109 protein-coding genes, 1 tRNA gene, 2 pseudogenes, 1 CRISPR repeat array and 1 riboswitch are annotated in these 115,343 nt (G+C 51.4%); of the genes and pseudogenes, 48 read left to right on the plus strand and 64 right to left on the minus strand.

Going from position 1 to position 115,343, the window contains the following annotated elements; translation table 11 throughout:
* The first annotated feature begins 176 nt into the window (after positions 1-176).
* From JOD24_RS01655 to JOD24_RS01665, 3 genes are all read left to right on the plus strand, one after another.
* Positions 177-1,475 (plus strand): hypothetical protein, encoded by a 1,299-nt coding sequence (locus JOD24_RS01655; RefSeq protein ID WP_429246194.1) that lies wholly within the window; start codon positions 177-179, stop codon positions 1,473-1,475.
* A 361-nt stretch (positions 1,476-1,836) separates the two neighbouring features.
* Positions 1,837-3,327 carry an amidase gene (locus JOD24_RS01660; RefSeq protein ID WP_429246195.1) on the plus strand — a complete coding sequence of 497 codons (1,491 nt, stop codon included), beginning with the start codon at positions 1,837-1,839 and terminating at the stop codon, positions 3,325-3,327.
* A 544-nt stretch (positions 3,328-3,871) separates the two neighbouring features.
* Positions 3,872-4,564: a CRISPR direct-repeat array (repeat unit 30 nt; unit sequence GTTTGTAACGTACCTATGAGGAATTGAAAC).
* 19 nt (positions 4,565-4,583) lie between these two features.
* Complete coding sequence (locus tag JOD24_RS01665) at positions 4,584-4,805, plus strand: hypothetical protein (RefSeq protein ID WP_429246196.1); 222 nt, start codon at positions 4,584-4,586, stop codon at positions 4,803-4,805.
* 279 nt (positions 4,806-5,084) lie between these two features.
* Here the strand turns inward: JOD24_RS01665 and JOD24_RS01670 are convergent, their stop codons facing one another.
* The gene (locus JOD24_RS01670) at positions 5,085-6,236 is read right to left on the minus strand and encodes a Gfo/Idh/MocA family protein (protein ID WP_429246268.1); all 1,152 of its coding nucleotides are present in this window, start codon (positions 6,234-6,236) and stop codon (positions 5,085-5,087) included.
* Positions 6,237-6,259: 23 nt separating this feature from the next.
* A complete protein-coding gene (locus tag JOD24_RS01675; protein ID WP_429246197.1) occupies positions 6,260-7,228 on the minus strand; it encodes a sugar phosphate isomerase/epimerase family protein in 969 nt (322 codons plus the stop codon).
* Between the two features lie 344 nt (positions 7,229-7,572).
* On the opposite strand from JOD24_RS01675, the gene JOD24_RS01680 reads away from it, so the two are divergent.
* A complete protein-coding gene (locus JOD24_RS01680) occupies positions 7,573-8,232 on the plus strand; it encodes a DUF4272 domain-containing protein (RefSeq protein ID WP_380164442.1) in 660 nt (219 codons plus the stop codon).
* Positions 8,233-8,836: 604 nt separating this feature from the next.
* On the opposite strand, the gene JOD24_RS01685 is transcribed toward JOD24_RS01680, so the two are convergent.
* The 10 genes from JOD24_RS01685 to JOD24_RS01730 form a co-directional block, all read right to left on the minus strand.
* Positions 8,837-10,147, minus strand: a complete 1,311-nt coding sequence (locus tag JOD24_RS01685) for a dihydrolipoamide acetyltransferase family protein (protein WP_429246198.1) — start codon at positions 10,145-10,147, stop codon at positions 8,837-8,839.
* A 13-nt stretch (positions 10,148-10,160) separates the two neighbouring features.
* Positions 10,161-11,138 (minus strand): alpha-ketoacid dehydrogenase subunit beta, encoded by a 978-nt coding sequence (locus JOD24_RS01690; RefSeq protein ID WP_429246199.1) that lies wholly within the window; start codon positions 11,136-11,138, stop codon positions 10,161-10,163.
* Positions 11,131-12,210: a pyruvate dehydrogenase (acetyl-transferring) E1 component subunit alpha gene (pdhA, locus tag JOD24_RS01695; protein WP_380164448.1), complete on the minus strand. Its 1,080-nt coding sequence runs from the start codon at positions 12,208-12,210 to the stop codon at positions 11,131-11,133. Before pdhA (JOD24_RS01695) ends, JOD24_RS01690 begins: the two co-directional genes overlap by 8 nt.
* A 14-nt stretch (positions 12,211-12,224) precedes the next feature.
* Complete coding sequence (locus JOD24_RS01700; protein ID WP_380164450.1) at positions 12,225-13,394, minus strand: Leu/Phe/Val dehydrogenase; 1,170 nt, start codon at positions 13,392-13,394, stop codon at positions 12,225-12,227.
* A 140-nt stretch (positions 13,395-13,534) separates the two neighbouring features.
* A complete protein-coding gene (locus JOD24_RS01705; RefSeq protein ID WP_380164452.1) occupies positions 13,535-14,329 on the minus strand; it encodes an enoyl-CoA hydratase-related protein in 795 nt (264 codons plus the stop codon).
* 15 nt (positions 14,330-14,344) lie between these two features.
* Positions 14,345-15,118, minus strand: coding sequence for an enoyl-CoA hydratase-related protein (locus JOD24_RS01710; protein ID WP_380164454.1), 774 nt, complete (start codon positions 15,116-15,118; stop codon positions 14,345-14,347).
* A gap of 166 nt (positions 15,119-15,284) precedes the next feature.
* A complete protein-coding gene (locus JOD24_RS01715; protein ID WP_380164456.1) occupies positions 15,285-15,536 on the minus strand; it encodes an AbrB/MazE/SpoVT family DNA-binding domain-containing protein in 252 nt (83 codons plus the stop codon).
* 113 nt (positions 15,537-15,649) lie between these two features.
* Positions 15,650-16,786, minus strand: a complete 1,137-nt coding sequence (locus JOD24_RS01720) for an anti-sigma factor domain-containing protein (protein WP_429246200.1) — start codon at positions 16,784-16,786, stop codon at positions 15,650-15,652.
* The gene (locus tag JOD24_RS01725) at positions 16,752-17,495 is read right to left on the minus strand and encodes a sigma-70 family RNA polymerase sigma factor (RefSeq protein ID WP_380164460.1); all 744 of its coding nucleotides are present in this window, start codon (positions 17,493-17,495) and stop codon (positions 16,752-16,754) included. Before JOD24_RS01725 ends, JOD24_RS01720 begins: the two co-directional genes overlap by 35 nt.
* A gap of 546 nt (positions 17,496-18,041) precedes the next feature.
* The gene (locus JOD24_RS01730; RefSeq protein WP_380164464.1) at positions 18,042-19,982 is read right to left on the minus strand and encodes an AMP-binding protein; all 1,941 of its coding nucleotides are present in this window, start codon (positions 19,980-19,982) and stop codon (positions 18,042-18,044) included.
* A gap of 219 nt (positions 19,983-20,201) precedes the next feature.
* Here JOD24_RS01730 and JOD24_RS01735 point away from each other — a divergent pair, with 219 nt between their 5' ends.
* Positions 20,202-20,930, plus strand: a complete 729-nt coding sequence (locus tag JOD24_RS01735; RefSeq protein ID WP_380164466.1) for an alpha/beta hydrolase — start codon at positions 20,202-20,204, stop codon at positions 20,928-20,930.
* Between the two features lie 35 nt (positions 20,931-20,965).
* Here the strand turns inward: JOD24_RS01735 and JOD24_RS01740 are convergent, their stop codons facing one another.
* The 3 genes from JOD24_RS01740 to JOD24_RS01750 all read right to left on the minus strand — a co-directional run bounded on the left by JOD24_RS01740 (position 20,966) and on the right by JOD24_RS01750 (position 22,792).
* On the minus strand, positions 20,966-21,607 hold the full coding sequence (locus JOD24_RS01740) for an HAD family hydrolase (RefSeq protein WP_429246201.1): 642 nt from the start codon (positions 21,605-21,607) through the stop codon (positions 20,966-20,968).
* Positions 21,608-21,621: 14 nt separating this feature from the next.
* Positions 21,622-22,284, minus strand: a complete 663-nt coding sequence (locus JOD24_RS01745) for an AIM24 family protein (RefSeq protein WP_429246202.1) — start codon at positions 22,282-22,284, stop codon at positions 21,622-21,624.
* A gap of 67 nt (positions 22,285-22,351) precedes the next feature.
* Positions 22,352-22,792, minus strand: coding sequence for a BrxA/BrxB family bacilliredoxin (locus JOD24_RS01750; RefSeq protein WP_380164472.1), 441 nt, complete (start codon positions 22,790-22,792; stop codon positions 22,352-22,354).
* A 749-nt stretch (positions 22,793-23,541) separates the two neighbouring features.
* On the opposite strand from JOD24_RS01750, the gene JOD24_RS01755 reads away from it, so the two are divergent.
* Both JOD24_RS01755 and JOD24_RS01760 read left to right on the plus strand, forming a co-directional pair.
* A complete protein-coding gene (locus tag JOD24_RS01755) occupies positions 23,542-23,835 on the plus strand; it encodes a cytochrome C oxidase subunit IV family protein (protein ID WP_380164474.1) in 294 nt (97 codons plus the stop codon).
* Between the two features lie 518 nt (positions 23,836-24,353).
* A complete protein-coding gene (locus tag JOD24_RS01760) occupies positions 24,354-25,688 on the plus strand; it encodes a helix-turn-helix domain-containing protein (protein ID WP_429246203.1) in 1,335 nt (444 codons plus the stop codon).
* Between the two features lie 80 nt (positions 25,689-25,768).
* Here the strand turns inward: JOD24_RS01760 and JOD24_RS01765 are convergent, their stop codons facing one another.
* Positions 25,769-26,668: a LysR family transcriptional regulator gene (locus JOD24_RS01765; protein ID WP_429246204.1), complete on the minus strand. Its 900-nt coding sequence runs from the start codon at positions 26,666-26,668 to the stop codon at positions 25,769-25,771.
* Positions 26,669-26,857: 189 nt separating this feature from the next.
* Here JOD24_RS01765 and JOD24_RS01770 point away from each other — a divergent pair, with 189 nt between their 5' ends.
* From JOD24_RS01770 to JOD24_RS01820, 11 genes and pseudogenes are all read left to right on the plus strand, one after another.
* A complete protein-coding gene (locus JOD24_RS01770) occupies positions 26,858-27,403 on the plus strand; it encodes a flavodoxin family protein (protein WP_429246205.1) in 546 nt (181 codons plus the stop codon).
* 148 nt (positions 27,404-27,551) lie between these two features.
* A complete protein-coding gene (locus JOD24_RS01775) occupies positions 27,552-28,865 on the plus strand; it encodes an AAA family ATPase (RefSeq protein WP_429246206.1) in 1,314 nt (437 codons plus the stop codon).
* Between the two features lie 10 nt (positions 28,866-28,875).
* Positions 28,876-29,196: a tetratricopeptide repeat protein gene (locus tag JOD24_RS01780; protein ID WP_429246207.1), complete on the plus strand. Its 321-nt coding sequence runs from the start codon at positions 28,876-28,878 to the stop codon at positions 29,194-29,196.
* A gap of 17 nt (positions 29,197-29,213) precedes the next feature.
* Positions 29,214-29,279, plus strand: a pseudogene (locus tag JOD24_RS01785) (hypothetical protein); the annotation flags it as partial.
* A gap of 9 nt (positions 29,280-29,288) precedes the next feature.
* Positions 29,289-29,747 (plus strand): tetratricopeptide repeat protein, encoded by a 459-nt coding sequence (locus JOD24_RS01790; RefSeq protein ID WP_429246269.1) that lies wholly within the window; start codon positions 29,289-29,291, stop codon positions 29,745-29,747.
* Positions 29,748-29,873: 126 nt separating this feature from the next.
* Positions 29,874-33,119: a DEAD/DEAH box helicase gene (locus JOD24_RS01795; RefSeq protein ID WP_429246208.1), complete on the plus strand. Its 3,246-nt coding sequence runs from the start codon at positions 29,874-29,876 to the stop codon at positions 33,117-33,119.
* Positions 33,120-33,301: 182 nt separating this feature from the next.
* Positions 33,302-33,523: a hypothetical protein gene (locus JOD24_RS01800; RefSeq protein WP_380164488.1), complete on the plus strand. Its 222-nt coding sequence runs from the start codon at positions 33,302-33,304 to the stop codon at positions 33,521-33,523.
* A gap of 527 nt (positions 33,524-34,050) precedes the next feature.
* A complete protein-coding gene (locus JOD24_RS01805) occupies positions 34,051-35,754 on the plus strand; it encodes a DUF4244 domain-containing protein (protein WP_429246209.1) in 1,704 nt (567 codons plus the stop codon).
* Entirely contained in the window at positions 35,751-36,200 is a 450-nt protein-coding gene (locus JOD24_RS01810) for a hypothetical protein (protein ID WP_380164492.1), read from the plus strand. Before JOD24_RS01805 ends, JOD24_RS01810 begins: the two co-directional genes overlap by 4 nt.
* A gap of 444 nt (positions 36,201-36,644) precedes the next feature.
* Complete coding sequence (locus JOD24_RS01815) at positions 36,645-37,151, plus strand: hypothetical protein (RefSeq protein WP_380164494.1); 507 nt, start codon at positions 36,645-36,647, stop codon at positions 37,149-37,151.
* 60 nt (positions 37,152-37,211) lie between these two features.
* Positions 37,212-37,427, plus strand: coding sequence for a hypothetical protein (locus JOD24_RS01820; protein ID WP_380164496.1), 216 nt, complete (start codon positions 37,212-37,214; stop codon positions 37,425-37,427).
* Positions 37,428-37,692: 265 nt separating this feature from the next.
* Here the strand turns inward: JOD24_RS01820 and JOD24_RS01825 are convergent, their stop codons facing one another.
* The 4 genes from JOD24_RS01825 to hsdR all read right to left on the minus strand — a co-directional run bounded on the left by JOD24_RS01825 (position 37,693) and on the right by hsdR (position 45,624).
* Positions 37,693-38,037 carry a hypothetical protein gene (locus tag JOD24_RS01825; RefSeq protein ID WP_429246210.1) on the minus strand — a complete coding sequence of 115 codons (345 nt, stop codon included), beginning with the start codon at positions 38,035-38,037 and terminating at the stop codon, positions 37,693-37,695.
* A gap of 1,333 nt (positions 38,038-39,370) precedes the next feature.
* Positions 39,371-40,897 carry a restriction endonuclease subunit S gene (locus tag JOD24_RS01830; protein WP_429246211.1) on the minus strand — a complete coding sequence of 509 codons (1,527 nt, stop codon included), beginning with the start codon at positions 40,895-40,897 and terminating at the stop codon, positions 39,371-39,373.
* Positions 40,898-40,932: 35 nt separating this feature from the next.
* A complete protein-coding gene (locus JOD24_RS01835; RefSeq protein ID WP_429246212.1) occupies positions 40,933-42,360 on the minus strand; it encodes a class I SAM-dependent DNA methyltransferase in 1,428 nt (475 codons plus the stop codon).
* Positions 42,361-42,381: 21 nt separating this feature from the next.
* A complete protein-coding gene (gene hsdR, locus JOD24_RS01840; protein ID WP_429246213.1) occupies positions 42,382-45,624 on the minus strand; it encodes a type I restriction-modification system endonuclease in 3,243 nt (1,080 codons plus the stop codon).
* A 713-nt stretch (positions 45,625-46,337) separates the two neighbouring features.
* Between hsdR and JOD24_RS01845 the strand changes: the two genes are divergently transcribed.
* Positions 46,338-47,351 (plus strand): M23 family metallopeptidase, encoded by a 1,014-nt coding sequence (locus tag JOD24_RS01845; RefSeq protein ID WP_380164614.1) that lies wholly within the window; start codon positions 46,338-46,340, stop codon positions 47,349-47,351.
* A 419-nt stretch (positions 47,352-47,770) separates the two neighbouring features.
* Here JOD24_RS01845 and JOD24_RS01850 read toward each other — a convergent pair whose 3' ends face one another.
* Entirely contained in the window at positions 47,771-48,295 is a 525-nt protein-coding gene (locus JOD24_RS01850; RefSeq protein WP_429246214.1) for a spore coat protein, read from the minus strand.
* 82 nt (positions 48,296-48,377) lie between these two features.
* Entirely contained in the window at positions 48,378-48,605 is a 228-nt protein-coding gene (locus tag JOD24_RS01855) for a hypothetical protein (protein ID WP_380164506.1), read from the minus strand.
* A gap of 1,201 nt (positions 48,606-49,806) precedes the next feature.
* Here JOD24_RS01855 and JOD24_RS01860 point away from each other — a divergent pair.
* The 7 genes from JOD24_RS01860 (at position 49,807) to JOD24_RS01890 (ending at position 58,999) form a co-directional block, all read left to right on the plus strand.
* Positions 49,807-50,637: an aldo/keto reductase gene (locus tag JOD24_RS01860; protein ID WP_429246215.1), complete on the plus strand. Its 831-nt coding sequence runs from the start codon at positions 49,807-49,809 to the stop codon at positions 50,635-50,637.
* Between the two features lie 210 nt (positions 50,638-50,847).
* Complete coding sequence (locus JOD24_RS01865; protein ID WP_380133011.1) at positions 50,848-51,747, plus strand: SDR family oxidoreductase; 900 nt, start codon at positions 50,848-50,850, stop codon at positions 51,745-51,747.
* A gap of 101 nt (positions 51,748-51,848) precedes the next feature.
* The gene (locus JOD24_RS01870; RefSeq protein ID WP_429246216.1) at positions 51,849-53,354 is read left to right on the plus strand and encodes a helix-turn-helix transcriptional regulator; all 1,506 of its coding nucleotides are present in this window, start codon (positions 51,849-51,851) and stop codon (positions 53,352-53,354) included.
* A 143-nt stretch (positions 53,355-53,497) separates the two neighbouring features.
* Entirely contained in the window at positions 53,498-55,165 is a 1,668-nt protein-coding gene (hutU, locus tag JOD24_RS01875) for a urocanate hydratase (protein ID WP_429246217.1), read from the plus strand.
* A gap of 144 nt (positions 55,166-55,309) precedes the next feature.
* Positions 55,310-56,578, plus strand: coding sequence for an imidazolonepropionase (gene hutI, locus JOD24_RS01880; RefSeq protein ID WP_429246218.1), 1,269 nt, complete (start codon positions 55,310-55,312; stop codon positions 56,576-56,578).
* Between the two features lie 24 nt (positions 56,579-56,602).
* Positions 56,603-57,610 (plus strand): agmatinase family protein, encoded by a 1,008-nt coding sequence (locus JOD24_RS01885; protein WP_429246219.1) that lies wholly within the window; start codon positions 56,603-56,605, stop codon positions 57,608-57,610.
* A 57-nt stretch (positions 57,611-57,667) separates the two neighbouring features.
* Entirely contained in the window at positions 57,668-58,999 is a 1,332-nt protein-coding gene (locus JOD24_RS01890; RefSeq protein WP_429246220.1) for a YjiH family protein, read from the plus strand.
* A 65-nt stretch (positions 59,000-59,064) separates the two neighbouring features.
* On the opposite strand, the gene JOD24_RS01895 is transcribed toward JOD24_RS01890, so the two are convergent.
* From JOD24_RS01895 to JOD24_RS01905, 3 genes are all read right to left on the minus strand, one after another.
* Positions 59,065-59,493 carry a hypothetical protein gene (locus JOD24_RS01895; protein WP_429246221.1) on the minus strand — a complete coding sequence of 143 codons (429 nt, stop codon included), beginning with the start codon at positions 59,491-59,493 and terminating at the stop codon, positions 59,065-59,067.
* A gap of 168 nt (positions 59,494-59,661) precedes the next feature.
* Entirely contained in the window at positions 59,662-59,976 is a 315-nt protein-coding gene (locus tag JOD24_RS01900; RefSeq protein ID WP_380164520.1) for a DMT family transporter, read from the minus strand.
* Positions 59,976-60,311, minus strand: coding sequence for a DMT family transporter (locus tag JOD24_RS01905; RefSeq protein WP_429246222.1), 336 nt, complete (start codon positions 60,309-60,311; stop codon positions 59,976-59,978). The genes JOD24_RS01900 and JOD24_RS01905 overlap by 1 nt, the downstream gene beginning before the upstream one ends.
* 48 nt (positions 60,312-60,359) lie before the next feature.
* Positions 60,360-60,462, minus strand: a riboswitch (guanidine-I (ykkC/yxkD leader).
* A 157-nt stretch (positions 60,463-60,619) separates the two neighbouring features.
* Here JOD24_RS01905 and pdxK point away from each other — a divergent pair.
* Both pdxK and JOD24_RS01915 read left to right on the plus strand, forming a co-directional pair.
* Positions 60,620-61,414: a pyridoxine/pyridoxal/pyridoxamine kinase gene (pdxK, locus tag JOD24_RS01910; protein WP_429246223.1), complete on the plus strand. Its 795-nt coding sequence runs from the start codon at positions 60,620-60,622 to the stop codon at positions 61,412-61,414.
* A gap of 375 nt (positions 61,415-61,789) precedes the next feature.
* On the plus strand, positions 61,790-62,209 hold the full coding sequence (locus tag JOD24_RS01915) for a hypothetical protein (protein WP_380164526.1): 420 nt from the start codon (positions 61,790-61,792) through the stop codon (positions 62,207-62,209).
* Positions 62,210-62,278: 69 nt separating this feature from the next.
* Here the strand turns inward: JOD24_RS01915 and JOD24_RS01920 are convergent, their stop codons facing one another.
* The 3 genes from JOD24_RS01920 to JOD24_RS01930 form a co-directional block, all read right to left on the minus strand.
* The gene (locus JOD24_RS01920) at positions 62,279-62,734 is read right to left on the minus strand and encodes a hypothetical protein (protein ID WP_429246224.1); all 456 of its coding nucleotides are present in this window, start codon (positions 62,732-62,734) and stop codon (positions 62,279-62,281) included.
* A gap of 133 nt (positions 62,735-62,867) precedes the next feature.
* Complete coding sequence (gene msrB, locus JOD24_RS01925) at positions 62,868-63,329, minus strand: peptide-methionine (R)-S-oxide reductase MsrB (protein ID WP_380164530.1); 462 nt, start codon at positions 63,327-63,329, stop codon at positions 62,868-62,870.
* Positions 63,330-63,470: 141 nt separating this feature from the next.
* Complete coding sequence (locus JOD24_RS01930) at positions 63,471-64,214, minus strand: IclR family transcriptional regulator (protein ID WP_429246225.1); 744 nt, start codon at positions 64,212-64,214, stop codon at positions 63,471-63,473.
* 221 nt (positions 64,215-64,435) lie between these two features.
* On the opposite strand from JOD24_RS01930, the gene acnA reads away from it, so the two are divergent.
* Complete coding sequence (gene acnA / locus JOD24_RS01935; protein WP_380164534.1) at positions 64,436-67,138, plus strand: aconitate hydratase AcnA; 2,703 nt, start codon at positions 64,436-64,438, stop codon at positions 67,136-67,138.
* Between the two features lies 1 nt (position 67,139).
* Positions 67,140-67,504: pseudogene (locus JOD24_RS01940) on the plus strand (VOC family protein).
* Positions 67,505-67,560: 56 nt separating this feature from the next.
* Here the strand turns inward: JOD24_RS01940 and JOD24_RS01945 are convergent.
* From JOD24_RS01945 to JOD24_RS01985, 9 genes are all read right to left on the minus strand, one after another.
* Complete coding sequence (locus JOD24_RS01945) at positions 67,561-67,725, minus strand: hypothetical protein (RefSeq protein ID WP_380164536.1); 165 nt, start codon at positions 67,723-67,725, stop codon at positions 67,561-67,563.
* A 93-nt stretch (positions 67,726-67,818) separates the two neighbouring features.
* The gene (locus tag JOD24_RS01950) at positions 67,819-68,748 is read right to left on the minus strand and encodes a hypothetical protein (protein ID WP_380164538.1); all 930 of its coding nucleotides are present in this window, start codon (positions 68,746-68,748) and stop codon (positions 67,819-67,821) included.
* Positions 68,741-69,631, minus strand: a complete 891-nt coding sequence (locus tag JOD24_RS01955; RefSeq protein ID WP_380164540.1) for an ABC transporter permease subunit — start codon at positions 69,629-69,631, stop codon at positions 68,741-68,743. The genes JOD24_RS01950 and JOD24_RS01955 overlap by 8 nt, the downstream gene beginning before the upstream one ends.
* Entirely contained in the window at positions 69,618-70,172 is a 555-nt protein-coding gene (locus JOD24_RS01960) for a thioredoxin domain-containing protein (protein ID WP_380164542.1), read from the minus strand. The genes JOD24_RS01955 and JOD24_RS01960 overlap by 14 nt, the downstream gene beginning before the upstream one ends.
* 6 nt (positions 70,173-70,178) lie before the next feature.
* Positions 70,179-70,718 carry a MauE/DoxX family redox-associated membrane protein gene (locus JOD24_RS01965; RefSeq protein WP_380164544.1) on the minus strand — a complete coding sequence of 180 codons (540 nt, stop codon included), beginning with the start codon at positions 70,716-70,718 and terminating at the stop codon, positions 70,179-70,181.
* Positions 70,715-72,514 (minus strand): ABC transporter ATP-binding protein, encoded by a 1,800-nt coding sequence (locus JOD24_RS01970; RefSeq protein ID WP_380164546.1) that lies wholly within the window; start codon positions 72,512-72,514, stop codon positions 70,715-70,717. Before JOD24_RS01970 ends, JOD24_RS01965 begins: the two co-directional genes overlap by 4 nt.
* A complete protein-coding gene (locus JOD24_RS01975) occupies positions 72,495-73,019 on the minus strand; it encodes a hypothetical protein (RefSeq protein ID WP_380164548.1) in 525 nt (174 codons plus the stop codon). Before JOD24_RS01975 ends, JOD24_RS01970 begins: the two co-directional genes overlap by 20 nt.
* 178 nt (positions 73,020-73,197) lie before the next feature.
* Positions 73,198-73,455 carry a hypothetical protein gene (locus JOD24_RS01980; RefSeq protein WP_380164550.1) on the minus strand — a complete coding sequence of 86 codons (258 nt, stop codon included), beginning with the start codon at positions 73,453-73,455 and terminating at the stop codon, positions 73,198-73,200.
* Positions 73,456-74,172: 717 nt separating this feature from the next.
* Positions 74,173-75,612 (minus strand): flavin monoamine oxidase family protein, encoded by a 1,440-nt coding sequence (locus tag JOD24_RS01985; RefSeq protein WP_429246270.1) that lies wholly within the window; start codon positions 75,610-75,612, stop codon positions 74,173-74,175.
* A gap of 234 nt (positions 75,613-75,846) precedes the next feature.
* On the opposite strand from JOD24_RS01985, the gene JOD24_RS01990 reads away from it, so the two are divergent.
* Positions 75,847-76,251: an acyl-CoA thioesterase gene (locus JOD24_RS01990; protein WP_380164552.1), complete on the plus strand. Its 405-nt coding sequence runs from the start codon at positions 75,847-75,849 to the stop codon at positions 76,249-76,251.
* A gap of 65 nt (positions 76,252-76,316) precedes the next feature.
* Here JOD24_RS01990 and JOD24_RS01995 read toward each other — a convergent pair whose 3' ends face one another.
* The 3 genes from JOD24_RS01995 to JOD24_RS02005 form a co-directional block, all read right to left on the minus strand.
* A complete protein-coding gene (locus JOD24_RS01995; protein WP_380164618.1) occupies positions 76,317-76,511 on the minus strand; it encodes a YwbE family protein in 195 nt (64 codons plus the stop codon).
* Between the two features lie 189 nt (positions 76,512-76,700).
* The gene (locus tag JOD24_RS02000; RefSeq protein WP_429246226.1) at positions 76,701-76,922 is read right to left on the minus strand and encodes a YdbC family protein; all 222 of its coding nucleotides are present in this window, start codon (positions 76,920-76,922) and stop codon (positions 76,701-76,703) included.
* A 378-nt stretch (positions 76,923-77,300) separates the two neighbouring features.
* A complete protein-coding gene (locus JOD24_RS02005; protein ID WP_429246227.1) occupies positions 77,301-77,630 on the minus strand; it encodes a hypothetical protein in 330 nt (109 codons plus the stop codon).
* Between the two features lie 1,132 nt (positions 77,631-78,762).
* Between JOD24_RS02005 and JOD24_RS02010 the strand changes: the two genes are divergently transcribed.
* From JOD24_RS02010 to JOD24_RS02025, 4 genes are all read left to right on the plus strand, one after another.
* Complete coding sequence (locus JOD24_RS02010; RefSeq protein ID WP_429246228.1) at positions 78,763-79,155, plus strand: SulP family inorganic anion transporter; 393 nt, start codon at positions 78,763-78,765, stop codon at positions 79,153-79,155.
* A gap of 128 nt (positions 79,156-79,283) precedes the next feature.
* Positions 79,284-79,493 (plus strand): sodium-independent anion transporter, encoded by a 210-nt coding sequence (locus tag JOD24_RS02015; protein ID WP_429246229.1) that lies wholly within the window; start codon positions 79,284-79,286, stop codon positions 79,491-79,493.
* Positions 79,484-79,651: a hypothetical protein gene (locus JOD24_RS02020; RefSeq protein ID WP_429246230.1), complete on the plus strand. Its 168-nt coding sequence runs from the start codon at positions 79,484-79,486 to the stop codon at positions 79,649-79,651. The genes JOD24_RS02015 and JOD24_RS02020 overlap by 10 nt, the downstream gene beginning before the upstream one ends.
* A 435-nt stretch (positions 79,652-80,086) precedes the next feature.
* Positions 80,087-80,410, plus strand: a complete 324-nt coding sequence (locus JOD24_RS02025) for a hypothetical protein (RefSeq protein ID WP_429246231.1) — start codon at positions 80,087-80,089, stop codon at positions 80,408-80,410.
* 752 nt (positions 80,411-81,162) lie between these two features.
* Here the strand turns inward: JOD24_RS02025 and trhA are convergent.
* From trhA to JOD24_RS02040, 3 genes are all read right to left on the minus strand, one after another.
* A complete protein-coding gene (trhA, locus tag JOD24_RS02030; protein ID WP_429246232.1) occupies positions 81,163-81,819 on the minus strand; it encodes a PAQR family membrane homeostasis protein TrhA in 657 nt (218 codons plus the stop codon).
* A 69-nt stretch (positions 81,820-81,888) separates the two neighbouring features.
* Complete coding sequence (locus tag JOD24_RS02035) at positions 81,889-82,749, minus strand: lipoate--protein ligase family protein (protein WP_429246233.1); 861 nt, start codon at positions 82,747-82,749, stop codon at positions 81,889-81,891.
* Entirely contained in the window at positions 82,734-83,132 is a 399-nt protein-coding gene (locus JOD24_RS02040; RefSeq protein ID WP_429246234.1) for a hypothetical protein, read from the minus strand. Before JOD24_RS02040 ends, JOD24_RS02035 begins: the two co-directional genes overlap by 16 nt.
* Before the next feature lie 45 nt (positions 83,133-83,177).
* Between JOD24_RS02040 and JOD24_RS02045 the strand changes: the two genes are divergently transcribed.
* Positions 83,178-83,244 (plus strand) — tRNA-Asn (locus JOD24_RS02045).
* A gap of 61 nt (positions 83,245-83,305) precedes the next feature.
* On the opposite strand, the gene JOD24_RS02050 is transcribed toward JOD24_RS02045, so the two are convergent.
* Together JOD24_RS02050 and JOD24_RS02055 are read right to left on the minus strand one after the other, a co-directional pair.
* A complete protein-coding gene (locus JOD24_RS02050; RefSeq protein ID WP_429246235.1) occupies positions 83,306-83,527 on the minus strand; it encodes a hypothetical protein in 222 nt (73 codons plus the stop codon).
* 149 nt (positions 83,528-83,676) lie between these two features.
* The gene (locus JOD24_RS02055) at positions 83,677-84,681 is read right to left on the minus strand and encodes a metal ABC transporter substrate-binding protein (RefSeq protein WP_429246236.1); all 1,005 of its coding nucleotides are present in this window, start codon (positions 84,679-84,681) and stop codon (positions 83,677-83,679) included.
* 425 nt (positions 84,682-85,106) lie between these two features.
* Between JOD24_RS02055 and JOD24_RS02060 the strand changes: the two genes are divergently transcribed.
* Positions 85,107-85,343 (plus strand): permease, encoded by a 237-nt coding sequence (locus tag JOD24_RS02060; protein WP_429246237.1) that lies wholly within the window; start codon positions 85,107-85,109, stop codon positions 85,341-85,343.
* A 14-nt stretch (positions 85,344-85,357) separates the two neighbouring features.
* A complete protein-coding gene (locus JOD24_RS02065; RefSeq protein WP_380164582.1) occupies positions 85,358-86,227 on the plus strand; it encodes a TIGR03943 family putative permease subunit in 870 nt (289 codons plus the stop codon).
* Positions 86,228-86,347: 120 nt separating this feature from the next.
* Here JOD24_RS02065 and JOD24_RS02070 read toward each other — a convergent pair whose 3' ends face one another.
* Positions 86,348-86,974: an SCO family protein gene (locus JOD24_RS02070; RefSeq protein ID WP_380164584.1), complete on the minus strand. Its 627-nt coding sequence runs from the start codon at positions 86,972-86,974 to the stop codon at positions 86,348-86,350.
* Positions 86,975-87,125: 151 nt separating this feature from the next.
* Here JOD24_RS02070 and JOD24_RS02075 point away from each other — a divergent pair, with 151 nt between their 5' ends.
* Entirely contained in the window at positions 87,126-87,746 is a 621-nt protein-coding gene (locus JOD24_RS02075; RefSeq protein ID WP_380164586.1) for a GNAT family N-acetyltransferase, read from the plus strand.
* A 299-nt stretch (positions 87,747-88,045) separates the two neighbouring features.
* On the opposite strand, the gene thpR is transcribed toward JOD24_RS02075, so the two are convergent.
* Together thpR and tpx are read right to left on the minus strand one after the other, a co-directional pair.
* A complete protein-coding gene (gene thpR, locus JOD24_RS02080) occupies positions 88,046-88,621 on the minus strand; it encodes an RNA 2',3'-cyclic phosphodiesterase (protein WP_429246271.1) in 576 nt (191 codons plus the stop codon).
* 114 nt (positions 88,622-88,735) lie between these two features.
* Positions 88,736-89,254: a thiol peroxidase gene (gene tpx, locus JOD24_RS02085; RefSeq protein ID WP_380164588.1), complete on the minus strand. Its 519-nt coding sequence runs from the start codon at positions 89,252-89,254 to the stop codon at positions 88,736-88,738.
* A gap of 168 nt (positions 89,255-89,422) precedes the next feature.
* Here tpx and JOD24_RS02090 point away from each other — a divergent pair, with 168 nt between their 5' ends.
* Both JOD24_RS02090 and JOD24_RS02095 read left to right on the plus strand, forming a co-directional pair.
* Positions 89,423-91,573 carry a YhgE/Pip domain-containing protein gene (locus tag JOD24_RS02090; RefSeq protein ID WP_429246238.1) on the plus strand — a complete coding sequence of 717 codons (2,151 nt, stop codon included), beginning with the start codon at positions 89,423-89,425 and terminating at the stop codon, positions 91,571-91,573.
* A 136-nt stretch (positions 91,574-91,709) separates the two neighbouring features.
* Positions 91,710-92,426, plus strand: a complete 717-nt coding sequence (locus JOD24_RS02095) for a hypothetical protein (RefSeq protein ID WP_429246239.1) — start codon at positions 91,710-91,712, stop codon at positions 92,424-92,426.
* A 52-nt stretch (positions 92,427-92,478) separates the two neighbouring features.
* Here JOD24_RS02095 and JOD24_RS02100 read toward each other — a convergent pair whose 3' ends face one another.
* On the minus strand, positions 92,479-93,360 hold the full coding sequence (locus JOD24_RS02100) for a gamma-glutamylcyclotransferase family protein (RefSeq protein WP_429246240.1): 882 nt from the start codon (positions 93,358-93,360) through the stop codon (positions 92,479-92,481).
* Positions 93,361-93,620: 260 nt separating this feature from the next.
* Between JOD24_RS02100 and JOD24_RS02105 the strand changes: the two genes are divergently transcribed.
* On the plus strand, positions 93,621-93,842 hold the full coding sequence (locus JOD24_RS02105) for a hypothetical protein (RefSeq protein ID WP_380164596.1): 222 nt from the start codon (positions 93,621-93,623) through the stop codon (positions 93,840-93,842).
* Positions 93,843-94,022: 180 nt separating this feature from the next.
* On the opposite strand, the gene JOD24_RS02110 is transcribed toward JOD24_RS02105, so the two are convergent.
* The 3 genes from JOD24_RS02110 to JOD24_RS02120 form a co-directional block, all read right to left on the minus strand.
* A complete protein-coding gene (locus tag JOD24_RS02110) occupies positions 94,023-94,673 on the minus strand; it encodes a peroxiredoxin (protein ID WP_380164598.1) in 651 nt (216 codons plus the stop codon).
* A gap of 278 nt (positions 94,674-94,951) precedes the next feature.
* The gene (locus tag JOD24_RS02115; protein WP_380166319.1) at positions 94,952-95,506 is read right to left on the minus strand and encodes a DUF420 domain-containing protein; all 555 of its coding nucleotides are present in this window, start codon (positions 95,504-95,506) and stop codon (positions 94,952-94,954) included.
* 198 nt (positions 95,507-95,704) lie between these two features.
* A complete protein-coding gene (locus JOD24_RS02120) occupies positions 95,705-96,052 on the minus strand; it encodes a DUF4064 domain-containing protein (RefSeq protein ID WP_429246241.1) in 348 nt (115 codons plus the stop codon).
* Positions 96,053-96,467: 415 nt separating this feature from the next.
* Between JOD24_RS02120 and rraA the strand changes: the two genes are divergently transcribed.
* A complete protein-coding gene (gene rraA, locus JOD24_RS02125; protein WP_429246242.1) occupies positions 96,468-96,944 on the plus strand; it encodes a ribonuclease E activity regulator RraA in 477 nt (158 codons plus the stop codon).
* Between the two features lie 643 nt (positions 96,945-97,587).
* Here rraA and JOD24_RS02130 read toward each other — a convergent pair.
* The 3 genes from JOD24_RS02130 to JOD24_RS02140 all read right to left on the minus strand — a co-directional run bounded on the left by JOD24_RS02130 (position 97,588) and on the right by JOD24_RS02140 (position 100,920).
* On the minus strand, positions 97,588-98,340 hold the full coding sequence (locus JOD24_RS02130) for an FxLYD domain-containing protein (protein ID WP_429246243.1): 753 nt from the start codon (positions 98,338-98,340) through the stop codon (positions 97,588-97,590).
* A 334-nt stretch (positions 98,341-98,674) separates the two neighbouring features.
* On the minus strand, positions 98,675-99,673 hold the full coding sequence (locus tag JOD24_RS02135) for an acrylyl-CoA reductase family protein (RefSeq protein WP_429246244.1): 999 nt from the start codon (positions 99,671-99,673) through the stop codon (positions 98,675-98,677).
* Positions 99,674-99,975: 302 nt separating this feature from the next.
* The gene (locus JOD24_RS02140) at positions 99,976-100,920 is read right to left on the minus strand and encodes an aminoglycoside phosphotransferase family protein (protein WP_380166307.1); all 945 of its coding nucleotides are present in this window, start codon (positions 100,918-100,920) and stop codon (positions 99,976-99,978) included.
* Between the two features lie 571 nt (positions 100,921-101,491).
* Between JOD24_RS02140 and JOD24_RS02145 the strand changes: the two genes are divergently transcribed.
* Positions 101,492-101,818: an iron-sulfur cluster biosynthesis family protein gene (locus tag JOD24_RS02145; protein WP_429246245.1), complete on the plus strand. Its 327-nt coding sequence runs from the start codon at positions 101,492-101,494 to the stop codon at positions 101,816-101,818.
* 17 nt (positions 101,819-101,835) lie between these two features.
* Complete coding sequence (locus JOD24_RS02150; RefSeq protein ID WP_380166303.1) at positions 101,836-102,399, plus strand: YdcF family protein; 564 nt, start codon at positions 101,836-101,838, stop codon at positions 102,397-102,399.
* A 590-nt stretch (positions 102,400-102,989) separates the two neighbouring features.
* On the opposite strand, the gene JOD24_RS02155 is transcribed toward JOD24_RS02150, so the two are convergent.
* Both JOD24_RS02155 and JOD24_RS02160 read right to left on the minus strand, forming a co-directional pair.
* Entirely contained in the window at positions 102,990-103,820 is an 831-nt protein-coding gene (locus JOD24_RS02155) for a TatD family hydrolase (protein ID WP_380166299.1), read from the minus strand.
* Positions 103,821-103,826: 6 nt separating this feature from the next.
* Positions 103,827-104,279, minus strand: coding sequence for a DUF309 domain-containing protein (locus JOD24_RS02160; protein ID WP_380166297.1), 453 nt, complete (start codon positions 104,277-104,279; stop codon positions 103,827-103,829).
* 117 nt (positions 104,280-104,396) lie between these two features.
* On the opposite strand from JOD24_RS02160, the gene JOD24_RS02165 reads away from it, so the two are divergent.
* A complete protein-coding gene (locus JOD24_RS02165) occupies positions 104,397-104,627 on the plus strand; it encodes a DUF1128 family protein (RefSeq protein ID WP_429246246.1) in 231 nt (76 codons plus the stop codon).
* 31 nt (positions 104,628-104,658) lie between these two features.
* Here the strand turns inward: JOD24_RS02165 and JOD24_RS02170 are convergent, their stop codons facing one another.
* From JOD24_RS02170 to pdhA (JOD24_RS02200), 7 genes are all read right to left on the minus strand, one after another.
* On the minus strand, positions 104,659-105,054 hold the full coding sequence (locus JOD24_RS02170) for an acyl-CoA thioesterase (protein ID WP_429246247.1): 396 nt from the start codon (positions 105,052-105,054) through the stop codon (positions 104,659-104,661).
* Between the two features lie 85 nt (positions 105,055-105,139).
* A complete protein-coding gene (locus JOD24_RS02175; RefSeq protein WP_380166291.1) occupies positions 105,140-105,358 on the minus strand; it encodes an ATP-binding cassette domain-containing protein in 219 nt (72 codons plus the stop codon).
* Positions 105,345-106,955: a hypothetical protein gene (locus JOD24_RS02180; protein WP_429246248.1), complete on the minus strand. Its 1,611-nt coding sequence runs from the start codon at positions 106,953-106,955 to the stop codon at positions 105,345-105,347. Before JOD24_RS02180 ends, JOD24_RS02175 begins: the two co-directional genes overlap by 14 nt.
* Before the next feature lie 175 nt (positions 106,956-107,130).
* Positions 107,131-108,546 (minus strand): dihydrolipoyl dehydrogenase, encoded by a 1,416-nt coding sequence (gene lpdA, locus JOD24_RS02185; RefSeq protein ID WP_380166287.1) that lies wholly within the window; start codon positions 108,544-108,546, stop codon positions 107,131-107,133.
* Positions 108,547-108,548: 2 nt separating this feature from the next.
* Positions 108,549-109,823, minus strand: coding sequence for a dihydrolipoamide acetyltransferase family protein (locus JOD24_RS02190; protein ID WP_380166285.1), 1,275 nt, complete (start codon positions 109,821-109,823; stop codon positions 108,549-108,551).
* Between the two features lie 21 nt (positions 109,824-109,844).
* A complete protein-coding gene (locus JOD24_RS02195; protein WP_380166283.1) occupies positions 109,845-110,825 on the minus strand; it encodes an alpha-ketoacid dehydrogenase subunit beta in 981 nt (326 codons plus the stop codon).
* Between the two features lie 2 nt (positions 110,826-110,827).
* Complete coding sequence (gene pdhA / locus JOD24_RS02200; protein ID WP_429246272.1) at positions 110,828-111,901, minus strand: pyruvate dehydrogenase (acetyl-transferring) E1 component subunit alpha; 1,074 nt, start codon at positions 111,899-111,901, stop codon at positions 110,828-110,830.
* Between the two features lie 1,759 nt (positions 111,902-113,660).
* Here pdhA (JOD24_RS02200) and mnmL point away from each other — a divergent pair.
* Positions 113,661-114,656 (plus strand): tRNA modification radical SAM protein MnmL/YtqA, encoded by a 996-nt coding sequence (gene mnmL, locus JOD24_RS02205; protein ID WP_380166325.1) that lies wholly within the window; start codon positions 113,661-113,663, stop codon positions 114,654-114,656.
* Entirely contained in the window at positions 114,653-115,255 is a 603-nt protein-coding gene (mnmM, locus tag JOD24_RS02210; protein ID WP_380166281.1) for a tRNA 5-(aminomethyl)-2-thiouridylate-methyltransferase MnmM, read from the plus strand. Before mnmL ends, mnmM begins: the two co-directional genes overlap by 4 nt.
* Positions 115,256-115,343 lie beyond the last annotated feature (88 nt).

Below are 115,343 nucleotides of genomic sequence, written 5' to 3' on the forward strand. Positions count from 1 at the left end.
GTAGTGCCCATGGCGCAAAGGTCGCTTTGCACCCACAGGGCACAAGTCTCGCCAGAGTCGCTTCCGCTCCCAGGTCTCGCTTTGGCAGCACACGACTCCCTTCCGCTGCCCATTTTCTGGTTAATCAACAGCCCTGTTATTTTTTATAAGAATCTTTTCATTAGGAGGCCGATTTCATGTGCACAAAACGATCCTCCAGGCTTTGCCTGTTCCTTCTCCCGGTTCTGTTGACCTCCTTCCTGATCTCAACAGAACCTCAGGAGGCCCTCGCTAAAACCCCAACTGGTTGTTTGGACTCCAGTGTATCTGTCACTCCTGAGGAGGAACGAATCACCGAGGGGACTCCCATCCCCCAGCAGATTCTAAAGGAGAGCCGTTTCGATCGATATGTAAAACGATTTGAACAGGATCTCTGTTCCACCTCCCATTTGCAAACCGCAGAAAAAATAGTGGAGAGACACGGCACCCAGCTGTGGAAAACCGCAGTCGATCGTGCCCAGGGTAAACGCCCCGATCTCGGGACCCTAGATCGTTATGACGACCGTCCCCTCTACTGGGCCCGATTGCATATGACCCGGGCGCTTCGGCAGTGGAAACCCGACTTCTCCCTTACTCAAGCCCAACGGCAGGAACTTCTAAAGAAATTGGAATACACCTCCCGTGGTATCACTTCCGTTCAGTTTCCCAAAGAAAAAGGGACGAAGCGAATTTTGGTCAGCGGATTTGATCCCTACCGGCTGGAGCAGGAGTTCCGGCGTAGTAATCCTTCAGGGGCTTCCGCACTGCAGCTTGATGGGATGCGGCTCCGGACGGAAGACGGACCCGCAATCATTCAGGCCGTTAACTTCCCCGTCCGTTGGCAGGACTTTGAAGATGGAATCGTGGAAGATGCCTTCGGTCCCCACCTGACCCCAGGACCTCATCAGATCGACCTGATGATGACCATCAGTCAGGGAGGCCCCCGTCGTATGGCTATTGAAGGTTACGCCGGACGCTGGCATACCGGCATCGACAACCGCTTGGAATCCCGAGAGGAAGTCACGCCTCCGGTCTCCCACTGGCCCATGCCCGATCCGCTACCAGAATTCATCGAAACGACTCTACCTGTGCAGGCGATGATCGACGCCGATACAGGGCCTTGGCCGGTGGTACGGAACGATGAGGTATGTGAATGGTTGCCCCCGAATTTCACTGATCCACCTTCTTGCCATGAGAAAGGCCCGACGCCAGGCTCCAAAGCTCGCTCCGGTGGCGGTGGCAGCTATCTTTCCAATGAAAGCCAGTACCGTTCCAATCGCCTCCGGCTCGGACTCGGTGCGCAGGATCTTCCCGGTGGACATCTGCATAACGCAGAATTGGAATTCTATCCGGAGGATCCTTCCCGTCATATCGACCCGGACTTCCAACACCACCGAAAAGTCACTGTCGATCAGACCGTCTCCTTGGTAAAAGCAGCCGCCCGTGCGGTGCATTAAATCAGAACATCCCCCTCTCCATCGGAAGAGGGGGATTTATGAGTTCACCTTGATCCCACATCCATCCTATAATTTCATACAGGTATCCTCCTTCCCACAGGGCTGTTGTAACCAAAAAATAGGTGGAGGAAACTAAATTGATCTTTCGCTCTTCCCATTGCTCCCATCGTAAAATATGGCTTGAGGGGACGGGGTTGGTGGGAGGGCTACGATCTTTTGCAAAGAGCGCAAAGGCTCTTCACCGTCCCACCATCCCGCCCTGATTTCCTACCTAAAATAGGGCTAATCAGCATGCCTGTCCTTCCCAATTCTATTTATATAATAGAACCAGACCATCCAATCGAAAGAAGGGATCATCCACATGAACCAATCTGAATATCTCTCACATGATGCAACCGCCTTGGCGGAAGCGATTCAGCAGAAGGAAGTTTCACCGCGGGAATTGGTTGAAGCCGCTTTTGCCCGGTTGGAGGAAGTTAATCCCCAACTGCAAGCGGTGATTCGGACGAGACGGGAAAAGGTGCTGCGGGAAATCGATGCACTTGACCCTTCCCAACAGCCCTTTGCCGGTGTGCCAATCCTGTTGAAAGATATCTCCCAGGCGGTAGCCGGAGAGCCCTTGACGGCGGGTGCCCGCCTGTTATCCTCCCAAGTGGCCCAACAGGATTCCCATCTGGTCGCCAAGCTCCGGGAGGCAGGCTTTCTTTTTCTCGGACAGACCAACACACCGGAATTCGGGCTGAAAAATATTACGGAACCCGAACTCTATGGAGCCACCCGAAACCCGTGGAATCCCGCCTATTCACCAGGGGGATCCAGCGGGGGCTCAGCAGCAGCCGTAGCTTCCGGAATAGTTCCCTTGGCGGGGGCCAGTGATGGAGGCGGCTCCATCCGCATCCCTGCCTCCTTCACCGGTTTGTTCGGCTTAAAGCCGACTCGGGGCCGGACCCCTGTCGGACCTGGGGTGGGACGTCAGTGGCAGGGGGCATCCATCGACTTTGTGCTCACCCGTTCCGTGCGAGACAGTGCCGCATTGCTGGATCTGTTGCAAACGATCCAACCTGAGGCGGCTTTCCAGACTCCCTTGTTTGACGGAAGTTTCCGCGAAGATATGAAGCAGGGAAGCCAACCCCTTCGCATCGCCTTTACCACAGCTTCCCCGGTGGGAACCCCTGTCAGTGAAGAGGCTAAGCAAGCAGTACACAAAACCGTGGCATGGTTGAAAGCACAGGGACATCAGGTGGAGGAGAAGGAGACCGGCATCGATGGCATCCGCCTGATGCAGGATTACTATCTGATGAACAGTGGCGAAATGGCGACGATGGTGGCATCCATGGAAAAATCACTCAACCGCCGGATCACAGCACAGGACATGGAAATCGTCTCCTGGGTGTTGAGTGAAGCCGGTAAGAAAGTGACTGCAGCAGAATATGCGGCCAGCCTCACTTCCTGGGATACCGCGGCGGCGAAAATGGCGGAGCTTCACCAAACCTATGATCTCTATCTCACCCCCGCGTCAGCCGATGCCGCACCCCAGGTGGGCAAGTTGACCCATACCCCACAGGAAGCAGAGGAACTCATGAAGGTCAGTCAACTGAGCCCATCGGAACAACAGTCCCTGATCTATGATATGTTTTTGCCCAGTCTCACCTATACCCCCTTCACCCAACTGGCCAACCTCACGGGACAGCCTGCCATGAGTGTCCCTGTCCACCTCACAGCGGATCATCTCCCCCTCGGGGTTCAATTCATCGCCCCGAAAGGCATGGAAAACCGCCTGCTCCAGCTGGCATACACCCTGGAGCAATCAGAGCTGTGGGTCGGGATGAAAGGCAATCCTTTCATGGAGTAAACAGATTCATACGGGCAGGGCTGTTGATTAACCAGAAAATGGGCAGCGGAAGGAGTCGTGTGCTGCCAAAGCGACCTTTGCGCCACAGGCACTACAATCCAAAGGAGCTGAAGCTCTAGATGAAGGTAGCCATCCTACCCAGCGGAGAATCTGGAGGGAGGGCGTTTAGGGGCAACATCTTCCCTGTGTTGCTTCCGTAAGGCTTTGCCCCTGCCCGATGGTCAGATTTGGAGCGGCCAGTTTTCACTTCCTTGCCGGATGGCAACCGGAGCGTGGTAGAACACGATCTCCCCACCCAAAATATGGCTAATCAACACGCCTGTCATACGGGATTTAATCCCCGTTCAGTTAGGAAAAGATTTGCAAGCTGAAAAACTTGTCGTCGATCCCCAGTAACGTAAAAACCCCCGGGGATCGACGACAATTTTCAAGGGGGCAATATACCTGGTGTGACAAGGAATTTTAAATCCCCGCTTGTTTCCGGTAGAGCATTTGTGTATCGTAGAGTTTAAGAAGGAATGGCTGAGTATCGGTGTTTGGATGGGTTTGTAACGTACCTATGAGGAATTGAAACTTATGTCGCAGATTGGCAGATGGACTACGTGAAATGTTTGTAACGTACCTATGAGGAATTGAAACAAAGCGGCACGGATAGCAGCCCTATCGTTCAACGCAGTTTGTAACGTACCTATGAGGAATTGAAACGATACCACCGTCAGGAACCTGAAAGACCGGCTCAGGTTTGTAACGTACCTATGAGGAATTGAAACGGGTGCTATTTTGAAAGTCCGAGACCCGGAATCTGGGTTTGTAACGTACCTATGAGGAATTGAAACGGGACTGGGTAGTATTGGCCCCTCACCTTCTCTTTGAGTTTGTAACGTACCTATGAGGAATTGAAACTCTGAAACACCTTGCCCCCCGGGCATATCCATCGTGTTTGTAACGTACCTATGAGGAATTGAAACACAAACCTCTCCAATTCCTCTTCCGGAGCCTGGGCAAGTTTGTAACGTACCTATGAGGAATTGAAACTTGAAAATCGAAGTTTGGCTTTGTCTTTTAGGATTCGGGTTTGTAACGTACCTATGAGGAATTGAAACAAAAGTCCATTTTCCGTCGAGTAGGGTGGTTTTGAACGTTTGTAACGTACCTATGAGGAATTGAAACTGCCTATCGAAGCGAAAAAGAGAAGAAGAAGATGAGAGTTTGTAACGTACCTATGAGGAATTGAAATAGGATCAGGGGGAGTAGTCTTGAAGATCATTTCACTTTCGGAGAAACGGGCACAGAAAAAATCTAGTGGAACGTCAACTCCTGAAAAGCGGGCACAGAAAAGCCAAGCATTAAACCAAGCAAACCAAGAAATTAAGAAGGAAACCGGAATTGACTTTGTGAAAATGCTTCTGGGAGATAAAGAAGAAAAAAAGCGCTTTGAGATGAAACGGTATCAAGAGAGACTAGATAACGATGAATAAAAAAAACGCCTTTTCTCAGAAAAGACGTTTTTTTATAGGTATCTCAGTTTGTAGCGTACATCTACCTATGAGATCAGATCATACAATTGGCAATTTCCCTTGATCACATCGTTTTATACCATCCCTATCAGGAAATTGAAGCCCATACAGGGGATTGAGCGTATTCATGGATGAGTGTTAACATCTGAATCACTCGCCTCTGAAAAACAAAAAGAAGCTGGCCGGGGAAGGATTCCCTGTCCAGCTTTTTTGATTTCTACACTCACGGTTTCACATGGATTACCGAGAGACGGGGTTCAGATCAGACACCTGGATCCATCGTCCGCTCTGGGCGGACTTTTCCACCGCTGCCAGCACCCGTTGATTCTGCAGACCGTCCTGAAAATTAGGGGAGGGGCTGACGCCCTCAGCGATGCCCTTCATCAACTCGCTGAACAGATTGATAAAGGTGTGTTCATAGCCGATGATATGCCCCGAAGGCCAGTAAGCAGCAGCATAGGGATGCTCCTCCTCAGTGCAGTTGATGGTGCGGAACCCCTGCAACCCCGGTGCGTCCTCCTCCAGATAAACCTCCAGGTTATTCATGTTCTCCAGATCCCAGCGGAGGGAACCCTTTTCCCCGTTAATCTCAAACCGGTTGCCGTTACGATTTCCCCCGGCGAAGCGGGTGGCTTCAAAGACGCCGATGGCACCGCTTTCAAAACGAGCCATCCAAAGAGCCGCATCATCCACATCTACTACGCCCCGGTTCCCGGCTTCCCTTTGGGCCTTCAACCCACCGCTCATCTCGCCCAGGGGACGCTCTTTGATAAAGGTTTCCATCATACCGGACACTTCTTGAAACTCCCCGACCAAGAAGCGAGCCAGATCCAAAATATGTGCACCGACGTCCCCGAGGACACCGGAGCCGGTCACTTCTTTGCGCAAGCGCCAGACGAGTGGGAATTGGGGATCCATAATCCAATCCTGCAGATATTGACCTCGGATATGGTAGATCCGGCCTAGCCGTCCTTCGTCAATCAGCTTTTTGGCGAATTGCACCGCTGGAGCAAAACGATAGTTGTGGCACAGCATATGGACGGTTCCCGACTTTTGCACGGCCTCCACCATGCGCTCTGCCTGCTCCACCGTCATCGCCAAGGGTTTTTCACAGACGATATGCTTGCCTGCCTCCGCCGCAGCGATAGCCATCTCGGCGTGGAGGTGGTTGGGTGTGACGATATCGATCAGGTCGATGTCTTCCCGTTCCAGCAGGCGGCGCCAATCGGTTTCCGTGGAGGCCCACCCCCATTGTGTTGCCGCCTGTTCCACTCCCGCCCGGTCGCGACCGACCAGGGCCTGCTGCACTGGAACCACGTCGTTCTCAAAAAAGAAGGGCAAGTCCCGGTAGGCATGGCTGTGCGCTTTGCCCATAAATTTGTAACCGACCATCCCGATCCGGACTTGCTTTTTGCTTACGCCCACCAGATGTCACCCACCCTCTCTTGAATCAATATGTTTTTCAGGAAGGAGACGGCTTTTTGAAACCCTTCCTCCACCGACATCAGGCTGTCTTCATGTTCAATGCTGATCGCCCCTTGGTAACCGACCAATTGCAACGCACTGATAATCTCTTTCCAGGTTTCCTCTCCATGCCCGTAACCCACGGTGCGGAAAATCCAAGACCGATTCAGTTCGTCCCGGTAGCTCTTCGTGTCCAGGACGCCGTTGGAAGCCGTATTGTACGGATCGATCCCGGTATCCTTGGCGTGAAAATGATACAACGCCCCCGCTTGGCTCAGCTCCTTAATCGCCAATACGGGGTCCATCTGCTGCCAAAAGAGATGGCTTGGATCAAAGTTGACCCCAATCTGATCCCCGCACTGTTTCCGCAGACGGAGCATCGTCTCGGTGTTGTACACAACAAATCCCGGATGAGGTTCAATCGCCACCCGCACTCCCTGTTGCTTTAAGAACTGATTCTGTTCCTTCCAATAGGGAATCACTTTTTCTTCCCACTGCCACTCCAGTACAGAAGCAAACTCCTCTGGCCAAGGACAAGTGACCCAGACCGGGTTCTGGGAGTGTTCCGATTCTCCTGGACACCCGGAGAAGGTGATGACCGTTTCCACTCCCAGTTTAGCGGCGAGGCGAACAGTCTGTTCAAAGTTCTCATGAGCCCGCTGGGCAATCTCCGAATTGGGATGGAGCGGATTTCCGTGGCAACTTAAGGCACTGATTTGCAAACCCCGGCTTTCCACAGCTTGTTTAAAATGATTTAATCGGCTTTCATCTTCCAACAGATTTTGTGGGTTGCAGTAACGGTCCCCCGGAAATCCTCCGGTACCGATCTCCACGGTCTCCAGACCGCTTTCTGCAATATAGTCCAAAGCTTCCTCCAAGGACTTGTCCCCGAATAAAACGGCAAACACACCTAATTTCATCTGAAGTTCCCCCTTCAGAAGTGATGAAAAATGAAAAATTCTTCCTATATATCACAATATATTGAGAACATTCGATACAGAAATCACCTTATCACCGCTCCCCCCCTTTGTCAATCAATTGAATAAAGAGAGGCTATCCCTACCAGATAAAATGGGACTCTTAGATCTCACATCCTGCATGGCCATTGGGCTTGCCGTGTTTTTAAAACTATTTTCTTTGCACAAAGCCTCTCCCCCTCTGACATCTTATTGAGATTGAACCTTTATCTCATCTTCTACAGAAATGATATAATAGTCTGCATACATAAAGACAGACCACTTACCGAACAAGGAGAGGATCGGAGATGCTAGAGCATGATTTAGTGAGAAAACAACAATCGGAAAGAACATTGTGGGAACACGGAATTCCGATTGATCCCGAGTTGAAATACGTGGGGAATTTTCAATTCAAGTCGCCACAGGAAGCCGCGAGGCGGGCCTTGGTTTTTCATTCTCTTCTGGGCGTGATTTTTTATCACCGGCCGCTGGATGTGGTGGAATGGGTAAGAGAGGAAGGCTTGTGGGAGGAATTAACCCCAAGGGAGAAAGAGATCTTCCAAATTCCACTTATGGAGGATGAAGGGGAGAGGGTTTGGAAGTTGAGGAGCATGCAATCCAACCGGATCACTTGGCGGATGGAGGCACTGTACGCCTTGTTGTGGTCATTGGGAAAAATAGACATCTTGGGCTGGCCCTCTGGTCAGAGTGATGCGGACCCAGTGGGAAGTGCAGTACCCCAGTTGGGAGAATCGACGAAATCCTTTATCGAAAATGCAGAGCTTCGCCCACTGGCCGAAATCGCGGATCAGGCCGATCTGATGTTTCGGCTGACCCATGCCTTGCAGAAGGCAAAAGAAGAGGATGGAGAAGCTCCTCAAGGGGTGGAACCGTTTACGGTTTATGAGTGGCATCTCGCTCTGCAATGGATCTGCCATGGTTGGGAGTGGGCGGAAATTACCGGGTGAGTATCGCGCAAATCCCGCCTCCCGAATCACCATTTTCCAGCAACGTATGGTTTTCACCAGGGCTGTTGATAATGAACCATAAAGTGGATGACAGAAGCGAAACGACCCCTTTCGCTCTTCCCATGACCCCCATCGTAAAATATGACTTGAGGGAACGGGGAGGGTGGGAGGGCTACGATCTCTTGTAAAGGGTGCAAAGGCTCTTCACCGTCCCACCCCACCCGACCTTATTTACTATCCAAAATATAGCTAATTAACACGCCTGTTCTCTGTGATATTTTCGAAATGTCGTACAGGTGGTAAAAAAAACCGGTGAACCTCCTTGCGAGATCCACCGATTTTAGATTATGGATGATACCCCTTTCACTGAGATTGATAGGTATCCATTTTCACGTCTGACATGGTGCCCACCCTGAATCCTTTCCCTATTTCAACTAGAAACTTCGGCAAAGGATGATATTGATATTCCTCTTCACAAAAGTTTACTCAAAGATTTCATAGTGGAGTGAAGGGAGCAGAGAGAGGGAATCGACTTTCATCGAAACCTGAAAACCCCCAGCTCTCTTGTTCAGAAGAAGCGGGGGCAGTTCGGTTCGATAAACCCTCAAGTCAACTCCAGAAGCAACCTCCCCGGATCGGCGGTGTAGGAGCCAAGGGTTTGGGTAAAGCGAATGGCGTCAGCTCCGTCGAGAACCCGATGGTCAAAGGAAAGAGAGATATTCATGCGCCAGCCAGGGGCCAGCTGACCATTTTGGACCACCGGCCGCTGTTCCACAGGGTGCAGAGCCAGGATCGCCACTTCCGGCGGGTTGATGATGGGAGTGGCAAAGTGACCCCCTAAAGCACCAGCATTGCTGACCGTAAAGGTGCTTCCCTTCATCTGGTCCAGTAGCAGACGCCCCTGACGGGCAGCCTCCGTCAACTCCCGAAGTTCCTCGGCGATTTGCAAGATGCTTTTCTGATCTGCATCCCGGATTACCGGAACGAGCAGGCCCCGGGGGGTGTCAGCGGCCACTCCTAGGTGGATGGAGGTGAAGCGACGGACCTCCATCTTTTCCTCATCGAAATGAACGTTCAACAGCGGGTGACTTTTCAGAGCAACGGCGATCGCCTTGAGCAGGATCGGTAGGTATCCCACCGAGGAAGCACCGGATCCGGACTTCTCCTTGAGCCGATTCCGCCATGCCACCAGCCCTTCCGCCTCCAGTTCGTCAAAATGAGTGGCATGAGGCTTTCGGGTGACAGATAAAAGCAATCGCTCCGCGATCACCCGACGAGTCGGGGAAAGAGGCTCTCCCTGGATCTCCCCGGTATCTCTCGCCTGCTCCCTATCTTCTGTCCAGGAAACTTCTCTAGCAACTGGATTCTCAGGGGCTTCCTTGCCCCTCCGGTCCGCCAAGCGAACCACGCCCTGGGACTCCGCCAAGGAGGCGGCCACCTTGCGAACATCCTCCTTGGTCACTCGTCCTTCCGGGCCGGTACTGGTCACCTGTTGAATCTCGACACCGAGATCCCGAGCGAGACGGCGGGTGGAGGGAGCCGCCAGCACCCGACGACGAGGGGCAGATGTAGCTTCCTCCACCGGGATAGAACGGAGGGGAGGAGGGCTTTCTGCCGAAGCCGGGGCGGTCTCCGTTGCCGCCGCGGCCTCCCGCTGAGCCGACTCGTTGGATTCGTTGTCGGTGTCAATCTCCAACAACACTTCTCCCACCGCCACCTTCTCCCCTTCTTTCCAGGGGAGGTGACCCACCTTTCCTGAAGCGGGAGCGGGGAGCTCCACCACCGCTTTGTCCGTCTGCATCTCGACCACTGGCTGATCGGAAGCGACTCTTTCTCCTTCCTGCACCAGCCAGCGGATCACCTCGGCCTCTGTCATTCCTTCACCCACATCTGGTAGCCTGAACTTGACACCCATGCGCTCGCCTCCCTCAAAAGTGGATCACTTTCTGGACTGCCACCTCAATCCGCTGAGGATCCGGACGAAAATCATCTTCCAGGGCAAACATCGGAACCGGCACATCATATCCTGTCACCCGCTCCACCGGAGCCTCCATCCACAGAAAAGCCAGCTCGTGAATCCGGGCCGCCAATTCCGCCCCTAGGCCTGCCGTCTTCGCGGCCTCATGGATAATCACCGCCCGCCCGGTTTTCTTCACCGAAGCCACCAGGGCTTCCTCGTCCAAGGGATATAGACTCCTGAGGTCCAGCACTTCACAGGAGATCCCCCGCTCTGCACAGGAGTGAGCCGCCTGTTGTGCCACTGGAACCATCCCACCCCAAGCGATCAGAGTGACATCCTCCCCCTCCCGCACGGTTCGCGCCTTCCCGATGGGCACCTCATACCACTCCTCAGGTACTTCCCCCCGGAGGGAGCGATAGATTTTCATCGGCTCCAGATAGATCACCGGATCCGGATCCCGGATGGCTGCCAGGAGCAACCCTTTGGCATCCGAGGGGGTAGAAGGGACCACTACCTTCAGACCCGGTGTGTGGACAAAGAAAGATTCAGTGGAGTCCGAGTGCAGTTCCGGCGCCCGGATCCCCCCACCGTAGGGCACTCGGATCACCAGCGAGGCAGGGTATTGCCCCTGGGTCCGGGTGCGCAGACGAGCAGCATGGCTGACGATCTGTTCAAAGGCCGGGTAGATAAAACCCATAAACTGAATCTCCGCCACTGGCCGCAGGCCATTGATCGCCATCCCGATCGCCGTCCCCACAATCCCCGACTCCGCCAGAGGAGTGTCGATCACCCGCTCTTCGCCAAAGGTTTCCCACAATCCTTCCGTCGCCCGGAACACGCCCCCGTTCTTTCCGACATCCTCTCCCAGAACCACCACTTCCTCATCCTGTTCCATTGCCTTCCGCAACCCATCGTTGATCCCTTGAATCAAAGTTTTTTCAACCATCCCTTTTCCCCTCCTGCAACCATTCGGCCTGCTGCCGGCGAAATTCCGGCGGAGGTACCTCATAGACATGGGCAAACAGGTGATCCGGCGAGGGAGCGGGACTGGACTCCGCCTCTTTCACCGCCTGTTCCACCGTTTCTGCGCAGTGCTCTTCCCATTCCTGAATTTCCGACTCTGTCAGCAATCCCTCTGCCAGCAGAAGCTTCTCCAGACGGGGGAGAGGATCTCGGTTTTGCACCCACTCTTCCACTTCGGCAGGTTCCCGATAGCGGGTGGCATCATCGGCAGTGGTGTGAGAACCCTTTCGGTAGGTGACCGCCTCGATCAGAGTGGCTCCCTGTCCGTCCCGGGCACGCTTCACCGCTTCTGCCATCGCCGTGTAAATTGCCAATACATCATTCCCATCCACACGGATCCCCGGAATATTGTAGGCAGCCGCTCGTTCCGCCACGGTGGGAGTCGCCGATTGTCGGGTAAAAGGGACGCTGATGGCATAATGATTGTTCTGGCAGAAGAAAATAACGGGTAAGCGAAATACCCCCGCGAAATTACAAGCTTCGTGAAAATCCCCTTCCGATGTGGCTCCATCGCCGAAGTAGGCAACGGAGATGGCGGACTCCTTTTTCAAACGAGAAGCCCAAGCCGCACCCACCGCCTGGGGCATCTGTGTAGCAATGGGGACATAGGGGGGCAGGAGTCGCACTCCCGGTGGAGCCTGATTCCCTTCGATCCGACCCATCCAACACAGAAGGATTTGTGACAGGGGCATCCCGGCAATCAGGGTGACTCCATGATCCCGATAGCTGGGAAAGATCCAATCTTCTGCAGAGAGAGCCAGAGCACTGCCCACTTGGGCGGCCTCCTGCCCTTCCAAGGGAGCATAGGTGCCGATCCGACCCTGCCGTTGCAGAATGATCGCCCGCCGGTCAAAGGTGCGGACTTGAACCATCCAACGGTGGAAATCCAACTTTCGCTCCCGAGGCAGATCTTCCCACACTTGCCGGCCTTCAGAACTTAACTGTCCATCTGGCGTAAGATATTGTCGGTCGACCCGATCCATCTGTTTGATCATCTTCCCGCCTCCTCTCAGGCCCGACGATCCAGACCGAGAAAGATCCGTTTCAGATCCGTCGCCTGCTGTAACCGTTCCAGAACCAACCGATCCGCCGCCCGACAGGTGGGCAGGTCTTCCTTCCTGGACAACTCATAGATCCGTAGCAACATATCATAGATCCCCCGTGTCTTTTCCATCACCCGCTCATAGCTGTAACCCTCCAGTTCGTCCGCCACCTGGATCAGACCCCCGGCATTGACCAGATAATCCGGAGCGTACAGGATTCCCTTTTCATGTAGCCGATCCCCGTGACGATCCGCTTCTAGCTGGTTGTTGGCCGAGCCAACGACAGCCGAACAGCGAAGTTCCTCCAGGGTATCGTCACGGATCACCCCACCGATGGCACAAGGGGCAAAAATATCGCAGTCCGCCCGGTGGATCTCTCCTACAGGCATCACTTCCACCTCAGGATGGCGAGCCTGGATCCTGTCAGTTCTTTCTGAAGAGACATCCGCGATCACACACTGGGCACCTTCCTCCAGCAAGTGCTCCACCACCCGGGCTCCCACCTTGCCTACCCCCTGCAGGGCGACGGTTTTTCCCTTCAGGCTCTCCTTTCCCCACAGATGGCGTGCAGTGGCCCGGAACCCCTGCATCACCCCGTAAGCCGTCGGAATGGAAGTATCCCCGCTACCCCCGTGGCTTTCCGGCAACCCAGCAAAGGACTTCGACTCCCGAGCGGCATGGACAAAGTCCTCTGGTGAGGTTCCCATATCAGTTCCCGTAAAGAAGCGCCCATTCAATCCTCCGACGAAGCGGCCTAGAGCTCGGAACAATTCTGGACTTTTATCCTGGTTCGGGTCACCGATCACCACAGCTTTGCCACCCCCGTAATCCACATCAGCCAAACCACATTTATAGGTCATGCCCCGGGAAAGACGGAGCGCATCCTTCAGTGCTTCCTCTGTCGAGGGATAGGGAATCATGCGGCAGCCGCCTAGAGCCGGACCCATCGTCGTGTCGTGAATGGCAATAATCGCCTTCAGTCCCGATCCGGGATGGCGGCAAAAAATTACTTGCTCATGGTTCCCTTCCTCCATCATTGCAAACACATCTTTCATCCCGATCGGTTGATCCCTCTCTTCACTTCGGTCCGTGTGTTCCTTTGCCTGGGTCTGTAGATTGCTTTCGAAGACTTTCATCGCCATCACCCTTGTCCTTTTGTAAAGTGAAAAGGTCACCTATCGAGCGACCGCTCGGAATGTAACCCTGTAAATATAGGCCTCATCGCGATCTCTATCACAAGATATGCGCCCAAAGGCGAGGAAGTTCAGCTTTCATTTCATTTTCCTTGAAAGCGGGGAGAGCGTTTTTCCACAAAGGCTTGAACTCCTTCCCGAAAATCCTCTGTCTTACCGGCCCGATCCTGCAACTGGGCTTCTCGCTCCAGAGCTTCCTCCAGATCGGATTCCATCGACTGATGGAGGGCCTGCTTGGTCCAACCGATCGCCCGGGTCGGTGCCTGCGCCAGTTTGCGAGCCAAGGCAATGCTCTCCTCTGTCAAGCGGTCGTGAGGGACCAGCTGGTTGGCCAATCCGATCTGCACTGCCTCCTGTGCTTCCACATCCCGGCCGGTGACCAAAAGCTCCATCGCCCGTCCGAACCCGATCAGTCGCGGTAAAAACCAACTGGAGCCGCTGTCTGGTACGAGACCGATACGGACAAAAGCCTCAACAAATTTCGCCCGGTCCGATACAATCCGCAGATCACAGGCCAAAGCCAAGCTGCAACCTGCACCGGCAGCCACTCCGTTGACGGAAGCGATCACCGGTTTTTCCATCTCCGCCAGGACTCGGATCAGGGGATTGTACCGTTCCCGGACACTCTCTCCAAGGGAGAAATTTCCGATGTTGGGATCGGAGCGATCGTTCAGATCTTGCCCTGAACAGAAGGCTTTGCCCGCACCGGTGATTACCAATGCCCGCACATTGGCATCCGACGCCGCTTCTGTCAATACCTCCATCAAAGACCGACCCATCTCCCCATTCAAGGCGTTATAAACCTCAGGACGGTTCAGAGTGATCACCCCCACGCCCTCCTCCAAATGCCAGGTGATCGGGTCCCCCTCAAATTTCACTGCTCATGACCTCCTTTATTTTCCCCGAAACGTAGGGCGACGCTTTTCTGAAAAGGCTTGCATACCTTCCTTTTGATCTTCCGTGGAAAAAAGAAAGTAAAAAAGCTTCTGCTCATAATCCAATCCCTCTGTCAATCCGACCTCTGCCGCTTTCGATACCGCTTGTTTGGCGAGTCGGAGAGCAACAGGAGGTTTGGAGGCCAGCTCCTCCGCTAATTTTGTCGCTTCCTCTTCTAATGCCTCCTCCGGAACCACCCGATTGATCAAGTGGGCTTGAAAAGCCTCTTGGGCTGTAATCGGTTTTCCAGTCAGCACCATCTCCATCGCCCGGGCTTTTCCCACTGCTCGGGTCAAACGCTGGGTCCCGCCAGCGCCCGGCATCACTCCGATATTGATTTCCGGTTGACCGAACTGAGCCGATTCCGATGCCAGGATCAGGTCACAAGCCAGAGCCAACTCGCAACCTCCCCCCAGAGCATATCCCTGCACTGCGGCTACTATGGGCTTGGAGATCTTTCGAATCCGATCCCAATCGACAAAGGGATCCAAGCGAAGCATCTCCACCGCTGTCGCCTGGGCCATCTCCTCGATATCTGCCCCAGCGGCAAAAGCTTTCGGCCCACCCAGCAACAGGATGGCGCCTATGTGTTCGTCCCGATCCCAGCTTTCCAGTTGCTCGACCAGATCCGCCACCATCTGGCGGTTCAAAGCATTGAGCACCTCCGGGCGGTGAAGTCGGATCCGGCCCACCCCCTTTTCAGTGGACACCTTGAGAAAATCGGATTTCAACTGTGTCATCCCCTTCCAACGTCGTAAAAGCGCTTACATTTTGATGAATTTGGATTTTGCAGTTTATTCTCTCTACAGGAACTATTTTATCAAATGCACCTCCCCTCGGCTAGCAAGGTGCTTTACAGGGATAAAGCAAAAGAAAAAAGCCCTTTCGGGCTTCCTGTCACAGAACATGACTGCCGGTCTCCTCCAGACATTCCCGGCAAACGATTTTCCCCCTGAACTGGTATAAGGATTCACTGGAATCACAAAAGATACAGGAGGGATTATACTTCCGCATCACAATCTGCTCGTGGTCCACAAAGATTTCCACACCATCATGGGCTTGAATATTCATGGTTTCCCGCAATTCCTTGGGCAAAACGATCCGGCCCAGATGGTCCACTTTTCGGACGATCCCGATTCCTCGCATCAATTCATTCCCCCATACCCCGATTTAACAAGCGAAAAGGGAGAGTGCGGCTTGCAGAGTCGGGTGGGGGAGAATCCCTCAAGCTTACCCCGTTTATGTTTACCAGCAATTTCAAGTCACTGGACGTTTGTCTGGTTTCCATGATCTGGGTAAACTTCGTTCTCCTCTGCACCCGAGGAGCTGTTATCTTCATCAGTTCCATGATCTGATGGTGGATCTTCCACTTCTTTATCGGATGGTTTAGGTTTGTCCTCTTTCGGTGCAGGTTCTTTCTTGGCTGGATGCTCCTTCACCGGATCCTTTTCAGCCTTATCCTGCTTCCCTTCGTTTTTGTGATCCTTATCTTCGTCCGATGGATTTTGTGAATCTACATCCTTGGAATCCGCCGGGTCCTCATCCGGATCCGGCTCTATTTCCGGATCTTGATTATTCATCATCTCCAACCATTCATCTTCCGTCAGTGGATATTTCTCCTGGAAGGATTCCAGAATGGCCACCAACTCCGCGGAATGATTGTCGATTTCATCGATCTCGATCTCCGTTCCTTCTTTACAAGCTAAGAGCCACAAAGCATACTTTGTTGGAGACACCTCGTACTCTTTGGCCCGGCTCTTCAACTCATCAGGAAGAGACATGGTGTACAGGAATTGAGAATCCTTCAAATCCGGATTCTGGCCTATTTTTTCTTGAATATGGGTCAGCGTACCCTCAAAATCGGTTCTCTCTTTTTCGGCAAGGACTTCCGAACCGGAGGAGGTCTGACTCAGAAAGATCCCGTTCTCCGTATTCAGCAATCCCTTGTAATCCCTTTGGGCATGGGTCAGCAGATTGGTAACAAAGTCGTCAACATGGACCCCCTTGAAAGCCATGTCCCCCTTGATCCGATCCGCCAACTTTGACCCCTTGCCGTTCATTCCGTCGACAGAGATCACTTCATGATCCTTGTTCACCCCGATCACCAGACTGGATTCCGTGTCATCGAGATAAACATAGGACTGGGCATTGACATCTACCGGCTGAAACAATGGTAAGATCATAGCGATCACCAATGCAGCCGCTACCAATCCTTCCATAATCCAGGGGTTTCGTCTCAACCAGCCCCAACGGTCAGGCGCCTCTTGCAAAGTAAAATGGACCTCCTCGCCTAACCGAGCTTCACGCCCCTGATGGGGAACCTTCAAAAATTCCCCTTCCGGTGTCATCACGATCCAATGCCGTTTACTGACCTCCATCAACATTCCCTTCTGCACCATCGCCACCTCCTTTCCTGTCAGCGGCCGACAGACCGAGATACTCCCGAATCGTGGGTAGATCCTCAACCAAAACGATCACCAGCGCGATCAAATAATCTCGGTGCCGCTTCAATGTTCGCCTGTGGCAGCCAACCTGCTCGGCAAATCCCTTTTTCAGGCGCTTTTGTTTATAAAATTGCTCTAACCATTCTGTTTTGGAAGCGATCCGCTGAGCGATTTCCTGGAGGTTTTGCCGGGTATCCCGATGTTTGGGAGAGACCTTGACCAAATCATTCAGGGAGATTTTAAATTGTCGAAGGTGCTTTTCAAACTCTTTCAGATCCGACCTTCGGATCTCCTCCAGTTCTCGATCGTGATGCTCTTCAAAAGACTTTCGAATCACTTCTGGATAGGTAGGTTCGTTATCCTTTGAATCAGCGGATACCAGCGGCACCTGATTAAAATGCCGGGCCTCGCTCCGGAAGTGATCAGTCAGCCTTCTCCGAATCACGGTAAAGGCAAAGGAGTGGAATTTGGTATTTTGATCAAATCGGTAACTGTTGATCGCTTCATTAAACCCAAGAAGTGCCACCGAAAATTCATCATCTTGTCTAGTGATGTTTCGGATACAAATTTTGGAGGCGACTTTGAGGATATATGTCTGATGTTCATCGATCAGCTCTTCCCGAACGACGGGATCTTGGCGAGCTTTCCGTAAGCGCTCCTCCAAAGCTGACACCTTCAGGTTGTGATCACCATCCCCCGGGCCATGCAATGCCGACACCTCTCCCTACATATATATTCGGAGCTTCGCACCGTTTTAGGTCCAGTTTGAACCTTTTCTCTCTATCACCTGTGTCGGTCGAACCTTTATATCTGTTGAATAACCGCCTGTATTAAAAGGAAAATCATACCCGTCGTACTTAGAAATTTTTAAAATGGAAAAAGAAGAAAAAAGGACGATCAAAGCCGAACCCACCACCCGATCCCCAGCTTGTACCGATAGGACGCGATGAACTGCATACCAAGCGACATCCAAGGAGATTTGCCACAACTCCTGCGTTCTCGTTTGAAGGATCTACTCGGCACGCTTAGCATTCCCCCGGAATCATTCCGGGGGATTTTCATAAAATCTTGTTAACGTTGGTAAGATCGGTTAACCCGTGGACCGACGGCCAACTTATATTATAATCCTCTCGCCTCCTTTTCGAAATGTAATTCTCATAAATAAAGGGCCCGTTTTTAATTAACGGGCCCTTCTGTTTATGAACTTTTTTTAAGAGTGAACCCCTCGTACCGCTTCCACAGCCTGAGGATTCTCCAGGGAAGAGAGATCTCCGGCTTCCTTGCCAGTATATGCTGCCTTGATCGCCCGCCGCAGAATTTTTCCATTCCGTGTTTTGGGCAGATCGGACACAAAATGGATCTCTCGGGGTCTTAACGCTTTCCCTATCTTTTTCTCGACGGAAGCCATTAAATCCTGTTTCAACTCCTCACCCGGTACAAAACCCGGCTTTAGGACAACAAAACAGATGGCTACCTCTCCTTTGTCCGGATCGGGCACGCCGATGGTGGCCGCCTCCAATACCCCGACGTGATCTACCAGGACCGATTCCAGCTCTGCCGGACCCAACCGTTTTCCGGCAATTTTCAACGTGTCATCAGACCGGCCGGTGATGTACCAAAACCCTGCATCCTCGGCGAGTACCCAGTCACCATGCACCCATTGGTCTGGCCAGCGATTCCAGTAGGTCTCTTCATAGCGCTGTGGATCCTTCCAAAAACCGCTGGTCATTCCGACCCAGGGTTGGCGGATCACCAGTTCTCCCACCTCTCCACGGGTCGGCTGCCCCTCACTGTTCAGGACCTCCGCATCCATCCCTGGCATCGGTCCATTGAAGGAACAGGGAGCGATCGGCTTCATTAAGTTTCCCGCGAGAATTCCCCCGGAAATCTCTGTTCCGCCGGAATAATTCCAGATCGGAACCCTCTTTTGGCCCACTTGTGCAAACAGCCACTGCCAAGGCTCGGGGTTCCAAGGTTCTCCGGTAGAGCCGAACACCTTCAGACAACTCAGGTCGTGCCGCTGAACCCAGCTCTCTCCGTATTTCATCAAGGCACGGATCGCCGTCGGAGATACCCCCAAGTGAGTAACTCCGTGGGTCTCTACCAGTTTCCATAGACGGTCCGGTTCGGGATAATCCGGGGTTCCTTCAAAGAGGAGCATAGTCGCACCATTCATCAAAGCGCCAAACACCATCCACGGTCCCATCATCCAGCCCATGTCAGTCATCCAAAAGAGAAGGTCCCCGGCTTTCACATTCATGCCGTATCCTGCATCAAAGCCGGATTTCACCGGAAAACCTGCATGAACGTGAACAGTTCCTTTTGGCCGGCCGGTGGTACCAGAGGTATAGATGATCATAAAAGGGGTATCCGCATGGGTCATTTCACATGAAAGCGCTTTCGAATAGGTCATCAAATCAGCCCAGTCTACATCCCGACTCCCGTTGCGGGGACAGTCCTGCCGCCCAAGCCGGCGGACGACAACCACCTTCTCCACACTGGGCGAGAGATCCGCGGCTCGATCCGCTTCCTCTTTCATGGAGATCACTTTCCCCCGTCGCAGGAACCCGTCGGCCGTCACCAGTACCTTGGCTTCACAATCCCGCAAGCGGTTGGCTACAGCATCGGCTCCATACCCAGAAAAACAAGGAGTGAACACCGCCCCGATCCGAGCGACGGCCAGCATCGAGATCACGTTTTCAGCTACCATAGGCAGATAGATGGCGATCCGATCCCCCGGTCCGACACCCAGCTGGCGCAGACCGTTGGCCAGGGCATTCACCTCTTCCCACAACTCCTGATAGGTCAGCTTGCGAACGCCTCCGTCATCTCCCTCCCAGATCAACGCCAACCGCTGCCGGGTCCCCGCATCCTTCACAAAACGATCCAGGCAATTGTGGGCCACATTCATCTTGCCATCCACAAACCAGCGGGTCCAAGGGACTCCATCTGAACTGTCCTTCACCTGTCGATAGGGCTGGAACCAATCCAACTCCATATCCTCTTCCACGATCCGCCAAAACCAGGCCGGATCCTGAATCGAGCGCTTGTAGAATTCGTCATAGTCACTCATCCCATGCTTTTTCATCAGCTGGTACAGCTTCATCTCTGCCACTTGATCCTCTGTTGGAAACCAGACGGCTTTGCTCATCAATTCACTCCCCCGTTCCTATGATTTGTGCCTTTATTTTAAACAGTCAAAATCAAGGGGTCAAAATCTTCAGGTGTGCTTGATTAGCCACGATTCCCTGCCACCGCCCATTTTCTAGTTAAATCAACAGCCCTGCAAAAACTCCTGTGATCTCCCGGTAGGGCAAGGACTCCATTTAGGGTACAATCAAAGAGAGGCACACAGAAGAGGTGGTGGATCATGGACAAAAAATACTTAAAACGAACCATTCTGAAAAAAGAGGTGGAAAGCGATCACCTGGGAGAGACACGCCAAATTCAGGTGTACCTCCCCCCGGAGCATGAGTGGGATCAATCTTATCCGGTCATCTATCTGCAGGACGGGGACGATTATTTCAATCTAGGCCGTTTGGCCACCCAGGCTAATCGACTGATCCTGGATGGACAAGCCCACCCTTTTGTGGCGGCGGCCATTCCCGTCGATAAAGAGAAGAGAACCTCTGAGTACGCTCCCCAGGGCGAACGTAATTCTCTGTACCTCCGCTTTTTCGCCGAAGAGCTGGTACCGATGGTAGAGCAGGAGTTTCCCGTAGCCACTTCCGTCGACGATCGTGTCCTGGGAGGGTCTTCCCTCGGTGGAACGGTTTCTTTGCACTTGGCATTAACCCATCCAGACCGTTTTCGCCGGGTCCTTTCTCAGTCTGGGGCCTTTCTTCCTCCCACCTTGGAGGCGATCCAACAGGCGAAATCCCTAGACGGACTGGAAATCTATCAGACCGTGGGCAAAGCGGAATCCGACGTCCCTACCCACATGGGTTCCCTAAATCTGTTGGCACGAAATCGGGAAGTTTATCATGCCCTGCAGGAGAAGAACGCCCGGGTCCTCTATTCAGAACAGGAAGGCGGCCATACCTGGGGTTTCTGGCAGAAGGATCTTCCCCAAGCGCTGTGTACCTTTTTTGCTAAATGATCGAGACGGTCCCTGCTGGGACCGTTTTTTCAAGTTCACCGTGAAAAGAACTCGTCTCGAAAAGACTCCACTGATTCTGCCACCTGGTGAGGGATAGGATCGAAGGGACGTGGGTCACTTTCGGGAAACCATCGAACCCCCACCGTACCCACTCCCGCCGCTAATCCCGCGCGCACATCGTCAGGAGAATCGCCGATATAGATTCCCTCCTCTGGTGAACAACCCAACTGGGAGAGAGCCTTTTGAATTCCTTCAGGATCAGGTTTGTATCGACGAACATCCGAACCAGTCACCAGCGTGTCAATCCAGTCTGCCATCTCCAGCTTGGCGAGGGAGATCTCTGCACTTTTCCGCCCTTTCCCGGTAATCACACCCACGTAATAGCCTTTCGCCTTCAGGTCGCGAAGGAGTTGAAGCACCTGAGGTACTTGCTCCACTTCTTCCTCATGAAACTTTTGGTATAAAGAAAAGTATTCCTCCAGAAAGGCTTCCAGTCTCTGTTCCGGTACTTCCCGGCGAATGATCTCCTCCTCCGGCGGACCGAACAGAGAGAAAATTTCCTCATTGGTGCGCTCTCTTCCGTCCACACCCTTCCACAATTCCCGGAATGAGCGGTAAATCAAAGGAAAGGTATTGGCCAAGGTTCCATCAAAATCAAACAGCACAGCTCGGATCACTCTCCCCACTCCCTTCATTCTTTTTTTCCGAAAGAAGTCAGTTCCGCTGGTTGTATAAGCACCTTGCCTGTCCCGATGAAATCGAGTTGGAATGTCTCACCTGAGGAACGGCCCAGAATAGTTTTCAGATTGATGTCTGCTTTCAATTTGGGGGAGACCCCAGATGTCCAGCCGATAACCGCATTGGGGTCCACCAACACCGGGGCCTCCAGGGCGATCGGTTCTCCGTGGGAACTGATGGCCACATAGCCGTTCCCCGTCAGCCTGCAAGTAAAGAGCCCCCCAGAGGTGATCCCCGCCCCCCGGATCATGGAGATATCCCAAGCGATCGTCTCCTCGAAAGCCAGCAAATGGCGCCCCTCCACAAACAGTGTTTCCCCCTGCAACTTCAAAATGGTGACCTCCGCCGCATCATCAGCCAGGAAAAGATCCCCCTGCCCAGTCGCCTCCATCAGCGGAATACCCTCTCCGGTCAATTTCTGTTTAAACCATTTTCCCATCCCGCCGGCGGTGCTACGAAATTTGATCTCCCCTTGATAAGCCACCATGCTTCCCGCCCGGCAGTACACCCGATCCGATACATGTATTTTCAATGCCCGGCTGTTCTGTTTGACAAAAGGTTCCGCAGCTTCCACTTCCTCAGCCTGATCCAAAAGTTGTTGCAAGGTTTCCGCCATCGAATCTTTCCTCCTCTTCAAAAAGTGTCGCCTTTCATAAAAAAGGCGACACCGTGGTTTTGCGCATTCAGCAATATTTGTCGTAGGCGCTGGTCAGGTTGGCCGAGATCTCTTCCAATGTCCGATCTTCGATCTCGTGACGTTGCACCATGTGAACGATCTTGCCATCCTTCATCAGCGCGAAGGATGGGGAAGAAGGCGGATAACCTTCAAAGTATTCCCGAGCTTTAGCCGTCGCCTCCCGATCTTGACCAGCAAAGACCGTGAACAGGTGATCCGGCTTCCGCCCATTGTTCAGGGAATGGGCCACAGCCGGGCGAGCTAGTCCTGCGGCACATCCGCAGACCGAATTGACCGCTACCAAGGCCGTTCCCTTTGCACCTTTTTCCTCCAACGCCTCCACCACTTCTTCAGGTGTCCGCAACTCTTCAAAACCGATCTGGGTCAATTCGTCCCGCATCGGCTGAACCATTGATTGCATCTGTTGAATATAGAAATCTTGCGCCATCACAGGATCCCTCCCTCCCTGTTATTGTATCCCAATCCCTCCCTCCAAGTCTACAAAGTGAAAGGAGACTTCTTCTTTAAAGGTATCTAGCAACTCCAGATGTGTTCATCGGCCATATTTACTCCGCTCCGACGCAGTATCAGGCACGCTTTCGCTTCCAGGTCTCGCTATGCATCCTGCTAAAAAGTGAAAACGAATCGTTTTAGAATCTGACTATTGGCATGGAAGCAACGCAAGGGAAATTATTGCCTTTAGGGCATGTCTAGTGATACAAGTGTTTAAGCCCCTTCGGTTTGACAAACAAGGTCTGTCCGAAAACAGGGTGACAAAGCGGTTGGTAACCAGGGTCGGGGGGAGGGTGGGGCGGCGGAGATCCTTTGCCCTCCTCTTTGCAAGAGATCCTAGCCTTCTCATCCCCCCTCGTCCCCCAAGCAATATTCTCGCTTGGAGGCAAGTAGGCGGCGAAGGGAATGTGAAACCCCCTCCCGACCGGGCTCAACCCCAAATATGGATTTATCAGACATCCCCTTATGTCCTCAAAGCGGGGGATAGATCGGATCACACTCAATTAAATCCGCCTGCCCGGTGGAATCTTTTTCACAATGTTGTAGAAGTGGGATGTGAGATGTGGGAAAATAGAATGGGCAGAAACTGGCGAATCCCGGCGATCGGAATAGATCCGCTGGTTTCGGAGCATCCTCCCCTAATAGGGAATGATCTGAACCTGAATAACAAAGGCGGAATGAAAGATGACCGATCTCAAGCAGAACACCCGTCGCCGGGAAACTCCCTCCAAACATCTTCGTTCCTTTGGATGGATGCTACTCGTGACAGCGATTGCATTTGCGTCGGTGGGATCCCGTTATTTCCCAGCGTCAATCACCTTGACAGTCATCCTGGTTATGGCCGGGATCCAGCTCATATTGCAACTTACTCGTTTCATGCATCTGGATCGGCGCAGTCAGATTCCGATCCTGTTTATGACTGCAGGACTCGGCTTCAGTCTGATCATTGTCGTCGGTATCTATTTTATGCGAGGATAACCCTCCAGCCATCCTCTGTTTGATCCATCCGTGGCTGGGGTAACTGATGTGAACGCCGTCTCCAATCTCCTGACCACAAACAGCGAACCTGGCGAGAGTTGTACCCAAACAAAGGGTACAAAGCCTCCGCCAGCGAGTTATTGTTCGGAAAATACCGACTTGCCCCACGCCATTTTTCACCTCACCCAGGTGTTGATTAGCCCTATTTTAGGCAGGAAATCAGGTCGGGATGGGGGGAACGATGAAGAGCCTTTGCGCTCTTGGCAAGAGATCGGAGTCGTCCCCCCATCCCCGTCCCCTCAAGCAATATTTTACAATGGGAGCAATAGGAAGAGGGAAAGGATCGTTTCGTTTCCGCCATCCACTTTATGGTTCATCAACAACCTGACCTTACCCATAAAAATTGGTTTATTTTTCATGGAAAGAAATTTTTATATATGTCTGTTTTTTATTTTATAATGGACTCAATCGGTCTAGTTCAAGCTACAAATTTGAAATAAATATAATGAGGTGATCCCGTGAGTTTTCTGGAAATCCATGAAATTGGCGAAGTGATTCGCAAAGTGAGAAAGGATCGTGGTCTGCGCTTGGAGGATTTGGCAGATGAAAATATCTCCCCCGCCACGATCAGCAACATTGAACGGGGAGTTCCCCATGTCAATCTGGAAAAAACCAAGTACCTTCTGAACAAGCTGGAACTGGATATTGAAAGCCTTCCCAGTCTGATGGTCAGTGAACAGCAAGAAATGGAAGAGACTAAGTTTGAACTTTTTAAAGTGGAAGTATTGCTAGATATCGAGGATCTCAACCCATCCCAGAAAAAACTGGAGAATCTCGATCTCGATGATGGACATCCCTATGCAGCCACCGCCCATTTTCTGAAGGGGAAGCTAAACCGGATCAAAAGGAATTGGAAGCGGGCCGAACGCTCTTTTTTCAATGCCATTCGCCTGGCTAATCAGAACAACCCGGACTCGGAGTCTAATATCGAAGCTGCCTCCTACAATGAACTGAGTCTGACCAGCTTCGGCCAGAATGATCTGAAACAAGCGCTCAAATATGCAGAAAACGGACTGGAGGTCTTCCAGCCGGGAGGCGAGCGACCTCAGTACGAGTTTATTCTGAAGCGAAACCGGGCCATCTACCTGGAACGCTTGGGCCGACTCGGAGAAGCGATGCAAATCGTGCAAGAAGCTTGGCCCCAGATTCATGAAATGATTCAAGTCGAAACCATCCTCAGCTTCTACTGGTTGCGCTCCGACCTTCTCCGACGGTCGCAAATGTTTGACGAAGCCATCACCTATGCCAAAGAGGGGTTGGAGTTTGCCCGCATCAATCGCAATCATGATTCGATGTTTGATCTGTGGACTGTACTGGGTAGCATCTATATGGACAAAAAGCGATGGGATCAAGCGGAATCCAGCTTTGAAATGGCTTTGAAATTGTCCGACCAAGTCCAAGAGGAAGACAAGCTGACAACCGTTCACGCCCGCTTAGGTGTCCTGTATATGCATCGACCCGATGGGAGAGACCCTTTCGAAACGATCCAAAAGGCCATCCAGATCGGAGAACGGACCAACAGTGCCACGCGCCTGTCCTACGCTCTGCAAGTGATGGGCGATTATTTCCGGAAAAAGGAGGATCTGGAGCAAGCCATCCTCTATTACACTAGAATGTTGAAACTGGCTAAAAGGCATGACTATAAAAAGAAGGAATACCTTGCCTTGTTCCGATTGTCTCAATGCTATGAAACTCAGGACGAGGAAAAATTCCACCAATGTTTGCGTGAGCTGTATCAAGTGCAGCAAGAGTTGCAAGAGGAAGCAGGCGGCTTTCAGGAAGAGATGGACTAAAAAGAGACAAGATCTGAACCCGGGTGTTTACCCGGGTTTTTTATATAACAAAATCCTCGTTTACTGTGGCTCCACTCCGCTCAGCCCTTCTCCCCCAGCTGGAGCCTTTCCCTCACCAGTTGGATCCATCCCGCCATCGCCGGGGTGATCCATTTGTCCTGATGCCAGGCGAGTTGGGTAAAGACGCAGTCTTCCGGGTGGGACCAAGATAGCGCGATCAAACGTCCCTCCTTCAATTCCCTGTCCACTGCCATCCGCGGAAGGTAAGCTAGCCCCAAGCCGCTGATGGTACATTGTTTGATCGCCTCAATATTCCAAAAATCGATCTGTTGTCCAACCCCTCGGCCCGACCTCTGTAGCCGTCTTTCCAACAATATGCGATAGCTACATCCCCACTCCGTCTGCAACAGGGTCTGATCCCTCAGGTCGCTGGCAAGAAGCCGCTTTCTCCCGGCGAGGGCATGACCTGGCGGCGCCACCAGCATCAACTCCTCCCGGATCAAGGTTTCTGTATGCAACTCCGGTTCCCTTCGTTCCTCATCCAAGAGAAAGGCGAGATCCATCTCTCCTTCCCTCAGTTGAGCTCTCATATGCCGACACTGTCCAGGATACAGCTCCAGTTGGACTTGAGGGTACCTCTTTCGGAATTCATGAAGAATCGAGGGTAAGCGATAGACGAGCAGAGATTCTGCCGCCCCGATCCGCAAGGGACCGGCTGGCACTTCCGAATGGCCGATGCTTTCCGCCGCCTCCAGGGACAGGCGGACCATTTCCTTAGCATAGGGCAGGAGACGCTTGCCAGCTTCGGTCAAGACAGTCCGTTTTCCCAACCGGTCAAAAAGGGGACTGCCCAGTTGCTCCTCCAGCTTATGGATATGAGCCGTCACCGTAGACTGAGCGTATCCTAACTCCTTCCCAGCTCGGGTGAAGCCTCCCTTCTCCGCCACGGTTCGGAAAGTTTTCAGATGACGCAACTCCATGACCTCTCCCTCCTCTGCCTATCATTATAAATTCCGATCGTTTAAATCGAAATCATTCATTTAACAGATGATACAGCGCCGGCCTATAATGGGAGGCGAAGGGGAAGCATTTTCCCTCTGTAGAAGTCCGATCCGGTAGAACGCTTCCGCCCTGTTCATTTCATTGATGAAAGGAGACTTTCAATCCCTGTGAATATCCTTACGATACTGGGAAGCTCCCGTAAAGACGGCAATACGGAACAACTGGCAAACCAGGTGACCGCCGGACTGCCTACCACTTTCCTCCGCCTGAAGGAGTCCCAAATTCTGCCCATCGATGACCTCCGTCACGAACCCGGCGGATTTCAAAAAGTGGACGATGACTATGATCCCTATGTGGAGCAGCTGGCCCATCATGAGGTGATTGTTTTCGCCACTCCCCTCTACTGGTACGGGATGTCCGGTCGGATGAAAAACTTTGTCGATCGCTGGTCTCAATCCCTCCGAGATCCCGATAGGTCCTTGCGGGACGCCGTCCAGGGTAAACCGGCGGTGGTGGTTGTCACCGGCGGGGACGCTCCCGGAGTGAAAGGCCTGCCACTCATTCAACAATTCCACTGGATTTTTGAGTTCGTAGGCATGAACTTCCTCGATTATGTCATCGGAACCGGGAATAAACCCGGGGAAATTCTTCAAGACAAAGCCGCCCTCGCCAAAGCCCAATCCATCAACCACCTACTTCACACACTGAAATAAAGTCCACCTCCTCCTCACAAACGCTCCCGCTGAATCAGCGGGAGATTTCTCTGATCAAATCTCTTGTTCATCCGGATCTCAAATGATATAAATGAGTGTGAAATCTTATCTATTTCTCTTTTTAGGGAGGCTATCGCAGGAGGGACTTATGCAGGAACTTCAAAAAAATATCGACGCTGTCCTTGAAGCACTGAAATTTAGCCCGGAAAATCATCCCTTGAAAAGACATGTTGCCCAACTATTAATTCAAGCAGGCAGACATGAAGAAGGGATCCTTCATCTGGAAGAGATCCTGGAAAAAGAGTCAGACCCAGAGACTATCCATCTGTTAGCTCGTGCTTACTATGATCAGGGACAGTTCCAGAAAGCAGAAGCCAGTCTACAACTCGCAGAGGAACCGACACCTCTGATACAAATGCTTGCAGCTAAAATCGCACTAGCCCTGGGAGATCCCCAGGGAGCCGCCGACCGCTATCAGGAAGCCATAGAAGGGGATCCCACCCTGGAAGATCCTGAATTTCAGGAAGAATTGCAACAGCAGGGGGCCAAAGTGAAAGCCCAACTGAAGGTGCTGGAATTCCACAAAAACGCCATTGACAAAGACTTGGATCGTCCCACTCTCACCTTTCAGGATGTAGGCGGGTTAGAGAAACTGAAAGAAAATATACGTATGAACATTATCTATCCCTTTCAAAACCCGGACCTATTTCGTTCCTATGGCAAGAAAACCGGCGGCGGCATCTTGTTGTACGGTCCTCCCGGCACCGGCAAAACTTTTATCGCCCAGGCGACCGCCGGGGAGTGCAACGCCCACTTTATCAGTTTGGATATTCACCGGATCTTGGATATGTATATAGGACAAAGTGAGAAAAATCTGCACGAACTCTTTGAGACTGCCCGCCGCCATGCGCCCACCATCATCTTCATCGATGAGTTGGACGCGATCGGGGGAGCCCGGCAGCAAACACAGTCTTCCCACTCTCGGGCTCTGACTAACCAGTTGCTGAATGAACTGGACGGATTCCACTCCGATAATCGGGATATTCTTGTCCTGGGAGCCACCAACACCCCCTGGTTTGTCGATTCCGCTCTGCGACGGCCCGGACGATTTGACCGGGTTCTGTTTGTCGCCCCTCCTGATCTGGAAGCTCGAGTAGAGATTCTGCATATTCATCTGAAAGGGAAGCCTGTGGAGGAAATCGATTACGTGAAGGTGGCAAAAAAAACGGAGCGTTTCTCTGGAGCCGACCTGCAAGCCGTCGTGGACGCCGCCGCCGACATTGCAATTCAGGAAGCGATGAAAACAGGGCAAAAGCGCCCCATCACCACTTCAATGCTGGTTCAGGCCACTAAAGATGTGAAACCCTCCACCCTGGAGTGGATCTCCACCGCCAAAAATTATGCTACCTACAGCAATCAAGCTGGAACCTATGATGAGATTCTGGAGTATCTGAATAAGTAGGAGGAAACTCATGTCAGTCGCCGGTATCGATATCTCCCGGGAACTGGATCGGGCGGAACAAGCCATCCGGATCGGACGCCCCAATCTCGCCATGGAGATCACTGCCAAAGTTCTGACCGCTGAACCGGAACATGCCGGCGCCCACTATTTGATGTCCTTGTCCTGGGCAGAATGTTCGGAGAAAAAGACTCACCGGGCACTGGAATCCATTGTAAAGGCTGTCCGTTTTCAACCGGACGAGCCCTTGTATCTCGCCTTTCACGGGGTTCTTTTGGGATCCGTCAAAAAAACGTCGAGGCGAACCAAGCTTATCAACAGGCTCTCCGGATAGATCCGGACCATGACCTCATCCATTATTGGTACGCGGATTTCCTCCAAAACCGCCAAGATCTGGATCGGGCACTGAGCCACATTCAAAGGGCGTTGGAACTGGATCCGGGGATTGCAGATTATCATCCCCTCCACGGACGGATCCTAGGGGAACAAAAGAAACCCCAAGCCGCCCGGAAAGCCTTCCAAACCTCCCTCAGCCTCGATCCCGAAAGCCTGAACATCCATTATAATTACGGGGTGTTCCTGCTGAACCAAAACCGCCCTAAACCCGCCTTCGAGCATCTGCGGGAAGCGATGCGGATCAACCCAGAGGATCCGCATATCCGAGAAATCTTCCCTTTGGCCCTGAAAGCAAAACACCCCCTCTACCGTCCACTCTGGTTCTGGTTTATGTTTCTATCGCGGATGGGACGCTGGCATCTGTTGCTGATCATCGGGTTGTTTATCTTTCTTCGCCCTCTTTTCTTCCTTCACCTTCTCTTCATCATCCTGTTCTGGATCGTGGATCCCCTGTTCAATTACCTGATCCGCCGAGGGTGGATCAAATAGGACCCAAAGGGGAAAAAACAACAGGGGGTCCCTTTTTTGTGCCGCATCGAAATCCCGACGAAGTTTCACTGATCCCCACTATGTTACAATGGTTAGATCCGAACACGTTCAAAGGGGAAAGAAACCATGGCATGGCTCGTCGGTTTGGATGAGATTCTGAAACAATCTTCCAGCTGGATGACTTACAAAAGAGGAATGGAGTATTATCGCGAACATCGAGTGAAAATGCTCAAGTTTGATCCGGATGAGATGAATTTTCGGGCCGTCGTGGAAGGCAGCGAGGTATATGAAGTGTTCCTACACACAGACTGGGATGGTTGCTTGCACAGAGTGGAATGCACTTGTCCCGCCTTTGCTTCCATGGCCGGTACCTGCAAACATATCGTCGCTGCATTGCTCCAGGTCAAGGAAGAGGTGAAGCATTCCGACTGGCATCCACCCAAACAAGATCCCCACGAGAAGACTCTCCGGGAGATCGTGGGGCTGTTTCAACCGGTTATTCCGGCAGAGAACCACACCACGGCTACGCCTCTCCAGGTGGAATACCTCTTGGAATTGACGCCTTCCTGGAACCGGAGGATAGACCGCTGGTTAACTCTGCGATTGAAAACGGGACCCAAGCGACTCTATGTGGTGAAAAATATCCGGGATTTTTTATCTGCCTTCACCGAGGGGAAACCCCTCTATTTCACCAAAAATTTCACCTATGATCCCGCGGTGCACCTTCCCGATCAAAAAGATCGGGATATGCTCCGCTTTTTGGCATCCCTCTACAAAAGCGAACAGACCTATCAGCAGATGTTCCACCCCTGGGATCCACCTGCTGGGCAAAATGAGCGTCAGCTGACTATCCCTCCGGATCAGATCCTTCCGTTGCTCCAACACCTTCCTGCAGGACGGTTTTGTCTGGAGAGTGACGGAGATTCCTACACGGAACTTCCGGTTATGGAGGGAGAGTCTCCCGTCTCCTTTTCCCTGAGCAGAGAAGGGGAAGCGTATGTTTTGCAACCGGAAGAACAGGGAAACCACGAGGGTCCGGTCCTACTGTCGGAGGATGGCATCTGCTTTGACTCCGGACGGATCTATCAACTGAATCCGGCGCAACGGGAGAACATTCTGCCTTTGTATCGGCGCATCCGTCAACTTCCGGAAGAAAAACTGTACATTCCTCCCGATCGAATGGAAACCTTCTCGTCCACTGTTTTACCTTCCCTGAAAAAAGAAAGCCAGCTGACGATCCAGCGGGACGTCTCGGACCGAATGGTGCAACATCCTTTACGTACAGAGATCTACCTCGATTACAAAAGAGAAACGGAAGACGATGAACGGTTGACGGCCCGGATCACCCATATTTATGGGGGAACCACTGTGGATCCTTTGCTGAGGGAGGAACCGAAAAATGATGGTATCGTTCTTCTCCGGGACATCGAAAAGGAACAGCAGGTGATGGCCGTTTTTGAGGAGGTAGGCTTTCGGTTCAACGGGAAGGAACTTTATCTGGATGATGAAGTCGCTCTCTTCCACTTCATCTATGACCAGATCCCTGAGCTGGAAGAGATGGCGGATCTGTACACCACCCCTGCCCTGCGAAACCTTCTTTTTGCACCGGAGCGGCGTCCGGTTCCCCATGTCGAGGTGGATACTTCGACGGATTGGTTGGAGGTCCGATTTGAACTGCCTGATGCGGATCCGGAAGAGCTAGGGGAGATGTTGCAAGCCATGATCGAGCGGAAACGGTATTATCGTTTGCAAAATGGGGCGTTTGTCTCTCTGGAACCCCCAGGCGGAGAATCTCTCCGCTCTCTTCTCGAAGAGGGGGCTCGCCGTCACCAGATCAAAGACGGTCGCCTGAAGTTACCTGCCGCTCGCGCCTTGCAACTTGAGGAACTTTTGGAACAGCACGCACCAGATATCAAACTGGGACAGCGATTCCGCCGCTTGATCCGCAATATCAAAGACCCGGAGAATCTGAAGTTCTCTCCCCCGGCCACTTTGGAACCGATTTTGCGGGATTATCAGCGGTTTGGTTTTCAATGGCTAAAAACCTTGGCCCATTATCGATTTGGCGGGATCCTGGCTGATGACATGGGCTTGGGCAAGACCTTGCAAGCCCTGACCTTTATCCTCTCCGAACTGGAAGAGGACTCTGACGGCCGCACCGGACCTGCTCTCGTCGTGGCCCCCGCTTCTCTCATCTATAACTGGGAGAAAGAATGTGCTCGCTTTGCCCCTGACATCAAAGCCCTCGTCATCGCCGGTACCCGGACCGAACGGGAGCAGATGTTGCAAGATCTCACCGGCTTCGACCTGCTGATCACTTCGTACCCCTTGCTCCGACGGGACCGGGAGCTGTATGATGCCCATCAGTTCCGAACGCTGATCCTGGATGAAGCCCAATCTTTTAAGAATCAGCACTCCCAAACGTCCCAGGCCGTCCGGCGCATCTCATCGCGAACTCGGTTCGCACTGAGTGGGACTCCAATTGAAAATAGTTTGGACGAATTGGGTTCCATTATGGAGGTGGTGATGCCTGGACTCTTTTTCGGGCGTCAAGCCCTGCGCGATCTTCCAACAAAGGAGGTAGCTCGGCGGGTGCGCCCCTTCATCCTGCGCCGCATGAAAAGGGATGTGCTGACCGAACTGCCGGAAAAGATCGAGTCGGTTCAACTCTCGGAGCTAACCCCTCAGCAGAAGAGACTGTACATGGCTACGTTGCAACAGTTGCGACAAGAGACCCAACAGGCTCTCCAAACCGAAGGATTTCAAAAGAACCGGATGAAGATCTTGGCGGGATTGACCCGCTTGCGTCAGATCTGTTGCCACCCCTCCCTCTATTTGGAAAACTACACCGCAGACTCCGGCAAGTTTGCGCAGTTGCTGGAAAAATTGGATGAGCTGTTGCAAAACCAACGCCGGGCGCTGATCTTCTCCCAATTTACCGGGATGTTGGCATTGATCCGCGCGGAGCTGGAAGGGCGGGGAGTTCCCTATCATTATCTGGATGGATCCACCCCTACCAAAGAACGTCTGGAGATGGCCCACCGATTCAACAGCGGAGAGAAAGACCTTTTTCTTATCTCTCTGAAAGCAGGCGGTACCGGACTCAATCTGACTGGGGCGGATACGGTGATTCTGTATGATCTCTGGTGGAATCCCGCCGTGGAACAACAGGCCGCCGACCGTGCCCACCGCATCGGTCAGAAAAAGACCGTCCAGGTTATCCGCCTGATCACCCGGGGCACGATTGAGGAGAAGATCCACGAATTGCAACAAAAGAAGCAGGCTCTCTTCGATCAGGTGATCCAACCGGGGGAACAGATGCTGACCCGCCTGAGCGAAGCCGATTTGCGGGAGATTTTGAATATAGATTAACGTAGAACCCCTCACATGACTTCATGTGAGGGGTTTAGTGGATCCATAAGGGCAAGTGTACCCTCTTTCCCTGGATACGTCGAAATGCACCCGGATTTCCACTTTTTATCTAGATGGTAAGGGAATGAGAGGCGGGCCTCCGGAGATATTAACAATGAATCCAGTATTCGAGGTGAACACAAATGAAGATGGAATCCGTCCAAGAGCGGTTAAAACTCTGGGGAGAACTGATCATCACCACTGCATCGGGAGAAATGTATGAAATCCACCTAGGTGATACTTCCTTTGACCTGCAACAACGAATCATCAAACTGAGTACACCTGAAGCTGACTTTCTCATCGACGGAGACTCCGTGGAAAACATCAAGCAGCACTATGGACACAAGGTAGAGGAAGACGACTAAAACAGATATCGGGCGATCCAACAAAGAAAAACCTCACGTGAAGCGACCGCTACGTGAGGTTTTCATGGTTCCGTCGGGATCAACCCCGGGGGTGATGCAGATGGATTCGTGATGGAGAACCTGAGGACGGACTAGTTGCCATTTTGTTGCACGAAAGGTTCGGGGTGGCTTGACCTTGGGTGTTCCGTTAGTCTCTTCCTTTTTTAGGTGATTGCACTGTGAAGTGTAGGACTGGATCCGATTCCTTCTATGAGCCACTAATCTTAGTTTAACAACGGAACATATATTCGTAAAATGATTTTCAGAATTTGCTGTTCTAAGGATCCCCACAAGGGAGATCCCGAACGACGCCCGCTTTCATCCCATCCCTAAAGGCCGGGTTTTCTAGCTTGTTTTTTATAAAACTTCCACAATCCAGTGATAGCTGGATTTCTTTCTTTTTACAACCAAAGTCCTATTGTTTAGAAAAGTCAAGATAAACTATCATCCAATTAACCAACAATCTTCCAAAATAGGAGGCGGGTTGATTGGATCTTTTACGTTGGCTCTTTCGGGGAATCCGATCCAAAAGAGGTTCCCCCACTGTTGAATATGTGTTTGTGATGGTGGCCGCTACGATGTTGGCGGGAATTGTGGTCGGAATTGTAAAAAGTGAGCCGGTGCAGGCATCCTTACGACAAGTCATTCTTTGCTCTGTTCCCTTCCTTTATGATGAAAACGGAGAACCTTCCTGTAAGGCCGGGAAATACATGGCCAAAGAAGACCCTAAGCCCGAAAAGCCCGATCCTCCCGAAGATGAGTTCAGCCCTATTCCATTACATACGAAGCCCGAACCTACTCCTCCAGTAAAGCCAGTAAAGAGTGATCCTTCTTGGTATGAGTGTGCACTTAGTTGGGATTGTATCAAGAAAAAAGGGGGAGAGTTACTTTCTGGCCCTAGTGAAGAAAAGAAAAAGCAGTTGCGTGAAGAACGTATAAAAAGGCTTCTTGAAGAAGCACGTAAACATTGTGGAAACGATCAGGAATGCATGGCAAACTATGTCGGGAAGCGGATTGGGTATGATCAGATGGGAACCCTTCCCCAACTACAAGGTTTGATAGGCTTTTCCAAGCTGATGGGTGCCATCACCGGGGTGGATCCGTTTTATGAGTGGGTCAGTTTTGGAATGGATCATCCCGAATTTACTATCGGTTTAGCTGCAACCATCATTGCTCTCTTCGTCTCCCCTCCCCTCGGGGGAACGATGTTGGTCAGCGGAGCCATATCCGGCGGAGTGTCGTGGCTTCAGGGAAACGACTCAGACACCATTCTGCGGGATATGGGGATCGGTGGATTCGCAGGAGTCTTCGGTTATGGGGTGTTCGCCGGGGTATCCCGATATGCAGGGGCTAAATTAGCCCAATCCACACTAAATCCTTTCCTGCAAAAGTGGTTGCCTAAGATCATCGGTGGTGGTAGTGGTGGAGTGGCGGATCAGTCCACCTTTGACTGGCTGAGAGACCGGAAATTGGATTGGAGAAGTGCCACCATAGCGGGCATGATCGGTCTGCTCATCCCCTATGCTGGAGCGATCATCGATGGGGCCCCAGCCTTGAGTAAATCATTTCAACAAATGATCCCCGGTGTCTCCGGCGACGGCACACTGGCGATGCCCTGGGTGAAGAAAAACGGCCAGGAAGCGGCGGGGGGGTATAACAAGGCCTCGGGTAACGGTGGTGGGGGTGGGAAAAGTAATTTAGGGAAACCCGCAACCTTTGATGAAGTAGCTGAGGCGAGAAAAAAATTTGGACTTCCCCTTCGAAGTGGCGATGACGATCCATACACTGTAGCAATTGCAAGAGGTGATGGATATGAGTTTGCTTCAAAGAATGCTCATGGGAATGATAAGGAAATTTCCAAGAACCTCTATATGAATGCAGTTTCCCCGACTCATGCTGAGGCCGATGTTATGTATAGTCTCTTTTTAAAAAGAAAAGCAAAGGGTATAGTAGGTGGAAAAGCTGTGATTACCGTAGACAAAAAACCCTGTGGTTTTTGTAAAGGGGCGCTAGTAAACATGGTTGAGCAATCGAGATTAGATGAACTACAAGTAATTTATATAGAGAATGGCAAAAAAGTAACACAAACTTTCTACCCTAAAAAAGGTTTTGAAAGACTTCCGTGGAGTGTACCAAGGGATAAATATAAGGCAATGAAGGGAGCATCCAGGAAAGGAAGGGGTAAAAAATGAGCCTATGGCTTTTAACGCCTGAACATTTGTCGCCTATTAATGATCCTGATTGGAAAGTAATTGAGGAATATCTGACACAGTTAGACGGACAGAAACGATCGATCGTCACATTAAGAAGAAAAGCCATGGGAGAATTGATTGTAGGTGGGGGTAATCTGATAGATAACGAGGTTTTGTATCATGTAGGTTATTCTTACATCGTAGATGATGATTTAGAGAGGGAAGAAGAGGAAGAGGAAATTGAACCAGTTTACGATGGTGATCGGATCTTTCATTTAATAGATCCATCTAAATCAGGTACAAAAGAAGTGATGATTAAGATATCCCAACTGTCAAATCTGCCTGAAAATATGTGTGTTGATAAACAGATGATGCTTAATGCAGTAAAGTATTTTTACAAGTACGAAAAGCTTCACCCCAAGTTAAATTGGATTGAGGCATCGTAATTCCTTATGATTGTTAACCTTTGCCAACCTAAAACCCCAACATGCTGGGCGTTTTAGGTTCCTTGATGTATATACTGAAAGTAGAAGCATGATTTCCTCCTAGAATCACACTTCTTGCCACCTGCTTTCAGAATGTCAAAGAGAATCGTTTCACCCTGTTCCGCTAATTTTTCTTTGACTTTGTTCCATACCGTGTTGTTGCGAGCGGCCATCTAAAAACTCAGTCTTTCCCATGTTAGACAGTTCGCCACCATTCGAGTCCCTTGAAGAAAGATCTGGGCATCAGAATGCAGATTTGGCTGGGGATACCCTTGAGGGTAGAATGTTTTTGGAGGTTCCAGTACAAAAAAAGCCTGTTCCTAATAATGTTAGAGAGTACGCTACTGACAACGACATCATCATCAGAGATGAGAAGGGTAAAGTCTATAACCCGGAGGTTTTGGAATGAAGGAAGAGTTTTATAAAAAGTGGATGATCAGCTTGGGAAAGCCTAGGCATCCGTTGACTCGGGAAGAAGCCAAAAAGTTGCACGACGAACGGGAAATGTACGTGGTTGTGTTTAAAGAGGGGGATACACCGAAGTTTGTTGTCGAGATGGAGTTTAGAACATGGTATTGCACCGTTCTTCATCTCAATGAGAACAGAAGGGAAGAGATCCTTGAGGCCTACAAGGAAATGTACGATATGTACGACAAAACAGGGGTTGGTATTCCAAAAGGGATTGAAAACCAGATTTTCCTCCGAAATCGAAAAGAAAAATACTTTGACAAAGAAGGTTGGATATCTTTCCTTTTCGAAACGAGCGGAAGGTACGATAAGGTGTATCACAGTTGGTCGGGTGGAGAATATCAGAAAGCCGATCAAGGCATCGAACGCGTGGATAAGTTAATCAAAGATAAACCCGAATTCGGCGATTATTGGGCTCTGTTGCCGGAAGAGAGTGGGTCATAGTTTTATAATTTACCCTCCCATAGCGGAGGGTTTTGTCGTTTTCCTTTCCTGCAAAAGTGGTTGCCTAAGATCATCGGTGGCGGCAGTGGTGGAGTGACGGATCAGTCCACCTTTGACTGGCTGAGAGACCGGAAATTGGATTGGAGAAGTGCCACCCTTGCGGGCATGATCGGCCTGCTCATCCCCTATGCCGGGGCGATCATCGATGGGGCCCCAGCCTTGAGCAAATCATTTCAAAAAATGACCCCCGGTGTCTCCGAAGACGGCACACTCTAGTGTTGCTTCCGTAAGGCTTTGCCCCTGCCCGATGCTCAGATTTGGAGCGGCCAGTCATTACTTCCTTGCTGGATCGGTCGCGTGGGTGAACACGATCTCCTTGCCGAAAATATGGATAATCAACACGCCTGACAGAAGATATATGAATGGGACCAGATGAGTTTTAGCCAAAGAAATCCGGTACCCGTGCACGGGAACCGGACTGCAAGCAGTGAGATGTTTTTGAAAACACGGACCCGGTTGCCGCCGGGTTCGTGTTTTAATGTCAAAGCTGATTCAAATATCGAGCGACATCCTCAGGGACCTTGCAGTCCAATTCGATCAGAGAGACTTTCAACTTCACATAGGGAAGCTCCCGGTAGGTGATGAGCCTTGCCACTTCGTACAATGGAGCCCCTTTTCCTTTCTTTTCCCCTACTTGGAGCGTCTCCTCTTGATAAAAAATATATTCATGGCTTGGTTTTGCGTCCTCGGGTAATCGGGAATCAGATTCCCATTCTTCTACTCGTAGTTTTGCAACAAACTTTTCCAATTCCTTTTTCTCAGTCAAACTGCGTTGAACCTCATCTGAAGCGACGGATTTCATTTCGATCCGTTGTGCTTTATCCATTTCTCCCAAGGCCTCCTGCGGTGAATCTTGTCCGGGCGAACCACACCCATCCACTTCCCCATGTACACCCCACCTTTACCTCAGAATCATCCCCTTAATTTAAACCAATTCGGGAAAAATACCCAATCCAAAGAAGATGTCCGGCCCCGTGGCACCGGGAACCGGACATCTGACCAATGATAGTTTGGTTAAGACTACACGGACCCGGTGGCCGCCGGGTTCGTGCCAAGATGGGATGCCTTTTAATCTTTGATTTTATTCTATCTGATCCCATGGGGAAAGTAAACCTGACGGAGGATTGGACCCCACCTCTGCATAGAACGGGGCAATGAATATCGGATCCCTGCAAACTATTCACACAATGACGCTGTTGATGAACCCTAAAGTGGATGATAGAAACGAAACGACCCTTTCGCTCTTCCCGTCCCCCCATCGTAAAATATCCCTTGAGGGAACGGGAATGGTGGGACGGCTACGATCTGCAAAGAGCGCAAAGGCTCTTCACCGTCCCCCCATTCCGATTTTATTTTATACCTAAAATATGGATAACCCGCACGCCTGAGACAAGTTTCTAAAAGTAATGACAGGCCAGACGGAACAGGGTATAATTTTCCATAGGGCACGAACCCAACGGATGTCGGACCCCCATCGGCGTCGTCACCCCACTTCTGAGGAGACGGATCACTGGACCTGCCGACCGCATCTTCTTTTCGTCTCACGGAAGGAAGGAGCCAACGCAGGAGCACCCAGGGCACGCCCCGAGGAGGTGACCCTTCCATGCTTCCATGGGAGGAGGTGAAAGACTTCCTTTCCCTGCTGTGAGCGGCGTTCCTGGCCTTGGCTCTGGTATTGCTCGCTCACTGGCTTACCCCCTGTGGGAAAAGGAAGAAGTCCGACACCCGTAGCACCGGGAACCGGACTTCTGACCGCAAATCATGTGGCAGTTGATTCACACGGACCCGGTGGTTACCGGGTTCGTGTCCTTTATTGTATGTCCTTTTTGGGTCCAAGAGAAATCAATGGGAGCGCAGGACTGTTGATTAACCAATAAATGGGTGGAGAAAACTAAATCGACCTTTCGCTCTTCCCATTTCCCCATCATAAACTATGGCTTGAGGGGACAGGGAGGGTGGGACGGCTACGATCTCTTGCAAAGAACGCATAGCGAGACCCGGGAGCGGAAAGCGGCCCTAGCGAGACTTGTGCCCTATGGGTGCAAAGGCGAATCAAAGTCCCGCCATCCCGACCGGATTCCCTACCTAAAATATGGATAATCCACATGCCCGGAAAGTAAACCCGACGGAGGTTTGAATCCTCCTCCATAGGTGCGCGATTAGGGTAGATACAATTCCCCCTGCTCCGCCACCTGAAGCGTCTCCCTCACCGGTGATTCGTAAGCGAGCCCGTTTTGTTCCGCCAGAGTACGCTTCAACAGCTCCAGGGCACTCTCCTCCGCCGGATCGTGGGTCCCCAGTTCGCCCCGGAAGGCTTGGGTGAGGATGGATTGGGTGAGCTCATCACAGTCAACTTCGGACAATAAGCTAAGTTGCTCCTTCTCAAGGTGTGCTATCCTATGAATTGCAGAGATAATTTCGCATTGTTCTTCATAACTACATAGCGGAACTGGGATGTTACTCATAAAAGCTTGATTAATTGTAGCCATTCCCACAGTTTGTTTTGAGGAATTTAGAATCAATTCCTTAACGTAACCCAATTCCAATACGTACGCCAGATAAAAAGGATTTACGTGGTTACAAACACGAGCTCTTATATTTTTACTTTCAAAAACGGATTTCGGAAATTCCTTTGGTACGGCTGCACACTTTCCTACTAACTCTCGTGAATTAACACGGTTTATCAGAATATCGCCATATTGAAGTTTATACTCATCAACCTCTGTAGGATCCAACCTCAAAAAGTGCATATCTTTGAAGTTAAGTTCACTTTGATGGATATTGTACATCCTCAGACAAGGAACCCCTATATCGTCGTAGTACTCTTTTGGCTTATAAATGCCGTTTTTAAAGCTGTTAACAATCTCACCCAGCCTCACCCACTTCCACCCCTCTGGCAGTTCGTAGGGTGGATCCATAGGAGCGTAATCGGTGGTCTTTTTGCGGCGGCCCTTCTGGGTCTCCATGCTTGCCTTCTCTTCCCGGATCCGTTCCAGCAGGCGGTCGGCGGGTTCCACGTCGGGGTGCTGTTCTCGCCAAGTGCGGGTCAGTTCGCCGCGGAAGGCCCGGTCGAGGAGGGCGGCACGACGCTGCTCAAAGCTGTCCCGGGCCTCCTGGATCAATCCCTTCGCCTCTTCGATTTTCCCCAACAGAGACTCCACCCGGTCCACGATCCGTTTTTGTTCGGAGAGAGGGGGGAGGGGGAAGGGAACTTTTGCGGCTTTACTTCCCGAAATTTCTTTGAATGTTGTTCCACTAGCAAACTCATCAACAATATGCTTAGCAAAGCGCAAATACCAATACCCATAATCCGGAACATACGCTTCCGTAGGTGGAAAGCTTTTAAATCCTTGATTAGTACAAAGCAAGTTTGCTGCTAAGGCTACATATCCCACTGGTGCTCGTGAAGAAAGGAGTAATGTATTTTTAGGTAACAGCTTAGCAGAGCTGTTTTTCAACCCACTTTTTGTTATGTTACGCTTCCCTTGGCTAATGTATTTATCTTTATATCCTGACAGATCAGCAGGTGTAATCCACGGAATCTCTCCATTATAGTACTCTTCTACACTTGACTTTGGAGTTCCTCCACCAGTAACCTTTGAAAGTGATCCCAACCTCACCCACACCCAATTCTCCGGCAGCTCATAGGGCTGCTCCTCTTCGGGCACCAGGGCTTCAGTCAGCAACTCTTCCAGCGTTTTTGTCTGTTTCTTTTTTCGGCTCACTTGCGTCCCTCCCTGGCGGCTTTCAGTTCGGAGACGACGTCGGTAAGGAGGGCGGTGGCGCGTTCCAGTTTGCCAATGGCCTCCTCGGCAGAGTCGATGGGATCAGGAAGATCCTCATAGGCGGAAAGGGAGGCATCGGCGATGAGGCCGAGGTCGAGGGTGTCTCCCTTGGCACGGATCTCCTCCCGGGTGAAGCAGGACCAGCGCTCATCCGGCACCTGACTCCGATCGGTGGCGGTGTAAGCCTGGATGAAACCGTCAAAGTGAGCTTCGGTAAGGGGGTTGCGCTTGCCGAAGCTGGCCATATTGGTCCGAAGATCATAGAACCAGACCTTTTCCGTGTTGCCCGTATCGTTGGTGCCCCTCTCAAAGAAGAGGACGTTGGTCTTCACACCCTGGGCGTAGAAAATTCCCGTGGGCAGACGCAGGATGGTGTGCAAGTTGCATTTGTCCATCAGGTCAGCGCGGATACTTTTGCCGTCTCCGTCTTGAAAGAGGACGTTGTCGGGCAGGACGACAGCGGCACGGGCTTTTCCGTCCGCTTTCAGGGCCCGGTAGATATGTTGCAGAAAGTTGAGCTGTTTGTTGGTAGAGGGATAGGTGAAATCATCCCGGGTGGGCCGCTCCCCGCCCCGCTTGGTACCAAAGGGAGGGTTGGTCAGGATGACGTCCATCTCCCCCATCTCTTTTCCCAGACTGGAGAGGGTGTCTCCGAGCTGGATCTTCCCTTCGATCCCATGCAGACGAGCGTTCATCAAGGCGAGGCGGTGGGTCTCCTGGACCAGTTCACAACCCGTGAAAGCCTCGTATTTCTGGAAGTCCCGCTGCTGTTGGGATTCCAGATCGAAGTATTGATCATACTTCTCCCTCAGATAATGATCCGCTGCGATCATAAATCCGAAAGTGCCGGCGGCGGGGTCGTTACACTTTTCTCCCGGTTGAGGGTCGATCAGCTTCACCATCACATTGATGAGTGGCCGGGGGGTGAAGTATTGCCCCGCCCCGGACTTCTTCTCACTGGCGTTCTTCTCCAACAATCCCTCGTACAGGTTGCCCAAGCCTTCCTCCCGGGCGCTGTACCAATCCAGCCCATCGATGGAACGGATAATCTTCTCTAGATTCTTGGGTTCATCGATGTTGGTGGAAGCGTTGCCGTAGATTTGCCGCACCAGGGGATCTCTCCCCTGGGCGCCTAGATCCGTGAGCAGACGACGATAATGCTGATGCAACTCCTCCCCATGAAGAGAGGTAAGGCGATCCCAACGGTATTCTTCAGGGATCGAGTCCTCCTCCTCCCGCTCCTTCATCATTTTGAGAAAAAGGATATAGGTGAGCTCTGTCACATACTGGTGATAGGTGATCCCGTCGTCCCGCAGGACATTACACAGGTTCCACAGCTTTTGTACGATTTCCTGGGTGTTCATCTCCGATGTTCTTCCTTTCTTTTAGGCAAAGAGATGTTGGTTGATCCGGTCGAGAATGGACTGGGCTTGTCCATGGAAAATTTTATCGATGCGGCGATAACCGCCCTGATCTTTGAAAGGATCTTCATTAAAAACCTGCTCCGCGTCGGTACCCAACACGCTCTCCTGCTTAAGGACCTTTTCAATCCGGTTCAACCAGTTTTTCTGAGGAGCCGTCCACTGTTGAGAACGGCGGAGCTTCTCCATGGCTCTCCGCACTCGTTCTTCATGGGAGACAAGGGGTTCCCTTAGCATACGTTGCCGGATGAAGCTGATAATGTCAGCGGCGATCTCTTCATTGGTCGCCTCAGCCCAGGCAGTTCGCAGTGTGGTTTCTCGATAGCCTGCCTTGGCCAGCTCCCGCTTCAGCTCCTTCAGGCTTTCCCGGGTCAAATCCGAGGGGCGTTGGCAGACCAGGCGCAGGGCAGGGAGCCGGTTTTCATTCTCCTGCAAAAACTGGCCAAAGGCTTCCAGGTAGTCTTGCGGCCGCTCGGCTTCCCCGTATCCCCGCTGATGGCTGAGTAATTCATCGGGATGATTGGAGATATATTTGCGCCGGGGTTGTGGTGTCCGCTGATCGAGGAAGGTGAGCAGGGGAGCTTCCTGCTCCAACTTCTCTGCCACTTCTTCCAGAGGAGTCTTGCGAATCCAATCTACCATCTCCTCCACAGTGCGCCCGCAGTGATTCTGAAATTCTTGTCGTTCTTGCTCCTGAAAGAAACGCTGTTTTCGGTTCAATTTCCCCAGCAGTGTATTACGATACCGTTTTTGCACGGATTTGTCATCCACTTCCCGCATCTCCGCCACCAGCTGAGTGAAGGAGACCTGGGGGTGGACGGTGGCCGGTTTCATGCGGGTGAAGGGTTCCAACGCCTCATAAAGGCGAACCGGGTCGAAGATCTCAAAGTACTCTTTGCCCACCCGCTCGCAAGGCCGGGTGGCTCGGCCCAGCATCTGTTCGTAGAGCACCCGGGACTTGATCCGGCGCAGAAAGACTAGAGTGCAGATCTCAGGGACATCGATCCCCGTCGTCAGCAGATCCACCGTCACCGCCACCTTGGGGTAGGCTTCGTTTTTGAAACGGCGGATCGCTTCCAGGGAATCATGGACGGAGCTGGTGATCTTCAGCACCGCCCGTTCCTCTTCTTCCTGCCACTCCCATAGCTTTTTCCTCAGGATCTCTGTCACCATGTCAGCGTGCTTGTCACTGGCGGCAAAGATGAGGGCTTTCTTGCCGTTTTCCAGGTCCAGGTGTTGGGCCACTTCATCCAGGACCGTCTCATTGAAGGAACGGGTGATGACCGCTTTGTTGAATTGATCCACCTCGATGCTGACTTCGTCTTCCAAGCGGTCGATCCGCTCCACCTTTTGCTGATCCTCATCATAGACTTCGACGGACTCCCCCACCTGCCAGCGGATGCCCTCCTGGGCCAAGCGGGTGGTCAACTGGTGTGGCGGGGTATGGTCGATCAGATAGCCGTCCACCACCGCTTCCCGGTAGGTGTAGTTGTAAATGGGGTCACCGAAGATCTCCCGCGTATGTAGGGCCGGGGTGGCGGTCAATCCGATCTTGATCGCATCGAAGTAATCCAGGACCCTTCGATACTGGCTGATATATTCCTTCTGATCCCGGAAAAGGAGCTCCACCTCTCCCATCTCCTTGTCTAGCTTGTAGCCCCGGTGGGCCTCGTCTACGATAATGCAGTCATAGAGGCCGACAGAGGGGATCCCAGTCTCCCCTCCATTCTTGAACAGGCGGCTCACCATTCCCTGCACCGTCTGGATATGGACTTTCGTTTCAGGCTGGGGGACCTTCTCCTTTAACCCTTGCAACTCGAAAATCTGGGCAAAGGTTCGATAGTTTTCCAGAGGCGATTCTTTAAATGCATCCTCCGCCTGCTGCCCGAGGGCGGTCCGGTCGACGAGGAACAGGATGCGGCGGCAAGCTTTGCTCTTGATGAGCCGATAGATCAACCCGATGGCGGTGCGGGTCTTCCCTGTCCCGGTAGCCATGGCCACCAACAGCTCCCGCTTCCCCTCTCGGATGCCTCGTTCCACTGCCTGAATCCCCTGTTCCTGATAGGGACGGAGACCCAGGTAGCTGAATTCCTCCTCCTCCAGTCGTTTCAGGGCCTGCTCCTCATCCTGGGACAGCTTCTCCTGCAGGTCCTCTGGAGAAAACCAGGCGGGCAAGGCACGGCCCCGGTTTTGCCGACTGCGTAGATCCTGATACCAGATCCCCGATTGTTCCTCCACCTGCTGAAAGTAGTCCCGTCCGTTGGTGGCAAAGACGAAGGGAACCCGGTAGTCCCCCCAGCGCTGAATCTCTTCTTCTCCCTCTGAGATTTCCACGTGGCGAGCATATTCTTTGGCCTGCTCCAGATCCGAGGGAATGCTTTTGCTGATCTTCTTCGCCTCCACCAAGCCCACCAGTCTCAATCCGACAAACAAAGCATAATCCGCCGGGCCACAAGCTGTCGGCCATTCAGCGATCGCCTGGTTCTTTCCTTTTTCCGGCCGAGCCCCCTTGGCATAGCGGAGACGGCGGGAATCGGCGACCCAACCGGCCAGGGTCAGCTGTTCGTCGATGATGCGGCGGGTCTCTTCCTCGGTCAGATCCAGCCGGTCAGCGGCGCGGCGGGCTTGTGCCCGGCGATTGAGCATCTCTCCGTGACTCAGAGTGTTCAAACGCATCCGTTCCAGTTCCGCCGCCAGCTTCTGTTCCAGTTCCTGTTCCCGCTGTGCTTGTTCTTTCCGGTATTTTTCTTCGATTTCCCGGCGAATCTCCTCCGGTTCCGGCCGTGGTTGAGGCTCCTGGTAAGGTTCCGGCTGGAAATCCCAATCACCATAGGTTTGCATAAACCAGACAGACAGCTTGTAAGCGATCTGAAGAAGGCTCTTCGCCTCCTGCGTCGTTCCGATCCCCTCGTGAACTGCATCGTTTCCCTTTTGGCGTAGAGAGTGGAACATGCCGATCACTTCCCGGGGCAGGTCGGCTTCCCGTCCTAGCACCCGCAACCGGTCATTCTGGTTATGGGGTTCCATGGTGACGGGCTTCTCCTCCGCATAGATGATTCTCGCCATTCTCTCCCCGAAAAGGCGGAGTTTAAAGAGTGTTGTATTGGGATCGGGGTGCAGATTGCGTTCTCCCGCCTCCCCTAGGTCCGCCAACAGAGGCCATCGTTCTGTTAAAAACGAAAAATTACTCCCCTCCAAAGCCTCCACTCCTTCTTTTTAAGAAAAAAATGATACTTCCAGTATAGCACGGCTTGGAAATATTTTTGGAGGAAGATGATAAATTACACGAACCCAGGGCTGTTGATTAACCCTAAAGTGGATGCCGGGAACGAAACGATCCTTTTCGTTCTTCCCATTGTCTCCATCGTAAAATATGGCTTGAGGGGACGGGGAGGGTGGGACGGCTAAGATCTCTTGCAAAAAACGCATAGCGAGACTCGGGAGCGGAAAGCGACCCTGGCGAGACTTGTGCCCTATGGGTGCAAAGACTCTTCACCGTCCCACCATCCCGACCTGATTTCCTGCCTAAAATATGGCTAAACAACACGCCTGACACGAACCAACTCCCATCCCGACCCACCCCATTACTCTCTTCCAGGTGCCTTGGTATGAATGGTCACTTTGGCCCACTGTATTTCCATTTTCAAGTTCACTTGAGAAACCAGAAATTCCAGGAAAATAAGACATCTACATCCAACGACGTATCTGAACGGATAAAATAGTTCCTTTTAAGTATTGTTAATAAAGGAAATATTATCTAATATTTATACAGAATTTCAGAAAAGAGGTGGTATTTAGAAATACGGGACTGTCCTGGTTTTATCTTCCCCTTCCCAACAGTAAAAGGAGTGAAAAACATGAAAAGAGTGTCCAAGGTATTCGTGGGTCTGGCATTGATTTTGGGGCTTTCCTTCGCAGGGATGACGGAGGGACTGGTCCCCCAAGCTTCTGCCGCCTGCACCTTTATCAAACCGGCTGATGGAACGTATACCTCTGGGTTCCGCCCACCTGGTCGACCCAACCACCACGGGGTCGACATCGCCAAGAGCGGAACGGTTCCCATCAAGGCAGCCGCTGCGGGAACTGTCTCCAAATCCTATTATTCCAGCTCCTATGGAGAGGTCGTATTCATCAAGCACAAAATCAACGGAGTGAACTACGAGACGGTGTATGCCCATATGCGTTCCGGCTCTCGCACGGTCAAGGTGGGAAACAAAGTGACCCAAGGACAGCGCCTCGGTTACATGGGGAGCACCGGTGATTCCACAGGCCAACACCTGCACTTTGAAATCCACAAGCCCGAATGGACAAGCTCCAAGAAACATGCCGTCAACCCGATGAATTATCTGAACTGTAAAAACCCCCCGAAAACAGGGGACACGGAGAACTTCAACATCGGGCACTACACTGTGAAAAAGCAGTTCACCGTTCCGGCGGGGTCCACCATCACGGTGAAACCGAGTTCGATCTCCCAAAATCCCCATAGCATCAAAGTCCGGCTCACCAACACCAAGACCGGAAACTATGTGGAAGAGACCGTTCCCAAACAAGACGGTAAGTTTACCAACATGAAGGCGGGAACCTTCAAGATCACTCTTTACCAAATGAAAAAAGGTGCCGTATCCGGCAAAGTGTCCGTTAAAACCTCCAAAGACTCTCACTCGGAAAACTTCAAGACATCGACAAGCTCCACCATGAAAAAGCAGTTCACCGTTGGAGCCGGAAAGTCGATTACGGTGAAACCCGGTTCCGTCTCGCAAAAATCCTACAGTATCAAGATCCGGCTGACCAATGTAAAAACCGGAAATTACACTGAAGAGACCGTTCCCAAACAGGACGGCAAGTTCACCAATATGAAGGGCGGAACCTATAAGGTGACTCTCTATCAAATGAACAGCGGACCCGTTTCCGGAAAAGTAACCGTTACAAAATAGACGGATTTACGGGAAAAGGTCGCCTCAGTCCCCATCAAACTAAAGGGATCGAGGCGACCTTTTTACAATATGACCATAGGGCCGGCCCTCACGCCATTCCATCCAACATAAGAAAAGGGATGAAATCAGAGCTGTTGATGAACCATAAAATAGATGATGGAAACGAAACGATCCTTTCGCTCTTCCATTGCCCCCCTATCACAAAACATCGCTTGAGGGGACAGGGAGGGTGGGACGGCGACGATCTCTTGCAAAGAGCGCAACGACGAATCAAAGCCCCACCATCCCGATCCAATTCCCCTCCCAAAATATGGTTAATCAACACGCCTGGGGTGAAACAGTTTTTCCATCCCTCCCCACCAATGCTTACAAATTTGTCTTTGGCATATCTGTCCGGCTACTGTTCAAAGCTCCAGCCGTCAGTATTTCATCGACAGAGCCTTCTTGGCCCGCATCAGGTCTCCTGCCAGCAATTGATGCAGGTCGTGGGCAGGGTACATCCCCCTTCGGTACATAAAGCTGAACACCAGATAGTGCATCTGAACGGCGGACACCATCTGCTTCAACAACACCTCATGAACGACGGGGGTGGTCGTCTCCGTCAAGGCGACGGCGTAGTTGCGGACTGCGGATTTGGCCCATCCCAGGATTTGTCCGGCGTAGTAGCCCGTCTCATCGCCCCGTTTCATGGAGATGTCGGGATCGGGATCCGAATTCCGTTGCTGAGCCACCTGGGGGGCGGCGGGATAAAAAGCCATCAGCTCTTTCAGATTGGCGGTCAATCCCTGGATAAAAACCATGTAAATCTTCTTCAGTTCCTCATCCATCACCTTGGGGTAAGTTTTTTTCAGTCTCATCAAGCCACCGGACTGAAACGCCACCAATTCATGCAGTTCCAACGTTTCATGCCAGGCCAGCCGTGGTTTGGGGTGAAAATCCTCCATCACTTTTCCTCCTTTGTCAATACTGTCCACTTCAGCCTATGGGTAAAGAACCCAAACGGTTCCAAAAAAAAACGCCCAGGAGTCATGTTCCTGGGCGAACTCTTCTCTTCCTATTTTTTTTTACCTTCCGGCTAAAGTCGATAAATTGAGCAAAAAAGAGTGCGAGAATGGTCCATAATAACAATTCCGGAAGATCTCTCTCCTGGAGAATGATCCACAGCGAAACGATGGCCAGGATCGCCATTCGTACCCCCACTAGGCAGAGAATCACCTGGTGGGGAAGGCTCCCGGATCGCCACAGCTTCTCCATCTTTTTCCCCCCAATTGGAAACAGAGGCCAACGCCTCATCCCCTATTCTTCCTCTCTTTCGACAAAAGCGCAATACGTCTTACATCGTTATATTATGACGACCTCGGAACTAGAGATCGGACCCGAGCCATACAACGAAGGACGGAGGCTCCGCTGTCCAGTGCGGAGAAGCCATCACTCCTAGTGCCCCCTCAGAGAACATTGTGTGGAAAATCACAGAAAGGTAAGGAGGGTGGGGAGGCGAAGAGCCTTTGCGCTCTTTGCAAGAGATCGGAGCCGCCCCACCCTCCTGCCTCCGCCTTGCTGAAAAACAAGATCAAAATTGCCTGAAGGGGCACTAGCACTCCAAAGAAAGTTCATAGGCCCCTTTCACTTCCCCAAATAATCAATCGCCTCCGATGATGTTTTGATCACCGGAGACGATTCTGATTCATGGGACTTTAGAGATCGTTGCAGTCTTTTGTTGCAAAGAATCGACTTTAACTCTTGTTATTAGACTCCTTCTGTTCTGCCTTTTGGATGTTTTTTATCTGAGTAACCCATAACAGACTGATAAACATATAGCAAATCCCAACAATCGCCAAATTGGTACCGATATTTTCCCATAAAGGCTTGGATAAAACAAAATGTTCCCAAAGGGAATACATCGAAAAAAACAGGTAAGGCATAACTATATGAGTCATCGTAAATAGGGTTTTATTGAGATTCATAGTTTAGTCCTTCCTCTTCTTTTTGTCAGCTACATTTGCCACCATAATAAATTAAAGTTGCCGTGTGTCCTACTACAGCATTTGAACCTACACCTCACCTGACCAACCATTTAGCTGCTTCCTGTAAGCTTTTTTCTTAAGAGAGAGATCCCCATAAGTGTCCCTCCTTCTCCTTTCGGGTATAGTAAAAGATACAGGCATGTTGATTAACCATATTTTAGGCAAAAAATAAGGTCGGGAGTGTGGGACGGTGAAGAGCCTTTGCACCCATAGGGCACAAGTCTCGCCAGGGTCGCTTTCCGCTCCCGGGTCTCGCTATGCGCTCTTTGCAAGAGATCGGAGCCGTCCCACCCTCCCCGTCCCCTCAAGCGATGTTTTGTGATAGGGGGCAATGGAAGAGCGAAAGGATCGTTTCGTTTCCATCATCTATTTTATGGTTCATCAACCGCCCTGTAATAGATAGACTTTTCAAAAGAAATGGAGGGAGTTGTATGCCAAAAAGCTTGTCTGAGCGGGTTCGATTGAACAACGGAGTAGAGATGCCCTGGCTGGGACTGGGAGTGTACAAAGCGGAAGAAGGGGAGGAGGTGGTCCGCTCGGTCCAGACCGCCTTAGATCATGGATACCGCCTGATCGATACCGCTGCACTTTATCACAATGAAGAAGGGGTGGGCCAGGCGATCCGGGAATCCGGGGTGCCCCGGGAAGAGATTTTTGTCACCACCAAGGTGTGGAATGATCAACAAGGGTATGAATCCACCCTCCGAGCCTTTGAAGAAAGCCGTCGCAAGCTGGGGCTGGACTATATTGATCTCTACCTGATCCACTGGCCAGTGAAGGGAAAGTATCTGGAGACATGGAAAGCGCTGGAGCACCTGGTCCATGACGGTCGGGCCCGGGCGATCGGGGTGTGCAACTTCCAGGTGCATCATCTGAAGGATTTGATGGGTAACTGTGAACTCACCCCGGCGGTCAATCAAGTCGAGTTTCACCCCCGTCTCACCCAGAAAGAGCTGTTGGCCTTCTGCAACCAGAACCACATCCGGATGGAGGCCTGGGCTCCCCTGATGCGCGGAAAGGTCCTCGATCATGAGACGATTCTCTCCATTGCGGAAAATCACGGGAAAAGCCCGGCTCAGGTGGTCCTTCGTTGGGATCTGCAAAACGGGGTGGTCACCATTCCCAAATCAGTCCGGAAAGAGCGGATCTTAAGCAACGCCGATGTATTTGATTTTGAACTGACCCCGGAAGAGATGGAGCAAATCGACGCCCTTAATCAAGACGAGCGAATCGGCCCCGATCCAGACAATTTTGACCTTTGATTCCACTTTCCCCTTTCCAATATGGAAAGGGTTTTTTCACCTCTGGGCGACTGCGGAATACACTGGAGTCAGAACCCATTCGGGTGTGCCTGGTAACTCCATATTTAGGACTGGGACGATCGGGACCGATCTGACCGATCCAACTGGAGGACCACGCCTTTTTTGCAATGCTTGGATGACTAGACCTGTCCTAAAGCGAGGTGTTCTGATTTGTATCCAGTGTATCCATATTTGGGGTACGAAAAAAAGGTCTCTCGTCAGCCCCTCTCCTTTCCTCCCCAGCACCAACCCTGGCAACCGGGCTTGGAATATCTGATGTCACCTCCTCCCATCTGTGAAAACCCTCATTACCGGGGAAGCGGGAAGTTGTTGGACCGGGTAGCGGTGGTTACCGGGGGAGACAGCGGAATCGGACGTGCGACGGCCATCGCCTTTGCCAAAGAGGGGGCCCATGTGGTCATCCCCTATCTCTATGAGGAAAAGGATGCAGAAGCTACACGGATGCGAGTGGAGGAGCTGGGCCGGCGGTGCCTCCCAATCCCATGCGATTTGAAGGAAAAAACAGCGGCAACGGAAGTGATCCATCAAACCCTGTCCACCTTTGGAAAATTAAACATTTTGGTCAATAACCATGCCGTTCAATTTCGCCGGAAGAGTATCTTGGAGATCAGCCCAGAACAGTTGGAGCTAACCTTTCGAACCAATATCTTCTCCTTCTTTTATCTGACCCAAGCCGCCCTTCCCCACCTTCCACGGGGGAGTTCCATCATCAACACCACTTCTGTAACCGCCTATGAAGGCGAACCGAAACTCATCGATTATTCCTCTACCAAAGGAGCGATCGTCTCCTTTACTCGCTCCCTCTCTCAGTCCCTTATCCATCAGGGGATCCGAGTGAATGCGGTGGCCCCAGGCCCGATCTGGACGCCCTTGATCCCCTCCTCCTTCTCTGCAGAAGAGGTGGCTCGCTTTGGCACCGACACCCCGATGAAGCGGGCAGGTCAACCCTTTGAACTGGCCCCTACCTATGTGTATCTGGCATCCGATGATTCGGGGTATGTTTCCGGTCAGGTGCTTCATGTGAATGGCGGCGTGATCACCGAGACCTGATCCCCGATACCAACCGACTCCCTTTCCCATCCAGGGCACTCCCAGTAGCGGAGGCCCTTTTTCGGTATAATGAAAAGGAAGAGCAAGGGGAGGGATGGCAATTGAAATTATTGATCGCAGACCGTGATGAAAAGGAGCGAACCGGCCTGGAGTGGCTCGTGGGGGCTTGGCCGCTCCCCTTTCAGAGCGTGGTGACAGCTGAGGATTTTGACACCTTGTGGGAAAGGATGACCCAGGAGGTGCCATCAGTCTGCTGCATCGAACTAGATATGATTCCCCGGGAACGATGGGAAGAATTCCGGCGCCTGCTCCCCGCCTACACCCAAACGGTGATCGGAATGACGGCGGAAGCTACCTTTGCCCGAGCCGTCCAAGCCATCGAACTGCACGCTATCGATTTATGGGTGAAGCCCGTCTCTCCTGATCGGATCAAACGCTCTCTCAACCAGGCTTGGCGGAGATGGACGGAAGGGGAGGCAGGCATAACTCCAGTTCCTCTTTCCGTCCCCGTCCCCCCTCCTTCCTACCGCTCCCTTTTCCTTGAAGAGGGAGGAGCCGGGGAGGAGGATCTGTTGCTCCTGCAACCGGAAAGCTCCGGGACTGTTGCGGCTCTGTACCGGTTCCTGGAGATGTATCCCTTCCATGACCGGCCCCACCTCTTTCCCGTGAGTGATGCGGTGGCGGCGGTGTTCCCTCCTACTTCCTCGGTAGGAGTGGAGGCTTTGCAACGGGAAGGATACCGCTTGATCGGGGAATGGTCGGATCATTCTCCAGAATCCCTGTTTGCAGTGATCCCCAACCCGCAGGAACCCTCCTCCCTGCGACAACAGTATCAGATGGCGAGATGGGCCCTCCAACTTCGATTTTACCAAGGGGACCGACAGGTGTTGATCTTGGATGAACCTGTGGAGTGGAAAGCGATCGATCCCTTTCTCAGCCCCCAGGAGCAACGTCTCTGGGTGGACATGCTAGATCGAGCCGATCAGGATGGGATCAAGTCTTGGATGCAACAAGAGTTTTTCGGTCTGATCCCCCCTTACCCCGATCCGGGACTGTTGCGAATCCGGTTGACCAGTCTGTTAGCCCAGCTGCGCCGGTTTATGATCAGTCGATCCCTGCTGAACCACCCTTCCTTGGAAGAGGACTACCATCGGATCTTTTCCACCGTTCTCTACAGTCCCCTCCTGTATCGGATTGTGCAGGAACTGCTGTTGTTTATCTATGCGCTCCTGGAACAGGCCGCAGCACAGCGGCAACAGGGGAAGACAGATCCGATCGAACAAGGCATACGCTGGATGGAGACCCAATTTCACCGTCCCGATCTCCGCTTGGCGGAGGTAGCTCACCATGTCGGGCGCAACCCTTCGTATTTCAGCCACCTCCTCTCCCAGAAAAAACAGATCGGATTTCGTCAGCTCCTACAAAGAATCCGGGTGCAACACGCCCGCCACTTGCTGGAAACCACCACGCACCCGATCGGGGAGATCGCTCTTCAATGCGGTTTCCGTCAGGGTAACACCTTTAGCCGCATCTTCAAACAAATGACAGGCTATTCCCCTCGGACCTATCGGGACCTAAAGAAAAATGAAAAAACCAAAGAAAAGTAGCATCCGGTTTGAAAGCGTTTCCTCCATTGGATTCACATCTAAAGAATCGCCTCTTTTTCAAATGAAGGAATTCTGCAAATTCCACCGCCTTTTTCTCTATACTCAAGGAAGAAGCTGAATATGGGAAAGGAAGGTGGACCGGAATGGTTCAATCGCAGACAGGCCCGCGAACCCTGCGTGCCCCCAGGGGAAAGGAATTGCATACCAAAGGCTGGATCCAAGAAGCGGCCTTGCGGATGTTGATGAATAATCTCGATCCGGAAGTAGCCGAACGGCCAGAAGATCTGGTCGTCTATGGAGGCATCGGCAAGGCGGCGCGAAACTGGGACGCTTTAGATGCCATGGTACGTACACTGACGGAGTTGGAAGAAGACGAGACGATGCTGGTACAATCGGGCAAACCAGTAGCGGTGTTCAAGACGCACACCGACGCCCCTCGGGTCCTGATCGCCAATTCCAATCTAGTCCCCGCCTGGGCCAATTGGGATCACTTTCATGAGCTGGACCGGAAAGGCTTGATGATGTATGGCCAGATGACAGCAGGTAGCTGGATCTACATCGGCAGTCAGGGGATCGTCCAGGGGACATATGAAACCTTTGCCGAGTGTGCTCGCCGCCACTTTGGCGGTTCCCTGAAAGGAACCCTTACGGTTACCGCCGGTCTCGGAGGAATGGGTGGGGCTCAACCTCTGGCAGTCACCCTCAACGGCGGAGTAGTGATCGCCGTGGAGGTGGATCGCACCCGGATTCAGCGGCGGCTGGATACGCGCTACCTGGATCGGATGGTGGACAACCTGGAAGAAGCGTTGACCCTGGCCCAGGAAGCCAAGGAAAAAGGGGAGCCTCTCTCCATCGGCCTGCTGGGCAATGCGGCGGAGATTCTCCCCGACATGATCCAGCGAGGATCGATCCCAGACATCGTCACCGACCAAACCTCCGCCCATGATCCCCTCAACGGCTATCTCCCCCGAGGAATGACACTGGAAGCGGCGGCTACCTTACGCAAGGAAAATCCGGAGAAGCTGGTGGCTTTGGCCAAGGAGAGCATGGCGGTCCATGTGCGAGGGATGTTAGAGATGCAACAGCGTGGAGCCATCGCCTTTGACTATGGCAACAACATCCGACAGGTGGCCCAGGATGAGGGCGTGGAGAACGCCTTTGATTTCCCCGGCTTCGTCCCAGCCTACATTCGTCCTCAATTCTGCGAAGGGAAAGGCCCCTTCCGCTGGGTAGCCCTCTCGGGAGACCCGGAGGATATCTACAAGACCGACGAGGTGATCCTGCGGGAGTTCAGTGACAACGAGCCTCTCTGCAACTGGATCCGGATGGCCCAGGAGAAAATCGCATTCCAAGGACTGCCGTCACGGATCTGCTGGCTCGGCTATGGAGAACGGGCTCGCTTCGGAAAAATGATCAATGACCTGGTGGCCTCCGGGGAATTGAAAGCCCCCATCGTGATCGGCCGGGATCATCTAGACTCCGGCTCCGTCGCTTCCCCCAACCGGGAGACGGAGGGGATGAAGGACGGCAGCGACGCCGTCGCCGACTGGCCCATCCTGAACGCCCTGATCAATGCCATCGGTGGAGCCAGCTGGGTATCCGTTCATCACGGGGGTGGTGTAGGCATGGGGTACTCTCTTCATGCTGGGATGGTGATTGTCGCCGACGGAACCCCTGCCGCCGAAAAACGGCTGGAGCGGGTCCTCACCACCGACCCAGGCATGGGTGTTGTCCGCCATGTAGATGCAGGCTATGAAACCGCCGTGAAGACCGCCCGCACCAAAGGGGTCCGCATCCCGATGCTCGATTAGAACACGTCTGATCTAGGGATCGCTCCAGACGCACCCTGGAAGCGTGGTGCAGGGAGAGTGGGACTTCACATGGAATGGCTCAGCTCGCAAGAACAACGAAAGTAATCACCACGCTTCTAGAAAACAAAAACCAGGAGGAAGATCATGAGCGATAAACCTCTTCTCATTCAAAACGCCGCCCAACTAGTCACTTTGAAAGAAAGCTCCTCTGCCCCCCTGCGCGGGAAGACGATGGAGGCGCTTCAAATCATTGAGAACGGCAGTGTCTGGGTGGAGGAGGGAATCATCCAATTCGTCGGTACAGACACCCAGGTCCGGGAACAGGTCGGCTCCCGCCTGGAAACAGCGGAGGTGGTGGATGCCACCGGCCGCCTGGTCACTCCAGGACTGGTGGATCCCCACACCCATCTTGTCTTCGCTGGCAGCCGGGAAAATGAATTTGAGATGCGCCTCCAAGGGGCTACCTACATGGACATCATGGAAGCCGGCGGCGGCATCCATGCTACCACATCTGCCACCCGCGAGGCGGATGAAGAACAGCTGTACCAGGAGAGCCAACGGCGCTTGGATTCATTCCTGCGTCACGGGGTCACCACCCTAGAGGCCAAGAGCGGCTACGGTCTCTCCCTGGAACACGAGCTGAAGCAACTGGAAGTAGCTCAAAAACTAAACCAAGACCACCCGGTGGATGTGGTCTCCACTTTTATGGGCGCCCATGCCGTCCCCAGCGCTTACAAGGATCGCCCTGATGACTTTGTGGAGCTGGTAATCCAGGAGATGATCCCTGAGGTGGCCCGGCGCAAGCTGGCGGAGTTTAACGATGTTTTCTGCGAACGGGGCGTATTTACCCCGGACCAGTCCCGTCGCATTCTGGAGGCAGGCAAGGAGTATGGACTCGCCCCCAAGATTCACGCCGATGAGATCGAACCCTATGGCGGAGCCGAATTGGCCGCACAGGTGGGGGCTGTCTCCGCCGATCATCTGCTGAAAGCCTCCGATGCAGGTATCCAGGCGATGGCGGAGGCCGGTGTGGTGGCCGTCTTACTTCCGGGAACCGCCTTTTTCCTGATGGCGGAGATGGCCGAGGGACGGAAGATGGTAGATGCCGGTGTCCCTGTTGCTCTATCCACGGATTGCAATCCCGGTTCCTCTCCGACGATCTCCCTGCCCTTGATCATGAACCTGGGCTGCCTCCAAATGGGCATGACCCCCGCCGAGGTGCTGACCGCCACCACCATCAATGCGGCTCACGCCATCCGGCGGGGACACGAGATCGGAAGTCTGGAACCGGGAAAGAAAGCAGATCTGGTTCTCTTCGATGTGCCCAACTACATGGGCCTTCAGTACCACTACGGTTCCAACCATACCCAGACGGTGATCAAGGACGGAAAAGTAGTTTATAAAAGGGACTAAACCCAGGAAAGGAGGACACCGCTGATGGAAACCCGTTATCCCTATCCCCTGCTGAACCCCCCCACCTTCCGCTGGCGTCGGCCAGACCCGCTTCCGGCGGATCCCAAAGTGCATGAGTGGATCCAATGTCTGGATGAAGAGAAGGCCTCATCCTTTGACTGGTCCGAGGTGGATGTCACCCTCCTTGGCGTCCCCCTCTCCCGTTCTTCCCTCAGCGCTTCCGGAGCCAGCGAAACCCCCGATGCCTTGCGCCGGGCTTGGAAAGGCTTTACTACCTACAACTTGGATGAGGAGGTGGACCTTACCTCCCTGCGTGTGGTCGACCTCGGGGATGTGAAACAACATGTCACCGACATCCCCGCCTGCCATCGGAACATTACGGAAGCGATGGTCGCCATGCGCACCCATCATCCCCATGCTCTGCCACTGGTGATGGGAGGCGACCACTCGATCACCGCCATGTTGGTCAAAGGGTGGAAGCAGGCTCACCCTGAGGAACGGATCGGCATCCTGCAATTGGATACCCACTTTGATCTGCGTAGCCTGGAGGACTTCGGCCCCACCAATGGAACACCGATCCGCAACCTGACCGAAAGTGGAACCCTTCGCGGAGAGGACGTATACAACATCGGCCTCCACGGCTTTTTCAATGCCCGCTCCCTCAAAGAGTACGCCGATCAGGTGGGGGTTCACTACGTCACCCTGAAGCAAGCGCGGAAACGCGGGGTGAATGTGGTGGTCCGCGAGGCTCTCGCGCACTTGGAACAGCAGGTGGACACCATCTATCTCACCGTGGATATGGACGTGCTGGATATTGGAGTCGGCCCGGGAGCCCCTGCCGCCACTCCCGGCGGAATGCGAACCGATGAACTGTTTGAGGCGGTCCGCATCGCAGGGACTCACCCCCAAGTGAAAGCGATGGACCTGGTCTGCCTGGACCCTCTGCGGGACGTGCGAGAGGCCACGGTGAAGGCCGGCGTCCATGTGATGCTCTCCTTCCTGACGGGACGGATCCAGAGAACCACAGCTTAAGGGGAGGGAAGTCTCCCCCTCCCTTTTTTCAAACGACATCAAGAGGAGGAACCCATCATGGGCAAACCGGAAAGTCAACCCCATTACCAGACGACAACTTCTTTTCCAGTCAAAAATATCGCAAAATTAATCCTATTCAGCGCGATCGGGATCTTTATGTTCTTTGTTCCCATGACCGTCGGGGACACCTCCAGCATCCCCTTGGATCATGTGGTGACCTGGCTACAGAAATCCCTCGGTCCCCTTGTTCCCTGGTATGCCTTGGTGATCATCCTGCTGGGCGCCCTGTATCCCTTTATCACAGGGAACTGGAAAAAGAGTCGGGTCGACCTCATCTTCTCCCTGTTCAAGATCCTGGGATTGGTAACCGCCATCCTCCTCCTCACCCAAACCGGCCCTGCCTGGTTGTTTGCTCCGGACATCGGCCCCTTTCTGTTTGAACAGTTGGTCATCCCTGTAGGGATTCTCGTTCCTGTCGGTTCAATCTTCCTGGCCTTGCTGGTGGGATACGGCTTGCTGGAATTCGTCGGGGTGCTGGTCCGACCGATCATGCGCCGAGTCTGGAAAACTCCGGGACGTTCGGCCATTGATGCCGTGGCTTCCTTTGTCGGTAGTTACTCCCTGGGGCTTCTGATTACGAACCGCCTGTATAAGGATGGATACTACACCGCCAAGGAAGCCACTATCATCGCCACCGGTTTTTCCACCGTCTCCGCCACCTTTATGATCGTGGTCGCTAAAACCCTGGGCTTGATGCAATATTGGAACCTCTATTTCTGGCTGACCCTGATTGTCACCTTCCTGGTGACCGCCCTGACGGTTCACCTACCCCCGATCCGAACCAAAAGCGAAGCCTATTTCGATGGCCAGGGGATCCCCGAACCGGAAGTGAGTCAACAGCTGTTTCGGACCGCCTGGAGCGAGGCCCTCACCGCTGCTCACAGGGCGCCTTCCCTTGGACGCAACATCTGGAGCAACCTGAAGGATGGCTTGGTGATGACGATGGCCATCCTGCCCTCGATTCTCTCCGTCGGTCTCATCGGGTTGTTGCTGGCCAAGTTCACCCCACTCTTTGACTGGCTTGGCTACCTGTTCCTTCCCTTTACCTGGTTGGTTCAACTACCGGAACCCTTGCTGGCTGCCAAGGCTGCCGCTGTGGAGATCGCTGAGATGTTCCTGCCCGCCTTGGTGGCGGCTGAAGCCCCCCTGGTCACCAAGTTCGTCATCGCCATCGTCTCGGTCTCTTCCATTCTCTTCTTCTCCGCCTCCATCCCCTGCATCCTGTCCACGGAGATCCCTATCTCTATCGGAGAGTTGGTCCTGATCTGGGTGGAGCGGACCATCCTGACCCTGCTCATCGCCACGCCGCTGGTCTATCTGTTATTGTGAAACTCCATTTTCGAAACCATCCGCCTTCCTTCGACACGGGGAAAGGCGGTCCTTAATGCCCCCCTTCAGAGGGGCATGGAAAAGGTCCAAAGAAGCAACATGATGAAAAAAAGAGCTGTTGCACTGCCGGGAAAGTTCTTTCCTTTGAGCCAACGATCCAATATGAAAAAAACCGTTGCCACAATGCATGAAACCATGAAGAGACTGGCAAATAATGCACATGCCAAAATGTGCAGTCCGTAACTGATCCAGGAAGAATACCAACCATCCATCCTCTCACTGAGTCGGTCAGCGATCATCGACACGGACACTCCAAAGAGAAAGGTTCCTAAAAAGATAAACGGGGTGTAGATTCGAAATCCACCCAATATATAGACAAATTTGTATCGATCCGGGTCTTCAAATCCTGAAGCATTGAGTGGAAAGACGACAGCCATCAGAAAAGAACTTAGTGTCGCCGCAAAGACAGCAGTTTGTAGTTTACGGTCCAGCATCAGAATCCCGCCTGTTTAATGCCTGCGCTAGCCGATACAAAAAGCGCAAAATGATCATTTCATCCCTTCACCCTTCTCTGTTGTAAATTTCAAATCTGATGTTAAGTTGGACTCTGACGATCCAAAAATGAAACCCAACCCTCCCTAGTAACTTTTTCGCTACATTTCTTAGGAAACCATTTTCAGCCCCACAGCTGCTCCCAGTACGAGGGTGATGAAGAAAATACGGGAAAAATGTTTGGGCTCACCATAAAACAGCATGCCTGCGATCGCTCCCCCTGCCGCACCGATTCCGGTCCAGACAGCATAGGCCGTTCCCATAGGTAAATCCTGCAAAGCAAGAGCGAGAAAGAAAAAGCTTCCACCAAATCCCCCCAACAACCCTAACCATGCTTTCACATCTCCGTCTCGGTGCAAACGATGGATCATCGTTACCCCGACCATCTCCATCCCACCTGCCAGTACGAGAAAAAGCCAAGCCATCAGGATCCCTCCTCCCCGGTTTCTTCAGTCACCCATTTCAAGCCCATCACTCCCACCAACAACACCAGAATCAGACAGAGTTTCATCCACTTCAGGGGTTCTCCGAAGAAGACCACCTCTGAAAACACCGTCCCGGCGGTCCCCAAACCCACAAACACTGCATATACAGTGCCGACAGGCAGAGTGCGCCCAGCCATGATCATCAGATAAAAACTGATCCCAATCGCTACAATGGTTCCGCTCCAACTCCATACACTCTCTGCATGTTTCAGACCGATCACCCACATTACTTCAAAAAAAGCTGCAATCCACACTTTTGCCCAATTCCAGTTCATCCTTCCCCCTCCTTTTCACAGAAAGCCCGGGAAGATATCATCAGGATATCCTCCCGGGCTTTTATCCCTCCGTGTGCACCACTGACACCTCAGTCGTGTGTTTTCTCTCGGACCAGTCCAGCTGTGCTGCGGAACCCTAGAAAACTTTTGCATATCCAGTTGTCTTCCTTTATTTTATCACGGATGTCCATCCGGTTTGGCTTCAGGTCTATTTTCCCATTCCAAACCACCTCTGACAAACCAGACAAATTGGATTAAAATAAGAATCGAAACCAAAGCAGAATCCCGACCCTTGAGGAGGAATCCAGATGAAAAAAGCATTGACCATCGCCGGTTCAGATACGAGTGGGGGTGCTGGGATCCAGGCAGATTTAAAAACCTTTCATTCCCTGGACGTCTACGGAATGTCCGCTCTCAATACCATCGTCACGATGGATCCAGATGGATGGGCCCATGGAGTCCATCCGATTCCAACGGAAACTGTGAAGGCCCAGTTGGAGACGGTTCTCTCCACAGGCATCGATGCCATGAAGACCGGGATGTTGAGCACGGTGGAAGTGATTGAGCTGGCCGCCGATGCCATCGATCAACATGGAGTCAACCGGACGGTGATCGATCCGGTCATGGTGTGTAAAGGGGAAAACGATGTCCTAAATCCGGAGAACAAAGAAGCCCTCCGGGACCTGCTTGTCCCCAAGGCGACCGTAGTTACACCCAACCTGTTTGAAGCGGCTCAGCTGGCAGGAACCGAGCCCATCACCACTTTGGAGGAGATGAAGGAGGCAGCCCAGGCCATTTACAACCTCGGCCCTTCTTACGTTCTGATCAAGGGTGGCTCCGGCCTCCAGCATGATCAAGCCGTCGATTTGTTATACGATGGCAAGAAGTTCACCCTGTATGAAGCGGAAAAGATGGAAACCCACTGGACCCACGGTGCCGGCTGCACCTATTCCGCCGCCGTTGCCGCCGGTCTCGCCCACGGCAAAGGTGTGGAGGATTCCGTCCGCCTCGCCAAGGATTTCATCACCAAAGCGATCCGCCATGGTTTCCCCCTGAATCAATACGTGGGGCCGGTTCGGCAGATGAAGACTTCCGTAGAGTGAGAAATGCGGATCCAACAAACCCTAAGGATGAAACGGACAGTGAATTTTTCTTCACTGTCCGTTTGCTTTCGACTGAAGCATCAATAGTGGAGAGTCAGGCGTGTTGATTAGCCATATTTTAGGCAGGAAATAAGGTCGGGATGGTGGGGACGGCGGAGAGCCTTTGCGCTCTTTGCAAGAGATCGTAGCCGTCCCACCATCCCGTCCCCTCAAGCAATATTTCACGATGGGGCGATGGGAAGAGCGAAAAGTCGATTTAGTTTTCTTCACCCATTTACTGATTAATCAACAGCCCTGGTGGAGAATCATTGTTTACATATGTTAAACTGATCCAAGTTAGGAATTATTAGAAGACTATAAACAGGAGGCGACAAATTGAAAGCTAATCAGCAAATTGCAACCGAGGTGAAACCAGAACCGATCTGGAGTCCTCTGGCGGTGGGGCTGTTCTGTTTCTTTTTCAGCTTTTTGGCCGGCGGGTTGATGAATGCGATCAGCTATGGACGAGCGGGAGATCCAGAAAAGAAGAAAAAACGTTTGCAAATCCTGATTCCCGCATTTATTATTTTTTGCGTCTTGGTCATCCTGGCTCCAAACGATCTCAACATGCTTTTCAACATGTTTAACATCGCAACCATGTTCTACTTTATTTATGATCAGAAAAAGTTGTTTGAAGAGCATACGCAAAGGGGTGGGGAAAAAGCGGGAGTAGGGATTCCCTTGTTAATCGCCCTCCCCATCCTCCTCATCCTCCTCTTTTTCGTGGGGATTGCTACCATCATCTCCGTTTTATAAACGAGCGAAAGATCCACCGAAGAGGTCAATTTTTCGTTGTAAGGTCGTTTTTTTCGCTTCAGCAGAAGGTTATGTCTTGGCTTCCTCGATCAACCTTTCGGTGGCTTTAAAAACGGTATAGATGTAGTCGCCCCTCCGGCGGTCGACACTGGCCACCACCTCGGAATGGGGAGCCACGGGGTCGATCCGGGGAATGTGGAAAGAAATCATGGGCAATCCAAAAAAAGCGTAGTTGGGATCATCTAGGTGAATCGTCCATTTGCCCTTCAAATTCTTGCGGTACACCTGGCCGGTATAGCGTACCAGTGCATCCAGGGTTTCTTTGTTGGATTCCTTGAGCAGATCATCGACAGAGGGGTAGTGTTCAAGCATCCATTCTTCCAACCGTAGGAGGGACTCCGGAGTGTAATCCAGCCTCGTTTCCGGGGGTATGTGATCGATGAAACGCTCTAGGATGTCTCCCATTTCCATCAACCAAACCTGGAACTTGCCATGGTCATCCAGCTCCAACTTATCTACTCCCATTTTCTACCTCCCGCCTTTTTCAATGATTTTCACTTGAACAACCCTCATTCCAGCCCCTGGTATCCAAATCGACTGAAAAGCAGCAAGCTGTCCCGAAAATCGAGACAGCTTGTTTTTTGGATCACTTCTCTGTTCAATCTTTCTTCTCCTCTTCATCAAACAGCTTCCGGTACTCTCCATAGCCCTCTTTTTCTAGGTCTTCCTTAGGAATGAAGCGGAGGGCGGCGGAATTGATGCAATAGCGGAGGCCTTCGGGGCCGGGTCCGTCGTCGAAGACGTGGCCTAGATGGGAGTCTGCCTGCTTGCTTCGCACTTCCGTCCGGATCATCCCGTGACTGCGGTCCTGGTGCTCTCCGATGCGGGACTTGTCGATGGGCCGGGTGAAGCTGGGCCAACCACAGCCAGCATCATACTGATCTTGGGAGCTGAAGAGGGGCTCGCCGGAGACGATGTCTACATAGATGCCTTCTCGTTGGTTATCCCAGTACTCATTTTGGAAAGGGGGCTCCGTACCGCTGTTCTGGGTTACTTCAAATTGAAGGGGAGTCAGCCTCTTTTTCAAAGACTCCCGGTTGGGTTTTTGATCTGAGGTCACTCTGAATTCCTCCTTGATCTGGATTTTTTCCTGAAAGGTGTGTCTGATCCTGCCTCCGATGTTTTCGCCACGCCTCCAAGCTATGGTTTGCTTGGAAGCATCGGGTGGTTTCTTCTTTCTTTCTGTACTTACCACTTCTCGTCATCGCTTAAGCATCTTTTCCATTCGTTTTGCGGCTTTCAACACGTGGGGCACCACTTCCTCGATCCGCTCTTCCGTCAGGCGACCCACCGGCCCGGAAACAGCTAGGGATGCTTCAACTTCACCCTTGGAGCCAAAGATAGGAACAGCGACGGCGGAGGTTCCCGCCTCCCTCTCTTCCACACTAGTAGCGTAGCCTTGTTTCCGTATCTTTCTCAGTTGTTCCCTGTATGGCTCCGGATCCACGTTCTCCGGCCACTGAGGGTCCGACAAGATCTCCTCCTGAAGGGAAGGGTTGGCGAAGGCAACGAGGACTTTGCTGGCGGCTCCCACCGCCAGAGGCATGCGAGCCCCCACCGGCGCCACCCGCCGGATCGCCTGTAAACTTTCCACGGCCTGTACGCGAACCCGTTCTGTCCCATCCCGGACATAGAGACTCACTGTCTCTTCGATTTCGTCTCGGAGTCTCTCCATCCCGGGAAGAAAAAGAACTGCTGGATCATCGGAACGGGACAGATGGGCAGACAATTCCCAGATACGAAAACCCAACTTATATTTTTCCGTATCCGAATCCCGGGACAAAAACCCCTTCTCCTCCAGTGTGGCCAGCAGACGGTACACCGTACTCTTATTCAATTCGGTCAATCTGGAGATCTCAGTCAAAGACAGCTCTGGTTTCTGGATGAAACAGAGCAAAATGTCCAGTGCACGCTCAGCCGCACGCACTGTTTTTTTACCTTCCATTTGCGGGGTCCCCTTTAGTTATTCCGCTTGATGAAATTCCTTTTTATTTTTCATCCATTATAATCTGTTTTTTTTCGGGGGCAAAGGGAAATTTTCAGGCGCTTCAAGGGTATACAAAACGAAAGAACCCGTTGTATAATAGTATCGAAAAAGAAACTACGTTTCATACAACGAAACAGAACTCCTTCCACTATTCAACCCACAAAGGAGGTTGTTTACCTATGTCCAAAAAGGACCTCTACGGCGTGCGCCAAAAGTTGACCACCAGCGGTAAGGATTATGTTTACTACAGCCTGAAGGGACTGGATGAAAAAGGGGTCGGCGATATCTCCCGCCTGCCTTTCTCCATCAAAGTCCTGCTGGAAGCCGCTGTGCGTCAATACGACGGCCACTCTGTTACCAAGGAACATATCGATCAACTGGCCAATTGGACCTCACAAAAAGATAAAACGGAAGTGGCCTTCAAGCCGGCACGAATCGTGTTGCAGGACTTCACCGGCGTTCCCGCCGTTGTAGACCTGGCTGCCCTCCGTTCTGCCATGGCCCGGGTAGGAGGCGACCCGAATCGGATCAACCCGCTCATCCCTGTGGACCTGGTCATCGACCACTCGGTGATGGTAGACAAATTTGGCACCCAGGATGCACTCGCCTACAATATGGACCGGGAATTTGAGCGAAACGAAGAGCGTTACCGCCTCCTACGCTGGGCGACGGATGCCTTCGACAATTTCCGGGCTGTGCCTCCGGCCACCGGGATTGTGCACCAGGTCAACCTGGAATATCTGGCCAAAGTGGCCCAGACTCGAGAAGTGGACGGCGAAACCGAAGTTTATCCCGACTCCCTCGTGGGGACCGACTCCCACACCACGATGATCAACGGCTTGGGTGTACTCGGCTGGGGCGTCGGCGGGATCGAGGCCGAAGCCGGGATGCTGGGGCAACCGCTCTACTTCCTCACCCCAGATGTGATTGGCTTCAAATTGACCGGGCAACTGGCGGAAGGAGCTACCGCCACAGACTTGGCCCTGACGGTCACCGAGATGTTGCGCAAAAAAGGGGTCGTCGGCAAATTCGTGGAATTCTACGGCCCAGGTCTGTCCAACATCAGCCTGGCCGACCGTGCCACTGTAGCCAACATGGCTCCAGAGTATGGCGCCACCATGGGCTTTTTCCCGGTGGACGAGGAATCCCTCCAATACCTGCGTAACACCGGTCGCGACGAAGAGCTGGTGCAACTGGTCAAGGATTACTACACCGCCCAAGACATGTTCCGCACCGATGATACACCGGATCCGGTCTTCACCGACACCGTTGAACTGGATCTGGGAGATGTAAAGCCCAGCCTCGCAGGTCCCCGTCGCCCTCAAGACCGGATCGAGTTGACCCAGATGCAGGAAAACTGGAATGAAACCCTGAAAAAGCCGGTGGAAGAGGGCGGCTTCGGAGTTCAGGAAAGCGATAAAAAGGTGAAGGTCAACTACAATGGGGAAACCTTTGAACTGGGTCACGGGGATGTAGCCATCGCCGCCATCACCAGTTGCACCAACACTTCCAACCCGTCGGTGATGCTAGGTGCAGCATTGGTGGCTCACAAGGCGGTACAGAAAGGGCTGACCGTCAAGCCCTACGTAAAAACCAGCCTGACACCGGGATCCAAGGTCGTCACGGAATACCTGGAGAAATCCGGCATGTTGGATTCCTTGAACAAACTGGGCTTTACCCTGGCCGGTTACGGTTGCGCCACCTGTATCGGAAACAGTGGACCTCTACCGGAAGAGATCAGCCAGGCCATCAACGACAACGATCTGACCGTGGCCTCGGTCTTGTCTGGTAACCGGAACTTTGAAGGCCGGATCCACCCTGATGTCAAAGCCAACTATCTGGCATCTCCGCCGTTGGTGGTCGCCTACGCCCTCGCCGGCACGGTCAACATCGACTTTGACAAGGATCCCATCGGCCATGATCCCGATGGCAACCCGGTCTATTTCCATGACATCTGGCCCACCAACGAAGAAATCCGGCAGACCGTGGCTGCGTCGATGAACGCGGATCAATTCCGGAAACAGTATGCTAGTGTCTTCGATGCCAACGAACGTTGGAACCAGATGGATACGCCTGAGGGAGAGCTCTACGAGTGGGACGAAGCCTCCACCTATATTCAGGAGCCGCCCTTCTTCACAGACCTGTCTCCTGAAGTGGAATCGATCCAGGAAATCAAAGGAGCCCGTGCCATGGCTCTGCTGAAGGACTCTGTGACCACGGACCATATCTCTCCCGCCGGCGCCATCGCTCCCAGCAGTCCCGCTGGACAGTACCTGAAGGAGCACGGTGTGCAACCCCGGGACTTCAACTCCTACGGCTCTCGTCGGGGGAACGACCGCATCATGACCCGGGGTACCTTCGCCAACATCCGCATCCGCAACCAGATGGTTCCGGGAACGGAAGGCGGCTTCACCAAGTACGTACCCTCTGGGGAAACGATGCCCATCTATGATGCGGCTATGAAATACAAGGAAGAAGACACCCCGCTGGTGGTTCTCGCCGGGAAAGAATACGGTACTGGCAGCTCCCGAGACTGGGCCGCCAAAGGGACCAACCTCCTCGGTGTCAAAGCCGTGATCGCGGAGAGCTTCGAGCGGATTCACCGCAGCAACCTGGTCGGCATGGGCGTGCTCCCGCTGCAATTTGAAGAAGGGAACAGCTGGCAATCCCTCGGCCTGAACGGTGAAGAAACCTTCGACATCGAAGGGCTGAACGATGAGGTGCAACCCTTCCAAAAAGTGAAGGTGACCGCCACCAAAGCCGATGGTTCCCAGATAGAATTCCAAGGGATCGTCCGTCTCGACAGCCAGGTGGATATCGAGTACTATCGCAACGGCGGGATCCTGCAGACGGTTCTGCGTCAGATCCTGAACAACCGTTAAGGTGAAGCTTCTCCGCATTCACCATCACAGATCACCATCCCCCGAGGGGCAGAAGCGGAGGCCCGGCATTTTTACTGTGATGTGATGAGACTCACAGAGATTCCCAAGCCTGACAGTTTAAACGGTCGGGGCGGATTCTGGCTCCGACTCGGGGATGTGGAGATCCACGTCGGAACCGAAGACGGGATGGACCGCAACCGAACCAAAGCCCATCTCGCCTATCAAGTGGAGGATCTGGAATCCTAGCGTCGCCGTCTGACGGAACAGGGCGCCGCCATCCTGGACTCCATCCCCATCCCGGGCTTTGACCGCTTCGAACTGCGAGACCCCTTCGGCAACCGGTTGGAATGGATAGAGAAAAAATAACCAAAACCCCCTCGCCTGGATCGCGAGGGGGTTTTATAAAGTATAACTCTCGAAAATTAGCATCCGCACTTTTTAAATATCAGGTTACCGGTGTGGACCAACTCAAACATCGCCCAATCATTGTTACATCTTTTGTCTTTCGCACAATGAACTTCCCCTTGAGTTCCTACTTCTCCTTGAGAGTGAAATCCGGTCAATTTAGCAAAAAAACCATCCAACATTTACATAACCTCCTTAATATTCATCACTATCTAACAATATACTAAAAAAAGAACTATAGTCAACATTATTTTCTATAATTGGATTGTATTAGTTTATATATAGGGGTATTGACTATAATTCCTGCGAACCTTTTTCTCTATGGCTGATAAAAGCAAATACCAAGCCGCCAACAACAGCAGATATCCTCCTAAGGGACAAAGGATTAACCAATCGTGGTTCGCCATCAAAGCGGCCCTTTCCTGGGCAACCAAGCCCATGGTTTCAAAAGAGCGGGATACATAGTCCAACCCGCCGGGAGACTCCTTCTTAATTGAACCTCCAAGGAACAGGCCGAGAACACTTAATTGGCCGATCAAGTTGAGAGTGGAAATCATATTCTTAAGAAAGAGTAGCAATATATCCTCTTTTAGAAAAGGGAGGATATGCTTGCGAATGAGCCATTGACGTGGTGCCCCTAGATGGAGAGAAGCCACAAATGACAACCTCTCTTTCAGTTCTTCCGTTCTCTGCTGTATGGCAGAAGCAACGGGCCCAATCCCCATCACCACCAGGATGATGCTCTGAAACAAGATCAAGTAGAGGATGGGCACAGGGGTGTTGGTCCCCAATCCATACAAAAGGAAATACAAAACAATGATCACTGGAATACTGCCCAATCCCCCCATCAGCTGATGAGAGACCAGCGGACGACGTCCCGACAGCCCCATCCAGCAACCCAGGCAGACACCGAACAGCAACTGAAAAAAAACGATGAATACAGGCACAAAGACCGTGTATTTCAATCCATATAGATACAACGTCAAAAGATCCCGGCCGTAACGATCCGTGCCAAACCAGTGCTCCTGGGATGGAGGAGCAGGAGCAACCGTCACCTCTGTGCTTCCATTGACATTTTTGAACTCCACCGCCCGCTCCTCATTGGGTGTATATGGGGTAAGAGTCGGACCGACACAGGCCAGCAGGACGAAGATCGCCAGCATGCCTCCCCCGATCCATACACCTATTTTCCATGATTTAATCATGAACCAACCTCTTTCCGATCAGCCACAATAAGAGTTGCATCCATCCATAGGCCATCCAATAGATCAGGATCAGGCAGATCAAGGTTTTTGCCATCAGCGGGTAATGATAAACCTGAGTGTCGAGAAACTGGGTGATTCCCGGTGAATTAAACCAATACTCAATGATGAGCAGATTTCCCAGCAGTGTGGCATTTAGATGGTGTAGCTGACCTCGAACCGACGGGAGAAGATTCCGAAAGACATGATGGATATAGATCTGGGTCCGATTCAGCCCTTTGGATTTCGCCGTGCGGATAAAATCCTCCGTAAGTATCTGTTGCATTCTTCCGGAAATAAATTGTACCAAGTAAACCAAGGGCACCAAAGTCATAGTAATCATCGGTAAAACCCATGCTACATTTTCATAGACAGAGGCCACCTCCAATACTAACACGCCGCTCTTTCGGTAGATCCCAATCACGATAAACTGTAATAGGATGGCGAGCACAAAGTCCGGGACGACCCCTAAGAAACCTATCACCGATTTGGGCCACCCGTTAACTTTTGCCAAAATCATCCCCAGTGGCACTCCCACCAATAAAACCAAAGTCCCGGCACTCCCTAGTGTGAAAGCCGAAAATGCAAACATTTCTTCAAAGTTCCTGTAAGTAGTGAAATCCTGAACCCACCCTGGGAGCGGTGCATCCTTTCCTGTCAAAAACTGAAAAATCGCCTCCACGCCTGGCTTCCAAGTAAAGGAGATGGATTCCCCTTCCACCGTAAAAAACAAGGGGAAGGCAGCCAAGAACAGCGCCACCCCAAACAAGGTGATCACAAGCAACAAGTACTTCCACACTCGGCTATAGACAGATACTCTTGTCATATTCGTTTCAAGAGGCGGCAATCGGATGTTCCCCTCCCAACAGTTGAAGTAACTCCTCGGGATCGGAAATAGGAGTCCCTTTTTCAACCAAGCCCTGGTTATTCACAGATATAGCAAAGGGATATCGATTCACTTGAAAGTGTCTTTCCATTTGGGATGACACCAGGTAATAAGCCCATGCAGGAATCAGGTCAGGTTGTTTGGCAGGGGTCTCCGAATCACGGTTGTAAATGATCACCAGATTCAGCCCTCGCTCTGCCCAGCCCTCTTTATTTAATTCCGTCAGAAGTTCCTTGCATTGTTCACACCCTTCTCTAGCAAACAGGAGCAAAACCCTTTGCCGAGTATAAAGCTTTTCAAATGGAACCAAATTTTCTTTATTATCCAACACATGAAAAACAGGAGCTGGCTTTCCGATCACAGTGGACGCTGCTTTTAAATGCACGGTCTCCAGCTTCTTCATAAATTCTCCGACCCAACGGGCTAATAGGTAGATCAGAAACAATTCCGCCAACACGATAAACATCGTACATAATAAGATGATCTTATAACCTGTCTCCACTCTGGATCACCTGCCTTCAGATATCAGATGGTCAAGTTGGTTACGAACTCGAACCCATTCGCTGATCACAGCTATAATCAACAAAAGGGTAGCGGAAACCAGCCAGATCCCCACCGTTAACCATCCATCACTGATCCCATGTACCTTGGAGGTAAAAGAGAGAAATACCACTGCAGTAATCAAGAGTAGATTACGAACCACCAGCCCATAGTGTAATCTTTCGTTTTCCAGGACCCCACCACAACCACAAGCCAAATCTCTTCTTCCGCGAAGCAAATTGATCCCGATCGCTAGGGTATAAATCAACAGTAGAATCGTTGCTAGAATTCCATTGAAAGGACGCCAACCGACTAGTAAAGCTGAAAATGCGATTACGGCTTCGTTGATCAGGAAAAAAAGCAGGGAAATCGAAATGACTTTTGCAGGTAGGATTTTATAGGATGCCATCGTTTGTTTATGTTCCTTCCAATGGATGATCTTACTAATGAATGTGGTGACAAAAAGCAAAGCGAAGGTCATCCCTAATATCTCAAGTATCAAGTTCAAACCCTTTCCACCTCTTCTTTTTGCTTATACCATTTACTTTGAGTTCGATACATTTTTTTATATATTCCGTTCTGCAGGAGCAACTCCTCATGAGTCCCTCTCTCCACGATTTGTCCTTCTTTCATCACCAAAATCATATCGGCTAAGGAAGCCGCTCCCAAGCGGTGCGTAATAAATAAAATCGCTTTCTGATTGTTTTCCCGAAAGAGATCTTCAATGATTTCCATCTCCGCACGGGGATCTAAAGCTGAAGTCGGCTCGTCCAAGATCATCAAATCACTGTTCCGATATAAAGCTCTGGACAAAGCGATTTTTTGCCATTGTCCTCCAGACAATTCATCGCTTCCTGCAAAAAATTTGCCAAGCATCGTTTCATATTGATAGGGTAACTGGGTCAGATAGGAATCAATTCCCGTAGATTTCGCCGCACGCTGGATTTCGGCTATATCATTTAACTTTTTGACATTACCAAAGCCGATATTCTCTCTGGCTGTGAAATTGTATTGAATGTAATCTTGAAATAAGACAGAGATGCGTTTTCTATAGGATTCTGTTTTGATATTCGTCAAAGGTTGGCCATTGATTTGAATCATCGATGGGGCCGTTTCATATAATCCCGCCAAACATTTGATCAACGTGGTTTTACCACAACCGTTCTCACCGATCAAAGCAACTTTTTGCCCTTTCCGAATGCGAAAGCTAATATCCTTTAATACCGGAAGCAATTGACCATTGTATTGAAAACTGAGGTTTTCCACGGAAAGTTCTTTGATTTCGTCTAGATCACAAGACTTCTCATTCTGCTCCGATTCTTTAATGAGGAAAAATGATCTTAAGTCTTCCATATATAGACTGTCCTCATAAAATTGGGACAGTGTCCTCGTACTCTCGGTCAAGCTGCTTTGAACACTCTGGATCCCCTGCAATATCGATACAAAGTCCCCTACCTTGATCCGCCCAGCAAAAATAAAAGAGGCGACCAGGAATCCAGAGACGATATATGTAAGTGTTAGAATGCACTCACCTACGAACAACCAAAAATTTTGTCTCCGCAACAACCGAATATTTTCTTTTGCATCTAAATCAAAGACATCCTCCCATTCCTTAATCAAGTGTTTCCCCAAGCCAAACATATGGACTTCTTTTAAAGTTTCACGGGTGTTCAACAAGTGGGAAAGATACATTTCCTTTCTGCGAAAGGGGGTTAAAAAATGTACCATTTTGTATCGACGTCTTCCAAAACGAAGATCAATCAGAAGCATCGGGATGGAGCAGATCAAGAGAATGACCCCTAAGCCCCAATGAATCCCTACAATGTATAATAAAACCGAAACCAAGGTCACGAGTCCGCCACCAAAGTGGATCGCTTTCTTGGTCAGCTCCATGACTTTAAATTGACTGTTCGTGACCCGTTGATAATGATCGTAAAATTGGGGGTTTTCAAAAGTTAAATAAGGAATCCGACTTACCTTGTTTAGTACGTCCTTTTCCAATCGTCGGCCGACTGCCTTCTCCAACTTCAAGTCATTTACTTCAGAAAGCAACTTCAACAATTGCCCTGATATTAGAGCCATCATCTGAGTGAGGAAAATCAGAACAAACGAAGTCCAATCCCTTGTATCCTCTTGCATGAGATAAACAAGTTCATTAATTAATTCTTTCATCAGCCAAATACTTGCCAAGGGGATCAAGGCGAGCATCAGGCGATAAGAGATGGAAACCAGGAAATATCTTTTATGTGCTTTCCAAACGAATTGGAGTGAAAACCAAACGGAACTAATTATTTTTTTTACCATATTTTTTCCTCAGCACACCTAAAATAGTATGGGGATGGGGTTCACAAACCCTTACTTTCATTCCTTTATCCAACAAAATATATGCAGGAGCAAATTCCAATTCCAGAGAATCTAACACACGATCCTCTATTGTAGCGTAGTTCAAATCGCCACCATACAGATCCATGTATTGTCGAACGGAATCCTTTTGCGAATCTCTAAACACAATATGGATCGGAATGATTTCCAAATCCTTCACATACTTCATAAAGCGATTCAAAGAGGGGATACAATGGGGACATTGTTGATCCACGATCACCCAGATCTCCCCTTTTCCATTGCGTTCCACCACCTGAGAAGGGTTTAGGTAAGTCAGTGGAACATGGGTTAGTTTCATTCCAGCAGGTAAAGCGGATTGAAAGATTTGCTCAGTCCTTTTTAGTTTACGAGACAGAAAAAACAATACATAACCATACCCAGCGATACACAAAGCAAGGACAGACCAACAGACTACGATGAAATACATGCTTCCACTCCGATCTAGCCCTTATTTCGTATGTATACTATAACTAGTGTAATTGATCCGAAAAATATTTCAATACAATTTGGGCAATATTTTTATAAGTATTGCGTTGATTGCTCTTAATCAGACCCCTCAAAAAAAAGAAACCCTGCAGCGGGTTTCCTCTCCCATGCATTCAAAACTATTTTCCCACCGGCACCCGCTTCAGCAGTACTCCTTCAGCCCTGCGAATCCGTTCTTCAATCTCCTGTAAAGGAAACTTTTGCTCCTCCAGCAAATGCATTCCGGCCAACATCTCCCCCACCCGGCACAGATTGTCCACTGCCGTTCTCAACTCAGCCGAGGAGTGATCCCCCTTGGATACTGTCACCTGTATGTGCAGTTTGGTGAGACTTCGCCGAATTCTTTTCACCCGTTGTTGTTCCGCGATGGTTAACATCCTTCGTCCCCCTTCCTCTATCAACATATGTCAGCCACCCCAAGACTCAGAACCCGCAGCGGAATGGCTGGAATCCATCTGGGGACGAACCCCTTAGAATGGAGTTTCTCATTCCGCATCAGAAAGAACCGACGGATTAGGCTGCTCGACTCGGTTAGCTGTCGGCGACAGAGGGGGAAATTCACCTTCGTTACTGAGCAGGTACGCACATTTCACCCAGAGAGAAAAAACAATTATTGGATGGAGTCTCTTAGTTCTCTAGGGCATGTCTGGTGCTGCAAGTGAGAAAAAATTTACCCTCCAGCAGGGCTGTTGATGAACCATAAAGTGGATGACGGGAACGAAAGGACCCTATCGTTCTTCCCATTGTCTCCATCGTAAAATATGGCTTGAGGGGACGGGGAGGGTGGGAGGGCTCCGATCTCTTGCAAAGAACGCATAGCGAGACCCGGGAGCGGAAAGCGACCCTGGCGAGACTTGTGCCCTATAGGTGCAAAGGCTCTTCACCGTCCCACCATCCCGGCCTGATTTCCTACCTAACATTTGGCTAATCAACACGCCTGACCCTCCAGATCTGTCCTGCCAGTGGAGCGAAAACATCGAAGGTGGGTGGGGTTTCACATGTAGTTTTCGTTGTTCTTGCTAGCCAAAATCACTCCATGTGTGAAACCCCGTCCCGACCGGCTTCGTCCTAAATACGGATTTACCATGCACACCCTAGTCTTGAGAGTTTTCCCCATTCACCTCCATCGCCACCCGGATCCCAGATTCAATGGCACCCTCGATCCAGCTCGGGGTGGAAGATGTGTGCTCCCCGGCGAAATGAACTCTCCCCTCGGGAGTGGAGAGAAAGGGATAGAGTTGGGTGTACTGAAGCGGTTTATACAGGGAGAAAGCTCCCGCACTCCAAGGATGGCGAGTCCAGCTGAAGGAAGACCCGGTGACAAACTCTCGATAAACCTGGGAACCATATAGCTGAGCGAAATTTTCCAAGGCACGCAAGATCCGTTCATCCGCTGACAAGCCGTCCCAGGGGGCCGCATCATCCTCCCAGGTGTAGCTGGCCAAAACCACTCCGGGACCCTTGCTTCCGATGCCGTGATTGGGATAGAAGGCGAAACGGATCGGAAGATCCGTCACTGCTTTTCCCCCTCGGTGGCCTTCTTGCTCCCAGAACCGGCTCTTGAATTGAAGTCCGGTTTTGACGGAGGGAACATAGTGGAGCTCTCGGATGGCCTTCCATTTGTTATGGGAGAAGGAAGTTCGGGGCTCCACTTCCACCCAGCGTAGGGCAGAGAAAGGAATGGTTACGATGGCGGTGTCCCCCTCATACTGCTCCAATTTACCGGTCTTTTGATTTCGGGTAAAAATCATCACACGCTTCGTCTCCTGACGAATCTTCACCATCTGTCGTCGCAACCGGATCTCATTTTTCAATTGGGGCCAAAACGCTTCCGGCAGTCGCTCAAAACCACCGGAGATCTCGTAGAACCGTAACTGGGGATCCAAAAAGAGAGCCAGGATTTCCAGGATTCCTAAAAAGGAATTTTCCGCCAACCCCTCCAAGTCCCAAAACACCTTGATCATTTCCACCGCCCCTGGAGACAATATAGCTCCCCACGGATTGTTTCGAAGGTAGGTATCCATGGAGTAGCTATCCATCTCCCGGATCAACTGTCTCTTTCCCTCCAGGGGCAAACGGTGGTAAAGAGAAAGGAACGGCCAAAGAGCTCTTTGCAACAATGTGCCGGAATCTTTCCCTCTCTCCTGAGGCCACAGCGGATAATGGAGAACATCCGGGTGCCGCTCATACTCCCATTGCCGGATGCGGACCCCGTTGACAAAGATCAGATCCATAGGTGTCTCATTGCGGAAGGGAGTGACCGACAAGCCCCATTTCCGTAAATACTCAAACACCAACTCATGGCTCTCCGGAATGCGCATCGCTCCCGCCTCCATATACTGACCCTCCGTGAAAGGGGAGTGGATGGTTCGAATCCGGCCGCCGATCCGCTCGGAAGCTTCCAAAACCTTTACATGATGTCCCGCATCCTTCAGAAGAGAGGCCGCCACTAGGCCTGCGATTCCCGCTCCCACGATGACTACCTTTTGAGGAGGATCGGTTCGGGTCAAACCCAACCGAATGATCTGGACCATCTCCCCATTCTCTAATTCTCCCAATGAAATCTTTCCCTCCCCGCCCAAGGTCTGTGGAGCCGAAGTGTATTTCCTCCCTCGTTCTGACCTTATGCAGGGGAATGGGTCTGAAGAAATAGACAAGGGAGAGGAGATCCATTTCAAACCGGCTCCAGGAGAATGACTCACTTATCGAGAAGAGATCATCGGGGGAGGTTACTCCCGTCCCATCATCATTTGAAGGAGGAGCAACCAATGCCGTTATCCACTACACTTCAAGTTCGCTTCAATGAATGCGATGGCCTAGGTCATGTGAACAATGCCGTTTATTATAACTACATGGAAACCGCACGGATCGAGCTGTTTCAGATGCTGGATCCCGAAATGGACCTGAAGGATTGGAAACTGATCGTGGCTTCCACCAGTTGCGAATACAAGGCGCAAGCCTCCTTTGCTCAGTGGCTGAAAGTGACCACAGAAGTGGAACGAATCGGTAAGAGCAGCTTTACCGTTCTGCACCGGATTTCGGATCTAAAAACCGATGAGGATATCGCCGTCGGGCGAGCGGTTTTAGTCCATTATAGTTACCACGAACAGAAGAGTCTGCCCTTGACACCGGAGATGAAAAGATCTCTCCAGTCCATCGCTCTGCCACAATGAAAAGGAAGAAAGCAAAACGAAGGGGTGTCTGTGAGCCCCTTCGTTTTATTTCAATATCAAGATTTCTAATCCAGGATCTCCTGAACCCGCCCCACCTGTCCGTCTTCCAATCGTACCTTGATCCCGTGGGGATGGGTGGGGGATTTGGTCAAGATCTCTCTCACCACGCCACGAGTCCGCCGCCCCGTTCGTTGGTCCGCCTTCAACACAATATCCACTCGTTGACCTGGTCGGATCTCACTCCGTTTTCGTCCGTCGATCCGATTCACCTCCCTGACGTTCTCCAAATGAGAAGAGGCCGCAGACCGACTGGCCCAGCGGCAGACTACTTGCGACACCCCTTCACATTCCAGAAAGCCTCAGATTCAACGTAACATCTATTCCTCTTGTCCTTTCCACCCTGGATCCTAGAGACGGATCGGGTCTGTCGGGTTCTTAGCCAGAATATCTCACAACTCCATCCTGTTCAACAGATTCCGCAGCTGTCTCAACTCCTCCACCGTCAGAGTCACCCCTTTGCCCATCCGTTCATGATCGGAAGACCAGCTACGCAGGTCATACTTGGGTTCACGCCCATTCCAACTGATCCAATTCAGCTCTTTCTTCCATCCCTTGGTATTTTCCGAGAGGGTACCGACGGTTTGGCGGATCTCATGCGAGGGTGAGGACATACTTTTCCCTCCCAACCAGAATATACGTTCGTTCAGGGCTGTTGATTAACCAGAAAATGGGCGGCGGAAGGGAGTCGTGTGCTGCCAAAGCGACCTTTGCCATCCTACCCAGCGGAGAATCTGGAGGGAGGGCGTTTAGGGGCAACATCTTCCCTGTGTTGCTTCCGTAAGGCTTTGCCCCTGCCCGATCGGAAGATTTGGAGCGGCCAGTTTTCACTTCCTTGCCGGATGGCAACGGTCGCGTGGGTGAACACGATCTCCCCACCCAAAATATGGCTAATCAACACGCCTGACGTTCGTTGTCTATCATATCGTGGCTACCGGATGGGGACAACCGGTTGGGGAAGCCCTTACGTAATTGAGATCAGGGCTTTCTTTTTATGATTTCTTTCTCCCCATCTGATGAATCCAGAGAGAACAGCCCAGGACGAATCCAATCACAGCAGGTGTGAACCGGTCCACCCCCTGTCTAAAAGGAACCCATTGTTCCCACCCGTAGGGGACCCCAGCGAAGATTAGAAAGAGGAGAGCCAGTCGGATCACCCGCCCTCCCTTTCCCTTGCCGGGAATGAAACTCACTGCAACCGCCACGGCATAACAGAACAGATAGACCGGTTTCAAGACGATGGCCCCAGCCGCGTCCAAAACACCCAAGACCACCGCACTCGCCGCCAACAAATAGATGAGGACCGAATCAAACTGCTTCATGAAATCCCCCTTTCCCGTAAGTCGATCCGATTATATCAAAACTCCAACAGGTTCATGCCGAGATCTCCTCTGAATCCAAGTACTTCGATCCCCCCGCCGACAAGAGAAACATCGCCCAGTGGAAGGACTAAGAAACAGACGATGCGGTTTGGATGGATTGCATCAAAAACCCTTTCAAAAATTACGTCACTGACCGTCTCTCGGAAGATGAATTGTGGAGTGGAAACCGGTTGTAAACTCTCATCTCAACTGGCAGAGCCAGTTGAGAGCCTCACTTTCCCTAATCATTAATGACGATAAAAATTTAGTACCTTGTGGGAATATACAGAATCAGATTCTTCCATTACACTAGAAATATTATCATCTCCGCACATTAAAAGAGGTGGAGCAGATGCAAGTGGAACAGTTTCTGCAGGAACGGAATCTGACTTCGCAAGAGTTTAGACAGGACGTTCTCCGTTATTTGGAACAGGGATTAACCATGGAAGATATTGCATTGATTTATCAAATTAAGCTTATACACCTACTTCAATACACTCGAATCCTGGGCGTTTTTAAAATTTCTAGATCTGCTTCCAATTCCCATACTTAATCACTGACGGCCGTGGAAAGCGCCTCCACTCCCTTCGACGGGGGCCCTCGCAAAACGAAGATCAAGCACCTGAAATTCCTTGAAAGGAAGTGTTTCTGATCGCACACTTTGGGAAGGACAAGCGTAATCTTCGACAGGGAGTTCAGGAAACCGATCGTCAGAAACCGTCTGCCGTCCCCGTGGATCCATTTAAATCCCGGGATGTAAATGAAGAAACACCTGTGTGGAAACAGCGAGAACGACTCCGCAAAAGACCTTCCTTTGGTAACGTCAAGTAAATCACCGTTAATTCCTCAAATACACCTGTGTTTCCGTCAGGAAACAAACCCGCCGTTTATCGAAAGCCATAAAGTTAAAAGCCCACAGCTCAGAATCCCCCGGCAAGGGGGATTCTTCTCTTTTTGATGTGCAGCCGACCCCCTCATTTGCTTTGCTGTGTCGGATATAAGATTTAATTATAGTAAACAGATGCTCTTTCTTTTTTTTATCATTACTGTTATATATCAATATCCTACAGGAGATGACACCATTTGTTGGCAGATGAACAGTTTCATCGCTATCAGCTCCCTAAGGCATCATTCCAACCGGGAACTCATCGGACAGGGTGTGGCCAACCTAGTAACACCTCTGCTGGGAGGAATTCCGGCGACAGGAGCCATCGCCAGAACGGCAACCAATATTCGGAGTGGAGCTGTCAGCCCTCTTTCTGGAGTATTTCACAGTCTTTTTGTGCTAATCATCTTATTGGTGTTCGCTCCCTTCGCCTCCTACATTCCCCTGGCGAGCATGGCACCCATCCTGATGGTCGTCGCCTGGAACATGAGTGAGCAAAAATCCTTTATGCATATTTTGAAATTACGTTCCGGTGACTCACTGGTCCTTGTCACTACCTTTCTGCTGACCATCTTCGTCAATTTGACAGTAGCGGTATAAGTCGGCTTGTTACTTGCCATGATCTCATTTATCAAACGGATGGGTAATCAACTGGAAGTGGAGAAAGTACTCCCGGATCAACGCCATGGGGAACAAGTGTCTCCTCATCCGGTGAATGCCGGCCGCCATTGCCCCCAGTTATCCATCTACACTATAGAGGGACCCCCCTCTTTTTTGGAGCAGCCGATCGGTTTGAACGTACACTCACCCGCTCGATCCATCACCGGCCCAAAGTCCTGTTGTTGTGCATGCGCCTGGTCTCTTTGATCGATGCCACCGGAGAGGCCCATCTCTCCACCCTCGTATCCGATTTCCAACAGAGGGAGGGGTGGTCCTGATCTCCGGGATTCGGAAACAACCGCTGGAAATGTTGAAAAAGAGCGGTCTGTATGGCAAAGTCGACCCGGAACACTTTTTTCCCCATACGGGAATGGCTCTACGTCACGGTCTCACCTTAATCAATCGGCAGTTCCTGCCGCCACTCTGCTTTCCGTGAGTGCGAGGGGTGGCACAATAGCAAGGAAACCAACAGAGAAATGGCCGGTTCCTGATTAACGGACCGATTTCAGCAGCTCCCGTCCGGCTTTTCTTCTTCCACCATTTCCAAGACTTTGCCGGAGGGGAAAGAGCTCTACCCCCTCCCTAAACAAAGGGAGATGGGTCAACGAAAAGAGATCCCTCCCCGCCTCAACTCCTCCCAGACAACCATCTCCGGCACCAACATGGCCACCATAACCCGCCACCACCGCACGGACTGGATCAAAAATTTCCTCCCGCATCAGGAGCGAGGTACTTACAACGAGACTTGTACTCCCATAAGCTCACAAAGACTATTCACCACTCCCTCTTCTTGGTACATCAACAGCTCTGAATTAAGGTATATGTATTGTGATCCTGAAATGGTAAGATAATGAAAAAGGGGTGGATTATTTTGAGATCTCGGAAAACGATGATATACAGCGGAGCGTTGTTGATGATCGTTGCCGTTGTGGTCTGGATCCAAGATGATTCTTCCTCTGAAGAGGTACCACCCGTTATGATCCAGTATCAAGGGGAGACCTATTACTCCAAGGATTTTTTCTTCCAAACCGATGGCTATCCCACTCCTGATGCGAGGGATACCGGGGAAAAAGCCAACTCAGATGTTGGAATGCTTGCTGATGGCAGGATCTTCAAAGACTTGAAAACAGGGGAGTTGTTCGTTGAAGACAAAAGTGTCAAGCCCTCGCGTTGGATCCTTTACAGTAAAAAATAAGGCAGAGCAGTGTTGATTAGCTTATTTTAGGCAGGAAATGGGAGGGTGAAGAGCCTTTGCACCCATAGGGCACAAGTCTCGCCAGGGTCGCTTTCCGCTCCCGGGTCTCGCTATGCGTTCTTTGCAAGAGATCGTAGCCGTCCCACCCTCCCCGTTCCCTCCAAGCCATATTTTACGATGGGGGCAATAGGAAGAGCGAAAGGGTCAATTTTGTTTCCTCCACCCACATTATGGTTAACCAACAGTCCTGAAGGCAGAGCTTTCTCCCCCCAGGGCTGTTGATTAACCAGAAAATGGGCGGTGGAAGGGAGTCGTGTGCTGCCAAAACGACCTTTGCGCCACGGGCACTACAATCTCGATGAGCTGAAGCTCTAGATGAAGGTAGCCATCCTACCCAGCGGAGAAGTCTTACGAGAGGGCGTTTAGGGGCAACATTCCTCCTTGTGTTGCTTCCGTAAGGCTTTGCCCCTGCCCGATCGGAAGATTTGGAGCGGCAGTCATTACTTCCTTGCTGGATGGCAACGGTCGCGTGGGTGAACACGATCTCCCTACCCAAATTATGGATAATCAACACGCCTGTTCTCCCCCATCGAAGGACTGACGTTTTAGCAGGCAGTTCTGATTTCCGGCCTGGCCCACCCCTTTCCCCTGTGGCTGGGAGTAGCGTTGTTCACCTTGTGGGCTGCCACTGACCCATGGATTGTGAAAACCCGGCCTGAGTAGAGCAGGCCGGGTTTTGGCATAAGTTTCGATCATTGGACTCCCATGGGAAGTATATAAGCCACCATCATCGCAAAGTGAAGGCCGGTTCCGGCCATGATGAACAGATGAAACACTTCGTGAAAACCAAACCGATTGGGGAAAAAATCGCACCATTTCGTCGCGTAAATCACCGCCCCTAGAGTATAGGCGACACCACCTGCCACCATCAACACCAGCGCTCCCACAGGCAGGTGATGGACCAATTGGACCAGGGGAATGAGCGCAATCCAGCCCAAGGTGACATAGAAGGCGGTGGATACATAACGTGGAGCGTGGATAAACCAGATCTTCAGGATCATCCCGATCAAGGCGAGTACCCAAACCGCTGTCAGCATCACCCACTTCCAGGCTCCTTCCAAGCCGTAATAAAAAACCGGTGTATAGGAACCGGCGATCAGCAGATAGATCGCAATATGATCCAGTTTTTTCAGGATCATCTCTTTTTCGGGGGTGGTCCGCACCCAATGATATAGGGAACTGGCCCCATAGAGAAGGATTACACTGACCCCATAAATCGTCATGGTAACCAGAGCGGAAAGCTGTTCACGACTGAGAAGAATCAGGAACACCAGTCCGACAATCCCAGCCAGAAACGTGACAAAATGCGTCCAGGTATTCACCGGTTCTCTCATCTTCCACCATTTCACAGGGCACACCCCTTTATCAAAGTTACTCTCGATTATACAACGAATGCCGGATCTTGTCCCCCTCGCTCATTAAGACCGATCTCCATAGAATGCCGGCAAAGACCGCTCCAAGTACGTTCTGGCAGCTATTCGCTCTTTCTCCGTGGGCAGCTCTTGTTTTCTCACTCCGGTCCAATCCCCGATCACTTCCAACAGTCCCTCCGCCGCCCCTGATTCGATCTCATTCGGGGAGGAGGAAACCAAAGAAGCGAGGGTGGCCACGGTATCCAGATACACCGGGCGGGTTCCCTCTGCCATCTCATAAAAAGCATTCAGGGCGGACACCGCCTGCTCCCGGTCGATCCGAGTGAGAAGAGTGGCATGGGCTAGAATATAGCCTGGCCGCTGGGATCTCAGTCCCGCCGGACCGCCCTTCCAAATCTGGGAGGTGCCGACGATCTTTTTTCCCCGTACCACTACATTGTAACGGCCGTCACAAAATGAACCCGGCACTTCCCCGAAGTACGGTTCCAGAGCGAATCTATTTTCTAACATCCGGATCAGAGGCGCCCCTAACAACCGATAGATATCGTCGATATTCCACTTCATCTCCTTCGGTCGGGGCAAAAAGAGGGACAGGTTCAACGTACCAGGGCCATGTGGAACGGCGGTACCTCCGCTCTGCCGAACATAGACCGGCCAGTCCACCTCTTTCATCATCTGGGCCGCTTTTACGGCCTGCAATGTCCGCAAATCCTTTTTGGCCACCACCAACGCCTGGGGCCCCTGCCAGATCCGAATTGTCGCCGGCGCCTCCCCTTGGGCCACACTGGCTCCAATCGCCTCTTCCATGGCATAAGAAAGGGAGCCCTCCCCCTTCGGTTCATACAGAACCCTCCAGGGTGTGACTTCCCGAAACCGAGCTTCCGCTTGTCTCAAAAGATCATCCATCTTTCCCATCCCTCCGTACCGATCCCATCCTGTCCATTATAACCGATGATCGACGAGTGCGGCGGGATCGGCTGAGCCAAAAAGGTTCCCCGCTGACATGTTCCTGTAACAGTTTGTTCCTGAATCAAGAAAGAATCTCGCTTCCTCCGCCGCAAAAAACCGGACTTGACAAGGATTTCTCCCCTTTCAAAGCTTGTGTTACAAAAGATTAAACGTCCATTACAAATCCCCACATAATCACTATTTCCCTTGTGAAGAGAGTATAATGAATTTACCAAAACAAATAGGGGGCATATACCATGAGCCACACAGCCGTCGGTCTGTTCAACGCCTTTCTTCTCAGCATTCCCTGCTGGTTCGGAATTGTTTTCGTTCTGCGCCATCTGATCTGACTCCCCCACGTCGGCAAGCATGGTGTGGACCACTGGGTGGATGTAGTTTAACGGCAGAATGCCGGCATTGCCGGTGGAACAGGTTCAACTCCTGTCATCCGCCTGACATGAAACGGGGCTGTCTCCGAAGGGAGGCAGCCCCGTTTCCACTTTTGAAACAAGTGTCACTCCTGATTCTTCAATTCCTCCAACACCCGCCCCAACAAAAGCGTCTCTTGTTGATAATAACGGGTGCTCCAGCCCTTCCGCTCCCCTTCGGCCAATTTCCTTTTCAATTCTTGATACCGCCGTTCAATACAGGAAAGGGCTGCACGCCACTCCTCATCGGCTAGATTCATCTCCACTTTCATCCCATCTACTCCCCCCAATCCTCCTTGTCTTACCATGATATGACTCCAAACCTGTCCAATTGACCACATCGGTTCAACCAATGAAAAAGCAGGGTCTACTTGCGACCCTGCCAAGTGGGACAGATCGGGATATCAGGAAGGATGGAAGATGATTTTGCAATATCATCCAATGAGGGGAAGGATCCCTATTTGGTTTCCAGGGCTTTTCCCAAATGGTCCGCATTCTTCTCCATGAGGGTGAAATAGTCTTCTCCCTGGGACTGTTCCTGTTGAGTCAGCCCTTCCAGGGTATGGATCGTCAGGGGATCGGTTCCCACTTCTTTCTGCACGGTTTTGGCCACTTTACTGCTGACCAGAGTCTCAAACAGAATGTACTTCACCTGGTGTTCTCGTGCCGTCTTTACGATTTCACGCAATTTCTTGGGGCTGGGTTCTTCGGAGGGGGACAGTCCTGAAATCGGGATCTGATTCAGCCCATAGCGATCTGCAAGGTACCCGAAAGCAGCATGGGAGACGATAAAGGATTTACCTTTCGCCTTTTTCACCGTCTCCTTTAAGCTTTGGTCGATATCCTCCAGACGTTGGGCCAGCTGTTCATAATTCTGTTCGTAGTCCTCCTGATGCTTCGGGTCTTCCTTCACCAGTGCATCCTTGATGTGGGCCGCTTGTTGTTTGGCACGGATCGGATCCAGCCACACATGGGGATCATGATCTCCATGGGCATGCCCTTCATGCCCATGTTCATGTCCGTGTTCCTCATGCCCATGTTTCTCATGCCCATGTTCGTGTTCCCCATGTTCATGTCCGTGTTCATGAGTTGATTTCAGTAGTGGAATACCCTTGGATGTATTGACGAGCAAGGTCTTTTCCTTCAGGCTGCCTTTTACCTTGTCCACCCAACCTTCCATCCCGATCCCGTTATACAAAAACACTTGGGAGTCGGCCATTTTGGCCACATCTTTCGGTGTCGGTTCAAAATCGTGAGCATCGACTCCCGGGGGTACCAGATTGGTAACTGAGACATGGTCTCCCCCAATCTGTTCCGCAAAAAAAGCGAGAGGATACATACTTGCAGATATTTTCAGTTTCCCTTTCTCCGCACTGGGTTCTGTTTTCCCGCCCCCACAGCCGGAAACAACCAATACAAACATAATAAACAAGATTCCCATCCGAAAGGGCCATCGGTTCATCCACTCTCCACCTCCATAAAAGATTCTGGTGCTATTGCGGGAGGTGCAACGGTCGCCTGGGATCGCGCACGACTCCCTTTCCCTGTTCCTCAACCCCTTGGGGTGCTTTTATATTATAACGGGGATATCCTCGGTTGTAAATCATAATTATTACGATTTAAAACTTACCTATAACCGGAGTCGATTGATTATATACTCCATTACAATCAGATAAAACGTAACTATTTCTAATCAGAAGTCATACTGATCTCCCCCCTCGAATAGACTTGTCTAAAAAAACGGGAGGGTTTGTATGGTTCGCTGGCTTCGAGAATGGTCCGCTGAAATTGCGGGTTTTGCTATTCTTACCCTATTCCTTTGGATAACACAAGGAAGAACCGATCCCTTGAATCAACTGAGGCTTCCTTTCCCTCTGCAGGTTCCGTTTGGCCTTTGGATTATCCCTCTGTGTATCTGCTGATGCTTTTGTGGCAGCTTCCTTTCGCAGTGTGATGCCATCCGCCCCCGTACTGGCTTTTCTGGTTTTTGGCCCCATCATGGACCTGAAGAACTTGCTGATGATGGCCGAAAACTTCCGTCCGAAGGTGGTCAGAATGATGTTCGTGGGTACTTTTGTCCTGACTCTGGTAGCGGTCGAACTTTGGAAGACTTTTGGATTCTGAGAGGAGGAAGAAACATGGGGGCTTTTACCCGAGCATGGATCTGTTTTTCCATTGCTCTGATGCTGACCATCCTGGTCATCACTGGGGAACTTCGATTCTATATCAACCCTCGCCTTCAACTGTTCACCATCTTTGGAATCGTGGTTCTATTGTTGCTTGGAATGGTCCAACTTTGGAACCTGCGGGTTCCACCCCAGCATTCAACGGGAGCCATCGGATATCTTCTCCTGCTGTCCCCATTCCTAATCTTCCTTTTAATACGCCCTGGGGCATTGGACGCCTCCATGGCAGCCCACAAGGGAGGCATCTATGTTCCTTCCAAGTCATTGGGACGGGAACAACATGTACTGAACCGGGAAGGGGCAACCGCCCGAAAAGAAGGAAAAAGTCTAAATCAAGGAAACAGCGATTCCCCTTCCACCAAAAAAGAAACGGATAGCACCACGACAAAACCCTCTGCTTCCACCGGCGAGGAAAATTCATATTATGCGAAAATCCTTCAGGATCTAGTCTCTTCCCCTATGATCACGCTGGGGGAACAAACTTATCTGGATCGATTAACCACCATTGAGGTACATCATAACCGAGAATTAAAGGGAAAAAAGATTCGGGTCCACGGCTTTGTTTACCGGACGAGAGACTTGCCCAACGGAGTTATCCTCGTCTCCCGGTACGCGATCACCTGCTGTGTAGCAGACGCCAGCGTGATCGGTATCGCGGCAACCTTTCCCGGAGCGGATCAGGTCAAGGACGGAACCTGGATTGAAGTGGAAGGGACGCTGCAATCCCGAGAATTGCAACATCACGCCACGCCACTGGTAAATGCCAACTCCTTCAAACCTATTCCCACCCCCAAAGACCCCTACATATACGCCAATTACTAAAATCTTGACTCAGGTGGTAGAGACTTATTTTTTCCCAACCATCGATGCAAATCTCACCCCTGAGCACTGTAGCAAAAATACCTCCCCGTATTTCATGGGAGGTATTTCACTTGGTTCCTCTCACTGCATGGACCGCACATCCCGGATGATTTGCTCGTAGTCCGGCTGGATTCCGTTATAAGCCGACATCACCTTGCCTCTTCCATCCACCAGATAAAAACGGGAGGAATGGCTGATCACGGGCTCTTCCTCTTCTCCCACCTCCGTCTTGCGTGAAATCGGGGAGTCGAAAGCTGTCTGCAGGAATCGATGCATCACCGGTTCGCTCGAGGCAGTGAGGAATTTCCAGTTTGCGAAATCAACCCGCATATTCTTCCCGTACCTTTCCATAATGGCAGGGGAGTCATAGAGTGGATCCAAGCTGAATGAGACCAGTTGTACCGTGAGATCTTCTTTTTTTAACCGTTCCTGCAAGCGGACCATATTAGCTGTCATCGGTGAACCGATATTGGGACATCGGGTGTAGATCATATCTGCAATCCACACTCTCCCTTTCAGATCCTTCAATCCATAATCCTTTCCTTGCTGGTCGGTGAAGGTGAACTCAGGTATGGGGGAACTGAGGGCCCCTATGGAATCGGAAGAATAGGATGGAGGATCCGGGTTCCATCGGATCCACCCTACAACTACCAAAAGCAACGCCACCAATCCCAATATCTTCGTTCTTCTTCCCCAAAAATTCTTCATCTGACTTCCTCCCTCCGGTGCGTGCCCGGCCTCCTCCTCTTGTCCTTCAATAGGTTTATATGGTGGACATCTTCTGTTTATTCATCGCATAAATCCCGACTTCGAGAAGAACAGCTAAAGGGAAGTAGAATGCAAAAGGGGAGGAAGATCCTTGTCTACCTACGATGAGCGACACCGCCTGCTGGTGGAATCGGCCACCGATAAAAGGCGAACAGATGCGGAGAATTCAGAGGATCCTCGGCACAAAACCAGCAAAAATTCTTCCCGGAGACAGTCCCTTGAGAAATCCACCATCAGTTTCCAAATCCGCCCACTTCGCCCTTCTGACTACCCGGCAGTGATCTCCGTTCTCAACCTGTGGTGGGGCGGACGTCACATCACCGACTTGCTCCCTCAACTCTTTTTTCACCATTTCCACCACACCAGTCTCATCATAGAAAAAGCAAGGGAACCGGTGGCCTTCCTGGTGGGGTTCGTCTCCCCTGCCCGCTCAGAGGAGGCCTATATCCATTTTGTAGGCGTCCATCCCGATTATCGAAGACGGGGTCTGGCGAAACACCTGTATCATCACTTTTTTGCTACGGTCTCCAAGGAGGGCTGTCGAAAAGTTCGCTGTCTCACTTCCCCTACCAACAGCCGCTCCATCCAGTTCCACACCCGGCTTGGATTTCAACTGACTCCCAGTAAAACCCTCCAGGATGGGATCCCTGTTCACAAAAATTACGACGGTCCCGGCAGAGACCGCGTCCTGTTTGAAAAAGAGTTGGAATAAATGGCTCCCACCAGGTGTGGTTGATTAGCCCTATTTTGGGTAGAAAATAAGGTCGGGGTGGTGGGACAGTGAAAAGCCTTTGCACCCATAGGGCACAAGTCTCGCCAGGGTCGCTTTCCGCTCCCGGGTCTCGCTATCCGTTCTTTGCAAGAGATCGTAGCCGTCCTACCCTCCCCGACCCCTCAAGCTATATTTTACGATGGGGGCAATGGGAAGAGCGAAAGAGTCGTTTCGTTTTCGTCATCCATTTGATGGTTCATCAACAGCCCTGGGCTCCCACCTTTGCAGGTGCAAGCCATTTATTCGCCCAATCGGAACACCGCCCGGGGTTGATACATCGGGGAACGATCCATATGGGTTTCATACAGAACCAACTCTTCCACAGTCCATGAAGATCGATCCAGGTATGGAGGAAGCTGGTCGTCTAAAGTTTGATGGGGAAAATCATGGAGCCGGTATTTTTTGGCCAAGGTGATATGTGGGTGATAGGGGCGCTTTTCTCGTGGATATCCCAGAGGTTCAAGCGCCTGGGTCACATCAGAATACAAGCGATGAAGCTCTTCCAAGTCCCCCTTCACTCCCGCCCACAGGATGCGTGGGCGGGTGGGAACCCCGAACTGACCGATTCCCTCCAGAGAAAGGCGAAAAGGTTGAAGACGGAAAGAGAGTTTCTTCAGGATTTGTTGCACAACCTGGACCTGGTGAAGACTACAAGCACCGAGGAACCGAACAGTAAGATGGTAATCTGCGGGATGGACCCATTTCTTAAAACTCCACTGTTCCCCCAGGAACTCACAAAAGCCGGCGAGCATCTCTTTCTGGACATCTGGCAAGGGAATCGCGATAAAAAACCGGTGAACCGGGTGGGACTCCATCAGTTTCACCTACCTTTCCCCATCGGATTGTCCATTCCTGTGACGCAGGGATGGACAATCCGACAATCATAACAAAACCCGGAAGAGATCCCGGGCTGTCACAAATCGATTCGCTCAAAGAGCTTTTTGGGCTGCTTCCACTGCCGCTTCATAATCCGGATGCTCAGTCGCTTCAGATACATACTCCACATATACCACTTGATCCGCTGCATCGACGACAAACACTGCCCGAGCCAGCAGACGGAGTTCCTGGATCGCCACACCGTAGGCAGTACCAAAGGAGAGATCCCGGTGATCAGAGACGGTTTGCACCTGCTCGATCCCGGCGGCTCCACACCAACGCTTCTGGGCAAAGGGCAGATCGACACTGACTGTGATCACCTTCACTTGCTCTCCCAGTTTGGCAGCCTCTTCGTTGAAGCGACGGGTTTGTGCATCACACACCCCGGTATCCAAGGACGGAACCACACTGAAGATCCGAACCTTTCCTTTGCTGTCTTCAAGAGTGACCGGACTCAGGTCATTGTCCAATACGGAGAAGTTGGGAGCAGTCATCCCAGGTTTCACTTCCGGACCCAGGAGTGTCACAGGATTTCCTTTGAATGTGATTGCGCCTTTCCGTTCTTGCACCATCGCAATTTCCTCCCCCGTGTTATGTAGTCGCGTTCCCACAATTATTTTATCATCTTTTTCCAAAAGAAGAGGGGATCATTCCTTTCCTCTCCCACTGTATGTTTTTCCGAAAAACCCAAGATAATAACCTTTGACCTGCATTTGACCATTAGATCAGGAGATACATCTATGAAAAACATCGTGTCGATCTACGTTCGGGATCTGAAAAATATAACGAAACATTGGGTGATCGCCGTCATTATCGGAGGCTTGATTCTACTCCCCTCTTTGTATGCATGGTTTAACATCAAGGCCTCATGGGACCCCTATGGCAACACACAGGACATCCCTGTTGCTGTCACCAATCAAGACCAGGGAACCACAGTGCACGGACATCACATCCAAATCGGTGACGAAGTAGTGCGCTCCTTAAAGAAGAACAAAAAACTGGGATGGATTTTTATTAACCAAAAGCAAGCATACAAAAGGGTCCGACGAGGAGAGATTTATGCCAGTATCACGATACCCGAAGATTTTTCGCAGAAGATGGCGACGGTAATCACAGGGGAACCGGTAAAGCCTGAAATCGTCTATGTTGTGAATGAAAAGATCAATGCGATCACCCCCAAAATGACCGAAAAAGGGGCTACCGGGATTGTGCAACAAGTGAGTGACAGCTTTGTCAAAACCACGACGGAAGCCATATTTAAAATCTTCAACGAACTGGGGATTGAACTTGAAAGAGAGTGGCCCACTGTCAAAGCCTTAGAAGAGCTGGTTTTCAGACTGGAAAAAAGCATTCCCACGATGAATCGGGCCGTCCAGATCGCCCTTGAAGATGTGGACCAAGCGACTCAAATCACAGAAAAAGCTCAAAGAGGCCTCCTCCAAGCAACGAAAATCACCCAAGAGGGACAGGAGTTCACTAACCATCTCCATCAATTTTTGAACCATCTCCGCAAATCCACAGAAGCTCTCCTGCCCCAAGTCAAAGAACGGATCGAAACGACTCACCAGACAGCTGTATCTATACAACAGATTACTTCCCATTTGCAAAAAAACGACCTCGATCCAATCAATGCGAAAAAAGTGATATCCCAGGCGACTGGTTCCCTGACCGCAGGTATCACTGCAACAGACGCAATCATCCAATTATCGGAGAGGGTGAACCGACTGGCGAATCAATCCCTCCTGGATCCAGAAATTGAAAGGCTGCAGAAGATCAAGGGAGATTTTCAACAACAACTAGCCTTGCTGGACTGGATCAAAAACGCCGACCACAATGGCGATGCACCGGGAGCAGAAAAGATCCAACATTGGAATGAAATTTCCCGGATTACCCAGCAACGAACTCAGGATATGTTGAATCGCTGGGATCAGGAATTTCAACCCAAAATACGAAGTGCCCTAGATTCAGTCGATTCCTCCCTCAACCGCGTTCAGTCCCTATTGGATCACACCCACCAAATCCTTCCCGATGTAAAAAAAATTGTTAGTGACGCCACCCAAGGCATCGTCGTGGGCAAAAAGAAACTTTTAGCCATAAAGGAACATTTACCTCAGGTCGAGGCCAAAGTGCATCATCTCGCCGATGAGATCCGAAAAGCGGAAGCAAAAACGGATTTGGGAGAAGTGATCAATCTGTTAAAGAATGATTTTCGCAAGGAGAGCGATTTTTTTGCACAACCGGTGTCACTAAAAGAAATCCAACTGTATCCGATTCCCAATTACGGTTCAGCCTTGTCTCCCTTCTATACGACCCTTTCATTATGGGTTGGAACAATTCTGCTGGTATCTCTGCTGACCACGGAAGTCCAGGATCCTTACAGGAATTATAGAAGTTACCACATCTATTTTGGACGCTATTTAACCTTCTTGACATTGGCTTTGATGCAATCGGTCATCGTCACAGTGGGCAACCTTTTGATTTTACGTACCTATGCCTCGGATCCGCTGTGGTTTGTTCTTTTCGGTTTGCTGATCAGTGCCGTGTTTATGTTAATCGTTTACACACTGGTCTCTGTGTTCGGGAACGTCGGTAAAGCTCTCAGCATCGTATTGCTGGTCCTGCAAATTTCAGGTGCCGGGGGAACTTTCCCCGTACAAGTTATGCCCCCCTTCTTTCAGGCGATCCATCCCTTCCTTCCTTTCACTTATGCCATCAGCATGATGCGGGAAGCGGTTGGAGGAGTTCTTTGGGGGATGGTTTGGAAAGACCTCACGGTATTGGCTTTATACACCCTTTTGGCACTCCTAATCGGACTCGGTTTGAAAGAACCGGTCAACCGAAAGACAGCCAAGTTAATGGAAGGTACCAAGGCCAGTCCACTCATTCACTGAAGTTCCTGCAGCGCCATCACCCCAAAAGCGAGAAATTTCACGAGGGGCTGTCAAAGCATCTGTAATCTCTCTGTAATGGTATCCGTCCCCCAATTTGCGTATCATAAAAACTGAATATCCTTGAAGGAGTGTAAAGATGGAAACCCGGCAAAAAGTCTTGCAACCTGTCGATCAAAAACACATTCACCGTTGGATCCGGGGGGCCAGTTCTGCACTCTGGAACCTGATTGTACTTTTTCTGCCGGTAGTATTGCTGATTCAATCCCTTCATCTCCTGCAAGAAATATTTTTTCATCAGCAAGGTGCTCTCTATTTTCACGCCTACCGGGATGGAGATGCCCGGTCCGCCTATGTTCTATTGATTCTTTTACTTTTCTTTTTCCAGTATCAACTGCTGAAAAACGGTTTTCGCCAATGGCGCCACACCTTAGCCCGCAATTGGCCCCCTCTAGTGGTAGCCCTCCTTCTATTTGTACTGATCCTGGATTCCTACATCATGGTGAATGACCAGGCGATCGTCCACTCAGACTTCCTGAGTCTGGGACAGGAGGCGACCCATCATTGGAAGGATGTGGACAAAATCACCGTAGGCTACACCTTAGGGGATGAATACAGCGACCTGTTCATGGGCTCTTACATTCTCCAGTTCGCGGATGGTTCCGATCTGGAGATCTGGAGCGGCGGAGGGATGGGAATCAGTGACCTGAAGGTCATCGATACCCTCGCACTGAAACAAAAAATCCCCTTCACTATCCAAGCTCCCCTCTCTCCTGATGCCTTGGATATCCTCAAAACCGGCAACTGGTCTCTGGAGGATCAACAATTCCTTACCAATCTGTATCAACGTAGATGATTCCTTTGATCGATTCCATCCCTTATTTGAGAAAATATCTGCGACAGACAGATCAAATTTTGACTGTCATCCCAAATCTCTTTTTCAGACGCCTCCGCAGGTGACGATGATATCTTTCACTGACGATGTCTTGACTCCCGCGCAGGATCTCCCGGGCATAATGCTCCGGCGGAGGGGTCTCTTTTCCTTTTTGAATCACGATAAAAGTCAGCACATTCTCCACCGTCTTCCCTTCGATCTCCACCGGGATCCAAGCCGGACGATAGGTCCCGTCATCCACCCCTTCCCGCCAAAAGAGATAGGCCAAAGCTCGGGCACCCACTCTGTAAACCTTTCCCTCCACCACACTCTTCGGATGCTCCACCAAATCTGCCCGACCCCCATCGGGGCGGGGAAGCGTATAGCGCATGGCATGGCCCTTCAGCACTCCCCGACCGATGACATCGCGGAAGTGTTCCTCCACCCCCTGGGTATAAAAGCGCTCATCGTCCATACAGGAACCATAAGCAAAATAAAGCCATTCCCGTTGCTCTTCCAAATGGTAACCCTTCCAATCTCTATAGGAGACTTTCCTTCCCCCTGCCGCAGGCACCTGGGTATGAATATACACATCGGCTTCCACGGCTCCCCGATCAGACTGGATCCGGCGGCGAATTCGCCGATACTCACCGAAGGATTCCTGTTTCCGTAGAGGGTCTTTTGTCAATTCATCCAATCGGTTCAAAGTCTCCCTGTCTACCCGGTACAGCTCCCCGTAAACCCGCTGTTCACCGGGAACTCCAAGCACCGGTCCTCCCCCTCTCGGATCATCCAACAACTTCCCATCGGTCCAAGCCTGCAGTGCCATCAACTTGGCATTCTTCAGCAGGTGATGATGCTTCTCCCCCCGTCTCCAGGTTCCGTAAACAAACAACTTTCCCCATTCCCTGTCCAATCCAGTCTCTCCTTTCCCATACTCACGCCTATGCCAAAACGGGAACCCACTGGATCCACCTGTTCTCAGCATAGATGTCTTGGTTAGATGGATCTCGCCTGTCGGTTGGGGCCATTCCCTCTTCTATGTCAGTACATGCACCAATCGAATCCCATGTTACTTAAACAGACGGCATCCAAACTTTTTTCCAAAAGCAGGAGGACTCTCTGTTCCTGGCGTAATTCTCAATATAGAAAAAAAAGAAAGAGGGTTAAGTAAGGATGAGCGAATGGGAGCCTCAGTGGGTGGTTACCCTGTTCTTTGCCCTGGGAATTTTGTTTTCCGTCTCCGGGGCCCTGTGGATTGAAAAAAGGGTGGAAAAGATCCGAAGCCGGCGTCGTCGGAACGGCAACGGAAAAAACTTCAGTCCGGGAAAACGGGAAAAGTCTTCTCCGTCCAGAGGAGGTCGCGAAAACTGGACCCCTGAACAGGATCATTTCTGACATCAGTAATCGCGGGAAGGGGGATCCCCCTTCCCGCAATGAACTCGGGTTGTGTCTGACCCATCCATATCTGGCCGGTCCGGTCGGGACGGGGTTTCACATAACCTTCCGTTGTTCAGAACTGTCAAAATCATGCCATGTAAAACCTGACTCTCCCTGCGAACGGATTTTGAAATATTTCTAAATACGTTTCTTTTTCAGGTACCAGTCTGTACCAGAGAGATCCTCCCCGAGACGTTGATGCACCCCTTCCACATCCGTCGGGGCCGGTTCCACCACATCTTCTCCCGGCCTCCAGTCCGCCGGCGTCGCCACTTGGTGTTGATCCACAGTCTGCAGACCATCGAGCAACCGCAAAATTTCATCCATGCTGCGCCCCACATTTAGCGGATAATAGATCATCGCCCGGATCACCTGCTTAGGATCGATCACAAACACACACCGGACTGTGGCTGTTTCGTCAGCTTCTGGATGGATCATGCCATATTTTTGGGACACCGCTGTGTTCAGATCGGCAATCACCGGAAAGGGGATTTCCACCCCCATCTTCTCTTTAATGTTGGTCACCCAGGCCAAGTGGGACGACAGACTGTCCACGCTGAGCCCGATCAATTGGGCATTTCGTTTTTCAAAGTGGTCATTTTTCCTGGCGAATGCCATAAATTCCGTAGAACAGACCGGAGTGAAGTCCGCAGGATGGGAAAACAACACCACCCACTTCCCCTCATAATCCGAGAGACTGATCCTTCCTTGGGTCGTTTTGGCTGTAAACGAGGGAGCCTGATCTCCTATTTTCGGGAGTGGGGAAAGAATGGGGTCACCGTATGCCACTGAACTACCTCCTTTTTTCAGAAGAATTATAACAGAAGGTTCCGCCTAATTTTACAGATATGAATCCTGTCCTTTCAAGCAGGTAAAGGAAGAGAGATTCCTTAATTTCCCCCGCAAACCTTCCGGACACCTTCAATTCCTCCGCTTTATTCCCGAATATGGAAATTAAACAAATGAAGGGTCGTCTCTCTTTTCCCAGGTCAGTATGGATTCAGCTCCATGATGACAGACAGCCTCCTGGAGATGGCATTAAAAAAACCGGTTCCATACCGGTTTTTTTAATAATAAGGGGAGATCATGAGATAGACCAAGACACCTGTCACACTTACATAAAGCCACAATGGCATCGTCCAGCGGGCGATCTTGCGGTGTTTTTCCACCTTCATATTCATTCCTCGGAAGTAAGTGACCAAGGCCAGAGGCACAATCACCGCAGCCAGCACAATGTGAGTGATGAGGATGAAGTAGTAAATGTACGCCAACACACCCTCCCCGCCGTAACTCGTAGATGGGGCCATGGCGTGGTAGGACAGATACGTGATCAAAAACAGAAATGTCGTGGCAAAAGCCCCGTAGATGAAGCGTTGATGCAGCTTAATATTCTTTTTACGGACAAAATACAATGCTCCCAACAAAAACAACGTCGTAAAGGAATTGAAGATCGCGTTCAGCCGTGGCAGAAAAACCAGGTTGTCATGATTGATCGTCTGGGATTTCGGCATCACATAAAGTATCGCTACAATGGCGATGACAGCAACGGACAACACCACCACCCAGGGGGTGTAATTCATATTTTTCTCCGGTCCATATTCGGAATGCTGCTGATTGGACATAGGAATCACCTGACTTTTCCATCATGATCTTTTTAACAGTATACCATGACAGAAAAACACCAAAAACCGGGCCTGTCACAATTTGATGACAGGTGCACACTCGAGGGACGAAGGGCGCGGAGAGTGATGCGTAGATGGCCTTTGCATCTATCGGGTACAAATCCGACTGAAAGACAAAATCCAAGTGGCCCAAGAGACCTACTCTCCTGCTACCACCGTATCTTCCTTCTCCCTGCGGAAAGCCCCCATCCCACCGGCGACCAAGAGCAGGAGCCCCGGTAGCACATAAAAGAGCGAGACACTGACCATCCCTCCAATGGCGGAAAGAATCATCAACCAACCTCCGGTCTTGGCTTTCGTTCTGACGAGTATGGAGCCGAGGACAGCCAAGACAGAGAGGATAAATGCAGCATAACCCAATCCCGTGATTTCGGAGGCGGCTTTGGAGATTACTTCATACTCTCCAAACCAGAGAGCCAAAAATGCCGCTCCCAGTCCGAGGATGCCTCCCGACAACCCCAGTACAAACTCTGTGGTGCGCTTCATTCTGGTTCCTCCTTTCGATTGTCAATCGATTGGTTACCCCTCCATGAATCTGATAGAATAGTCATCCCAGTGTCTGCATCACCTATGTTTCTGAAGATATAAAGCGTTTATGATAATGTTATATATAATAGAACAGGGCTGTTGGTTAACCAGGAAATGGGTGATGGAAACAACACTGACCTTTCGTTCTTCCCATTGCCCCCATCGTAAAATATGGCTTGGAGGGGACGGGGAGGGTGGGACGGCTACGATCTCTTGCAAAGAACGCATAGCGAGACCCGGGAGCGGAAAGCGACCCTGGCGAGACTTGTGCCCTATGGGTGCAAAGGCGAATCAAAGCCCCACCATCCCGACCTGATTTCCTACCTAAAATATGGGCTAATCAACACGCCTGATAATAGAAAGGATGAGTGGAATGAAGACAGCAGACCTATGCGATTCTCATTCGCAGAAGTTGCAGATCTGTGAACCGATCCTAACTTCCTTTGGCGGCAAACAACAATTTTCCGGACCTATCCACACCGTAAAAGTACTGGAAGATAATGTACTAGTCCGCAAAGCCTTGGAGACCCTCCCGGAAGGTTCGGTCCTGGTGGTGGATGGTGGCGGCTCAAAAAAATGCGCCCTGATGGGGGATCGACTGGGGGAAATCGCCATCTCCCGCAAGTTGTCAGGAGTGATCATCAACGGGTGCATCCGGGATTCGGCAGAACTTGCGAAGATGGATTTAGGGGTGCTAGCTCTGGCGACGATGCCTCTGAAAAGCAAAAAAGAGGGAAAAGGCGAACAAAACATCACGGTGCAGTTCGGAGGAGTGGACTGGGAACCTGGCCATTATGTATATATAGATGAAGACGGAGTCGTGATCTCCCCCAAAAAATTAACACTTTAGGGCAGGGCTGTTGATTAACCGGAAAATGGGCGGCGGAAGGGAGTCGTGTGCTGCCAAAGCGACCTTTGCGCTATGGGCACTACAATTTGAAGTTAAGGATGCGCCACAGGCACTACAATTTGAAGTTAAGGATGTGCCACAGGCACTACAATCTCGATAGCAAGGTTGCCATCCTACCCAGCGGAGAAGTCTTACGAGAGGGCGTTTAGGGGCAACCTCTTCCCTGTGTTACTTCCGTAAGGCTTTGCCCCTGCCCGATGGTCAGATTTGGAGCGGCCAGTTTTCACTTCCTTGCCGGATGGCAACGGTCGCGTGGGTGAACACGATCTCCCACCCAAAATAGGGCGAATCAACACGCCTGACTTTAGGGAAAGAAAAGCGAAGCGTCATATGCGCTTCGCTTTTTCACTCCACATAGAATCCGGAGGCCATGCCACAGCGATCTCTTCCCTTTTTACAAGGTTGTACCGGATCCTGAACTCTGCCACCTATACGTCTGAGAAAACCAATATTTTGCACTTACCGAAAAGTATATCCTTCCAAGGAAGTACTTGTCAACCTGAGCGACGCTCCTCCGAAACCGATGAGAGAGTGTCTGACCCATCCATCGTTGGAGCCGATCCCGTCGGGTTGAGATCTCAAACTATTTTTGTTTCCCTTCAAATACAGGGTAAGCACTCACTTCCAGATCCGTCGCCGGTTGGGTCACTGTGGCCGGAAGTTTATCATCATAGGCTCGGAATCGAGCCTGACCGCCAGCGGGAATTCCAGGGTCCAAATAATCGGTGATCACCGCGATCAAATTCCCTTGTTTGTTTTTGAGAGCTGCGGTGACCAAGATGCTCTCCACTTGTTGATCATTGGGATTTTTCACGGTTCCCGTCACCGTGGTGAACTTCTCATCCCTTTTCTCCCGGGAAATGGATTCGGTTTCCATTTTGACCGGAGATATGTAGCTTGGGAGGTAATCTGCGTCCAAAGCGATCTCTTTTAACTCCCCGGTGGATTTGGCCCGGCGAAGATGAACGGTTGCACCTACATAGGCGGACTCTCCCGGCTGAATCACTTTGGGTACAATGGTCAGAACTTCTTTTTCAACCAACTGGCGATCATCTTTACCCAAGAATCTTAACCGGGCGGAATCCAGCTGTACTGGCTTTTTCCCTGTGTTTTTGATCTCAGCGGCCCCATGGGCCATCACTTTCCCGTTTGACATTTTCCATGTCTTTGAAACGGTGTCACTTTTGATTTTGTGCGCTTGGGGGTCTTCCTCCATCTGGACCTCCTTCGCGGATTTCTCCTCTTTACGGGGGGTCTCCCCTTCTGTGGAACAACCCGCCATGGACAGGGCCATCAGCAGGCACAGACCTGCCCAGCTCCATTTGTAAACTACCACGCTTCTCCCTCCTGAATTTTTCTCTGAATCTTCCATTCTCACAAGGTCAGGTTTTATATTACCACATCTAAAATCAAAGTGAAAAACCTCCCCAGGATGAGGAGGTCAAGGAGAATACAACACTCAGGTTAGGGCTGTTGATGAATCATAAAGTGGATGATGGGAACGAAACGATCCTTTCCCTCTTCCCATTGCCCCCCATCACAAAATATCGCTTGAGGGGACGGGGATGGGGATGGCTACGATCTCTTGCAAAGAGTGCAAAGTCTCTTCACCCTCCCACCATCCCGACCTGATTTCCTACCTAAAATAGGGCTAATCAACACGCCTACACTCAGGAGATTTTCACCAGTTTCCGTCCACGAACCCCACCCTGAAGGATGGTGGACATCGCTGCGGGCAATTCCTCCAGGGAGATCACCTCTGCTCCGATCAGATCCAAGAGCCCTTCCGGTTTCAGGTCGGTGGCTAACCGATGCCAGACTTTGCGCCGGTATTCATTGGATATATGGGCGGAGTCGATGCCGAGAAGCTGGACTCCCCTTAGGATGAATGGATACACCGTCGAGGTAAACTTCCCTCCTCCTGCCAATCCACTGAGGGCGACAGCACCACCGAACTTCATCGTGCTGAGAAGATAGGAAAGGGTCTCCCCTCCAACAGGGTCCACTGCTCCTGCCCAGCGACTTTTAAGCAGGGGGCGCTGTTTAGGATTGGTCAGTTCCTCCCGGGGCAAAATCTCGCTGGCTCCCAGTCGGCGGAGATAATCATGGGCATCCGCTTTTCCGGTTCCGGTAGCCACAGTGTAGCCTCGTTGGGCCAGCATAGCTACTGCCGTGCTGCCCACTCCGCCTGTGGCCCCGGTGACCAGCACCGGGCCCTTCTCCGGTTTCAGACCGCTCTCTTCCAAACGCTGAATCGACATTGCAGCAGTAAAACCAGCGGTACCAAATACCATCGCTTCCTTCAAGGTGAGCCCCTCTGGGAGAGGGATGACCCAATCCCCTGGTACGCGGGCGATTTCGCTGAAGCCGCCGTTGTGAGAGACACCCAGCTCGGCGCTGGCGACGATCACTTCCTCCCCTTCCTTGAATCGGGAATCACGGGAGTGGATGACGGTGCCAGCTAGATCGATTCCCGGAATCAGGGGATAGGTTTCTAAGATGCGCCCGTCGGGAATCCCTGCCAGGCCGTCCTTGTAGTTGACTCCGGACCAAGCGACACGAAGGGTCACTTCCCCCGGATTCAGCTCATCCAGGGTCATCTCTTGAATTTCCACGGAAAAGGATGCGTCAGATTGATCCACAACCAATGCACGAAACCGCTCAGTCACAGATACCCCTCCTCAATTCATTCCGGTCAGGGCTGTTGATGAACCATAAGTGAATGATGGGAACAGAACGATCCTTTCGTTCTTCCCATTGTCCCGTCGTGAAATATTGCTTGAGGGGACGGGGATGGTGGGACGGCTACGATCTCTTACAAAGGACACATAGCGAGACCCGGGAGCGGAAAGCGACCCTGGCGAGACTTGTGCCCTATGGGTGCAAAGGCTCTTCACCCTCCCACTATCCCCACCTGATTTCCACCTAATATATGGCTAATCAACACGCCTGCATTCCGGTAATTGAACTTTTAATCATTTAATCCATTCAACTCTTCTCGTAGATGGTTAATAGTTATAGCTCTTTCTTGCTCATCTTGTTCATCAAATAAAAGTTGCTCAATAAATTCCCAAATATCTTCCAAACGTCTTCTTCCTTGATAAAAGGATAGGAGATCGAGATCGATTGAAGAGTTTGGGTGTTTTTCCTGATAGCACCGCCAAAATTCATTAAAGTAAGGTTCATCAGCTAGTAACATCAAATCGGCTTCCACAGGAGCTAATTTCAATCCTTCCCAATCAATCAATATGAGCTGGCTTCCAGACTGCATCAAATTCCAATGATGTAGATCGGTATGGCACAAAGCCATTCTCAAATCATACCTTTTCAAGTTCTGCGAAAGTCCTGCGACCCTTTGTAGCAAATGGTTTAGTTGGGATCTAGAGGAGTCGACCCACTTCCATACATCGGATGGCAAATCCTCTCTTCCATTTCGCAGTACTCCCCTCAACAGACGTAAATATGGGACTTCAAAATCTTCTTTTATCGCATTCGTCTCGATGGGAATCTCTTCACCATATGAATGAAGTTCTGCGATGATCTTTGCAAGCTGGTGCACTTGACTATCGGTACATGCTTGATCTCCAATCGTCTCTCCCTCGATATAATCATAAAGTAAATAGACGCCAGACTCGTCTTCACATTGATATTCCCCAAGACATGTCGAAAGAGGAACGGAAATCTTTCCTTTCAAACCACTGTTTTTCATCAGCCACACCATGATAGGAATAGTTTGATCCATACGTGCCATCAGCTTCGATGTAGAGGCTCTGCTTTTTTCATATACTTTGAGGAAATAACTTTGCTGCTTGTTTGACACTTTATAAGCGAGGGATGCCCACCCCCCTTGTTGAGGTAATACATCGGTAATGTTTAGGTCATAGTAGTCCTTTAAGATCCTTTTCACATGATCCATACGATCCTGTCCCCTCCCAAAATCATTCTACAGAAACCGGACATCCCCCTCCTCCAGTGATTTGCCTTAGCCCATGTTTACCCTCAACACTTAGCCTGTTGCTGAACTGAAATGTAGTTGGAACTTCGATTCCGACAGTGCGGTTGATTAGCCATGTCTCACCCACCTAAAATCCGGCTGATCCCCACGCCTAATTCTGTTCCTTTAAGGTTCATAATCAGCCAACCTCACCTCTTTTGCAGAATGGTATCATTGGATATAGTCAGGCGTGTTGATTAGCCATATTTTAGACAGGAAATAATGTCGGGATGGTGGGACTTTGATTCGCCTTTTCACCCATAGGGCACAAGTCTCGCCAGGGTCGCTTTCCGCTCCCGGGTCTCGCTATGCGTTCTTTGCAAGAGATCGGAGCCGTCCCACCATCCCCGTCCCCTCAAGCAATATTTCACGACGGGACAATGGGGAAGAGCGAAAGATCGATTTAGTTCCCTCCACCCATTTACTGGTTATTCAACAGCCCTGGGATATAGTAAGCCTGTTCCACCATATGAATGTAAAAGGAGAATTCTCTGTGAACATCCAGATCAGTCCCTTGGCCGCCGCCCGCTTGAAAATTCTTCTCCATTGGGAAGAGGAGGATGAGCAACTGGCCGTCCGTTTGGTACCACTCACTTGCGGGTGCGGAACCCCTTCCTTCGCTTTGGAGCTGACTGAAGTGAGATCTGACGATCTCCTCATCTGGGTGGAAGGGGTTCCATTTACCTGTTCTGAGTCGGAAGAAACATGGCTAAACGGGGTTGAGATCGATTGGAGCCGGCAAACCGGCCGCTTCTCCATCTACCACCCTGATCCTCCCTCCCACCCAGACTGCTGTTTGCCAAAACCCAACCCCAGCTGAAGGGAGAAGCGGAAACGGTGAGCCTCTGGATCATCGCAATTGGTTTAGCAATCGCCGGGTCCTGCGGTTGTTTTTTGTGGACTCGGGTCTCTTCCTTCGATGGAAAAAAGTTTCAACCCATCCCTAGACAAGGGGCGATCGTACTGGGAGCTTCCTTAAAGAATCGCCAGCCCAGTCCTGCATTGAAGGAAAGATTGGATCAAGCCCTGGAGCTGTATCGACAGGGCTTGGCCCCCCTTTTGATCTTGTCCGGCGGTTCGCCCCAGGGGGCCACCCCCGAAGCTCGTGTGATGAAGGAATATCTGGTACAACAGGGCGTCCAGGAATCGGACCTGATCTTGGAGGATCGTTCGACGAACACTGCGGAAAACCTGGCCTATTCCAAGGAAGCACTCTCCAGCCACGGCATCTGGGATGTCTATCTGGTGACCCATGATTTCCATATGTACCGGGCGATCCGCTGTGCCCGTCGGGCCGGTGTCACGGTGACTCCCGCCCCTGTGGCCCCCCGCTCCCTCACGATCCCTTATCAGAAGACCCGGGAATGCTTGGCACTCGTTAAAAGTTATTTGTTACACTGAGGAGTTGACAACTCCACACAGGGCTGTTGATTAACCAAAAAATGGGCGGCGGAGGGAGTCATGTACTACCAAAGTGACCTTTGTACCACAGGCACTACAATCTGAAATCAAGATTGCGCCATGGTACTACAATTTGAAATTAGGGATGCGCCATGGGCACTACAATTTGAAATTAGGGATGCGCCATGGGCACTTCAATCCAAAGGAGCTGAAGCTCTAGATGAAGGAAGCACCACAGGCACTACAATCTCAATGGGCTGAAGCCCTGGAATAAAGGAAGCACCACAGGCACTACAATCTCAATGGGCTGAAGCCCTGGAATAAAGGTAGCACCACAGGCACTACAATCTCGATGGGCTGAAGCCCTGGAATAAAGGTAGCCATCCTATCCAGCGGAGAATCTGAAGGGAGGGGCGTTTAGGGGCAACATTCTTCCTTGAAATACTTCCGAAAGGCTTTGCCCCTGCCCCGACGGTCAGATTTGGAGCGGCCAGTCATTACTTCCTTGCTGGATGGCAACGGTCGCATGGGTGAACACGATCTACCCACCCAAAATATGGCTAATCGACACGCCTGATCACCTACAGAATTCATTTCGATGGGGAAGTTTTCATCCCCACAGATCCCTGATCCAGACTCCACCCGAACAATCGACAGGCGTTGGCTGTGGTCTGACGGACTAATTGCGGGAGGGAGATCCCCTGGACTTGGGAAACCGCCTCCGCTGTCCGGCCCACCCAGGCTGGCTCGGCGGGTCGGCCCCGGAAGGGGCCACTGTATCTCCAAGGAGCATCGGTCTCCAGCAATAGGGACGATGTCGGGATGCGCTGTACCAGCTCTCGATCCCGTTGCCGGTAGCACACCTCAGGTGTGACCGACACATAGTAACCCGCCCCGACGATGGCATCCACCACTACTGCAGGCGCTTTCAGCCAATGGAATACGGCCTTCCTCACATGGTGCGTCTGCAACATGCGAAAGACCGTCTCCGCTCGGTCATGCACCGCATGAAGAAGAACAGGTAAATCTAACTCCACCGCAGTTTGCAAAAAGCGCTCCAGCACGCTGAAATGCTCCGGATCCGGCGCCTTTTCCCTTTCCCGCGGAGACAGAGTGTACCAGGGAAGGCCCACCTCCCCCACTCCACAAAGTGAATCACGATGCTCCCGGATTTGGCGGAGAACGATCTCCACTTGTTCCCAGTCCACCGATTGCTCTGGGTGATAACCGAAAGCGACTGCAATAAAATTCGGATAGGCCTGTTGTAACCGCAACAGCTTCTCTCCTGATTTCCCATCACTTCCCACGGCTACGCCCCGGATCACTCCCGCTTGGTGTGCACGGTTGAGAAGGCCCGGCCATTCTTCCGGGGAAATCCGGTCCCCGTGCAGATGGGTATCCACCCATCCCCTAGGTTCCATCTGAGTTCACTCTCCTTTCTTCCCGATTTTTCCCTTGGATCCATCAGACCTTCCCTCTCCCATGGACTGCACCCACTCCTGTAAGAGGGGGTCCAACACGCGGATCTCCAGCTCCCCTTCCGTAAAGGGGGCTTCCTCTGCTACATCCAAAACATCCAGACGTGCTTGTACATCCCGACGGAACGCCGCCAAGTCAATCCCCAAGGCATCTGCCGGTTGAAACTTCAATTTCTCCAGGGCCCCCCGGAACAATTTGCGAGCTCCTCGCCTATTGCCGTTGCGATGATGGTACAGGGCGACTGCTGCCTGAAGCAGTCCCTGGTAGAGCAAATCCCTGCCTTCCTCCATCCATAGCTCTTCCAGAACTTCATGACATTCATAGTAATCGCGGTCCTCATTGAAATGGTAAATAAACTGGACAAAGAGCGGTGAATAACGACGATCACCGACGGAATGCAACCGGATCCCTCCCTGTTTTTCTCTAAAACACAGCGAATCTACACATCCGGTGGCAGGTGAATTTTCCCGCTCAATCCTTTAGAATGGGAACCATGCTGAAGAGAGAGGAGCGATGGGATGAATCTGGATGAAGCGACGCGGGAAAATCTGAACTGGATGATCGAGTCGATCAAGAATCACCTGAACCTGGTCAACGCCTCCGTGGTCCGTCCGGAAGATTACAGCCTGGAAGTTTATGATGACATCCGGGACTTATTTGAGATGACGGAGAAAAAGAAAGGCCACTTCACCATGCTGGAGCTGGAAGGCATTCTGGAAGAGCTCGGCGACCTGAGAAAAAACAGTTGAGTACGGAAAAACCGCCAACAGGGCGGTTTTTTCACAGCGAAAAATACCGAGCCAGCTCCTCCGGAACCGGCACGCTCTTCCGGGTCTTCAAATCGATGGTGACACTGACCACTTCCGCATCGGCCACCCGCTCCCTCTGTTCGTTCTCCATGATATGCTCCAGCACATAGCTGGTGCGACCCACTTTCAGAGGCCGGGTTTTGATGGTCAGGTGTTGGCCCAACAAGGCTTCTTTGCGATAGTTGATGTTGATATTGACAGTCACAGTGCCGATGTTCATCTCCGTAAACTGGTCAAAGGGAAGTTCCGCTTGGTTATACCAGTCTTCCCGTCCCCACTCCATATACTCCAGATATTTGGCATTGTTCACATGGCCCATGACGTCAATCTCCGTCGGGCGCACCTCAATTTCAATCGCAGTCTCCACTCCGTCCTCTCCCCTTCACCCCCAATGGGATTTGCGATTATTCTACCATTCTTTCGTTACCGGTTCCAAGGGGAGGGGGGCAAAGCTACAACGCCAACCGCTCCGGCGCCCGGCGGGCCAATTCCATATCATGGGTTACCAGCAACACCGTTTTCCCTTGGGTATGCAACTCCTCCAGCAATGAGAAAATATGATCCCCATTTTTTCGGTCCAGATTTCCCGTGGGCTCATCGGCAAAAATATAGCGGCTGTCTTTGGCAATCATCCGTGCAAAGGCCACGCGTTGCTGCTCACCCCCGCTCAAAGCGTACACCTTCATGGTCTTTCACGTAAATAATATGGACATCGAGATCCTCTTTCGTCATCTGGTTCAAAGGTTTGCCTTTTCCTTCACGATAAATGTTTTCAACTTCCACCTTCTGAAAATAAAAATGGGAAATAAAATTGTCTTTGATCTCGGATTCTTTTTCCCGTAGCGAAACCGGCACCAATAGATTTAATACGTTTTCGTCATCGATCCATTGCTCACGAATCGAGCCCTGCTCGCTCTCAATGGGGTTATACGACAAGTAATTCAGATTGATCGTAATCGTTTTCCCCAGAGGGTTCGTCCGGACATCTTCCCCTTCTGTATTCAGATCATATGTATACACCCCTTCATTAACTTCGTCATAATTAGACGGGTCCATGAGGAAACCGTCCGCTTGCTTATTCAAAACTTGGTATGCTTTTTTAACAGCCTGGTTTTGTTTATCTTCTACGTGCGCACTCGCCTGATTTTGGCCGATATATGTAGTCACCGTCTGATAAAGATTCTCTGTTTTCTCCCACACCGACAGGTTCTTTTCAAAACGGGCCAGTTCTTCATTTGTCTCTTGTAAAAAGGAAAGCGCACCCACAGAAAAAGCGAGAAAGAGAATATATAAGATAAGGCTGGCACCCATCAACAGTTTATAGGGCTTTTTCCCTTTCAACCCCTCATATTCTTTTCGGTTGGCGTACATGAATCGAACCCAAAGTGCACTATAACCGGCCAAAATCAAGACAGACAGACTGATAATCACCAAAAATAAGACTGTTGTTTCAACACCGTTGAACAAGGATCCTTTAAACATCCTGTAGCCAAAAAAGGAGAAATAAGAAACCAGCACCGCTGTCACTAAAGCAGGCACCCATTTGCGCCATTGCGCCAATACGGCCGCTCCCCAGGTAGATCCGTTCAGTTTCATGACCAGGATGTCACGCTTGCGATGAACAAGATCAAAGGTCATCGCACCGAGCATGCTGATAAACAAAGCAAGCATCGTCATCCCTACAACGGCTGAAGTCATGATCAGCGTTTCTGGTGCCATCCATGATTGAGACGTTACATCACCCATCAACTCAGTGGTCACCTGTTCTTCAGCAAAGCGATCCAATATTTTTTGGATCTTATCGTGATCTTGTGTATCCAAGTAATAAATGCCATTGGTAGATGCTTGGTTTTGATGATCCAGCAAAAACAGATTGATCTTGATTTGGGATTCCCCGGATGTAAACCTGCCCACTTGGGCGGGGGTGTCCGTCATCTGGGTAGAGATAAACTCACCTGAACCGGCAGCGGGCCAGGTTCCTTCGCTCAAATGAATTCGGCCATCCAACCTCGGATCGGTGGTAAATACCTGGATGTGCGTGGAATCCTTGTACGAATACTTTGCAATGTCCACTCCGTAATCATTTGCCACTTCCTCGATAAATTTGTTGGGGTTTTCTTTTCGTTGAAACTCCCCAAAATCCAACATCACCCCAGTACGTCCCTCATATAAAAGTTGATTAAATTGATACTGTTCAACCACATAAGCAGACAAAAAAAGAATGAAAACAAATAATAGCGTCATCAAGGCGGCAAATACTTTTTTCATATGGATTCTGGGCTTCTTTTGCGACCGTTTAACCACTCCTTAGTTATACTAAAAAATTTTTGAATATTATAACCAAGCATGGGATAATTTAACGAATTGTCGGTCTATAATCCCTTTTAAAAAAAGTTCTTAAAAAAAGTTCCCGGAGGATATCCTCCGGGAACTCTGGATTCGTTTACTTATTCACCATGTGAATGGCATTGCCCATGATGCCTTCGGCAGCTTCCATGAAGGTTTCTGGCAAGGTGGGGTGGGCATGGATCGTCAGAGCGATATCTTCGGTGTTGGCGCCCATCTCCATCGCCAAGACCACCTCGGAAATCAGGCTGGATGCTTCCGGTCCCACGATTTGGGCACCCAGGACCTGACTCGTCTCCTTGTCAGCAACGATTTGGAAGAAACCTTCGGCAGCGTCCAAGGAGAGAGCGCGACCGTTGGCAGCAAAGGAGAAGCGGCTGACTTTGACATCATAGCCCTGTTCCTTTGCCTCTTTTTCGGTCAAGCCGGTATAAGCCAATTCCGGATCCGTGAAGATGACATAGGGCATCGCCCGGTAATCCACTTCACTAGTTTGGCCGGCGATGGCTTCCGCAGCCACCTTTCCTTCATAGCTGGCCTTGTGAGCCAACATCGGTTGCCCAGCCACATCACCGATGGCAAAGATCTTGCTGTTTTTAGTACGCATCTGCCGGTCTACCGGGATGATCCCTTTGTCATCGGTTTCGATGCCCGCCAGATCCAGGCCGATCTCATCGGTGTTGGGCTTGCGGCCAACCGCCACCAACACTTTATCCGCAGAGAAGGTTTTCTCTTCGCCTTTCACCTCAGCGGTAACGGTGACATCCTTACCAGATTTGTCGGCGGATTGAACCATGGCGCCGGTAACCACTTCCACACCCAATTTTTTCAGATTGCGGTTCACCATACGAACCATGGAGGGATCCACTCCGGGAAGGATGGAGTCCATCCCTTCCAGCACGGTCACTTGGGTGCCCAGCTTGCTGTAAGCGGTCCCCAGTTCCAGACCGATGTAACCCCCACCGACAATAACCATCTTCTCTGGGATTTCATCAAGAGACAGCGCCTCGGTGGAAGAGATGATCTTTTTCCCGTCAAACTTCAGAGAAGGAATCTCAAAGGGACGGGAACCCGTGGCGATGATGCAGTGGTTGAACTGATAGGTGGTGCTGTTGCTCTCGGTGGCGACTTTCACCGTATCCTCGCCGGAGAAATAGACTTCCCCTTGGATCACTTCCACCTTGTTCCCTTTCAACAGAGAACCGACGCCGCCAGTCAGTTTTTTCACCACGCTGTCTTTCCACTTGATCATATCAGCGAAGTTGATCTTCACTCCGTCTACTTCGATCCCCATATGTTGCGAATTCTTCATCTTATGGGCTTCATCCGCGGCGTGAATGATTGCCTTGGAAGGGATACAGCCGCGATTGAGGCAAACCCCACCCAGTTCGTCCTTATCCACGAGGACCACTTTTTTGCCCAGCTGGGCGGCCCGGATGGCGGCTACGTATCCACCAGGGCCCCCACCGACGACCAGAACATCGACTTCCGTCGCAAAATCTCCAACTACCATGGTTAATTCATCTCCATCATCAAGAGTTTCGGGCTTTCCAGCAACTCTTTGACACGATTCAGGAATCGAGCCGCCACATCGCCGTCGATCAGCCGGTGATCGATGGACAGAGAGACGTTCATGATCGGACGAACCACGACTTCACCATCTACTGCTACCGGACGATCTGCCATCTTGCCCATACCGAAGATCGCGACTTCCGGATAATTGATGATCGGGGTGAAGAATTGACCGCCGAAGGATCCAATATTGGTGATGCTGAAGGTGCTGCCCTTCAGTTCCTCCACGCCGGCTTTGCGATCACGGGTGCGTGTGGTCACATCCTTGATCTCCTTGGCCAGCTGGAAGATGGACTTCCGGTCCACATCCCGAATGACCGGAACCACCAAGCCGTCTTCAGTGGCGGTAGCGATCCCCATATGGTAATGCTTCTTAATGATAATCTGTTCATTTTCCTCGTCAAGAGAGGCATTCAGATAGGGGAACTCCTGCAATGCTGCAGTCAGAGCTTTGATGATGAAAGGCAGATAGGTGAGTTTGATCTCCCGCTGCTCAGCCATCGGTTTGGCCCATTTGCGAAGTTCGATCAGTTCAGAGGCGTCCACTTCATCCATTACCGTAACATGGGGAGCCGTATACACGCTCTGAGCCATACGCTTAGCGATGGTGCGACGCATCCCCCGAAGTGGGATCCGCTCTTCATCTTCCTCACGGGAAAGCGGAGCTGGTTTTTTCGCCTCGGTCGGTTCCCCTTGGCTTTCGGTGACGGCGCTTGTTTCTTCCGCGGGCTCGGCTCCACCGCTTTGGAAGGTTTCCAGATCGGCAAAGGTAACCCGGCCGTTTTTGCCTGTCCCTTCCACCTGGGTGATGTCGATCCCCAATTCCCGAGCCTTCTTGCGGACGGAAGGCATAGCCAGCACTTGCTTGCCGGACTTGCCCTTCCCGGAAGGAGCAGGTGTTGCTGCCGCAGTTTCCTTTTCTACCGGAGGAGCCGCTTTTTCTTCCTCTTGGCTTTCTGGCTGTTCAGGGGCCTCTTCATCCCCGGTGTCAAAGACAGCTAGGACAGAGCCGACCTCCAGAACTTCCCCTTCCTTGGCGTTCAGCTTGAGGACAGTCCCGTCCAAAGGCACAGGAATTTCCACCACTGCTTTATCCGTCTGCACTTCGGCCAGAACATCGTCTTCCTTGACGGTGTCCCCTTCTTGTACATGAAATTTGACGATCTCGCCTTCGTGGATTCCTTCACCCACATCAGGCAGTTTAAATTCGTAGGCCAATCTTGAAACCTCCTTTCTGAATCAGAAGTCCAGCGTTTTATAGATGCCGGCGCAAACCCGGTCTACAGTGGGCAACCATTCGTCCTCGATCGCGGTCAACGGATAGGGGGTGTCAAACCCGGTCACCCGCACCACCGGAGCTTCCAGAGAGAGGATCGCCTCTTCATGGATCCGTGCGGACAGTTCAGCTCCAACTCCGCCGGTTTGGGCTGCTTCGTGTACAACGACGGCACGATGGGTCTTTTCCACGGATGAGATGATGGTATCCAAATCGAAAGGAGAGATCGTCCGCAGGTCGATCACTTCCACCTGGATTCCCCGTTCTTTCTCCGCCTGCGCCGCTGCTTTTTCGCACAGAGGCACCATGGCACCGTAAGCGATCAGAGTAACATCCGTACCTTCTTTCACCACGTGGGCCTTACCCAGGGGCACAGTGTAGTCTTCCTCCGGCACTTCTGCTTTGACGGAACGGTACAGCTTCATCGGCTCATAGAAGATCACCGGATCATCATCGCGGATGGCGGAGATGAGTAGCCCTTTTGCATCATAAGGGTTGCTGGGCATCACCACTTTGACACCTGGGCTGTGCAGGAAGAGAGCTTCCAGGCTGTCTGAGTGCATTTCCGGTGTCTTCACCCCGCCGCCGTAGGGAACGCGAATCGTGATCGGTACATTGAACCGACCGCCGGAACGCATCCGGAGACGGGCCGCCTGGGTGGAAATCTGATCCATACATTCATAGACAAAGCCGGCAAACTGAATTTCCGGCACCGGGCGGAAACCTTGGGAAGCCAGGCCGATCGCTGTTCCGATGATCGCTGACTCCGCCAGCGGAGTATCGAAGGATCGTTTTTCACCGAAGGTCTGATACAGGTCGGCGGTGGCACGGAAAACCCCACCGTTAACCCCCACGTCTTCTCCCATCACCACTACGTTCTTATCCCGCTCCATCTCCACTCGCATCGCATGGTTAATCGCATTGATTAGGGTCATGGTAGCCATGGTTATTTGCCCTCCTTCCAGGAGAGGTATTCGTCTTTTTGTTTTTTCAGGATAGCCGGGGTTTCAGTGTAGAGATCATCGATCAGATCAGCAACCGTTCCCTTCGGCATCTTTTCAACCTTCTTGATCGTTTCGTTCATTTCGTTCATCCACTCTTCTACAGTCTTCTCTTCTTCTTCGTCGGACCACAGCCCCTTGGCCTCCAGATACTTCCGCATACGATTGAGGGGGTCCCGTTTGGACGTCCAGGACTCTTCCTCTTCCTTGGTCCGGTAACGTCCCGGATCATCTCCGGCCATGGTATGGGGTCCCACCCGGTAGGTGACCGCTTCGATCAGCGTCGGCCCTTCACCCTTGCGAGCGCGATCCGCTGCTTCTTTGGTCACTTGGTAGACAGCTAGGGCATCGTTTCCATCCACCCGGACACCGGTGATCCCATAGGCCACTGCCTTCTGGGCAATCGTCTCCGCACGAGTCTGCTTGTCAAAAGGCACACTGATTGCGTATTGGTTGTTCTGGCAGAAGAAAATGGAGTTGGAATGGTAGACGCCGGCGAAGTTGAGACCTTCGTGGAAGTCCCCTTCGGAAGTAGCCCCATCACCGAAGAAGGCGATCGCCACCCGATCTTCATCCCGCAGACGGTAGGCCCAGCCAGCACCAGCAGCATGTAGCACCTGGGCTGCAATAATGATCTGGGGCGGGAACATCTGCACATCCTCCGGAATTTTCATCCCGTCGATCTGACCCCGGGAATAGAGGAATGCCATTTCCATCGACAATCCATGGTGCATGGAAGCACCCACGTCCCGATAACTGGGAAACAACCAGTCCGATTTATTCAGAGCGGCCATGGATGCGATCTGACAAGCTTCCTGACCGGCCATCGGTGCATAAAAACCCAGGCGGCCCTGACGGTTCAGTTTAATGGCACGACCGTCGTAGGCTCGGACCCTGAGCATCCAGCGGTAAATATGTTTCAGTTCATCGTCGGACAAGTTCGGAGCCTTTTGGCCTTTAATGATTTCGCCGTTTTCATCCAGTATTTGGAAAATTTCTGGATCTTGCTTTAACTCCATCACTTTCGGCACGATGGATCCACCTCACTTTTTAAAGGTTCGGCCCTGATTGGGCATCTCGGCAAAGAGTTGATGTTTTACATCAGGGCTGTTGATTAACCACAATGTGGATGATAAGAACCAAACAATCCTTTCGCTCTTCCCATTGCTCCCCCATCGTAAAATATGGCTTGGAACGCATAGCGAGACCCGGGAGCGGAAAGCGATCCTGGCGAGACTTGTGCCCTATGGGTGCAAAGGCTCTTCACCCTCCCGCCATCCCGACCTGATCTCCTACCTAAAATAGGGGGAATCAACACGCCTGGTTTTACATACTCCTCCAACCTACGCTAACAGAGGCTTCTTGGGGTAGTCTCCCAGAAATCCGGAGAAATTAACCAAGTTTTGTACGTCACTCCAAGAGACTCATCCTAACCTTCCCACAAGCTATTCTTGGCAGCATAGAAAACTTCTCATGCATGCAGAAAACTTCCGGGAATGAAGAAACGAACAAGTGCCCCCACAGGCAAAATCCCTTTCAGATTCACAGCCAGCGAACCGGAACGGGTAGGAGTTGCATCTCAGGGTTCTGAAAGCCATTTCAATTGCATGATACACTTCCCCCAAGATACAGTCAACACCTTGCCAATTGTCCCCCATAACCGTTTATATATAAGGGTTTAACAGACTATAACAGATGAGTACAGTTCATAAAAACAGTCGGTGGTACAGTGGTAGAACAGAATGTCCGAAAATTATAAACTGTAGGCTCCAATTCCCCCTTGTTGTCACACATTTCTTATGCAGGCATGTTGATGCAGGCGTGTTGATTAGCCATATTTTGGGTGAGGAGATCGTGTTCACCCACGCGACCGTTGCTATCCGGCAAGGAAGTGAAATCTGGCCGCTCCAAATCTGACCATCGGGCAGGGGCAAAGCCTTACGGAAGCAACACAGGGAAGAGGTTGCCCCTAAACGCCCTCCCTCCAGATTCTCCACTGGGTAGGATGGCTACTTTTATTCCAGGGCTTCAGCCCATCGAGATTGTAGTGCCTGTGGCGCATCCTTAACTTCAAATTGTAGTACCTATGGTGCAAAGGTCGCTTTGGCAGCACACGACTCCCTTCCGCTGCCCATTTTCTGGTTAATCAACAGCCCTGATGTTGATGGAATATTTTAGGTGGTCAGATCGTGTTCAATCCTGCTCCGAGGCACCTCTCGAACAGAGGCAAAGCCTGACAAAGACAGCCCAAGAAAGGGATTGTTCCTAGAGCATGTCTGGTAATTGAAGTCAGGGCTGTTGATGAACCCTAAAGTGGATGATGGGAACGAAACGGCCCTTTCGTTCTTCCCATTGCCCCCATAAATATTGCTTGAGAGGACGGGGATGGTGGGACGGCTACGATCTCTTGCAAAGAGCGCAAAGGCTCTTCACCCTCCCACCATCCCGACCTGATTTCCTGCCTAAAATATGGCTAGTCAGCACGCCTGGTGCTTAAGAAAAAACGGCCCCCTCTGGTTTGCCAAGCCAGGTCTGTCCCAAAAGCGTAATCGACCCAAACATGAATGGATCAGACACCTCCAGCCAGACTTCTACGCTGGACAGGATGACCCGTTTTCAGATGGTAGTGTCCAATTTCACCTAACAACCGGGCCATTCTCCACAAATTGTTGCTTCAACTTCTATTTTTCCCTCCTGCGTAAGGATCAAACTTTGACTGGCAGTTTTGTTATACTTGAGAGACATTGTTCAACGAAGGAAGGGTGTCTCATGAGCTGGATGAATGCTTCATCGTCAGAACCGATCCCTCTGTTATGGGGGGATAAAAGGTACCATACATGGAATCACCATTTACGGAACCATTTTGGCCATAAAGTGTTTAAAGTCCCATTGGATGGTGGTTTCACCTGTCCCAACCGGGACGGAAGTGTGGCCAGCGGAGGGTGTACTTTTTGCAGCCCTCGCGGATCAGGTGACTTTGCCGGTGATCGTCGCCAGGACTTGGTAAATCAATTTAACACCGTCCGGGACCGGATGCATCAAAAATGGGCAAAAGCCAAGTATATCGGTTATTTCCAGGCCTTCAGTAACACTTACGCTCCTGTGGAGGTCCTCCGTCCGATGTATGAAGCGATCTTGGAGCAACCTGATGTGGTGGGACTCTCCATCGCCACCCGACCCGACTGTCTTCCCGACGATGTGGTGGAGTTGCTCGCCGAGCTGAATCAACGCACATATTTGTGGGTAGAACTCGGGTTACAAACCATGCATGACTCCACCTCGGATTTAATCAACCGGGGACATGATTATGCCTGTTTTCTCGATGGCGTCGCCAAGCTTCGCCGATATGGAATCCGTACCTGTGTCCACATTATCCATGGTCTCCCGCAGGAGTCCGTAGAGATGATGTTGGAGACCTCCCAAGCCTGTGCAGCCATGGATATTCAAGGAATCAAAATCCACTCCCTCCACCTGTTGCGCAAAACGCCTATGATGCGGCAATACAAGGATGGACAGCTACAACTGCTGGACCGGGACACTTACATCCGGTTGGTTGCGGACACGCTGGAGATGCTACCGCCGGAGATGGTGATCCATCGCGTCACTGGGGATGGACCTCCCGATCTGTTGGTCGGTCCGATGTGGAGCTCGAAAAAATGGGAAACATTGAACGGGATCGATGATGAATTAAAAAGACGCAATTCCTGGCAAGGAAAAAAGTGGTCTCCTAGGATCACCTCCCAGCTCCCGCAACGTAGCGGTGTCCGTCTATGAGTCTGCCGTCTACTCTCACTCAGGCCCATCATTGGGTGAAGAGTGTATTAAACCCTGGCTCCCTCGTCGTCGACGCCACAGTGGGCAACGGAAACGACACTCTCTTTCTCGCCCAGGCAGTGGGGAGTACCGGTCAGGTGCACGGCTTCGATATCCAACAGGAAGCGCTGGATCGCACCGGAGACCGTCTTCGTAAAGCAGGTTTGTCTGAGCAGGTCACCCTTCATCGGGCAGGCCATGAGCAGATGGCGAAGACCCTGCCTCTCCAGTCGAAGGGCAAGGTTCAGGCGATCATGTTTAATCTCGGCTATCTCCCTCGAGGAAATCCGAGGGTCATCACCCGTGCCGACACCACCCTCCTCGCTTTGGAACAGGCCCTGGAGTGGCTGGCCCCTGGCGGAATTTTGACAGTAATGCTCTACACAGGTCATCCTGGGGGCATCGAAGAAGCTGAGAAGGTGGTGAACCTTCTAAAAAGATTGGACGCCGGTCGGTTTCGGACCGTCTCTTGCCAAACCTTGAACCGACATCAAGCTCCCATGCTCACAGCGGTTGCCAAGTCAAATAAGTCGGCCGAAATCCCTCCTGTTCAGTCTTGAACTTTTTTGGCAAATATTATTTTTCAACCTGACGGATCATGATAGAATTGGTAACGAGCCAGTGGCCGCCCCCACGGCTGGCCACGGC

Source organism: Kroppenstedtia sanguinis (genome assembly GCF_050433445.1).
GTDB classification, from domain to species: domain Bacteria; phylum Bacillota; class Bacilli; order Thermoactinomycetales; family DSM-45169; genus Kroppenstedtia; species Kroppenstedtia sanguinis.

Excerpts from the sequence above, each read along its gene's own strand:
- JOD24_RS01655 (WP_429246194.1), top strand. The coding sequence starts at position 177 with ATGTGCACAAAACGATCCTCCAGGCTTTGCCTGTTCCTTCTCCCGGTT.
- JOD24_RS01660 (WP_429246195.1), top strand. The coding sequence starts at position 1,837 with ATGAACCAATCTGAATATCTCTCACATGATGCAACCGCCTTGGCGGAA.
- JOD24_RS01670 (WP_429246268.1), bottom strand. The coding sequence starts at position 6,236 with ATGGTCGGTTACAAATTTATGGGCAAAGCGCACAGCCATGCCTACCGG.
- JOD24_RS01675 (WP_429246197.1), bottom strand. The coding sequence starts at position 7,228 with ATGAAATTAGGTGTGTTTGCCGTTTTATTCGGGGACAAGTCCTTGGAG.
- JOD24_RS01680 (WP_380164442.1), top strand. The coding sequence starts at position 7,573 with ATGCTAGAGCATGATTTAGTGAGAAAACAACAATCGGAAAGAACATTG.
- JOD24_RS01685 (WP_429246198.1), bottom strand. The coding sequence starts at position 10,147 with ATGGGTGTCAAGTTCAGGCTACCAGATGTGGGTGAAGGAATGACAGAG.
- JOD24_RS01690 (WP_429246199.1), bottom strand. The coding sequence starts at position 11,138 with ATGGTTGAAAAAACTTTGATTCAAGGGATCAACGATGGGTTGCGGAAG.
- pdhA (WP_380164448.1), bottom strand. The coding sequence starts at position 12,210 with ATGATCAAACAGATGGATCGGGTCGACCGACAATATCTTACGCCAGAT.
- JOD24_RS01700 (WP_380164450.1), bottom strand. The coding sequence starts at position 13,394 with ATGAAAGTCTTCGAAAGCAATCTACAGACCCAGGCAAAGGAACACACG.
- JOD24_RS01720 (WP_429246200.1), bottom strand. The coding sequence starts at position 16,786 with ATGGTGCAGAAGGGAATGTTGATGGAGGTCAGTAAACGGCATTGGATC.
- JOD24_RS01730 (WP_380164464.1), bottom strand. The coding sequence starts at position 19,982 with ATGAGCAAAGCCGTCTGGTTTCCAACAGAGGATCAAGTGGCAGAGATG.
- JOD24_RS01735 (WP_380164466.1), top strand. The coding sequence starts at position 20,202 with ATGGACAAAAAATACTTAAAACGAACCATTCTGAAAAAAGAGGTGGAA.
- JOD24_RS01745 (WP_429246202.1), bottom strand. The coding sequence starts at position 22,284 with ATGGCGGAAACCTTGCAACAACTTTTGGATCAGGCTGAGGAAGTGGAA.
- JOD24_RS01750 (WP_380164472.1), bottom strand. The coding sequence starts at position 22,792 with ATGGCGCAAGATTTCTATATTCAACAGATGCAATCAATGGTTCAGCCG.
- JOD24_RS01755 (WP_380164474.1), top strand. The coding sequence starts at position 23,542 with ATGACCGATCTCAAGCAGAACACCCGTCGCCGGGAAACTCCCTCCAAA.
- JOD24_RS01765 (WP_429246204.1), bottom strand. The coding sequence starts at position 26,668 with ATGGAGTTGCGTCATCTGAAAACTTTCCGAACCGTGGCGGAGAAGGGA.
- JOD24_RS01775 (WP_429246206.1), top strand. The coding sequence starts at position 27,552 with ATGCAGGAACTTCAAAAAAATATCGACGCTGTCCTTGAAGCACTGAAA.
- JOD24_RS01780 (WP_429246207.1), top strand. The coding sequence starts at position 28,876 with ATGTCAGTCGCCGGTATCGATATCTCCCGGGAACTGGATCGGGCGGAA.
- JOD24_RS01795 (WP_429246208.1), top strand. The coding sequence starts at position 29,874 with ATGGCATGGCTCGTCGGTTTGGATGAGATTCTGAAACAATCTTCCAGC.
- JOD24_RS01800 (WP_380164488.1), top strand. The coding sequence starts at position 33,302 with ATGAAGATGGAATCCGTCCAAGAGCGGTTAAAACTCTGGGGAGAACTG.
- JOD24_RS01810 (WP_380164492.1), top strand. The coding sequence starts at position 35,751 with ATGAGCCTATGGCTTTTAACGCCTGAACATTTGTCGCCTATTAATGAT.
- JOD24_RS01815 (WP_380164494.1), top strand. The coding sequence starts at position 36,645 with ATGAAGGAAGAGTTTTATAAAAAGTGGATGATCAGCTTGGGAAAGCCT.
- JOD24_RS01825 (WP_429246210.1), bottom strand. The coding sequence starts at position 38,037 with ATGGATAAAGCACAACGGATCGAAATGAAATCCGTCGCTTCAGATGAG.
- JOD24_RS01835 (WP_429246212.1), bottom strand. The coding sequence starts at position 42,360 with ATGAACACCCAGGAAATCGTACAAAAGCTGTGGAACCTGTGTAATGTC.
- JOD24_RS01845 (WP_380164614.1), top strand. The coding sequence starts at position 46,338 with ATGACGGAGGGACTGGTCCCCCAAGCTTCTGCCGCCTGCACCTTTATC.
- JOD24_RS01850 (WP_429246214.1), bottom strand. The coding sequence starts at position 48,295 with ATGGAGGATTTTCACCCCAAACCACGGCTGGCCTGGCATGAAACGTTG.
- JOD24_RS01855 (WP_380164506.1), bottom strand. The coding sequence starts at position 48,605 with ATGGAGAAGCTGTGGCGATCCGGGAGCCTTCCCCACCAGGTGATTCTC.
- JOD24_RS01860 (WP_429246215.1), top strand. The coding sequence starts at position 49,807 with ATGCCAAAAAGCTTGTCTGAGCGGGTTCGATTGAACAACGGAGTAGAG.
- hutU (WP_429246217.1), top strand. The coding sequence starts at position 53,498 with ATGGTTCAATCGCAGACAGGCCCGCGAACCCTGCGTGCCCCCAGGGGA.
- hutI (WP_429246218.1), top strand. The coding sequence starts at position 55,310 with ATGAGCGATAAACCTCTTCTCATTCAAAACGCCGCCCAACTAGTCACT.
- JOD24_RS01885 (WP_429246219.1), top strand. The coding sequence starts at position 56,603 with ATGGAAACCCGTTATCCCTATCCCCTGCTGAACCCCCCCACCTTCCGC.
- JOD24_RS01890 (WP_429246220.1), top strand. The coding sequence starts at position 57,668 with ATGGGCAAACCGGAAAGTCAACCCCATTACCAGACGACAACTTCTTTT.
- JOD24_RS01895 (WP_429246221.1), bottom strand. The coding sequence starts at position 59,493 with ATGCTGGACCGTAAACTACAAACTGCTGTCTTTGCGGCGACACTAAGT.
- JOD24_RS01900 (WP_380164520.1), bottom strand. The coding sequence starts at position 59,976 with ATGGCTTGGCTTTTTCTCGTACTGGCAGGTGGGATGGAGATGGTCGGG.
- JOD24_RS01905 (WP_429246222.1), bottom strand. The coding sequence starts at position 60,311 with ATGAACTGGAATTGGGCAAAAGTGTGGATTGCAGCTTTTTTTGAAGTA.
- pdxK (WP_429246223.1), top strand. The coding sequence starts at position 60,620 with ATGAAAAAAGCATTGACCATCGCCGGTTCAGATACGAGTGGGGGTGCT.
- JOD24_RS01920 (WP_429246224.1), bottom strand. The coding sequence starts at position 62,734 with ATGGGAGTAGATAAGTTGGAGCTGGATGACCATGGCAAGTTCCAGGTT.
- JOD24_RS01930 (WP_429246225.1), bottom strand. The coding sequence starts at position 64,214 with ATGGAAGGTAAAAAAACAGTGCGTGCGGCTGAGCGTGCACTGGACATT.
- acnA (WP_380164534.1), top strand. The coding sequence starts at position 64,436 with ATGTCCAAAAAGGACCTCTACGGCGTGCGCCAAAAGTTGACCACCAGC.
- JOD24_RS01945 (WP_380164536.1), bottom strand. The coding sequence starts at position 67,725 with ATGTTGGATGGTTTTTTTGCTAAATTGACCGGATTTCACTCTCAAGGA.
- JOD24_RS01950 (WP_380164538.1), bottom strand. The coding sequence starts at position 68,748 with ATGATTAAATCATGGAAAATAGGTGTATGGATCGGGGGAGGCATGCTG.
- JOD24_RS01970 (WP_380164546.1), bottom strand. The coding sequence starts at position 72,514 with ATGGTAAAAAAAATAATTAGTTCCGTTTGGTTTTCACTCCAATTCGTT.
- JOD24_RS01975 (WP_380164548.1), bottom strand. The coding sequence starts at position 73,019 with ATGTATTTCATCGTAGTCTGTTGGTCTGTCCTTGCTTTGTGTATCGCT.
- JOD24_RS01980 (WP_380164550.1), bottom strand. The coding sequence starts at position 73,455 with ATGTTAACCATCGCGGAACAACAACGGGTGAAAAGAATTCGGCGAAGT.
- JOD24_RS01985 (WP_429246270.1), bottom strand. The coding sequence starts at position 75,612 with ATGGTCCAGATCATTCGGTTGGGTTTGACCCGAACCGATCCTCCTCAA.
- JOD24_RS01990 (WP_380164552.1), top strand. The coding sequence starts at position 75,847 with ATGCCGTTATCCACTACACTTCAAGTTCGCTTCAATGAATGCGATGGC.
- JOD24_RS02000 (WP_429246226.1), bottom strand. The coding sequence starts at position 76,922 with ATGTCCTCACCCTCGCATGAGATCCGCCAAACCGTCGGTACCCTCTCG.
- JOD24_RS02005 (WP_429246227.1), bottom strand. The coding sequence starts at position 77,630 with ATGAAGCAGTTTGATTCGGTCCTCATCTATTTGTTGGCGGCGAGTGCG.
- JOD24_RS02010 (WP_429246228.1), top strand. The coding sequence starts at position 78,763 with ATGAACAGTTTCATCGCTATCAGCTCCCTAAGGCATCATTCCAACCGG.
- JOD24_RS02035 (WP_429246233.1), bottom strand. The coding sequence starts at position 82,749 with ATGGATGATCTTTTGAGACAAGCGGAAGCTCGGTTTCGGGAAGTCACA.
- JOD24_RS02040 (WP_429246234.1), bottom strand. The coding sequence starts at position 83,132 with ATGGCGCAGAACGAAAACAATTCCGAACCAGCAGGGAATGCTGAGAAG.
- JOD24_RS02050 (WP_429246235.1), bottom strand. The coding sequence starts at position 83,527 with ATGGTAAGACAAGGAGGATTGGGGGGAGTAGATGGGATGAAAGTGGAG.
- JOD24_RS02055 (WP_429246236.1), bottom strand. The coding sequence starts at position 84,681 with ATGAACCGATGGCCCTTTCGGATGGGAATCTTGTTTATTATGTTTGTA.
- JOD24_RS02065 (WP_380164582.1), top strand. The coding sequence starts at position 85,358 with ATGGGGGCTTTTACCCGAGCATGGATCTGTTTTTCCATTGCTCTGATG.
- JOD24_RS02070 (WP_380164584.1), bottom strand. The coding sequence starts at position 86,974 with ATGAAGAATTTTTGGGGAAGAAGAACGAAGATATTGGGATTGGTGGCG.
- thpR (WP_429246271.1), bottom strand. The coding sequence starts at position 88,621 with ATGGAGTCCCACCCGGTTCACCGGTTTTTTATCGCGATTCCCTTGCCA.
- tpx (WP_380164588.1), bottom strand. The coding sequence starts at position 89,254 with ATGGTGCAAGAACGGAAAGGCGCAATCACATTCAAAGGAAATCCTGTG.
- JOD24_RS02090 (WP_429246238.1), top strand. The coding sequence starts at position 89,423 with ATGAAAAACATCGTGTCGATCTACGTTCGGGATCTGAAAAATATAACG.
- JOD24_RS02095 (WP_429246239.1), top strand. The coding sequence starts at position 91,710 with ATGGAAACCCGGCAAAAAGTCTTGCAACCTGTCGATCAAAAACACATT.
- JOD24_RS02105 (WP_380164596.1), top strand. The coding sequence starts at position 93,621 with ATGAGCGAATGGGAGCCTCAGTGGGTGGTTACCCTGTTCTTTGCCCTG.
- JOD24_RS02115 (WP_380166319.1), bottom strand. The coding sequence starts at position 95,506 with ATGTCCAATCAGCAGCATTCCGAATATGGACCGGAGAAAAATATGAAT.
- JOD24_RS02120 (WP_429246241.1), bottom strand. The coding sequence starts at position 96,052 with ATGAAGCGCACCACAGAGTTTGTACTGGGGTTGTCGGGAGGCATCCTC.
- rraA (WP_429246242.1), top strand. The coding sequence starts at position 96,468 with ATGAAGACAGCAGACCTATGCGATTCTCATTCGCAGAAGTTGCAGATC.
- JOD24_RS02140 (WP_380166307.1), bottom strand. The coding sequence starts at position 100,920 with ATGGATCATGTGAAAAGGATCTTAAAGGACTACTATGACCTAAACATT.
- JOD24_RS02155 (WP_380166299.1), bottom strand. The coding sequence starts at position 103,820 with ATGGAACCTAGGGGATGGGTGGATACCCATCTGCACGGGGACCGGATT.
- JOD24_RS02165 (WP_429246246.1), top strand. The coding sequence starts at position 104,397 with ATGAATCTGGATGAAGCGACGCGGGAAAATCTGAACTGGATGATCGAG.
- JOD24_RS02180 (WP_429246248.1), bottom strand. The coding sequence starts at position 106,955 with ATGAAAAAAGTATTTGCCGCCTTGATGACGCTATTATTTGTTTTCATT.
- lpdA (WP_380166287.1), bottom strand. The coding sequence starts at position 108,546 with ATGGTAGTTGGAGATTTTGCGACGGAAGTCGATGTTCTGGTCGTCGGT.
- JOD24_RS02195 (WP_380166283.1), bottom strand. The coding sequence starts at position 110,825 with ATGGCTACCATGACCCTAATCAATGCGATTAACCATGCGATGCGAGTG.
- pdhA (WP_429246272.1), bottom strand. The coding sequence starts at position 111,901 with ATGGAGTTAAAGCAAGATCCAGAAATTTTCCAAATACTGGATGAAAAC.
- mnmL (WP_380166325.1), top strand. The coding sequence starts at position 113,661 with ATGAATGCTTCATCGTCAGAACCGATCCCTCTGTTATGGGGGGATAAA.
- mnmM (WP_380166281.1), top strand. The coding sequence starts at position 114,653 with ATGAGTCTGCCGTCTACTCTCACTCAGGCCCATCATTGGGTGAAGAGT.